Here is a 115,343-nt window from a genome sequence, read left to right on the forward strand (position 1 = left end):
TGATTGGGAGCCTGATAAAGTTTGGTAGAGAAAACGCTTGATGCTTTTTTTCGGTGTTTTCTCAAATTCCGTCGGAAAAAGTTCGATTCGGGAGATACGTTCATAAGGAGCCAAAAGCTTATTGACTTCGATCCGATTTTGCTCCATGATAGCCGGAAGATCGCTGTGTTGCACCACCGTAGTGTCGACCGAATCGTAATCAGGATAGACGAGTGCTACAATTTTGCCGTCCTGCTCAAGTACCAGACTCTCCATCACGAAAGGCATATTATTTAGCTTCGACTCCAACTCTTCGGGATAGATATTCTGTCCATTTGAGCTTAATATCATCGTCTTACTTCGTCCTCTGATAAAAATACGCTTTTCCGCATCAATCGTTCCCATATCACCGGTGCGCAACCAGCCATCTTCGGTAAAAGTATTGGCGGTCGCCTCATCGTTTTTAAAGTAACCTAACATGACATTTTCGCCGCGTACTTGTATTTCTCCGACCTCAAGATACGGATCGGGAGAATCAATACGCACCTCCATAATGTCTTTCAGGATATGTCCGCACGAAGTTGGTTCGAAGACCCGATGATTCGAATAGCTGATCAGCGGGCCACACTCCGTCATTCCGTAACCGACGGTTACCGGAAATTTGATTTTGCAAAGGAAATCGGTTACTTCCTGACTCATCGCCGCCCCTCCGACAATGACTTCACAGAATTGTCCTCCGAGCGTATCAGTCAGCCGCTTATTGATCTGCGAATAAATCCGGTTCGCAAGCAACGGAATACTTAGCGCCATCTTCATGGAACGTTTGCTGAGCTGAGGCAAGATGACGTTTTTATATATCTTCTCGAGAATGAGCGGAACGGTAATAATCAGATTCGGCCTTACGTCTTGAAAAGCCTTGAGAAGCACTTTCGGCGAAGGCAATTTGCCAAGTATATGCACGTGAGCGCCGACAGCCATGGGGGTGAGCAGGTTGAACGCACAGCTATACGCGTGAGCCAAAGGAAGAAAACAAAGTTCATCATCTCCCCGAAACATCAGATCGAGCGTTTGGGCGTACGTCACATTCCCCGCCAGATTATTTCCCGTCAGCACGACTCCTTTACTGAAACCCGTCGTTCCGGACGTATAATTAATTTCGATCGGCTGCTCGTTACCCACCTCGAGATATCGAATATCTTCTTTCGTAAAGCCTCCAGGGTATTTTTGGGCCATCAACACATCCACATCTTCATGTCGCAATCGTGAGGACATGCCTTCACGACGCAAGATACAGTGGAAATCGGTCAATGAAAAAGCGACTTGCACATCCGGAATTTTTTCCTCTTCGAGCGTGTCCCAGATGCGGTCGGAGACAAACAGGACGACAGACTCGGAATGATTGATAATATGATGAATATCGTTCGGATTGAAGTCCTGCAAAATTGGGACAATGACGGCGCCGTAAGTAATTGTGGCCATATAAGCAATGCACCAGCGAGCACAATCCTTTCCGACAAGTGCCACTTTATCTCCTTTTTTTACTCCACACTGTTCCAGCACGATATGCAAGCGGGCGACCTCTTCGGCCACATCGCAAAAGAAAAACACCTGATCGGTCCCATAGTCGGATACCGACGGCAAGTCCCAATTCTCGCGAAAGCTTGTTTCGTACAGTTTAATAAAATTCTCCTTAATCATCACGTTCCCATTTATTTTTATCCATGTCTGCAAAGGTAAACAAAATTATGCAGAAACCCATGTGGAGCGAAGCATCTGAAAAGAGCGTTCGGGCGCTTTTGCCGTTCTTGGAAATTCTTCTACCTTTGCGGTTTCATACAGACAGAGTAATAAGGGGAGATGATTGACGAAGCGGTTTTTGAGAACAAGAAAGCGGCCTACTATACGTTAGGTTGCAAGCTCAATTTTGCGGAAACATCGACGATCGGGAAGGAGCTGGCTGCATACGGGATTCGGAAGGTCCGTAACGGGGAGCAGGCCGATATATGCATCATCAATACCTGCTCGGTGACGGAGCTGGCCGATAAGAAATGCCGCCGGTTGATTCGGCAGGTACACAAACAGCACCCCGATGCCTTTGTGGTAGTTACCGGATGTTATGCACAATTGAAGCCCGAAGAAGTATCGCAGATAGGCCATGTGGATATGGTTTTGGGAGCCGAACAGAAGGGCAACGTAGTCCGCCATCTAAACGAATGGACGGAAAAGAAGAAGGTGGTCACGTCAGAGACGAAGAACATCCGCGCGTTTACGCCCTCATGTTCGTCCGGTGACCGCACGCGTCATTTTCTGAAAGTACAGGACGGATGCGACTATTTCTGCTCTTTTTGCACGATTCCGTTTGCGCGCGGACGCAGCCGGAATGGCAAGATCGCCGACCTTGTCGCGCAGGCCGAACAGGTAGCATGCGAAGGCGGGAAAGAGATCGTACTGACCGGAGTAAATATCGGCGATTTCGGGAAGAGCACGAACGAAACTTTTTCCGAGTTGGTTCGCGCACTCGACAAGGTGGAGGGTATTGCACGTTACCGCATTTCGTCTATTGAGCCGAACCTGATTACGGACGAGATCATTGAGTTCGCCGCTGCCAGCAAACGTTTTATGCCTCATTTTCATCTTCCGCTGCAAAGCGGGAGCGACGAAGTGCTGAAGTTGATGCGCCGTCGTTACGACACGGCGCTGTTCCGCCAGCGGGTGGAACGTATCAGGTCATTGATGCCGCATGCCTTTATCGGGGTAGACGTGATCGTAGGGACGCGGGGTGAGACTGATGCTTATTTCCAAGCGTGTCGGGAATTTCTGGAGTCATTACCTGTTTCGCAACTGCACGTATTCAGCTACTCGGAGCGTGCCGGAACGCAGGCGCTGAAAATCACGCCGGTCGTGTCGCCCGAGGTGAAACATGCGCGCAGCAAACAGCTGCTCGATTTATCCGACCGCAAGCTCAGCGAATTCTACGAGGCACATATCGGAACGACGGCCGACGTACTCTTCGAACATACGCGTAAAGGCAACCGCATGTACGGCTTTACGGCAAACTACATCAAAACGGAAGTACCCTACGACGCAAAGCGGGTCAATCGTATCACTCCCGTCAGGTTGGAGAGACAAAACCCGGACGGCACGGCATTAACGGCCACCCTCATCGATTGAACATCATGGGTAACCGACTGCTATATGCATTGCTTTACGTCTGGGTAAAAGCCTGCGCACGGCTCCCGATGGCTGTGTTATATGTGTTTTCCGATGTGCTGTCATTTTTCATTTACCGTGTCGTACGGTATCGGCTGAAGGTCGTGCGGCGCAACCTGCGTCATGCCTTCCCCAACAAAACGGAACGGGAGCGGCAGGAGTTGGAACGACGGTTTTACCGGCATTTCGCCGACTACATCGTCGAGACGATCAAGCTCGCAGGTATCTCGCATGAGGAACTGCTCCGTCGATCGCACCTGCTCAATCCCGAATCAGTCCGGCCGCTTCGGGCACAAGGTCATACGAGCCTGATCCTTATGATGGGGCATTACGGCAACTGGGAATGGTTCACCGGATTCCCGTCGTGCTTCGACGGCGGCCTGAAGGTCTATCAAATATATCGTCCGCTCAATAACAAGGCATTCGATAAACTGTTCATTTTTCTGCGCACACGCTTCGGGGCTATCGGCCTCAGGAAGAAAGACGTGATACGCGAAATAGTCCGCCTCACCCGCGAGAAACAGCCGAGCCTCTTCGTCTTTATTGCCGATCAGACCCCCAGTCGTGCCAATCTGCATTACTGGACGACGTTTCTGAATCAGGAGTCAGCCATGCTGACGGGTCCGGAGCGTCTGGCCGTCAAACTGAATGCTCCGGTGATCTATGCCGACGTCAGGCAGGAGAAGCGCGGGCATTACACGGTCGATTTTCAGTTGATCACCGACCGGCCGAGAGAAATGCCGGAAAATCGGATCACCGAAGACTATACGCGCCGCATGGAGCAGACCATCCTGCGTGATCCGGCGAACTGGCTCTGGACACACAAGCGATGGAAATATAAGAGAGTGAAAAACGGAGAGTGAAAAGTGAAAAACGAAGAGTGAAAAGTGAAGAGTGAGAAATAAAACCCTTCGGGCGTTGAGTTGTTGGGTTGTTGAATTGTTGAGTTGTTGAATTGTTGAATTGTTGAGTTGTTGAGTTGTTGAATTGAACGTTAGACAAAAAAACAACTGTCAACTTTTCTCAGGACAGGACACTGAAAACTGAATGCTGAAAACTGAATACTGAATAATGAAAGTAGCAGTCATTATATTAAACTGGAACGGAAAAAAACTGATGGAGAAGTTCTTGCCGTCGCTACTGAAACATACGCCGTGCGAAACGGCCGAAATTATCGTTGCAGACAACTGTTCCACAGACGGTTCGGTAAAGATGCTCCAAGAGCGGTTTCCGTCTGTGCGGGTGATTGTCTTAGACCGGAACTACGGCTTTGCCGAAGGGTATAACCGTGCGATCGAGCAGGTAGATTCAGACTATACGGTACTGCTCAACAGCGATGTGGAAGTTACACCTCACTGGTTGGACGCACCGCTCGATGCGATGGATAGAGACACCCGGATCGCCGGTGTGCAACCCAAAATTCTCTCGGAACGCAACCGATCATTCTTCGAATACGCCGGAGCCTCCGGCGGATGGATAGACCGCTACGGGTATCCGTTCTGCCGCGGACGCGTATTGGGGGTCGTAGAAGAAGACCAAGGACAGTATGACACGACAGCCGATGTGTTTTGGGCCAGCGGTGCCTGTCTCTTCGTCCGTACGGACGTCTACAAGAAAGAAGGCGGGTTAGACAGCCGTTTTTTTGCTCATCAGGAAGAAATCGACCTGTGCTGGCGATTGCGCTCACGCGGATACCGGCTGTTATGCACCCCCCGGTCGGTTGTTTATCACGTAGGCGGAGGTACGCTGCATGTAGAGAGTCCGCACAAAACGTTCCTGAACTTCCGCAACAACCTGCTGATGATTTATAAGAACCTCCCCGATCAAGACCTGCGGCGGGTCATGCGTTGGCGATTCATGCTCGACTATCTGGCAGCCATCAGGTTCGTCCTTACCGGTCACCCGAAGAATGCATGGGCCATCGTCCGTGCGCGAAACGTATTCGGACAGTGGAAACATGAATACGCAGCCATCCGAAAAGAGAATCTGGAAAAAACACATGCCTACCCCGTCCCTGAAATGATGAAACAGTCGCTTCTGCTAAATTTTTACCTGAGAGGAATGAAAAAATTTTCCGACCTGATGCAGCCCCCCTCTTCCAAGTTCTAACTTTCTTCAAGCATCCTCTTATATCAAACGATAAAAAGGTGACAGGAACTTCGGGACTACTTTTATTAAACGACAAAGACAGCACCGAGACCGAGTATGATGCGTATGATTCGGGCACAAAAAAGCCCGCGAATCATCATCGATCGGCAGGCGTAATTTACTTTTATGGGTAATCCCATGAAAACACTTATGCTTGTATTTTTTCTTCGTGGGCGCTGAGGGATTCGAACCCCCGACCCTCTGCTTGTAAGGCAGATGCTCTGAACCAGCTGAGCTAAGCGCCCGAATAAACCGTGAAAAAAGTTTTGTCTTCCTCTGAAAGACGCTGCAAAGATAGATGATTTTTTATTCCCCACAAACTTTTTGAAAAAAAACTTTTCGGATAGGAGAAAAAAGTAGTCAGAGTAGTTAAGGTAGCAAAGAATGACGGATTAGGAATGCCCTCGGCGTTCGTCCTTGGGCCTCGGGCGGTGAGCCGACGGAGCAGCGAGCGGGGCGAAAGAAAATCAGGCTGTCCGAAGCGAAGCGAGTTACCTGATTTTCCGACCTGCAAGCGTCGCGAAGGCGTGTGAAGCGCACGAAGCCTTGACCTTTGGGTTACTTTTGGGTCAAGCCAAAAGTAACGGAAAAGAGATTCATCGCTTCGCTCTGAATGATAAATTAATGGTTAATGGTTATGCCGGGTTATCCGAATGCAAATTTCGCAAATGTCGCGAATCAACACAAATAACTGTGTTTGTCATTCCGAACACAGTGAGGAATCTCGCGAGGGAAAAGGAAAAGAGATTCATCGCTCCGCTCTGAATGACAAATTAGTTGTTAATGGTTATGCGTGGTACACGGTATCCGAACGCAGAGGAACATCCCCCTTTTTCCCCCTTCAAAGGGGGGAAGAGCGAAGCAAAGGGGGATGTTATTCCTTCAAAAGGGGGAATTTGCAGGGCTGAATGCTGACTGCCGAATAACTATTGACCATTGACAATGAATTTACGCTGACTGCTAACTGTCTGATAATATATTCCAAAAGTATTTGCAAGGTCATCGGTGAGTAGTTCCGAGCTTGTCGGCGAGTAGTTCGGAAATACTTAACGGGTAGTTCGAAACTTGTCGGCAGGTAGTTCCATTGCTACCCGACGGGTAGCTCCTAACGTATCGAAATACCCCTCCGAACCACCCGAAATCAGGTTCCGAACCGGTCATAATCTATTTCCGAACAGTATTAAATACCCCTCGGAACATACCTGAAATGCCGACAACCTTCATTTTACGACTTTCCTCCCGCCCTCTCTTCATTTCCGGCCATTCCATAAACCCACACAGGCGCCCCGCCGAAACGGAACGCCTGTGGGAAGAGATCGTAAGATCGGGAAAATTAGCATCACTTTTCTTCTCTTTTTTTCGGCAACGGTTGGGTTGCCGTATGCGGTCTATGATCTTACGTCTTTTGCGAAATTTAAGTTATTTTACAAGCGACTTCTTCTGCCATCATGCCTTTCCGACCCATGACGAAAGGGCCGGGAGCGTCTGACTGATTGTCTCGAAATAGAATCCGCTGTGTTCTTTCACGGCCCAAACGCCGACCGCGCAAACGCCTACCAACGAGGCGAGCCAGACGAGAAGCAGAATCCATTTCACGGCTCCGGCCATCGGTCCTAAGTTCAACGATCGTCTGAAAAGCCGGTACAACAACGCCATCAAAGGAATCCCGAGCAGTAAGATTCCGGAGATGCTTCCCCATACGGCCATATAGTTGGGCATCTCGGATACGAAGTACATATCCGAATCGATCCACGGCAAGTAGCTGAATACGGCGCTCCACCCTCCGACAATCAGTGCGAAGACAACGATCAGCAGAATAAACAACACAAAGATACACACGGGTATCAGCAGGATACCCAACAGCACGGCTCCTACTTTGAGCACGGCGGCAAAGAACGAGACGATAAAATCGGCGATCTTCTGCAACGGTGTGCGCGGCGCGTTTGTACGGATATAAGCCCGCATATCGTCCGATACTTTCTCGAACCCGTCCGTCACCGTCCGCCCGATATTTTCGAGATTGACCGGTTCGCCACGCATCACGAGCCGGTCGGTAGCCGTTCGCGCAAGCGGCAGTACGAGCCACAGTACGATGTATATGATCGTGACGGGAACCGTCATCGACACAATCAGGAGCAAGATCATGACCAGTCGCAGCAACGTCGTATCGAGTCCGAAGTAAGCGGCCAGTCCGCTGGCTACTCCTCCGAGCATCTTATCGTCCGGGTCTCGCATCAGTCGCTTGCGGAACTTCCTGTCGGAAGCGCCACTTGTCGTTTCCGTAGCGGCAGAAAATTCGCTTCCGGCATTTTTTTCTTCTCCGGCAAACAATTCTTCGGGCTTACCCATGCGCTGAATCACCTCTTCCACATGTTCTATCGTGATCACGCTAAAGCCAAGGCGTATCCGCTCGTTGAGCAATTCGGAAATACGCGCTTCGAAATCACTCATAATCTCGTCCGAGCCTTCTTCACGGCTGAAATGAATGCGCAGATTGGACAGATAGTTCTCCAATAATTGATATGCATCCTCGTCGATATGAAAGACGGTTCCGTTTAAATTTACGGTGAATGTTTTTTTCATTGTCTTATTATTTTATTCGTTATTTCTAATATGATTAATCGTATCGTTCAGCTCTTGCCACGAAAGCTCCAGTTCCTTCAGAAACGCTTCTCCCGCTTCCGTCAACCGGTAATATTTCCGGGGCGGTCCCTGCGTCGACTCGATCCATTGGTAACTTAACAGCCCGCTGTTTTTCAAACGCGTAAGCAATGGATACAATGTACCTTCCACAACAATCAACCGTGCTTCTTTCAACTTCTGAATCAGATCCGAAGTGTACGACGGCTCCTTTTTTAAGAGCAGGAGGATACAATATTCCAAGATCCCCTTCCTCATCTGCGATTTTACATTTTCTGCATTCATACTGTTCTATGTTTTGGTACAAAAGTATGCATTGCAAATAACCTATGCAATACATAATACCGTGTTTAAACTTATTTAACGCGACGTAAATTGTCATATCCCTCCTTTTTTACATTTATATCGCTCGAATTTACGGCCCGTGGCCGTGTGCCGTTTCAATTCTTTTATTTATCTTCGTCCGCTATTTCGGAGAACCGGAATAACAACGGACAAAGCATCTTACAAAGCGTATGTCCGAAACCGTCGAAAAAAAAGAAAAAGAAAGGATTGTCTGATGGAAATCTTGCGTTATACGTTTTTTCAGAATGCCCTCTGGGGCGGTTTGTTTACGGCCATTGCCTGCGGTATCGTGGGGACATACGTCGTTTCGCGCCGGCTGGTATTTATCAGCGGAGGCGTCACGCACGCCTCGTTCGGCGGACTGGGGTTAGGCTTTTACTTGGGGGTTAACCCGTTTCTGACGGCACTCGGATTTGCCGTGCTGTCGGCTTTCGGTGTCGAATGGATGAGTCGTTCACGGCGGGTGCGCGAAGATTCGGCCATCGCCGCCATCTGGTCGTTAGGCATGGCTATCGGCGCGATCTTTATCGTGCTGACTCCCGGTTACGCCCCTAACCTCTCCTCCTATCTGTTCGGTAATATCCTGACCATCTCGCGTACCGATATTTACTGGACCGGCGGATTCGCAGCGGCCCTAAGCCTGTTTTTTACCTTATACTACCGGGCAGTCCTGTATTCGGCCTTCGATCGCGACTTTGCCCGGACGCAGGGGCTTCCGGTCAAAGCCATCGAATACGTGATGACACTTTTTATTTCCGTGACCATCGTACTGTCCATCCGGCTCGTAGGCATTATGCTACTGATGAGCTTGCTCACCGTCCCGCAGATGACGGTCAATCTCTTCACCTCCGACTTTCGCAAAATCATCTTCGGAAGCATCGGCTTAGGCTTTGCTTCGTGCGTCACCGGACTGTATCTCTCCTACATCCTCCAGATACCTTCCGGCGCATTTATCATCGTCGTACTGATTGCGTGTTTTTTAGCGGCGAAACTTTTTCACCTCATTGTACGTAAAATATCCTCCGCGTCCGCGACATGTCCGGCTTCTACTCCAACGCCTGCCGATCGTTCGCGCTAAGACCCGGAAATGCCAAAAGCTCAACTTGCCGGAATTGAAAATTATCCCGTACATTTGTCCTGAAAAAGCGAGAAAAAGAAGCATGGCCGAGAAAAACGAAACGGGAAAGACGGGCGAACACATCGCACGCTCCTATCTGGAGCGGCATGGCCTGACGGTTTTGCATACCAACTGGCGATTTCATCGATACGAACTCGATCTTATCGCCCGTACACAGACGGAGCTGGTCGTGGTCGAGGTCAAGACCCGTTCGAAAGGCTACCTGCTCTCGCCCGAAGAAGCCGTCGACATGAAAAAAATCCGTCGGATCGTCGCAGCAGCCGACGCCTACGTGCGACACTTTCAAATTACTCTGCCCGTTCGTTTCGACATTGTTTGTCTGATCAAAAACGGCCATCGCTACGAGGTGGAACATATCGAAGACGCGTTCTACGCTCCCCTGAAACGCTAACCCATTTTCCGAAACGCAATGAATATAGAAGAAGTACGCGACTATTGCCTGACCCTGAAGCATACGACGGAGTCGCTCCCGTTTGATGAGGTGACGCTCGTCTTCAAGGTCGAGAACAAGATGTATCTGCTGATAGCGCTGGATGCGGCAGAGCCGCATATCGCCGTCAAGTGCGACCCCGAGCAGGCCGAAGAGCTGCGGGCACATTATACGGCCGTCGAACCGGCCTATCATCTTCATAAGAAATATTGGAACGGCATCTATCTGGAACGGGATATGCCCGACGACGAAATCCGCCGCTGGATACGTCACTCCTACGAGGAGGTGCTCCGAAAACTGCCTAAACGAATCCGCGAAACGTATGGTCTCTGAAACACCTGCCATCATCCGTCTGCGGGAAACGCACTCGACGAACCGGTATTTGCAGGAACAATTGCAAACGGGACATATACCGGCCGATGAGACGATCGTGGTCACGGATTTCCAGACAGCTGGCCGCGGACAGACCGGCAACACGTGGGAGTCGGAAGCCGGACAAAATCTTACGTTCAGCCTGCTCTATCATCCGGCATCGCTGCCGGCGAACGAATCGTTCCGGATCGCACAGATCGCCGCGCTGAGCGTAAAACGTACACTCGAGCGTTATGTTCGGGACATAACCGTCAAATGGCCGAACGATGTGTACCGGAAAGAGCAAAAAATCTGCGGTATCCTGATCGAGAACTTTCTTTTCGGTAAGTTTATCGCTCATTCCATTCTCGGCATCGGCCTCAACATCAACCAACAGATTTTTCACAGCGATGCCCCCAACCCGGTTTCACTCTCGCAAATCACCGGGAAGACCTACGATCGAATGGCGATACTCGAAGCATGGCATACGGAATTCCGGAGGTTGCGCCGACTGCTCGAAACGGGAGATGCCGCAGCCCTTCATGTCGAATATCTCCGTTCGCTCTATCGGCGCGACGGCTTTCATCGCTACCGGGATGCTTGCGGAGCCTTCGAAGCACGGATCGTCGATATCGAGCCGGACGGACACTACGTGCTCGAACGGCGTGACGGATCATTCTCCCGCTATGCCTTCAAAGAGGTGAGCTTCATCTGAAAACAACCGAATTACCTTCTGTCATATTATAGCAGCGTTCTTTCCATGCAAAATTTCGAGACGTACTCTCCACAGAATCTCCGGCTTTTTCGCTAATTTTGCTCGCATGAAAAGCAGAGACAGCATGAAAAGCATGGCTTGTTACAGGAGATCGCTCCTCCGGGCGCTCTTCTTCTCCCGGGTGATCGGTCTGATCATCGGGGTAGCCCTGTGTTTTTGCTGTATCACCTGCAAACAAAAGGAGGCGGCCGCTCCCGCGCCGACGGAACCGGCGCAGGTAAGGCTCGGCGGCGAAAAGCGCACGAACGACGTCACCCGATTCAACGACAGCGACGACCTCGAAAGCGATTTTCTTAATCCGCCCGCCTATGCACAGCCGCGCATCTGCTGGAGATGGCTCGAAGGAAACATCTCGAAAGAAGGTATCCGGAATGACTTGACGGAGATGAAGAAAGTCGGTATCCGCGGTGCGGTCATCTACGATACCGATTCATCATCGTATGATCAGGTAGAACGTACCAAGCCGGGACCCGGCTTTATGAGTCAGGCATGGCGTGACCTGTTCCGGTACGCCTGCGAGGTAGCAGACAGCCTCGATATGGAAATCAGCCTGAACCTCGGCAGCCGATGGCATAACGGAGGACCATGGATCACCCCGGAACTGTCGTCGAAAAAATTAGTCTGGAGTCAGATCGATATAGACGGAGGCAGACGCATCCAAACGAAGCTGAATCTTCCGGAGGGTCTGCTCACACGCCCCGGCTCGGACGAACTCTACTATGTACCGGTGGCGGTACTGGCCGTCCGCCTCGACGAGGATAACATGTACACCGCTCCACTCGAACGTTTTAAGATCAAGGCCCTGCACACCATTCACGATATTCCCGAAATCAGCGGGCTGGGCTATCACTGGGAGGCCTTTATAAAAGAAGAAGAGTCTTACGATGACGATTTCAACACGCGCCTGAGCGATATTTACGACATCAGCTACAAGACGGATGCGGAAGGCAATCTCTCGTGGGAGGCGCCCGAAGGACGTTTTCGTATCTTCCGCTTTGTTTATACCGGAACGGGGCTTCAGGTTTCGTCGTCCGGCACAGAAGGGTTAACCGTGGATTTTATGAGCGCCGAAGCGATGGACGTCCACTTCGACCATAGCGCAACGGTTTTGCTCAAAGACATGCAGGGCAAACATTGCGACAGTTGGAAATACCTTCAGGACAACTGTTGGGAACCGGACGCCGCAAACTGGACGGAGTCGCTACCCCGGGAATTCAAGAAAACCAACGGCTACGACATCACCAAATACTTGCCCGTCATCACCGGACTGATTGTCGAAAACCGCGACGTGTCCAATCGTTTTCTGTACGACTTCCGGCGTACCATCAGCGATCTGATCTGCAAGAATCACTACGGACGTTTCAAGGCGCTGGCGCGTCAATATCGTCTGAGCATCCATCCCGAAAGCGGAGGGCCTCATCCGGCACCGATCGACGCCCTGCAAAACCTCGGTCAAAACGATGTCCCGATGGGGGAATTCTGGCTTCGCGCGACGACTCATCGCATCCGGCCCGAAGAGCGTTTTTTTATCAAGCAGGCCGCTTCGGCCGCCCATATCTACAACCGCCGGTTCGTTGCGGCTCAAGGCCCGATGAGCATCGGCCCGATGTGGGAAGAAGATTTCCGTTACATGAAACCGGCGCTCGACCGTGCGTACTGCGAAGGTATGAACCGCGTCATGCTTCATTGTTTTACGCACTCACCCGCGTCGGCGGGAAAGCCCGGCAACGCTTACTTCACCGGCACCTGCTTCAATACGAACGTGACGTGGTGGAAGCAGTCGAAAGCTTTTCTGACATGGACTGCCCGTAACTCGATGATGCTCGCGCAAGGCAAACCCGTCAGCGATGTCTGCATTTATTATGGCGACAACACCCCGAATCAGGCTTATCTCAAACACCTCATCCCCGGACTGGGCGAAGGCTACGACTACGATATCACCAACACCGAAGTCATCCTGAACCGCATGAGCGTGCGAAACGGACGGATTGTCTTACCCGACGGGGTGAGTTATCAGGTACTTATGCTACCCGACCGCAAAGGGATCAAAGCCGAAGTGCTCACGAAGATCAAGGAGTTAGTAAGAGCCGGTGCGACTGTCGTCGGGCCGAAGCCGCGAACATCCGTCGGTTTGCGTAACTATCCGGCTGTCGTAAAGCAGATACAGGAGGATGCAGATTCGGTATGGGGCAAATCGTTCACCGGACGGCATCACTTCGGAAAAGGACGGGTGATCTGGGGCAAACCCTTGCGTACCGTTCTGCAGGAGGCAGGCGTCGCTCCCGATCTGGAATATAAAAGCCGGCGTTACGGAACGTACATTGATTACATCCATCGCACAAGGCAGGACGCGGAGATTTACTACGTGGTCAACCGTAGAGAGCAGCCCGAATGGGTAACCCTCACCTTCCGGGTGAAGAAAATGCAGCCCGAAGTATGGGATCCTGTCGATGGGTCTCATACGACGCAACGCATCTTTACCGTCGAGAAAGACAGCCGCATCACCCTGCCCGTATTTCTCGAACCGTACGGCTCACGGTTCGTCGTGTTTCGCAAACCGGTAACGGGCACTTATTTTACCGAACTTTCACGCAATGGCGTCTCACTCTTTCCCCGTCTGCCGGCACATACGTTCTCCAGCGCTCCGGTCGTCACCCTGCCGGACGGTTCGTTCTATTTCCTGTCGGGCAAAAAGTACGAGTTGAAGAAGCATACGGGACGAAAAATCACGCTCTACAACTACGAAACGGAGACGATGGTGATCCGTACTCCGTGGAACGTATCCTTCGATCCGGCTTGGGGAGGTCCTGAAAAGACGACGTTCGAACGACTGATCTCATGGGCGCATCATCCCGACAAAGGCATCCGTTACTACTCCGGCGCCGCCGTGTATGAGAATCGTTTTACACTGACGCCGCAACAGCGAAGAAGAAACCGGGTGATCCTTACGCTCGGCGAAGTATATCATGTTGCCGAAGTGACGATCAACGGTCGCTCTGCCGGCATCTGGTGGAATGCTCCTTTCGAGAAAGACGTGAGCGAATTTGTTAAAAGCGGTGTGAATACCCTCGAGGTGAAGGTTGTCAACCTTTGGCCCAATCGCCTGATCGGCGATCTTCAGTTGCCCGAAGAGGAACGGTTTACCCGCACGAACGTCCGCAAGTTCACGAAAGACGCTCCGTTGCTTCCTTCCGGACTGCTCGGCCCGGTCGGATTGACCTTTCGACCCGTTAAAAAGCCATAAGGTCCGGCTTTCCACACCAATGATCTACCATCCGAAAGCTCCGCCAATGATATCGAGCAGTTCATTCGTAATAGCTTGCTGACGAGACTTGTTGTATTCGACGGTAAGAGTGCTGATTAGATTATCAGCATTCTCTGTAGCCGCCTGCATGGAAATCATACGCACGGCATGTTCCGATGCACTTGAATCAAGCAAAGCGGTATACAGTTTCAACTTGACACTCTTCGGAATCAATACACGAAGCAAGGCTTCGCGCGAAGGTTCAACAATATACTCTGCCACAGACCACGTTTTCTCTTCTTGCAGTTTGGAAAGCACGAGTGGCAATATTGTTTCACGCTTTAACATCTGCTTACCAGCACTTTCAAAATGATAATAAATCAATTCCACCCTATCGAGTCTCTTCGCTTCGAACTCCCGGATTAAAGAGCCTGCAAATTCTGCAATCGTTGTATAATCGGGTTTCTCCGCAAGTCCTTCGAAGTTTTTTTCCACGATGTACCCACTCTCGCGAATCGCGTCGAAAACTTTTCTTCCGACAGTATACAGACGAATGTCTTCAGCAGACAACCGATCATATTCTTCGATCGTTTTCAGCGTTGCGCGTATAATGTTGGTGTTGAACGCTCCGCACAACGATCCATCGGAAGAAAAGGCAACAATCGCAACCCGCTTCACTTCGCGATCATCACAAAGCGAATTCGCATATTCGCCCGACAGTAATGAATTCATCACATGATGCAACGATGCAGAATAGGGAAGCATGTTTTCGATCGCATGCTGTGCCTTGTGAAGCTTTGCAGACGAAACCATCTTCATTGCCGAAGTGATCTTTCGGGTACTTCTGATTGACCGGATGCGTTCTTTTATTTCTTTCAGTGCCATTGTTTAATACACGACCCTATACATTTATCTACGTTCTAGACGACGATTCCAAACGGATACTGCCGGCCACTTTTTCGATAATCGTCGCCACCTCCATATCGAATTGTCCATTACGGAGCGGTTTCAACACATCGTCCTGATGATTATTTCGAAGTATCTGCAAAAAGGTCCGCTCGAATTCACGCACTTGCTCTACAGGAATATCTTTAAGCAAACCGTTTGTTCCACAATAAAGAATCGCGATCTGTTCTTCGACTGGCATCGGAGCATACTGTGGCTGAACAAGCAACTCCGTGTTCTTCTTCCCTTTATCAATGGCAAAAGCCGTTACGGAATCCAGATCGCCTCCGAACTTGGTGAACGATTCCAACTCGCGAAATTGCGCCTGATCAATCTTCAGCGTACCAGCCACTTTCTTCATTGCTTTTATCTGTGCACTTCCTCCGACACGCGACACGGAGATTCCCACATTGACTGCCGGACGGACACCCTGATTGAACAGATCGTTTTCAAGAAAAATCTGTCCGTCCGTAATAGAAATGACATTCGTCGGAATATATGCGGAAACATCACCCGCCTGTGTCTCAATAATCGGCAGAGCCGTTAGTGATCCACCGCCCTTCACTTTCCCTACGAGGCTCTCCGGCAAATCGTTCATTTGTTCCGCCACATCCTGCTGACTGATGATCTTAGCTGCACGTTCCAACAGTCTCGAATGCAGATAAAAGATATCTCCGGGATAAGCCTCACGCCCCGACGGACGACGTAAAATCAACGAAATTTCACGATAAGCGACGGCTTGTTTGGAAAGATCGTCGTACACAACAAGAACGTGCCGTCCCGTATCACGGAAATATTCACCGATCGCTGCTCCCGCAAAAGGTGCGAAGTATTGCATAGCCGCAGAATCCGACGCATTGGCCGCCACGACAATCGTATAGTCCAACGCCCCTTTTTCTCGCAACGTCTGAACCACTGAAGCCACCGTCGATCCTTTTTGCCCGATAGCCACGTAGATACAATAAACAGGCTGGCCCTCCTTAAAATTCGCACGTTGATTGAGAATGGTATCGATGGCGATGGCGGTCTTTCCCGTCTGCCGGTCGCCAATGATCAGTTCGCGCTGCCCGCGACCGATAGGGATCATCGCGTCAATTGCCTTCAATCCCGTTTGTAACGGCTGACTGACTGGTTGGCGGAAGATGACTCCCGGAGCCTTACGCTCCAATGGCATCCGGCAACGCACCCCCTGAATCTCGCCCTTACCGTCAAGCGGTGTACCCAACGGATCGATGACTCGTCCGAGCATCCCTTCGCCCACATCGACCGACGCGATTTCTTTCGTACGCTTGACAGAAAACCCTTCTTTAATCTTGTCGGTCGCACCGAGTAGAACGGCTCCCACATTATCTTCTTCAAGATTCATCACCACACCCATCACGCCGTTTTCAAACTCCAGCAGTTCATTGGCCTCGGCATTATGCAGTCCGTATATACGGGCCACGCCATCGCTGACTTGTAAGACCGTACCGACCTCATCGAATTCGAGTTTCATGTCTATCCCCTCAAGTTGCATCTTGAGCACTTCGGAGACTTCACTTAATTTTATATTGTCAGACATTTTATCCATGAATAAATATGATTAAATATGTTTTATCGCACATGTTCGGTTTCACGCATACCTATACCGGATGAAGCAAGCAACAGCCGCCTCAGTCGCGCAAGCTGTCCTCTGACGGAAGCATCTAATCGCATATCGTTCAGTTGAAAGATAAAACCTCCCCCCACTGTCGGATCGGTATGTGCCGAAAATTCAACATCTCCCCGAGTCCGTTTTTCCACCTGCCGACGGATACGCGTGAGCATTTCTTCACTCATCGGCCGAGCCGATGTGAGGTGAACGATGCTGATATTCTTTCTCCTGCGATAATATGTCTGGTAACTTAGCACAATATCATACAACATACCCTCCCGGTTATTCTTCAGGATCAACCTGACAAAATCAAGATAGGACTGTTCGGGTTCGGGACCGGCAGCTTCTCTCAGTATTTCCTTTTTGTATTTGACGGGAACTACGGGGCTGGAAAGCGTATCGCGCAGTTTCGGAATGCCGCGGAGCATCGACGAGAGTGTTTGCATGCGTTGATAAAGCGCCTGCTCCTCGTTTCGTCCCAAAGCATACTCATACAATGCTTTCGCATATCGTATAGAAATCAATCCTGCATTCATCATTCTTCATTATCATCCGTTCACAACCCCGCCAGAGAGAGGCTGAGAACAGGTTGAATTTCCTTACGATCTAATTCTTTTCTATCTCGTCCAGCAAGTGGGCAATGAAAATCTCCTGCCGCGCAGGATCATCCAACTGCCGACGAAGCACTTTCTCTGCAATATCAACGGATAAGCGTGCAACCTGCCCACGAATATCACTCACAGCCTGCTGTTTCTGAGCATCTATCTGACGCATCGCTTCATCCAGTTGCTTCTGTGCCTCTGCAGCGGCTTTCTCCTTGGCATCCAGTATCATCTTGTCACTCTCAGCAGTAGCCTGCCGGATCAGCTCACTTTGACGCACACGGGCTTCGTTCAGAATGCCCTCCGACTCCATCCTGATCTCTGCCAACCTGCGATTTGCCTCATCGGCTGCCGCAAGCGATTGCTGAATATATTCCCGGCGTTCATTGACCATTCGGGTGATGACGGGGAAGCCGAACTTTGTCAATAGTCCGAAAACAATCAGAAAAGACAGCAACATCCAGAATAACAGTCCAAAATCGGGTGTTAACAATGACATGCTCTAAATCTTTTTTGTTAACTGTTCACAGCCATCAGACAAACAACGATTGCAAATAACGCCGCACCTTCAATTAATGCCGCAACAATAATCATCGACATGCGTACATCACTGGCTGCTTCGGGCTGACGTCCGATCGCTTCCATCGCGCTTGAACCGATTTTTCCAATACCGAGACCGGCTCCAATAACAGCAATAGCGGCTCCCAACGGTGCGGCAAATGCACCCAAGTTTGTTGTTGCTTGCAACATCATGTTTAACAGTGTCATAATCCTTTAATTTGAAATTATTATTTTTTGTTTTATTATTTCATTTCGTTACTTTTTCACGTTGATGCTCCGGTCTCGAAAGCCCGATAAACACGGCCGAAAGCATCGTAAACACATACGCCTGAATATAAGCGACAAGCAGTTCGAGACAGTTCATAAACACCGATAATAAAACGGAAAAGACTGTCATACCGGCATGCATTGCAGCCCCCATCTTAGCCGTGATAAATACAAGACAAGTAAGTGCGATGACAATAGAATGCCCTGCCATTATATTCGCGAAAAGACGAATCATCAAAGCAAACGGTTTCGAGATCAGCCCAAACAGCTCGATGATAGGCATCAGAGGAATCGGCACTTTCATCCACATCGGTACATCCGGCCAAAAGATATCTTTCCAATATGCCTTATTCCCAAACACATTAACGGCAACCATCGTGCAAATAGCAAGTGTGAATGTAATTGCAATGTTTCCGGTCGTATTGGCTCCTCCCGGAAAAATCGGAATTAACCCCATCAGGTTGTTAATAAAGATAAAGAAAAATGCCGTCAGGAGATACGGAGAATATCGTGCATAATCTTTTCCGATATTTTTTCGTATCACCTCATCTTCGATATTCATTACAAACATTTCAACAGCTCCCACGAATCCACCCGGAACGGCATACTTGGGATGGCATTTATACCATCTCGCAACAGACAGAAAGATGACCAGCATGATAATCGAATTGATGATCAACGCCAGCGCATTTTTTGTCAAAGAAATATCCAATGGGCGTACTTCCGCGCCACCGACATCACGTTCGACAATCTTTCCGGCATGATCCCCTCTGGACGCAATGTAAAAGCCTTTATATGATACATCGTGTGTAAGACGAGAAGATGAAAACACGTGCCATCCCGTCGTCGAAGAATAAACAATCACCGGCAAGTAAATTGACAGGTGCCGATCGTTGATCGTTGTAATATGCCACCAATAACTGTCCTGTACATGATCAAAGATAATCTCTACCGCATTGATTTCAGGCTTATGGTCTTGGGCATACACAGAAGAAGACGACATGACGGTCAGGAGACCGATCATACCCATCAGCACTCTGATTTTTATACCACTATACTTTCTTCTCATCTTTTGGGGTCCTCGTTCTTTTATGATGCTTGTGTTGAGAATCGATATTGTACAGCACAAACAATTTGATGCACATAAACCAAATATAAAACAGCCCGAAGGTAAGTAAAAACGCTCTACATTGTACATGGATCCGGTAAACGTAATAAAACAAAAGGCAGGCCGAGAGAATAAACTGCGAAGTGTTTAACAACATCAGCCGCGCAACAGCACGTCCGGGATGCAAACGTTTGCTCTCGATACGAGACACCGCCAACAGTACCGTCAGACCTAACAAAAAGAAATACAAGGGATTCAGGAGCATATACGACGTATAGCTTTTCGGAAAAAACCGGTAGACAACCGCCAGTTCAATGATTCCAAACACCAAGATACTTCCGAGCACAAATGTATTGACCGTTTTATGTGAATATGCACTACTCATTTTTCTTATTCTGATCACAATACATGTTTTATATCTCTACACAGGCCGTTATCCGGTCCGCTTTCACTTCTACAAATCCGCTTCGTATAGCTATGCGACGGGCTTCTCCACCCGAAGCAACATAACATTCGATTTCTCCTTCGACTAATGACGAGATGATCGGTGCATGCTTCGGCAAGACTTCGAATCGCCCTACTTCACCTGGAAATACAATACGTGAGCATTCTCCTTGATATACGGTTCCGGAAGGAGAAATCATCCTTATTTTCAACATCTCCTTATTTTTTATCTACCTGATCTTTGATTTTCGCAGCCTTTTCTTTTGCATTTTCAATCGTTCCGACATTCAGGAAGGCTTGCTCGGGCAAATCGTCTACTTCGCCGTCAAGAATCATTTTGAAGCCTCTTATATTATCTTCGATTGAAACCATCACACCGGGAACCCCGGTAAACTGTTCTGCCACAGAAAACGGTTGCGACAAAAAGCGCTGCACGCGGCGAGCACGATTGACGGTCAGCCGATCTTCGTCCGACAATTCTTCCATGCCGAGAATCGAAATAATATCCTGCAACTCTTTGTTGCGTTGCAGAATCTGTTTCACGCGTTGCGCCGTACGATAATGTTCTTCTCCGACGATATTCGGATCGAGGATGCGAGAGGTAGACTCGAGCGGGTCAACGGCCGGATAAATACCTAATTCTGTAATTTTACGACTTAATACCGTCGTCGCATCAAGATACGAGAATGTTGTTGCCGGCGCAGGGTCCGTTAGGTCATCAGCGGGAACATACACCGCTTGTACCGATGTGATGGAGCCGCTTTTAGTCGAAGCGATACGCTCTTGCATATTTCCCATCTCAGTAGCCAAGGTAGGCTGATACCCGACCGCTGAAGGCATACGCCCGAGCAAAGCCGACACCTCACTGCCTGCCTGAGTAAAGCGAAAGATATTGTCGATAAAGAACAAAATATCTCTCGAACCTCCCCCCGTATCACGAAACGACTCAGCAACAGTCAGACCCGATAAGGCTACTGATGCACGTGCTCCGGGCGGCTCATTCATCTGACCGAAGATCAGCGTAGCCTGAGATTTTTTCAACTCTTCGTAATCAATCTTCGATAAGTCCCATTCTCCTCGTTCCATCGCTTCCTCAAACGCTTTCCCGTAACGAATGACACCAGACTCAATCATCTCACGCAAAAGATCGTTCCCTTCACGCGTACGTTCACCTACTCCGGCAAAAACAGAGAACCCGTTATGCCGCTTGGCTATATTATTAATCAGCTCCTTAATCAACACTGTCTTACCCACACCGGCTCCGCCGAACAGACCGATTTTTCCACCCTTCAGATAAGGCTCCAGCAAATCGATCACCTTGATCCCGGTAAACAAGACCTCTTGCGATGTCGAAAGGTCTTCGAACTTAGGAGGCTCACGATGTATCGGCATAGCTCCGGCTTCGTCCAAAGCGGTCATACCATCAATGGCCTCACCGATAACATTGAGTACACGTCCCTTCGTCTGTTCACCGACAGGCACACGGATCGGTGCATAGTCCGACACGGCCTCCATACCCCGTCGCAGACCATCGGTCGAGTCCATCGCCACCGAGCGTACACTGTTCTCGCCAATATGCTGCTGTATCTCAGCTATGAGCACCCGCCCATCGGGCCGTTTGATCGAAACGGCATCATGAATAGACGGTAGCTGAATGATGGTATCGGAATCATCTTTCTCGAAACTGATATCGATTACCGGACCGATGATCTGAGAAATATATCCTGTTATCTTTTTCTCCATATTTTTTAATCCTCATTCATAAATTAGGTACAAAGATATGAATACTAAAATGTTATTTATTGACGAAAAAGTCATCGAAAATGTTCATTTTGGATATTTCCAGTAGCTTTCTATTCCGAACAGAGCCTTTAAGCAGGCTGCGTATTGGCGATGGGCGTTTTTTTAGTACTGAACTTTAATCAAGGAATGAAAGTTGAATTTTGTACATCCGTTGATACGAAACCATTCAGCTCGCCTATTGCCAGCACAATATTAGCCGACGTTATTTTTATCTCTTCGAATCTGTTTCAAGGCTTCCTCTATTACCATATCTTTTCCTTTCATAAACATATCCACATTCTCCTTTACTTCTACATCTGGTTTTATTCCGATTCCAATAAATTTGTTCCCGTCAGTATCCCATTCATTTTTAGTACAAATTTGAGCATTAATCCCGTAGCCAAGTTCTATATGTATAGGATTGCCTGTGCTCCCTCCTGTGGGCATACCAATGATTTTCCCTTTTCTAGTACTACGAAAAGCCACACAAAAATTTTCGGCAGATGAAAATGTCACCGCATTTACCAATAACATTACCGGCTTGGTATATACATTCTCTTCATTCACAGGAATTAAATCATCCGGGGTTTCCATATACCACTCTTGCGGATATCCCCATGAACCATGTGCGGCAATGTACATACGACTGCTCCAATTACCCATCTTTACAGGCTTGCCGGACAAATGACGAATAATATAGTCGGCATTTCCAGAGTTTCCCCCCATATTGTCCCTCAAATCTATAATCAGAGCATCTGTCTTTTTGATGTTTTGATACAGAACATCAAATTCCTTTTTAAAGTCATTGCCCATAAAGGTATTTATTTTCAATAACCCCACATTGCCGTTTAATATTTTGTAATCAAATGTATTATTGGCTATATCCCAGTTTATGTTTCGATGACTTTCGATTGTAAAGGTTTTACCATCCCGATTTTTAAATAAAATTTTTGATACTCTTGAACCTTTCTCCTTTGTCAATTCAAAACCTGCATAAGGGGAATAATCCAACCATTGTGATGTTGAATATGATACCAATGGACGTTTATAGAGATTTACATACTCTATCACATCCAATCCATCAATTTTTACGATTTCACTTCCTATTTCAACACCTTGTTTTTGAAAATCGCTACTTAACACGTTTGTTACAAAAACTCGGTCGTCTATCCGTTTTGTTTTGAATGGAAAAGGTTTTATCCAATCCAAGCTGTTATCCGAATTGGCTTCATATACGTAAGTGTGGCCATCTTGTAATTCGATCGATAAACGTTGTAATTCCCGTACATACTCTTCTTTTGATTTTGTTGCCAAAAGTTTGGGGAGAGTCGCTAAACAGAGACTGTCCCAATCGAATGTCAAATTGTTGTAAAATACATAATTATATTTCACCTCCGTGCAAAATTTTGACAAGACATATGCTTTTTGTCCATCAGTAAAGTCTTTCGAAGCATCCTGCGCTTTCAAATTAACAGCACTTGATATTGATACAGAGAGGAACAATAAAAAAATTCTTTTCATTGTGAATTTACTTTCTATAATGTTAGCCAACAGAGGAATAAACGGATTACTTCTGCTTTAAGCTCGATGATTTGTCGACCGACATGGTTACGGTACAATCGCCTGTGTACATGACATCCGATCCGCCTCCTACTTTGGCCGATAGCCGTTCCGTGCAGTGGATCTCGGCATCGCTTCCACCCGAAACGGATAGGTCACAGTCTTTTATCACGAATCGGTGGGCATTGAAATCGCTACCGCCCGAAATGGACACGCTGCAAACGTTGGCATGACCTGACAGATCTCCGTCACTACCGCCCGAGATCGCTAAATCACACCGTTCAGTCTCTACCGAAGCGTTGAAATCGCTGCCGCCGCTACATGCCACGTCCAGCGTCTTCACATTGATGTCCCCTTTGAAATCACTTCCTCCCGAACAGGTTACTGAAAGTGCATCTCCCTGTAAGGTCGTATTTTTCGTATACACATCGCTGCCGCCACTGGCCGAAATCGCAGTGAGTTGTCCCGTATTCGGCACGATAACTTTCGGGCTTTTCCCATTGAAGCGATACCCATACCCTTGCTTCATTTTAATCTTTAACGTACCGTCTTCCACTTTTGTTTCCACGTATTCCTGAAGGTTTTCATCGGCAACCACGACAATACCACTCGTCAGATCGCCGGAAATTTCAACATCCAGTCCGCTTCCTACGCTAAGCGCCTTGTAGCGCCCTACACTTCGTTGACGTTCGACTGTCTGCCCGTCTCCTTTAATGCGCCCTTGCGCAACACAACTCATTGTCGCCACAAGCGCAATGACCGATAATAAAATTGTCCTCATCATGATATTTATTTTCATAATTCAATGATAAGACGTAAAAAACGCAGAAATGTTACACTTCCCGCCCTGCGGATTCCTGTGACAGGTCTGTTAAAATTCGGATGTAAAGTGGAATTGTATCTCCGGAAAATCTTGCTGCGCCATCGTCAGCACATACGCCGAGTCGGCCAGATACACATCCCTCCCTTCATGGTCGACAGCCATATACTGCGCCTTACGCTTCTTGAAACTGTCGAGCATTGCTTTATCGTCACTTTCTATCCAGCATGCCTTGTAAAGGTTGATCGGTTCCCAGCGGCATTGCGCTCCGTACTCGTGGAGCAGGCGGTACTGAATGACTTCAAATTGTAACTGCCCGACCGTACCGATAATCTTACGACCATTAAACTGATTCGTAAACAGCTGGGCTACTCCTTCGTCCATCAACTGATCGATGCCTTTGTTAAGCTGCTTGGCTTTCATCGGATCGGCATTCTCGATGTATTTGAACATCTCGGGCGAGAAGCTCGGAAGTCCCTTGAAATGCAGCTCTTCACCTCCGGTCAGACTATCACCGATCTTGAAGTTTCCCGTATCGGGCAGCCCGACGATATCGCCGGCAAACGCTTCATCTACGACTTCTTTACGCTGCGCCATAAACGCCGTCGGACTGCTGAAACGCATCATCTTCCCGAAACGCACGTGCTTATAGTTCGCGTTCCGCTCGAACCGTCCCGAGCAAATCTTCACGAACGCGATGCAACTGCGATGATTCGGATCCATATTGGCATGAATCTTAAAGACAAATCCGGAGAACGCCTCTTCGTCCGGACGAACGATCCGCTCGACAGCCTGCACCGGGGAAGGCGGCGGGGCGATACGTACAAAGCAGTTCAGCAACTCGCGCACACCGAAATTATTCAAGGCCGAGCCGAAAAAGACCGGAGCCACATCGCCTTTCAGGTACGTCGCCTTGTCGAATTCGGGATAGACCCCATTGATCAGTTCCACATCAGCCCGCAACTTCTCAGCCAGCGAAGCATCGATATGCTTTTCCAGCTCAGGGCTGTCGATATCTTTAAACTCGATACTTTCCGTCACCGTCTGCTTACTCGGCATATACAGATCGAGTTTCTGTTCGTAAAGGTTATAGACGCCTTTGAAACGCACGCCCATCTCGATCGGCCAGCTTAACGGGCGAACGCTGATTTTCAGTTCGCTCTCAATCTCGTCGAGCAGATCGAACGGCGACTTCCCTTCGCGGTCCATCTTATTGACAAAAACAATCACGGGAGTCTTTCTCATCCGACAGACTTCCATTAGCTTACGGGTCTGCGCTTCCACACCCTTGGCCGCATCGACAACGATGATCACACTGTCGACCGCCGTCAACGTGCGGAACGTATCTTCCGCAAAATCCTGATGACCGGGGGTGTCGAGGATATTGATCTTATATCCCTCGTAATCGAAAGCCATCACCGAAGTTGCCACCGAGATGCCGCGCTGCTTCTCGATCTCCATCCAATCGGAAGTTGCCGTGCGGCGTATCTTGTTCGATTTGACGGCGCCGGCCACGTGAATGGCGCCTCCGAAAAGGAGGAGCTTCTCGGTAAGCGTCGTTTTCCCCGCGTCGGGGTGACTGATGATCGCAAATGTTCTGCGCCGATGTATTTCGTCTGTCAAAGTCATTTTTTCTGTGATTAAATATTTGCCGTCAAGGTGTGGACGCATCCGGCCAAGCTCTCTTCCCACGCCGGTATCCGGAGGCCGAACACTTGTTTGATCTTCGTCTTGTCGAGTACGCTGTAGGCCGGTCTGGTCGCCCGCGTGGGGTATTGGTCCGTCGTGATCGGGTGAAGCGTGCATCTGCGACCGCCCATCTCCATAATCTTCCGGGCAAAGTCGTACCAACTGCATACGCCCTCGTTCGAAAAGTGATAGATGCCGGGCGCCCATACCGGATGCGCCAGTATCTTCAGCATGGCATCGGCCAGATCGCCGGCATACGTGGGCGTTCCCACCTGATCGGCTACGACGCTCACCTCGCTCCGCTCAGCGCCGAGACGCAGCATCGTCTTAACGAAGTTCTGCCCGACCTCCGAATAGAGCCATGCCGTGCGGATAATGACCGCATCGGGAAGGACTTCCTGCAAGGCCTGTTCGCCTGCCAGTTTGGTACGGCCATAAACCGACGTGGGCGCCGTCGGGTCGTCTTCGCGATAAGGGCGTTGTCCCCGTCCGTCGAACACATAATCGGTCGAGATATGAATGACATGCGCACCGTGCTCAGACGCTACCTCGCTGATGTTGCGCACCGCATCACGATTGATCCGCATGCACCGTTCGGCATCGTCCTCAGCCTTGTCAACGGCCGTATAAGCCGCACAGTTCAAGATATACCCGATGCCGTTGGCATGTACGTATTCCGTCAACTGCGCTTTGTCGCAAATGTCGAGTGCATCGACATCGGTAAAATAAAACGTCCATTCCGGGTGATGATTCGCCCGTTGCTGCAGGGCGCTTCCCAATTGTCCGTTCGCACCCGTTACCAAAATTGATTTCATCCTGTTCTCGTTTTTTTTGTCAGGATACCGTTTCCGATTCCTTGTATTTGGCAGCCAGAAAAGAGAGAAACGTATGAATCTGTTTCATCGCTTCCTGTGTCTCGGCACTGACGGGCCTGCCCTGCATCCGCAGCAGCAGATAACCGTAGAGGGCGGTGAAGCAGGTCTCGATCTCCGGCATCTCGGCGCCTCCCGCCTTGGCACGCAACTGCACGATCGATGGCAAGGTTTTGTAGTACAAGGCGCCATACGTCGTTTCACGCGGATCTGTGAGCAGTGACTGATGTAACTCCGTCAGCGAAAGAATCACATTCCGGTTGATCTGCAAATGCCCGCGTTCCGTCACTCCTTCGTTACGCATCATGTCTATCAACTCCTCATACCAGCGAACTATTTCGGCCTTTACCGTCGCCGGCTGGTCATACTGTTCGATAAGGGTCTCCCGAATCTTGTCGATATCCAATCCGTTGGCACGGATCAGGTCCTCCACCTGCCACATGTAAAGCAGATATTCGACCATATTTTCCTTTCTTTTCTGTTGAGCCACTATCATAGCGGGTACAAAAGTAGCAACTTCCGGACAAATGTCAATTGCAAACAAGCAATTTAATCGTACTTTTGCCGAAGAAACAATACGATAAACGATGAAAACATCCGTCCGACTCATCCATACGGGCTATTTTTATGCCGACGGGGGCTGCATGTTCGGCGCCACCCCGCAATCGGCGTGGAAGCGTCGCTACAAGGCTGATGCGCAAAACCGTTGCCGGCTCGCCATGCACGTCGGGCTCGTAACCACCCGCTGCGGACGAGTGATCCTGATCGATAACGGCATCGGCAACAAGCATACCGACCAACTGAAAGCCTCGTTCTATCGCTTTCACGAACTGACGGATCTCGATAAGGCGCTCCGACAATACGGCATCCGTCCCGATGACGTGACCGACGTCGTGCTGACCCACCTGCATTTCGATCATTGCGGAGGTACGACCCGATACGGCGAAGACGGACAAATCATCCCGGCCTATCCGAATGCGACGTGCTGGGTGAGCGAAGCGCAATGGCACGAAGCGTTTCATCCCAACGCTCTCGAACGTGACTCTTTTTTCCCGGAGAATATGGAGGCCATTCGCGAGTCAGGCAAATTACATCTAATCAAAGACGAGACGTTTCTTACGCCGGAGGTCAGGTTGCGTCTGTTCGACGGACATACGTCCGGACAGATCGTAATTGATGTGGAGACAGACTCTCACACCGTCATCTTTGCCGGTGATGTTATTCCTACCTCCGCCCACCTCTCTCCGACATGGATTTCTGCGTACGATGTTCGTCCGTTAGAAACCTACTACGCCAAAGTGCACCTGCTCGACAAAGCGTCCTCCAACGGGCAGATCGTCGTCTACTGCCACGACGCGTATACCCCCTGCTCGGCCGTGAAGAAGATCAACGATTTCTATAAAGCCCTTCCCTGCGCCATGGATACAAACAACAGAGTCAGGTGAGCACTTGGAGAACTTAGTTTTGGATATAGAGGGCTTGCAAGTCATGGGGGGGGACAATTGGCTTAATTATTGCTATTGTTTTATATGCATTAAGTTACACAAATACTTCGAAAAGAACGTGTACGGTCAGCGATAGAAATCTTTCTTTTTTATTCGGATGACGTTTCCGAACGCGGCAAGACGCCGCATGTCGATTTTGCGCGAGTTGCCGACGATGACATAGACGAGCGTGCGTCCCTGCACATGAGAACGGTAGAAACGTGCAATGTCGTCCATACTCATACGGCCGATATCGTCGAGCAGCAATCGGTTCGGGTCTTCCGTATACCCGTCGCGGCGGTAATCGGCAATTTTGGTGGAGATGTCGCGGAAGGCCGGGTATTCGTTGTTCGTGAAGTTAATGCTTGCTCGGATCAGCGCCTCGATGCGTTCGGGGCGTTCGGGCATCTCCTGTATCAGCGTGTTGAGCACGTTCAAGGCATCAATCGTCTTGTCGCATTGCGTAGAGAGATAGGCTACGAAACGGGAAGGTTTGTCGGAGAGACAATAAGGCGGCAGACGATAAGCGCCTGAGGTATAATACGCCAGCGAACGAAACTCGCGGATTTCCTGAAACATGAGTGACGACATGCCTTCGCCGAAATAACGCGAAAACAGGTCTGCCTCGTGCCTCTTCTTCAGCGTATCGAGCGGCTTGCACGCCATATAAGCGTAGATGATGTTTTGAAACACATCAGGCATGTGATAGAAGAAAACGAATGGCTTCTCGTACGTCACAAAATCGCGCCAGACGGGCGAGAGCGACGGACGGATCATCTTCCCCAGCGGGAGCAAACGGGAGATATGCTCCGCCACCTTTTCGGCCTCCAGCGTCCCGCAATAGTGCATCGTGCAGGCCACCTGCGTGGCACGGTAAAAGAGATCGACCAGCTCACTTCCCCGGATATGCTTGACTTCCTTGAACGAAGGTTTGGTCAGGTATTGTGACAGGCTGCCATACTGTACGTACTCGAACAACGCTTCGGCCACCTCGTTGTTCGACTTGAAGAATGCCTTTTCGGCCACCTTCGCATCGTCGACGAGGGTTTTCAATTTCCGGTCATCGGGAGATACATTCGCCAGAAAATCACCGGCCACCTGCAGCGTCTCATCAAAAGCTTTGTCAAAGCCCGTAATTTTGAACGTCAAACTGTGTTTGTCCGCATCCAGATCGAGCGTGCTTCCCAGCGTCTGCAACCGCATACGCAAGGCTTCGAACGATTGCGACTTTGTGCCCAACAGCGGGATATACCCGGCCAGCAGTTTGAGCTTCGGCTCCTCGATCAGCCCGATCCCATAAGAGAGCTTAAGCGTAAAAATATGATTCACCCGGTTGGGCGTCACATACAAGGTCGTGCGCGGCGTCAAATGAAGCGTCTGCACATCCCGGTCGAAGTCCACATAACGCGGCCGGACTTCCTGTACGGGAATTGCGTCTAATTGCTTACTATATGCTGACGAGGCATCGGCATGCCGCGGAACGATGGGGGCGAAATCGGGCTTAGCCAAGTGCGTCTTGGTATAACGCCCCGTCTTTTTGCGGACATAGAGATAATTATCGCCGAAATAACGGTTGGCCACCTTCACCACGTCGTCTTTCGTCAGTGTCTCGGCACGGTCTAACTCTTCCTGATAATCCGCCCACGTCTTGCCCTGCGAAAACAGACGCACCAGCACCTGACTGCGTGAGTCGATATCCTCCAGCTCCGTCAGATGACGACGTAGCTGCTCACGTTTGAGGCTGTTGAACATCTCATCCGTGAAATCACCCTTTTTCACACGCTCCAACTCGCGCCAGATCATTTTTTCGGCCGAGCGGCACGTGTGCGACAACCTCGGCACCACCACAATCCCGATAAATCCGGCCTCGTTAAACGACTCTCCGCCTACCATCGCACCCATCACCCGGCGGTCCACCATCAGTTTGTCCAGATACCCCGTACCGTTCGAGTTATTAAGGATGCCGACTGCCACGTCGAACGCAGTCTGATCGGGATGGTTGGCCGGAACACCGCGAAAACCGAGCGCCACCGCCTTTAGCAAAGGAAGCGGAACCTTCACCGTCGTCTTTTCCCGACCGCGAAACGGGCGAATCTTCACCGACGATACCGGTTCAACGACACCGCGCGGGATGCGTGAGAACGTTCGCTCCAAGATGGGAAGCACCCGTTCCGTATCGAAATCGCCACTCAGAATCAACCCCATGTTCGACGATACATAATAAGCTTCGAAGAACTTGCGCATCTCCGACAGGCGCGGGTTTTTCAGGTTCTCCGCACTCCCGATAATCGGATAGGCGTAGGGATGCGGACGAAAATAAGTCTCCATCAACTTCTCGATGGCCTGGTTGAGAATCATGTCGTCTCGCCGGTTTTTCTCCTCGTAAACCGTCTCCAATTCGCTCTGAAACATACGAAATACGGGGTTCAACAAACGTTCGCTGTTCAGTTCCGCCCACTGTTCCGTATATTGTGGCAAAAAAAGATTGTGATATACGGTATAATCGTACGACGTGCCCGCATTCAACTTCGAGCCTCCATATTTGGTAATCAGTTTGTCAAATTCGTTGGGAATCACGTATTCGGCAGCCCGCACGCTCAAATCGTTGATTGACTGCTGAATGATAGCGCGTGCCTTCACATCTTTCGTGCACGCCAATTCGTCATATTTTCCGGCAATGGCGTCAAGCAATACTTTCTCCGCTGCATAATCCATCGTCCCGATCTTATCCGTCCCTTTAAACATCATATGCTCGAAGTAATGAGGAATACCCGTATTCGGCGAATCCTTCGAACCGGCCTTGACTACTACGGCTCCAAAAACTTTCGGCTGACTGTGATCTTCGTTCAGCCAGACCGTCAAACCATTGTCCAGTATATATTCATGAACTTCCGTCGATACCGGAACGGACGAAGCTTGTTTTACTTTCGGAACGTGAACTGTCATCGTATCCTTTCAACATTTTTAGGGCAGAAATAGTTCACCTCCTCCGATGGTTGTATCCCCTCCGTCCGATATCCATCACCGCCCTTCTCCAAACAAAAGAAAATATTCTTTTCATTTTTAAGTATTTGTTTTATAAAAGAAGAATCACATATCGACAACAAACGTTCAGAATTGAAAATAAATAAACGGAACCACGCCGGAACTTTTCACCTGTATGACCACAAAGATCGCCAGAAGCAGGTACAAGGCCTGAAACAGCATGGGGGAGTCCGTCACTACACGTTGCATCTTCCAATCAATGTGCTTGGGTATGAAATGAAGCAGGTAGCCTGTAGCCATGAGGATCGAAACACCCGGATAGCCGACGATGAACTGTGTGAAAACCTCCGGATGAAAATCAGTGAAGATCCGCATCAGCACATCCCTCCCGATTTGTACCGTATCGGCCCGAAAAAAGACCCAGCCCAGACATACCAAATGAAACGTCAAAATCATACCGAGCATTCGACGAAACAAAGACATCTCTTCTCCCATCGGCTTGAAGCTGCTGAAATGCCCCATCACAAACTTATGCACAGCCAGCGAAACACCATGCAGGGCACCCCACAAAATAAAACGCATCGAAGCGCCGTGCCACAAACCGCCCAACAACATCGTCACAACCAGATGTACATAGGTGCGAAACTTTCCCTTACGGTTTCCGCCCATCGAGATATACAGGTAATCTTTCAACCAGCTCGATAATGAGATATGCCAGCGCCTCCAGAATTCAGTGATGGTGGCCGACTGATAAGGTGAATCGAAATTGACGTTGAAACGAATTCCCATCAGCAACGCTATGCCGATGGCCATATCGGAATAGCCTGAAAAATCGCAGTAAATCTGAAGAGCATATCCGTATACCCCGAACAAATTTTCGAGACCGGTATAGAGCGTAGGCGCATCGAAAATACGATCTACAAAGTTGATGCTGATGTAGTCGGAGATCACACATTTCTTGAACAGACCGCAGAGGATCAGGTAAAGCCCCTCGCCCAAATGCTCCTTTGACAGCCTCGGACTGCGAAACATCTGCGGGATGAAATCGCGTGCCCGCACAATCGGCCCGGCAACCAAGCCCGGGAAGAACGAAACGTAAAACAGATAGTCGATCCAACGCCTCAACGGATCGAGACGTTTGCGGTATACATCAATCGTATAGCTGAGCGACTGAAACGTAAAGAACGAGATACCGACCGGCAGGAAAATATCTAACGGAGTATAATTCAACTGTGCCAGTTCACGGATGCCCATCCATTGCCCCATACTGCTCAGCAGCATCACGCCCACATCGTAAAGGAAATTCGTGTACTTGAAGTAGGCCAGCATTCCGATGTTGATACATATACTCAGCACCACCCACGTTTTGCGCAGGCCCTTGTGCGAAGTTTGCGCAATCGCGCGGGCAATCAGAAAGTCGGACGTGGCCGTAAAAATCAGCAGGACAAACCACAGACCGCTACTCTTATAATAAAAGTACAGGGAAAAAAGCGCGACGTAAACGATACGGGTCGTCGTAGACCGACGCAACGACCAGTAAACCGCAAAGAAGACGATAAAAAGAAAAAAGAACAGTCCCGTACTGAAGAGCATCGGCGCATCCGGCTGATAGCGCAACAGCGAACCGATACGCTCCCACAGCATACCGGTTTTTATTCCCGAAGAGATCGTCTCTGAAAGAAACGACAAAAGACTCATAAAGACATCCGTTTTCGATAATCCAATTCACTACGGAGAAGCGCCTTATAAAGCAATTTGCCCTGTTCCTGATAACCGGCCACATTGAAATGAATACGGTCGCGCCCCAAATGATCCGAAGCCAGCCACTGTTCGCACGAATTCGCTCCTCCAGTCATCCCGTACAAGTCGAAGCAGGCAACTCCCTCGCGCCAGGCATATTCTTTGATAGCACGTGCCGCCAGATCGATATTTTCGTTACGTTTGTAACTCCGCTTTCCACGTCGCCCACGCACCGAACGGTAACTCTCGGCCGGCGTACTCAGCACCAAAGCGGTGAAAGGCAGGTACGCCTTGACCAAACGCACAAAGCGGTCGACCTGCAACAAAAATTCGGAAGTCGAGAAGTTGGCGCCGAAGGTCTCATTCGTGCCTAACGTAACAATCAGCAGCGAGGGATCAAGCAACGACAACTGCCGGATATACTCCTCATTCGTATAGTTCACAAACATGGCGCCGTTCTGCCCGATGGAATGATACAAAATCCCCGGCTGACCGTTTGTGAGCACAAAACCGTAATAACAATTCCTTATTGACGAAAGACTTGCAGGTGTCAGTCGCCCCTGCGCGGCCGTATAAAGCTGCAGTTCCCCCGACTTGGTGGGCAGCTTGAACGTATCGACCATCACTCCCGGCGAATAAGGCGCCTTTGCCCAGACAGTCTCTACCCGTTCATCCTCCCCGACAGGAAGCATCGGCAGAGTCCCTTCATTGCGATAAAGAATCACTTGATTGAACTCGTAACCCGCTCCGTTATTCGGTGCAATGCTGATCGTAAAATCGACACCCGACACATCGGCCTGAATGCCGATCCCTCCGGGTCCCCATGCACAGTCCGATGTGCGGCGAGTACAACGTCCCACGGACCAGTTTCTCACTTTCGACGAGGTGATAAAATAATCTGTCGGCTCGTTATCCCGTGCCAGCTTATACGGTGCAATCCAACCACGCCCGGCATTGCCGAAAGTTCGTTGCAACAAACGCATCGCCTCGCCGCTGTAGAAACCGGCCTGCACATGCGAATCGCCCAAATGAACGATCTGGATCGTCGTGTCTCTTCCTGACGCCAATCGGTGCAGCTCTTCCAAAAAAGAATCGAGCGAGTGTGCAGGATCTGTAATCCGGCAAAGCGAATCGATGACAAACGAGAGACTCGAACGAACATCGTCCGTCAGTGGAGCGCGCGGCATCCATACCTCTTCTTCCGTTTCGTGCAAAAAAACCGGCGTCAGTTCGTTCTCTTCCGATTCCGACTTCATTCGAGCGCTGATTAACCCGACCGTCAGCGTAACCACGAATACGAAGAGCACACCCCATTTCAATTCAATATGTTTTCTTATCCATTTCATCATAAAACTCTTTTTCTAAAATCAGCGCATCAAACAACGAAGCGGCCAGCTCACGCCCGCCGCGAAAGCTTAGATGCGTATAATCCTTACTCGCCCAGCGCCGCTCCACGTAGTGCACCATGCTTCCTTCACCTCCCATCGCCGAAAAAACGCTCCAAAACGGCACTCGAGCCTCGACCGCCGCTTCGCGCTGAGCGCGCAGCAAGGCCCGTATCGACGGCATCGTGCGGTAAACGCCGTCACGGTAATGGCTGCGATCGGAGACGCTGAGCAGCAACACATCGGCTTCCGGAAAACAACACTGCAAATGACGGATGGCGTCTACCATCCGCTTGCGATACCAACCATACTCCTTCGTTTTTTCCGTAACCACGTTCAACCCGTATTGCAGGACAATCAAATCATAAGGACGCACATTTCGAAAAGCCATGCAACTCGACTCATCCAATTCGCATAATGTCATTCCCGAATTGCCGCGCAGGGAAAAATTGTCGACCACTACCCCGGTATTATCTTCGAGTGCAATCCCCAGCGCCCGGAGTCCATGCGATTTATGGAAGCGCAGTTGGCCGTCCGTAAACCGACCCTTCACCTCATACTGTACAATCGAATCGGTGGTCGGCAGCATATTGACAATCGTATCTTTCGACTGGTTGCATATCCAGCGTATCTCCGACTGCATGTTGCGCGAATAAATGAACTTGAGTGACGAAACCGCGTCCAGATGCGGGTACGCATCGACCGTCTTGAACGAAATCGAGGCTATCCCGGCCTCCGAATCGGCATCGAAGAGCAGGCCCGGAAGTACATACTTATGGTTACGGTCGGTAAGTATCGAGCGCGTGACCCATCCTTTCGACCGCTGATGAACCGTTGGGCGGTACTGCTCCACTTTCGAAGCCACCGGAACAAATCCTACGCCTCGTCCTCCGAAACGCTCCTGCATCTTCGCACGAAAATCGGCTACAATGATATCGCCCTCAATAAACGAATCCCCCAGAAAAGCAATCCGTACGGGACGATTCAGGGAACGGAGGCGATTCAACGACGTAAAAAATCGGTACAAGCCCGTATGCCCCGCCGAATAATCTTCGATACGGACGCTTGTCGTATCTTCCAGCCTGCTTGATGTAAGCGCTTGATAGGTGACATTTCGTCGGGTAATCTCCCGAAAGTTGAAGCCCCGGATCGTTACCGTGTCGGAAAACGACAGCGAATCGATGATCAGTGCCCCTGGCAGTATCGCATCCGTTGAGTCGGCCCAAAGGGCTTCGTCCTCACGGCGCAGGTCGGAGAGCATGTCCACTTTCTTGATCGGAATGCCAAACGGTTCATCCGGCAACCAATACAATCCAAGACAACACGCCATCGTTATCAACAGGATAGCCAGCATTCGCCCGAAATAATTTCTTTCTGTTCCTCTCATCTTTTATAAAAAGCGCACAAAGGTACGTGAAAAATCATATGCTCCCAAACGAGGCTGCCCTCCTATGGTTAACGTATTGAAATTTTAATGCATGACGACACTTACTATAGTGGTCTTTTAAGTCCGGAGATGTTCTCTTACGACATCTACATCTCATTTTTTTTCGAAATAGGCCCACGCTCTTCGTCAGGCAACCTCCGGGCCATCTATTGCACAAGCAGAGCAAAACCCCTATCTTTGCCCCTCTATTTTAAATGATAACTGTATGAAGAAGACTTTGAAAATCGCGGGGGCAGCGACTGTTGCGACTGCATTCTTTCTGTGTTGTCCACAAGCGAAAGCTGCCAACCTCGTCATGGAACGTGACAACACGACCGTACGTGTAGCGGCCGACTATACCCAAACGAATCGCCCGCCCGTGCCCGAACGACTATTCTCGTCGAAAGCAATCGAAAAAGAGATTGTCCGTATCAAAAAACTGCTGACTAACCCGAAGCTGGCATGGATGTTCGAAAACTGCTTCCCGAACACGCTCGATACCACCGTCCATTACCGCGCCATCGACGGCGACGACGATACATTCGTTTATACAGGAGATATTCACGCTATGTGGCTGCGTGATTCGGGCGCTCAGGTATGGCCCTACGTATCGTTCGCAAAGAAAGACGAAGAGCTGCGCCGAATGATTCGTGGGGTGATCCTCCGTCAGTTCAAATGCATCCTGCTCGACCCCTACGCCAACGCATTCAACGATGGACCTGTCGGCGGCGAATGGCAGAAAGACCTGACAAAAATGATTCCCGAACTGCACGAGCGCAAATGGGAGATCGACTCGCTCTGTTACCCGCTTCGCCTGGCATACGAATATTGGAAAGTGACCGGAGATAAAAGCATTTTCACGAACGAACAATGGCTCGAAACGGTACGAAGCATCTTGCGTACATTTAAAGAACAACAACGCAAGAACGACCTCGGACCGTACAAGTTCCAACGTGTCACAGCGGTATCGACAGATACGCAGCCCAACTACGGATGGGGAAACCCCATAAAACCGGTCGGACTGATTGCCTCCGCATTCCGTCCGTCAGACGACGCCACGATCCTGCAATTCCTCATCCCGTCGAACTTTTTCGCCGTAAGCTCACTGCGTAAAGCGGCCGAAATTCTGGACAAAGTGAACCAAAATAACGACCTTGCCAAAGAATGTACGGAGCTGGCTTCCGAAGTCGAAACAGCTCTGAAACAATATGCCGTAAACGATCATCCGAAATACGGGAAAATCTATGCATTCGAAGTAGACGGCTTCGGAAACCAACTGATGATGGACGATGCCAACGTACCGAGCCTGCTGGCCATGGCATACCTCGGCGACGTAGATATCAACGACCCGATTTATCAGAATACGCGCCGTTTCGTATGGAGCGAAGATAACCCGTACTTCTTTAAGGGTAAAGCCGGCGAAGGAATCGGTGGACCGCATATCGGCTACGACATGGTTTGGCCGATGTCCATCATGATGAAAGCATTTACCAGCCGAGACGATATAGAAATCAAGACCTGCATCCGCATGCTCATGGATACGGACAACGAAACAGGCTTCATGCACGAATCGTTCCACAAGGATGACCCGTCGAATTTTACACGTGAATGGTTCGCCTGGCAAAACACACTCTTCGGAGAGTTGATCCTTAAATTAATAAAGGAAGGCAAAACAGAGCTGCTGAACAGCCTCTGATCGCGTCTTTCCGACTCTCCTTTTTTATGGCGGAATGTCACTCGAGATGAGATCAACATCTTAAAAAAAACGCCAAAATGTCAGAAATTATGACAGTCTTCGCTTTCATCATTTTTGGCACACTATTTGCTGCTTGTCAATCAACGTGTTTAACACATAGAGGATATTGAAGCAAATAAAACATTAATATAGAATAAATATGGGAAAAATTATTGGAATCGACTTAGGAACAACCAACTCGTGCGTTGCCGTCCTTGAGGGTAACGAACCAGTGGTTATTACGAATAGTGAAGGTAAACGTACAACGCCTTCGATCGTCGCCTTTGTGGAAGGGGGCGAACGTAAAGTAGGCGATCCGGCCAAACGTCAAGCAATCACAAATCCCCAAAAGACGGTCTTCTCGATCAAGCGTTTTATGGGTGAAACGTTCGATCAAGTACAAAAAGAGATCAATCGTATCCCTTACAAGGTGGTACGAGGCGATAACAATACGCCGCGCGTCGATATTGACGGACGCCTCTATACTCCGCAGGAAATCTCGGCGATGATCCTTCAGAAGATGAAAAAGACAGCCGAAGATTATCTCGGACAGGAAGTGACGGAAGCCGTGATCACCGTGCCGGCCTACTTTAACGACGCACAACGTCAGGCGACGAAAGAAGCAGGCGAAATTGCAGGGTTGAAAGTTCGCCGTATCGTCAACGAACCGACAGCCGCCTCGTTGGCCTATGGCCTCGACAAATCAAACAAAGACATGAAAATCGCGGTGTTCGACCTCGGTGGAGGAACGTTCGATATCTCTATTCTCGAGCTGGGCGGGGGCGTATTCGAAGTAAAGTCGACGAACGGTGACACGCACCTCGGAGGAGATGATTTCGACCATGTGATCATCGACTGGCTGGCCGAAGAGTTTCTGAAGGACGAAAATATCGACCTGCGAAAAGACCCGATGGCCCTTCAACGGCTGAAAGAAGCAGCTGAAAAAGCGAAAATCGAACTGTCGAGCTCAACAAGCACGGAGATCAACCTGCCCTATATCATGCCGGTGGACGGGATTCCCAAACACCTCGTACGTACGTTGACCCGCGCCAAATTCGAACAATTGGCCGACAGCCTGATTCAGGCATGTCTCGAACCGTGTAAACGTGCATTGGCCGATGCCGGTCTGACCACCTCGGACATTAACGAAGTGATTCTTGTCGGCGGATCGACACGTATTCCGGCCGTACAGCAACTCGTTGAACAATTCTTCGGCAAAGCTCCTTCCAAAGGGGTGAACCCGGACGAAGTCGTTGCAGTGGGCGCAGCCATCCAGGGTGGTGTCCTCTCCGGCGATGTCAAAGACGTCGTATTGCTCGACGTTACGCCGCTGTCCCTCGGCATCGAAACGATGGGTAGCGTCATGACCCGTCTGATTGATGCGAATACGACCATTCCGACCAAAAAATCGGAAGTCTTTACGACGGCAGTCGACAATCAGCCTTCGGTCGAAATTCATGTGTTGCAGGGCGAACGCTCCATGGCTAAGGATAACAAATCGATCGGACGCTTCCACCTCGACGGAATCCCACCCGCACCACGCGGCGTTCCGCAGATCGAAGTAACGTTCGACATCGATGCCAACGGCATCCTCAATGTATCAGCCAAAGACAAAGGAACGGGCAAAGTGCAGAGCATACGCATCGAAGCCTCCAGCGGCCTGAGCGAAGATGAAATCAAACGAATGAAAGACGAAGCAGCCGCCAATGCCGAAGCCGACAAGAAAGAACGCGAACGCATCGATAAGATCAATCAGGCAGACAGCATGATCTTCCAGACGGAAAAACAGTTGAAAGACTTGGGCGACAAACTGCCAGCCGACAAAAAGTCACAAATCGAAGCAGCCCTGAATAAGCTGAAAGAAGCGCATAAGGCACAAGACCTCGCAGCGATTGACACCGCTACGGCCGAGCTGAACAACGTATTCCAGGCAGCCAGTCAGGACCTGTACAACGCACAAAATGCGCAAACAGGCGGTCCGTCGACCGAAAACGCCCCGACCGGAGACAATAAAGGAGACGCTTCAGACGGCAACGTAACGGATGTAGACTTTGAAGAGGTGAAGTAATCACGCTCACAAACGAGCATTAATCGAATAGTAAATAGCAGTAAGTTACTATCTTACTGCTATTTTTATTTTCTATAGTTTCTCGTACTTCTTCGTTTTCTATCGATTTTAGTCGTGTATTTGTACCATATTTGTGCCGCGACCTATTAGTGTATAAAGTGCGACTTAAATAAAAATAAAAATTGATTATCAGATAGATAAGAAAAGCGTATGCCAGCTGCAAAATTTCAGATTGAGCGAAAGTGCGAATTGTGTGGGGAGACCTTTCTTGCCAAGACAATCACATCAAGATATTGTTCTATACAATGCTCAAGGTCTGCGTATTCACAAAAGAAGCGAGAGGAAAAGTTGGAAGAGCTTAGGCGAGAGAAGGCCGCAAAGGTTTCCAAGGATCAACCCTACCTTTCTATCTCCGATGCTATTGCCCTATACGACGTTTGCAGAGATACGCTATACCGACTTGTTAGAAGTAAGGCTCTCCGAAGTTATAACTTGGGAAAAAGGATGACTCGCATCTGTAAAGAAGATTTAGAACGCAACTTTAATCTGAGACCTGTTGATGAGCAAAAGCCGAGAACAAGAAGTGAGGCTAAACTTTACAACCTTGAGCCAGAGCATTGTTACACGATCGGTGAAATAACAACCAAGTTTGGTGTTACAGAAGGCACGGTATATAAGCATATCAGAAAATTTTCCATCCCCATAAGGCAGATTGGCAACTATGTCTATGCCCCAAAATCAGAGATAGACCAACTGTACAAATAACCTTAGATACATATGAGAAAAGAATTACATAACACGAAAGTAACTGTGCGACTTCGCAAGAGTGCATATAGAAATGAGTGGTATCTCTACATTGAGAGTTATCCTGTCTATACTGCGGGCAAATCCGAGCCACAACGTGTCCGTGAGTATCTCAACCGCATAGTAACTACGGTAGTCTGGGATAAAACTCGGACTGCACGGACGACATCTTCGAGCAAATCGTACAAACCCAAGCGAGATTTGAATGGAGTGATACAGTGCAAAAGCGAGGTAGATCAAGAAGCTTGTATCTATGCCGATGAGGTGCGAAAGCTCCGTCAAAGAGAATACGATAATGCAGATTTGTACAGTGATGCAGATACTGCACAAGCAGAGCAAAAGGAACGTTTGCAACAAAACTTCATTGGCTATTTTCGGGAGGCGATGTATAAACGACACAAAAATAGCTCCACTTCTATTCTTGTCAATTGGAAGAGAGCTATGGACTTTCTTAAAATGTATGCGGGAGAAAATTTGCCATTTTTCAAAATCGACAATGCTTTTGCCGAAGAGTACAAACGTTTCCTTTTGACAGCCCCTCGTGGAGGGAATAAATGTGGTACTATTTCTCACAATACGGCATCGACTTATTTTTCTATTTTCAAGGCAGCTCTTAAACAGGCATTTATAGATGGTTATCTAACCGTTGATATATCCACCAAAATAAAAGGTATTCAGGAACAGGAGGCTCGCCGTGAATACCTTACCGTAGAGGAGTTAAATACGCTTGCTTCAACCCCTTGTGATCGTGAGGTGATGAAACGGGCAGCCCTTTTCTCTGCTCTGACAGGATTACGCCACTGTGATATTCAGAAACTAAAGTGGAAAGAGATCAACATGGATGGAGAACAGCCGAGGTTACATTTCACTCAAAAGAAGACCAAGGGAGTGGAGTATATGCCTATTTCGGAACAAGCCTTACAACTATGTGGAGAACGAAGATTGCCAGAACAATTGGTTTTTGAAGATCTGCCTAATCCGTCATGGATTTCTAAACCTCTAAAGCGTTGGATAGAGGCTGCAGGCATCAAAAAGTCCATAAGCTTTCATTGCTTCCGCCACTCCTACGCGACTCTACAACTTGCTAGCGGTACAGACATTTATACCGTAAGCAAGATGCTGGGACATACGAATGTGAAGACAACGCAAATCTATGCAAAGGTGGTCGATGAAAAGAAAAACAAGGCGGCACAAGCAATACAACTTAAATCTATAATTAATACAAAATCAGAGAAAGAATGAATCCAAAATATCTTGAACATATTGTTGTTTACCTCTCCGTCTTGGTAGTTTGTGTATTGATTGGGTTGCTGGCGAGAATGATTGTCGTAAGTGCAGGTGTGGATGAATTTACGGCAACTACCGTCTTTTGGGCAGTTACGGCATTGGGCGTGATTGTGTACGCCGTACTGACTTTACTTATCGAAGGACTTTTTTCGTCTACGCTATTGAAGTTTTTTCGCAAAAAGGCACAGCTCAAAATCACGGAAACTACACCCATTCAAACCGAAAGTTTGAAGGAAATCCGCGCCAAGCAACAGCGACAAATGGACGATAAAAAGCGCGCAAAACGTGACTATGCTGTAGAGTACACCCAAAAGGAATTTGCACCCTACACATCGGATGCGGATTTAGAACGGCTTTGCCAGTACGTGCAACTGTATGCCGACCAACTTCCATTGAACGACATTCAGTCAATCCGGGTAAAAACCCTATCCTCTTTGGATTTATTTCATTTTGGCTGGAATATCTGGAAATACCTAAGTGTGAGCAAACAAGAGGACATAGCCCTATTCCTTAAAAAAGTTTTTTCCCATGATCTAAAAGATGTGGAGCCAGACAGCATCAAAAGTCATTTGAAAGACGACCCTAGAAAAGGCATTATTTTGATTCAGGAAAAGTTGTAATCGACAAATAAGTACTAAACTGTTTTTGTTCCAACAGATTTATACGAAAGCGCAAATTCCATTTGATATAACCGCTTATACCAACTACTGGACTTCATCGTTGCTCTCCAGTTTACCTGATTCAAATACCGTGTTAGCGATAATTATTCTTTTTCGCTTCTATTGAAAACAAAATAGGTAATAAATGTTCCATATTGGCTATTCTAAATTTGCCATTCGCCTCTGTCATATTACCAAACAAATTAAATGGTGAGTAATCATATTCCTCGAAATTAGTTATCTGTAAATCGTTGCACAGCAGCCCTTGAAATATTTTTGATAATCCATGATTCCAAGTTATTTCTTTATAACTTCCTTTTTTATTAGAATTTGTATAAGTCTCAGAAATTGTAATAAAGGGATCATTTCGAGAATAAGCCGATTCTATTTTTTCAAAATTTGTATCAAACATCCATAATACAAGATGAAATTCAACCATCACAAATTTACCGTATTCATTTAAATAATGATTTACGATTTCTCCCCATTTATTAAGATCTGGATACCAATTTATTACACCATAACTCGTAAAAACAATATCGAATGTAGTCTTCAAATGGTTTGGTAAGTCGAAAATATTACAACAGATAAAATCAGCCTCACAATTAGTTACATCTGCTAAATACTTTGCTTTCTCTATTGATTTATCTGATAAATCAACTCCTGTAACTTTTGCACCCATACGAGCAAATGATATTGTATCCATTCCAAAGTGGCATTGTAAATGTAATATCTTCTTATCTTTCACATCCCCAAGCAAACCTATTTCAAGTGAGTTTAAAGAAGATTTTCCTTCCAAAAAACTTTTTACGTTGTAGAAATCTGATTCAAAATGCTCTTGTGTTCTTTGGTTCCAACTACTTTGGTTAATTTCAATAAAATCATCGTACGTTTTCATATTCTCAACTTATTATCTAGGTTGCTATATTTTCTTAATTACCACTTACGATCGGCTGCTTGGCGAAGGTGGCGGCTCATGAATGTTTGTACGGGCGATAAACTCTCAAACTCTGCACACACTTTCTGCTAGCCAAACCGCCACTTGCACCAAACCGCTTGTTGTAAGCTGTGCATTCATTGCTAATGTGTTTGTTTTCAATTACTCTCAATGAATTTTCTCTTTCTCTCCCAATCTGCATATATTAATCCATTTTCAATTTGTGTATTAAGATATTTTTTTATCGGTATTAATTTTATTCCTAAATCTGATTTTTTCACAATAGAAAGTATATTTTGCCAATCAGAAGCTTCTAAATCGCCCAAATTAACATCTCCACAAACAACTGTTCCGCCATTTCCTCTCCACCATATTTTAGAAAACAAATCAACATCTTGTGTTAAGGATATAAACAGTAATAACACATCTTCAAATATTTCTTTCATTGAGTGTCTTGCTATATCCACAATAAAATTCATTTTTTTATAACTTCCATAATTTTCTTTGCAATAATTTAACAGGAAATTTTTAGCTCGTATGCTCGCTTCTTGTGGCAAATTCCAAAAGAAAGAATTGCAAAAATGTTCTCCAATTCCTAAATAGACTTCTTTTTTATCAATCAAATCAAAAACGGTCTTCAGTATAGGTTCAATTCTATTAGATTCCCAAATGACATTCAAATATCTGTCTTCGTCCAAATAATGTTGATTTTTTGAATATAAATTATCAATATACTCTATAAGAAAGTTTTCATCTCGCTGAATAATCTTTGCAAAGCCTCTTCGAGTTAAGTCAAAATGACTGTCTATTAAATTTTGTTGCAAGTATAGTTTCTTTATCAAATTAATGTCATTCCCTAATTCCTCAAAGCAGTCTTCTATGATATTAAATTGCACAAAAATCGTTTCGTCTTTTTTTTCGTTTTTGTCAATAATGATTTGGAATAATTCTTGGAACAAATTTGGTTCAATACTTAAATATCGCTTTAATCCTCCAAGCCATATTGAAGCTCTATTCGGTAAATTTTTTACAGTCTCTTTAATTTTCTCAATATACTTCTCATTTATTAGATTGTCTGCCAAATTATCATAAAAAGACAACTCCCAAGAATATCTATTGTCAAAATTATTGTTCTGCAAAATATCCCAAATATATTGTGATTTTTCTTGTGTTGTTAGCTGATTTTTGAAGACTGTTGTTGGGATATAACCAATTTGATTGTTTGTAATTATTACTTCATTTAAAAACTGACAACCTAACCCAAAATTTTTAGAACAATTTTCATCAACTATCAAATCAAACGAGTTATTATAGCTCCAATCATTTTTTGCAATGCTTTTTAAGTAGACAAAAGTGTCATAAAATGATTTAATATCTTTAATGTTGTTGAAAACAAAAGATTTCCTTATTTCTTCTTCTTTCAGTTTTTCGTATTCTTGGTAATTCTCAAAATCATAGCTTTCCTTGTCTCTAAATCTATCCCAATCTAAAATTAGATACTTCTCATAAGTTGTGTTTGTGAATTTTTGAGATAAAGAAACAAATTCAGGAAGTTCTATTTCGTTTCTTCTACACCATCTAATCTGTTCTTGAACGTAACGACAATGTTCAAATGAGTTAGGTGTTAAATGTTTTTCAATAATGGGTATTAAGAATTGAATATCATATTCCATTATTTCTTTTGTTACATCTGGACTAACATTTGCATAACTTTGTAATAATTCGAGGGATTTCTCAGGATAAATATCAAAGTAGTCATTTACATTATCCCAAATGTTTTTTCGAAACACTCTAATAAATTGATTATTGGGAATAGGATACTGATAAATAGATATTGCATAGTGCCTTTCACTTTTTGTTTGTTGGTATTTAAAAGCAAGAAATGTTTTTGACAATTCATAGAATGCTATTGAATACAAAATATCTTTTTTTGCTAATCCTTCAATTAAAATTTGAAAAAGTATATTTTGCCTTTCAAAACCAAAGCGTTCATCAGTCCAGTCAAATATCAGGATTTCTCTGATTTTGTGTATTAGTTCGGGCAAGTGTTCTGGTTTCTTTCTGATAAACTCAAAAATTAATTCAATCGCATCTTTGAGCTTGTTTTGAAAACGTAAAAAATTACTAAGCAGTTCAATAACTTCATTTCGGCTATAAGCAAAATCATTTGTTTCATATTTAACTTCGTAATTAACATTATGAGGTAAAGGCAGTTGATTTATTCTATTGTAAATATACAGCAATGTTTCTTCTTGCAGATAGAACCAAAATATTTCCAAGAATGCAAACGTTCTTTCTTCTTCGTTTTCAATTGATTTTAAATAGTTTTGAAGAATAGGTTGAAGTTTCTGCATCACATTTTCAAAACCAAAAGTATTGTTTGCAGGAATAACACAATCTTTAAATCGATTTTTATTTTCATTAAAATAACTTTTTAAAAGTGTTTCAAATGCGAGCAGATTATCTTTAATAAATGCTTTATAGAAAAAGAAAGTTGCTAAATTTTGTTCGGGAATTTTCACATAATCATATCGTATTTCCACTAACTCCAATCTATCTAATTTTTCTATTGCATCAATGAATAATGAATAGTCAATACCAAAATTTTGTAAAACAGGTTCGGTTATGTTTTTGTCTTTATAGGGTATGACATTGAAAAAAGCAATTATCCCCAAACATTTAATATTGAACTGATTGGAAAATTCTCCATCATCATTTATAAATGTTGAGAAATATTTCTCAAACAAATCGGATACATCTGCCAAAGCATAAATATTTTGCTCTTGTTTTGCAAGCAACGCCGTCATAATTGCAAGCCGAGGATTTCCGTCTGCGATACGAACAATTTCTTTATGAAATTGCCAATTTGAAATATTAAAAGGTTCCGCTTTAATAATATCAGTAATTTGTTCATCAGAGAACTTTTTTAAAACACATTGCTTGGGTGCAAATCCAAAGCAAAAACTTTCAACTATTGGCAAAGCATAATCTCTTGCAGTAAGAATAATTTTCAAATTTCCTGTTCGTTGCGACTTGTAAAAACCTGTGATTTGACTAAAAGCGTCTATTCTATTGGCATCGTCAACGAAAAAGATATAGTCTTTTTCATCATCAAAATACTGATATAAATCACTTAACAAGTCACAATTTTTATATGAAAGGCAAAACGCATTGTATGATAAATTTTCGGTAAGAAAACTATTAATTGCTTCTATTGCAATTTTTGTTTTCCCAACGCCTGCAACACCAGTGATTATTAAGAAATCATTTTGCTTAATAATTTGTTTGATATTTTCTAATTCCTCCTCTCTGTGCAGAAAAGTATTATTCAAAGGTGTCGCAATACCCTTAGACGCTTTATTGTATTCCTCAATAAAAGTGTTAATAGAAACAATTTGGCCTGTATCTAAAGGTAACCCCAAATATTTATGAACTAAATCTCTATGTTGTAAATGCAATTCTAATGATAGACAATCAAGCGTATAAATGGTTAATGTGAGTTCTGCTTTGCCCAGAAGATTCTTCAAAGATTGAAATTCTTCTGTACTTAAGTTGAAATTTATACAAAGTATTATTTCTGCAATTTGATTTATCGGAATTTTTGTCTTTGTTGTGTCAAGACATTTTTTTATATCTTCTTGCAGTTTTGGTACACCTTTTGTAATATTGGTTGAATATTCTACAAATACATATTTACCATTAGGCAATAAGTAAAAAGTGTCAGGTGTTCCTTTTGTTGTTTTTTGTTTTCCGCTTTGACTTCCGACTCTCGAAAAAGTTCGGTAATTCTCGTTTTTAAGAATTAAAAAGCTATCACATAATTCCTGAAAAACAGTTTCATTTATACTTGTAAGAGCTTTTTCTATAGTTTGTAATCTACTCATTTTTCTTTTCTTTAATTTTATGCTGTGTAGCCCACGCATTGCCTACAACACTATAATATGCGCAATTTTATTATGCATATTAGCCAAGTCGGTACATATTCCACAATAAAATTACATTTGCAAACATACTATCTTTCCGCATAACAGCCAAAAATATTGTATTTATTATTATTGAGTAAGAAAGGAGATAGCTAACAACTTTCGAGGTATTTTCCACTGTGTTTTTGTAGTGTTTTCTCCGTGTTTTGAATCACAGAGAAAACACTTTATTCATTTGTGCCATGTTAAACTCAAAATAGTATAGACATGGACAACAACGAAATTTCTTTTGAGAATCTACCTAAGGCGGTAGCTCACTTAGTGAACGAAGTAGCTGAGATCAAAGCATTGGTCGAGAAAGGGCAAGATGCAGTTCTTTCTCCAAAACGTATTCCTATCGGGATAGATGAAGCGTGTAAAATCATCGGGAAGGCCAAACCTACAATTTATACACTTATGCGCAAGCGTTTACTCCCTTGCTACAAGAATGGAAAGCAACTCTACTTCTTCGAGGATGAGTTGCTCGAATGGATAGCCAATGGTCGTAGAAAAACTGTGCGAGAACTTGCCGAAGACTCAAAGCTCTTTATCTCTGAAAAGAAGGCCAAGCGCTCTCATTTCTAAATATCTATTCAACGATGAAAGAAGAAATGGATGAACGACCAGAAGGGAAGCAATCCAAGAATGAACGGATAGAGTCTTTTCTAAGGGAGCACTATGACTTTCGATTCAATACCGTAAAAAGTCGCACGGAGTTTCGAGGCTCGAATAAAGATGAACCTTTCTACCCACTCGGTAAATTCGACATCAACTCCATGCGACGGCTATTGGATTCTTCACAAGGTATCAGTACCTCGGCAGAGAATATACGAGCGATATTGGAAAGTGATTTCTGCCCACGTATCAATCCTGTACAGAAGTATTTCCAAAAACTATCGAAGTGGAACGAGGGAGAGGATTCGGAGATTATTCACTTGGCCTCGTGCGTAACGGTTCGGAATCCTGAGAAGTGGCAAACTTATCTGACCAAATGGCTTATTGCAGTGGTGGCGAATGCGATGGATGATTTATTCTGTCGCAATCACACCTGTCTGGTTTTGACTGGAGAGCAGGGTAAGTTCAAGACAACTTTCTTAGACTTACTTTGTCCCATAGAGCTGAAAGCATATTTGTTTACGGGTACTATTGACCCTCAAAACAAGGATACGCAGACCCTTATAGCCGAATACCTATTTATCAATATCGACGACCAACTCAAAGCCCTCAACAAGAGAGACGAAAATGAGTTAAAGAATCTCATCACTACTCCACGGGTTAAGTATCGCAGACCATACGATACGTACATCGAAGAGTATCCTCACTTAGCCAGTTTTATGGCTTCGGTAAATGGCAATGACTTCCTTACAGATCCGACGGGTAGCCGCCGATTTCTTCCTTTTGAGGTAGAAGCTATTGACATAGAAGCTGCTAAACAGGTTGATATCAATAAGGTTTATTCGGAGGCTTGGTGGTATTGGAAAAGTGGATATCGGTACTGGTTTGATGATGCGGAAATTGCAGAGTTGCACCGAGAGAGCGAAGGCTTTCATGTGCAGACAGTCGAATACGAAATGTTGCTCAAAGGCTTTGAGAAACCAAGTCCTAAGGAAGAGTCTTATATGACCACTTCGGAAGTCCTGAATTATTTGCGTGGATACACTACGCTGAACCTCTCTGAAAAACGAATGGGAGAAGCTCTGCGCAAAGCAGGATTTGAACGAAAGTCCCGACGGATAGGAGGTAACCCTATGTATGTTTATCATATCAGGAAAGTCTTCCCGAATCCATTTATCAGTTCCTTTTGACCTATTGATAAATTACAGTTACTACTTACTACAAGAGATACTAATCCAGTGAAAGAAAAAAGATTGAGCGTGTAGTATGGTTTTATAATCTGTCTTACAACAGAGTTACTACTCGCACCGATGATACTACTACAAGAAAACAGGTTACGACTCTTTTTCTTTTCACTGTGAAGGAGTTATCCATCCATATTCATGTAGTAAGGAAAATCTCCAAAACTTAGAAAAACATGATGAATATTGAACATATAAAATCCTTATCTCTGAAGGATTATTTGGCAAATAAAGGCCATTACCCCGTGAAGGAGTATACGACTTATGGAATGTATAGAAGTCCTTTTCGGGAAGAGAGTAGTCCCAGTTTCAAGGTCGATTATAGAGTAAACCTTTGGTATGATTTTGGAAGCGGAGAGGGTGGTAGCATAATTGATTTGGTAATGAAACTACATGGCTGCACGCTGTCTCAAGCATTTGGACTGTTAGAAAGCCGTGTAGAGATTAGCCCTCTTACGCAGAACGACTTTGAACGACAGGTAGAGAGGCGCGAAGAGATGAAAATAATCGAAGCCGTCTCTTTGCATCATCCTAATTTGCTGAGATATCTGCAAGATCGTAAGATTGATTGTTCTGTGGCGAAACAATATTGCCGTGAGGTTCACTATCAAGTAAAAGGACGTACTTATTACGCTATCGGAATGCCTAACGACTTGGGAGGTTATGCCATTCGTAATCTCTATTTCAAAGGCTGTTTACCTCCTTCCAGTGTCTCCTCCTTTGATCGAAATACGGATACTGTAAATCTCTTTGAAGGATTTATGGATTACTTGAGTTTTTGCACCCTTTATCCTGACAGAAATACTGAATCTGCAGTTGTATTGAACTCTGTAAACAATCTCCAAAAGGCTCATTCTTTGCTCTCGAAATATGCCATTGTTAACGCTTATCTCGATAACGATGCAGCAGGAAAGAAAACGCTTGAAGTGCTTTGGAGAATGAATCTTCCCGTTAATGATTGCTCCAGCCTCTATGGGGAGCATAAAGACTTGAATGATTTTCTCTGTCGAAAAAATCAAAAACTCATTTCTCCTCCGAGAATGAAATGTCGGGGACTCAAACGATGAATGGGCATGGAGTCAAGTCCTTTGATTATTAGGGGAGCAAGTTTGTGTTTTGGTCAGACCAAAACCTTGCTCTTCGAGGATTGACTCATCCCGTTGGTCTATTTATAAATCAAAACAAGTACAGCAATAAAAACAATAGAAAATCGCAATACGAATGGTCGCCCACCCAAACGACCAGTAAAAAAGAAGAAATATAAGATTACTCTGAAAATGGCAACCGAGGAGTTCTACTCTCTGAAAGCTAAAGCACGTCTTGCTGGGATTACCCGAAGTGAATACATCCGTCGTTGTATTGCTGCCAGTATAGTCAGGCAAAGACTATCTTCCGAATTGATGAGTCACCTTCGTCAGCTAAGTGGAATGGCCAATAATGTCAATCAGATTGCCCACAAAGCCAATGCTATGGGATACGCACGAGTCTATCAAGACAACCTTGTGATGACTGAGAGATTGGACAATATCATAAAACGAATCGAAGATGATTGCTAAGATTGTTCAGGGGAGAGGATTTCGAGGGGTGATAAACTATGTTTTAGGGAAAGAGCGTGCTCAGCTCTTGCAGGCAGAAGGCATTCGTCTGAAAGATAGAGAAGCTATAATCCGAAGCTTTGTTACTCAAAATAAACTTAATCCCAAGATTACGAAACCTGTAGCCCACATCTCTTTGGATTTCTCAGCCCAAGATAAGGTGCATTTAACGGATGCTTTTATGGTCAAGGTGGCACAGGAATATTTACAGAAAATGGGCTACTCCAATACACAGTATCTTATTGCTCGCCATCACGATACAGACCATCCACACATACACATGGTAATCAATCGTATTGATAATGATGGTCGAAGAATTTCGGATCAAAATGAAAAACTACGTAGCACAAAGGTCTGCATGGAACTGACCAAGAAATACGGATTATATATTGCTTCAGGAAAAGAGAATGTCAAGCGTGAACGGCTGAAAGGGAACGACAAAACCAAATATGAGATTTACGACGCTCTCAAAAAAGCTATCCCTCAAAGTTTGACGTGGGAGCAGTTGCAAGCAACCCTAAAGCAATCAGGTATAGGCTTGGAATTTAAAATGAATGGCAATACAGATAAGATTCAGGGCATCATCTTTGAGAAAGACGGTAATCGGATTTCAGGCTCCCATGTAGATAGAGAATGTAGCTTCTCAAAGATTGACAGGCAGATTAAAGATAATGCCTATCAAGCACTGCAAGTGGCAGAAAAACAGGAGTTCAAAACATCAGAAACAGGAGGTGTGATGGATGCTCTTGATTCTCTTATCGGGCAACTAAGCATTTTCTCGCTTTTTAATAGTCCTCATTACGATGCAACGCTTGCCGAATACATTCAGGCTCTGAAAGCCCGAAAGTTGGCGGCTAAAAGTAAAATCAGAATACGCAGGGTACTGCACTAATGTTTAATCATAAAAGAAAAAGTATATGAATACAGATAGAATGGATACTTCGGCCGTATATGGTCTATTCGAGGAATTGAAGCAGAGTCTTACTGAAATGACTGCCTCGTTAAAAGGAAGATCTGAACAACAAACAATCGATTTGAGTAAAATCGAGGAACTTTTTGGGAAGATGAATACACTTTCAAAGCAAGAGGTGTTTTCTCCCGAACAAATCAGAGTTTTGGAAGAAATACTTACCAAGAGTGTAGTGGCAGGACTGGAAATAGCCTTTGAGAAGCTAGATGGATGGGATTTAGAGAAAAAAGAGACTTTACAAGCCATCGAGGCAAAAATTGATGAGATGGGTAAGGAGAGTCGTACTGTCATCCGTAAAGAACATATTCTTAGTCTTGACTTTAAGAACAGTAAAACGGTTATCACTCTTTGCAGTATGGGACTTGTTCTTTTGTTTTCTCTGGTTGGGAACTTTTGGCAAATGCGACAAAACGGTCAACTATCGGATAATGATTTGAAGTATCGCTACATCAAAATGTATGGAGAAGTTAATCAGGAAAAGCTAATGGATTTGGAAACGCTCTTTACCTATGAGAGAGACGAAGAGCAAATTACACTTATCCGAGAACAAGTGGAAACTTACGAACGATTAGTTAAAGAGCAAGCTGAAAAAACAGAACGAGCCCGCCTGAACACATCTCAAGCAAATGAACTTCGGAAGCAGGCTGAATCTATAAAACAACGGAAATAAAGCTTCTTTCCTGCACCAATTAAAATGATTTAAGGGAATGAGAAAATAAAACCTCATTCCCTTTTTCTATGCTATTTCATTTCATATCTTTGCGCTATCAAAAGAACATTGAACGCGATGGATAAACCCATGAATCGAATCAAAGAAGTGCTTGTGGAGAAAGGAATTAAGCAAACATGGCTTGCCGAAAAATTCGGCAAGAGTTTCAGCATTGTCAATGCCTATGTCTGTAACAGACGCCAACCAAGCCTCGAAATCCTCTTCCAGATTGCAGAGATATTACAGGTTAACCCTAAGGAATTGATTAACAACCTAGATGAGTAACGATTTTCATTATGGCAGAGTATAAGGAACAGCATAAGAAGTCAATTCGCTTCTTTAATGACAGAGAAGTGAGGGCTGTATGGGACGATGAAAACAATAAGTGGTGGCTCTCGGTACTCGATATCATTACAGCAATCAACGAGCAAGACGATTATCAAAAGACAAGAAACCATTGGAAATTTCTGAAAATCAAGCTGAAGAGGGAGAATAACCAACTGGTTAGTGACACCATACAGCCAAAAGACTCCTTGGTGCCAGAGGAGGGGAGCGTGAACTTGGATCGATTGTAGGATTTAGTTGTCAAGAAGGATTGCGATGATATCGAGTATCAGATATAAGATTTCTAACTTCATCATTTGTATTTGTGTAGTGTAAAGAAAAACAGTATGGCAAACAAACGATTTATACCTCAAGTAATAGTACCTGAAATCAAGGCAGATTGGAAGGATTATCAAGTTTTACAGGCTTTCCTCGCCATGAAAGGCGATAAAAGGAGATCGTCGGAAATCGCATATACACTGAAATATACTGGTAATAATGAATTAATAAATCAAACTTTAAGCAGCCCATTTAATTCGCATACTTTATTAAGCAGTGTAATATGGGGTAATATTTTACCAAGAAGAATAGAGGATCTAGGCACAGGTTGGAATCGCTATTTTTTTAAGCCTCAATCGCTAGATATCGAAATAAATTGGGTACTACAATGTTTTAAAAAACATAAGAGTATTTTAAGGAATTTTGTGTCTTTGCGCGACAACGTGGAAAAAAATATTCTTCTTGGAGATTATTCACAGGCGGAGTTGTTATTGGAACAATCTTTAAAAAGTATTGGATATACAGTTTGGTATTATGAAATGCGATTAACAATAGCAGGTCTTCAAAATAACTTGTCGAAAGGTATTGAAATTGTTAGTCGATTTAATGCAATACACAAGGATTTAAGACGTGGATTTGTTCCAATAGTATTATCAAATATATTATCAAGAAGTCAGCGCTCTGTTCCACCTTATGAATATGATGCAAGTCTTTACTCAAGATATAAGAAAAACAGAACTGAATTTCAGAATGATCGCTACAATTACTATTTATTCCGCTTAAATTACTATCAGAATTATAATATTGATGATCTTTCTGTTTGCTTGATAATGGAAAGTTTGAATTCTGTAGTAGATAGGTATATATTAATTAATTATATTCTTAGGTCTTATGTAATTGGGGATGATGAAAGCAAAGATATAGTAGGTAATTATGCAAAATTACTTTATCAAATAACATCTGATCGTTGCTGGATTCCATATCTCTTGCTTAAACCTTATAAGAAATTTCCCGAAGAATATTATGATAGAAATTTCATATCTATATTGGATAGATACTATACTGGACAATACGATAATGTGATCGCAGAATGCAAAGAATTTTTAGCAGAAAAACCATATCATTTTGATGTTCTAAAGTTGTATTGTAGAGCTCTTCTTTTTAAAAACAATGGCTTTAGACCAATAATAAATAACACAGACTCTGTTTTGAATGAGGTGGCAAGACTAGTTCATTCAGTGATGACAGAACAGGATAATGCGGGAAGTATCGATTCATTATATCAACGCAGCAAAAATTTGCATGGGCTAACTTTCTCTAGTGGGCTGGATTATTATATAAAAGAAGAAAAAAAGTGGTTGAAGGACTCATGGCTTCATTTATCATCCATGACATGTTTTGACCCATTATTTACTACGGCATTTGAGGATAATGAAGAAAAATTAGCGTATTTAGATTGGGGTCTGAAACATGATAATGGTTCAGTCGTTATACCATACCAAAAAAGGAGAGTGGAGAAATTAACGACAGAAGAATCAAACGTTGTTGGTTATATACGCGAGGTTGATAATGCAAAAATCACTTTTGAAAACAGAGAATACGAAAAAGCTATAGATTTATGGACTTCTATAATTGACAAGAACACAGAATATACACCTACTGTTCAAACAGCGGTAGAATATACTTTTATGTCATACATAAGTATGGGTATATCTTATAGACAGAAAGCCGTCCGTTTTTATGTAGATAAGTATATAGCCAACAAGGCTTTTGTATCTAAGGTAGATACAAAGCAATTTATGATAGATATTAAGAATTCAAGATATGAGGGGCTCAGAAATGATATTGATTTTTTGATCTTTGTTTTCTTAAACGCAGAGAATTATCCACAAAAACAGTTCGTACTAGAAAGTTACTGTAAATATGAAAATGTAGTATATCCATCTGATTTATTGGCAAAACTCAGAAGAAAAGACCAAAAGATGGTGGAATTATTCCTATATCTGCTTGTTACGGATGATTTACTATACCATCATTACAAATTGAAAAGTACACTTGAGGTGCTTGATGAAAAAATAAAGATTACCAGTTATCTGAAGAGCTCCTTCCCAGATAATTGTCTTTATGCTAATATGTGTACAGAATTAATGCACGAAATAGTTGCATATAGAGGAATGAAAAAACTCGATGATAGTAAAATCTTTGTGAATGAAGATGCAATAATGAAGTATGAACTAAGCAAAATTGATGATCTGTATGATAGATTTAAAAAACAAGCAGCCTTGGTTCGTAGTAATAGAGTATTTGTTCTAGTTAATGGAACTGATTTTTCACATAATAATGCAGCTGATTTGATAGATGATATTGCAACATATTCAACTAATGCAATAGAAGAAGTTGCACTACAAATTTTCAATCTAATAAGATTTGCATTCTTGAAAAGTAGATTTGGCTTGGGAACCTATTTGAGTACACGAATAAGGCATGGCGTATTTGAGGGAGAGTTAAGGTCTGATTTTGAGAGATTAAATCTTATTCTTAGCCAGTCAGGACAACGATATATGCCTTCTGATTATTGGCGAGTAGAGTATTCTTTAGATTCGGGAATATGTAAAAACTTGTATGATGCACAAGCAAAATTCTCAGATAATATTGACAATCTAATTTCATCATTCAAAGATTCTGTTATTCAAATTTGCGTCGATGAAGATAACGAAAAAAAAGGAGAGTTTGATTATACGATAGACACAAAAGAATTATGTGATCGCCTGATGGAAATCGAGTCTAAAACTCATAATCGGGAATCATTTTGTAAAGGTGTAATTGATTATCTTTGGGAGATAACAGAGGCGCGTCTGGAGATTGTTAGGGCAAGGATATCTAAAGAATTAAAACCAGGAATATTCAAACATCTGCAAACCTTGGAGCAATGTTTTGACTCTCTTTCAGGCCATAACACTTTGTGCACAGATTTGAAAACTGCTGTCAATAATGCTAGAGCTGCACTAACAAAGAAACTAACCAAGGTTGAGAATTGGTTTTATAGGCAGGAAACCAAATTTGAAGATTTTGATATCGAAAGTCATATTCGTATGACTATGGAACAAGCAGCAAGATATTATCAAGATATCCATGTCGAAATGGATATGAAAATGGAGCCTTTGCCTGCTCAAATACGTGCTGAATATAGTTCTTCTATGTTTGATTTATTCTTTATCTTCTTGACAAACATGCTAAGATATAGTAAGAATACAGATTCTAGAATCTTCCATATAAGTTCTCAAATGATTGATGAGGCTAAGATAGAAATATTGTTGGTTAATGATCTTCGAGATGGAGTTCAAGAGGAGGAATTAAATCATACTTTTGACGAAAAAATGAACGATGTAGCAAAGTTACAGCAAGAAGGTGGCAGTGGTTTAGTAAAGGCCATGACTATAGTAAAGTACGATTTTGGCAATACCAATAATACTTTTACCATTAGAGCTACTGACGGAAAATGCATTGTCGGTATATTATTCAACATTAAAGATATGTTAGCCAGTGAAAAGAATATTGCTAGTTGAGGACTATGAAGAGAAGGCGAATAATATACTGGCCTTCTTAAAACAGGAATTTCCTGATTGTGAGGTTAAGCAATGTACATCGTATAACTCTGCACAAGAAGAGATATTTGAACATGGAAGTGATTATTCGCTGATATTGTTGGACATGTCTATGTCAACCTATGACTTGTCAACAGATGCAAGTGGTGGACTCCCAGAACCATCTGCCGGGCAATATATTCTTGAAGGTATGTTTCTTCGAGAAATTATGACTCCAGTTATTGTCGTTACTATGTATAACGTATTTGGTCGTAAACAGTTGGCAGTTTTCGATGGTGATCTTAAAAAAGACTATCCTCAAAATTACAAATCATATGTCTATTATTCTTCGCAAAAAAATGATTGGAAAAATCATTTAAAAAGACAAATAAAAGAAATCCTATCATGATACAGATTTTATTATTAGATGACAGTAATGATAAGAGAGAGGCTCTTAAATCCGTTATTTTGCCATTATTTCCTCAGGGTGAAATTTTAATAGAAGAAGCTTGCTGTCTAGTAGATGGGCGAGAAAAGCTTCAGACAAAAACATACGATATGCTCATCCTTGACATGGTGCTTCCTGAGCATAGGGAGGATCAAGAGAGAGAGATGAATAGGCGTGGAGGAGTTGAGTTGTTGGAAGAAATATACATTAACCAAAGTATAAAGAAACCAATCCAAATAATTGGTCTAACAGAATTTGAGGAAGAGTTTTCTGAACAACAGAAAGAATTTAAGGACAAGTTGTGGTATTTGTTATTTTACTCACGTAAGAATAATGAGTGGAAAACACAGCTTAAGGATAAAGTGTGTCAATTAGAGCAAATGAAGAAAGGCATAGAGAAGTCTATTAAAAACTGCAATAAATTTCACTTAGGAATCATTTGTGCATTGAATGAAGAATTTGTAATGATGCAAAAGGCATTCGTTAATTGCAAATGGGAATCTATACAAATAGAGGGACTTCCGTATGTATTTAAGACAACTAAGGTCACTAGTAGTCATATGAAAGATTATAGCATTATAGCCGCATGTGCAAATAAACCAGGTATTTGTGCAACGTCAATTCTCGCTTCTGCCATGTATAATCGTTTTGGCGTTGATACAATTTTTATGACTGGCATCACTGCTGGTATAAATAATGGCGATGTTGCATTAGATGACATCATAATTGCAGATGCTATACACGACTATGCTTCTGGGAAACTCAAAGAGGAAGTATCAGGAGACATTAGGTTTTTGAAAGAAATGAATCAAATACCTGCAAATCGTAATTTAATTGCATTGGTGACTGATTTTATATCTAACCCTGAACATTTGAGAATAATAAATGATTCTATTCATGATGCCAACCTAAAAGAAGAGAAAAGTAATGTATCTGCTTGTATAGCCAAAACTGTGTGTGGTCCTTTTGTTATTGCTTCTTCTGGAGTTGTCGAAAAACTACAAGAAGACGAACGTAAATTGCAAGCACTCGATATGGAGGGCTTTGCTCTTTATGCAACAGCTCATACTCTTGATAAAAAGGCTCTATGGATTAAAGCTGTGTCGGATTTTGCAGATGTAAAAAAAGAAGATAGTCATCATAAGACTTGTTGTTTTGCTAGTGGTGCTTTTTTGTACGAATTCATTAGAGAAATGCTATAATGCACGATTCATATGGTTAACAATCATATTCTTTGAGCTAGAAATAAACAAAATGTTCTTTTATGAAGCATTAGCATTTGATGAGTTGATAGATAATTCGAACTTTGCACCAATAAAATACACTGTAACAGAGGCAGAAGAAAAGATACTTACCGAAAGACGACTCTCCAACGTTCATACTTTTGATGCTATGCCTTGTTTGGGAACGAGCATTGACGACTTGGATGTATCTCTCATTCGTAAGGAATTTTTGCCCAAGGCTGTGGCAGAGGATATTCTCGGTGAAGACAAACGAGATATTACGGATCAACTCGCCTCCCTTGGCTTATATGATTTGCGTTATAACTGTCCGACTAATGGGGCTATTGTCCTATTTGGAAAGAATCCTGAGCGGCACGTACATGGGGCGTATATTCAATATGTTCGCTTCAAGGGTAAGGATCGTGCGGGTGATATTCTCAACGAACATAAGTTTAGCGGAAATCTTTGTAGGGTATTGCCTAAGATTGATGTTTTTGTCGAGACAAGTATCTCTCAAAAACGTCCCATTCCCGTAAGTGTACTCCGGGAAGAAACAGTTTCTAAGTACCCATATTGGGCTACTCGAGAGTTGTTGATGAATGCCATTATGCACAGGGATTACGAGGGTAACGCTCCTATTCAGTTTTATGAGTACGACGACCGCATCGAGATTCAAAACCTTGGCGGCTTATACGGTAAGGTCAGTCCCGACAATTTCCCCAATGTTAGCGATTATCGGAATCCCTTTATTGCCGAAGCAATGAAAGTCTTGGGCTATGTAAACCGATTCAGCCGTGGAGTCTACCGAGTTCAGAAGGAGTTGGAAGAAAACGGTAACGGGCAAGCCTCTTTTGATTTTTCATTGATTACAGCTTTTCGGGTGGTTGAGAACGTTTCTCAAAAATATCTTGAAGAAGGCTTTGGGGGAGAAACATCCAAGAAATATCCAAGAGACTACCCAAGAGACTACCCAAGAAAGGATTTTAGCAGCTATTCAGGCAAAGCCAGAAATTACTCAAAAGGAATTAGCTCAATCTATCGGCATTACTATTGATGGCATTAAATATCATATTAAGAATATGACCAAGCAAGGTGTCATCAAGCACGAAGGCTCTACAAAGGCTGGAAAGTGGATAATAATCAAATAGAACGTGAAGAATGTGTTGTACATAATATTGGGCATGCTTTTATTGCTTGTATTGATTGTCGTGCTCATAGGAAGAACCAGAACAGAGACAAAACAGTGCATTTTGAATGCCCCTGTTGATGTCGTTTTTGCTATCGTGACCAACAATCAAGAATGGCATTACAGAAGTTCTTTGGATGATTTGGAGATCATCTGTACCCAAGGGGATCTTGAAGAATGGGAAGAAACAGCCAATGGCGTAACTATCCGATTCAAGACACTTGAGAAAAGACCGCATTCTTTCTACAGTTTTGAGATGGATAGTAAAATGTTTGCAGGAGAGTGGCAGGCAACATTCGAACCGATGGAAGGAGATAAAACTCTATTCACTGCAACAGAAAAGATAGAATACAAGAATCTGTTCTATTGTTTAGTGGGGTGTGCTTTTATGGACTTAAACAAGTTTATGACCACATACCAAGAAGAACTCACAGCTCGGATAGAACTTGAAAAGCAGAGCAATAAAGGCAATATAACCGATTGTTTGCAATCAATTTCAGTAATCATATTTGTACCATGTAATTACAATCTGCTGTAAATCAGCACAGATTTGTTTGGAAGGTGAAGTAGTCCGACCTCACACATCATAAAAAGAAGGTGTACTATACAAAGCTATAAACGTATAAGTTACGAAGAGAAGAGGGTATATCACAAAGTGATTTCACCCTCTTTTTTTGTATCATCAGGGAAAGAGAAATAAATCCTTTCCCTTTTTCTATGCTATTTCATATCTTTGCGCTATCAAACAGCTTATGGGAAACAATGGATAGACCCATGAATCGAATAAAAGAAGTGCTTGAGGAGAAAGGAATCAAGCAAACATGGCTTGCCGAGAAGCTTGGCAAGAGTTTTACGATAGTGAACTCATACGTTTGCAATCGTGGCCAGCCAAGCCTTGAATTGCTATTCCAAATAGCCAAGATTTTACAAGTCAATCCTAAGGATTTGATTAACACTCACGATGAATAACGATTTTCATTATGGCAGAACATAAAGAGCAACATAAAAAATCTATTCGTTTCTTCAACGACCGTGAAGTAAGGGCGGTATGGGACGATGAACACAATAAGTGGTGGTTCTCGGTACTTGATATCATTGCAGCAATCAACGAGCAAGAGGATTATCAGAAGACAAAAAACTATTGGAAGTATCTTAAAACAAAGTAAAAAAAGGAGAACAACGAACCGGTTAGTGGTACTAACCGGTTCAAAATGCAAGCCCCGGATGGGAAACAGCGCCTGACAGATATGTTGGATAGCGAGGGCGTAGTCTTATTGGCAAAGGCAATACCTAACAGCAAAGCAATGTCATTTCTCGATTGGTTTATCTATAGCGACAACACCATTGACGGACAGAGCAAGAAGAAAGCCTGCCAACTCTTTGAGAGTGGTCTCTTGAAAACGGCAAAGCCTGGGAGTTTAAAGTGTCTGCAACAAATATACGCTTATCTCTTTGGCGGATTATATGACTTTGCGGGACAAATCCGTACCAAGAATATTTCAAAAAGAGGATTTACTTTCGCTAATTGTATGCACTTCCCCGAAACCCTGCAAACAAGAATTGCCGGTATGATCATTTAATGTGAATTAAAATAAAAAAAATGTTCTTTTTTATTTTTTCGGTTTTCTATATCTTTCAATTATCGGCGCAGCCGATTTACAAAAACCACAATGCTTCCACCGAAGAGCGAGTCGCGGATTTGTTGTCGCGGATGACTTTGCAGGAAAAAATAGGCCAACTCTCTTGCCTTCTCGGTTGGGAAATGTACGAGAAAGTGGATAATCAAACCGTGAGGCCGTCTCAAAAATTCCTCTCGCAGATGGACGAAATGCCCATCGGTGCATTTTGGGCAACGCTTCGTGCCGACCCGTGGACACGAAAAACACTTGAAACCGGATTAAATCCCCGGCTTTCGGCAGAGGCTCTCAATGCGTTGCAGAAATACGCCATGGAAAACACACGGTTGGGTATTCCCATTTTCTTCGCCGAAGAGTGTATGCACGGCCACATGGCTATCGGTACCACGGTTTTTCCCACGTCCATTGGGCAGGCAAGCACCTGGAACCGTACATTGATTGAGAAAATGGGTGCTGCCATCGCACACGAAACCCGCTCGCAGGGAGCACATATTGCTTACGGTCCTGTGCTCGATTTGGCGCGTGAGCCCCGCTGGTCGCGCGTAGAAGAAACTTTTGGCGAAGACCCTGTGCTGTCAGGCATTCTCGGCAGCGCGTTTGTGCGCGGATTGCAGGGCAAGGATTTCGCCGATGGCCGCCACACCTATTCCACGCTCAAACATTTGGCGGCGTATGGCATTCCGGTGGGTGGGCACAACGGAAGGCAGGCGCAAATCGGTGCGCGCGAATTGATCGCCGAACATCTTCTGCCGTTTGAAATGGCCGTGAAAGCAGGTGCGCAAAGCGTGATGACATCGTACAACGCCGTCGACGGCGTTCCGTGCACATCAAACACGTATATTCTGAAAAAGATTCTTCGGGGCGAATGGGATTTCAACGGTTTTGTGGTTTCGGATTTGGGAAGCATCGAAGGCATTGCCACTACGCACCGCGTAGCCCCCGACATCAAACACGCCGCCGCTATGGCGCTCAATGCCGGGGTGGAAATGGATTTGGGTGGCGTGGCCTATACCCGCAATATGGAACAGGCGCACACCGATAGCCTGATTTCGATGAGCGAGATAGATGATGCCGTAAGCCGTATTTTGCGCCTGAAATTTGAAATGGGATTGTTTGAAAGTCCGTATGTTCAACCTTCTCGCACGACGGAGATCATCCGAAGCAAAGAGCACAACCGGTTGGCACGAAAAGTAGCAGAAGAGAGCATCGTGCTACTGAAAAATAACGCCAATCTGCTGCCTCTTTCAAAAAACATCGGCAGTATTGCCGTTATCGGGCCCAATGCCGATAATCTCTATAATCAACTGGGCGATTACACCGCACCCCAGCCCGAAGAACACATCGTAACCATACTCGAAGGCATCAGAAACGCCGTTTCGCCCACTACCGTGATTCGTTACGTCAAAGGATGCGCCGTTCGGGATACCACGCAAAGCAACATCGATGAGGCCGTTCGCGCAGCCAATGCGTCCAACGCCGTTGTTTTGGTTGTAGGCGGTTCCAGCGCGCGCGATTTCCATACCAAATACATCGAGACAGGCGCGGCAACCGTATCGAGCAGAGAAAATGAACTGATTCCGGATATGGAATCGGGCGAAGGATACGATAGAAAATCCTTGACACTGCTCGGCCATCAGGAAAAACTTATCGAATCCATAGCCGCAACCGGAAAACCGTTGATCATGGTGTATATACAAGGTCGTCCGCTCAATATGAATTTGGCTGACAAAAAAGCCTCCGCACTGCTCACGGCGTGGTATCCGGGCGAAGAAGGCGGGAATGCTGTTGCCAATGTTATTTTCGGCGATGTAAACCCGTCAGGGCGATTGCCGATTTCCGTGCCACGTTCGACAGGGCAATTACCGGTGTATTATTCGCTGGGAAAATCAAACGATTACGTGGAAGGAACCTCCACACCATTGTACGCCTTTGGTTATGGACTGAGCTATACCGCATTTGAATACGGTAACCTGACAATCTCGCGCGAAGGCGGCAACATCACGGTTTCGTGTACCGTAACCAATACCGGAAATACCGATGGAGACGAGGTAGTACAGCTGTATTTGCGCGACCACGTGGCTTCGGTTTCCGTGCCACCTGTTTTACTGAAAGATTTTGCTAAAATATCGTTAAAAAAAGGCGAATCCGCCCGCGTGAATTTCGTTCTCACCCCCGAACAACTTGCTTTTTTCAACACCGATTTAAAACGTGTGGTGGAGCCGGGCGAATTTACGGTAATGATTGGCGCCGCATCAAACGATATCCGGCTGAAAGAGAGTTTTGTATATTGATTTATCATTTTTTTATGTCTGCAAAAAGCATTTTTTTTCTTATTTTCTTCGGCTGTACTTGGTTGGCTGCATCGCAAACACCTTATTTTGTGATTGATTCAGGATTTGTTTTCGAAAATCCACCGTTTCAATCGTGCCATTCATCTACCGTGGTGGAAATGGAAAACGGAAACGTACTGTGTGCATGGTTTGGCGGAAAGCATGAAGGAAGCAACGATGTAAGCATCTGGTTATCCGAGCTAAGCAGCGGAACTTGGACATCCCCCACCCTCGTTGCCGACGGCATACAGAATGATACCACTCGGTATGCATGCTGGAATCCGGTACTCTACCGCGACAAAACGAAGCTCTTCCTTTTCTACAAAGTGGGTACGTCGCCTTCGACGTGGTGGGGTGAATACAAAGTTTCAACTGACGACGGAAAAACGTGGAGTAAAGTCGCGAAACTTCCCGACGGAATCCTTGGGCCAATAAAAAACAAAGCCATCCGCATAGGGAAAACCGTACTGCACCCATCCAGCACCGAAACGGCAGGAAATACGCGTTGGAAATCGTTTATTGAACTTTCTGACAGGAATCTCACGCAATGGAAAAGCGTCCCTATCGACACGGCATCTTCATACAAAGTAATTCAACCGACGCTGTTGTGCTACGGAGAAAATCGTATTCAGGCGCTTTTACGCAGCGACAGCAACGAAATTTTGCAAAGTTGGTCCAACGACAACGGCCAAAGCTGGACACCGATAACCGGAACAGGTATTTTGCATCCCAATTCGGGAATTGATGCCGTGGGTTTATCAAACGGCGTAAAACTGTTGGTGTATAATCCAGCCATTAAAGGTGAAAACTGGTGGGACGGCCGCAGTCGCCTGACCGTTGCCGAAAGTGTGGACGGATTAACGTGGAATGACATCCTGATACTTGAAAAACACGAAAAAGGAGAATTCAGCTATCCTGCCATCATTCGGCTTAAAAACGACGATATCTTAATCACATACACATACAACAGACTGAAAATCAAATACGTATTTATAAAAACAAGATCAAGATAAAGCATCGACCCAATAAGGTCCATCCGACAATTTGCGGGATACGGCAATCATGTAGCGCATATAGTCGTAGGATAAAGTACTCTCGTCTCTAAATCCGTATACGTTTCTCTTCATGACCTTAATCCTGTTGTTGATACCTCCTGCCTTTCCTGTGGATATGCGAAAACCGTACCACGCAAGAATCCCCAATGACTCAGTCTCCTTCTCACGTTTCTTGGAACTGGGCTTTGAAGAAAAGGCGCACGATCATAGCACGATCTGTTCAACAAACAGTTGAAAAAAAAGAAGAAAAAGCAATCTCCCTGTGGAGGGCTGTAAGCCTGGCATAAAATGTTGAGTTGTTTAATGGTTGAGTTGTTTTGATTGCCTGGCTGAATGCTGACGACTGAACGCTGAATGCTTTGTGTAACGTGCGTGCGTTGCGTAACCTTTGCGATCCTTGCGGTGATCTTACCACAAAGGACGCAAAGAACGACGCAAAAAAACAGTCATAATATTTGCATATTCTCAAAAAATGTTTCTAACTTTGTAGTATCATCAAAAAACGCAAGGCTATGGAAAAACGACCGACACTCCACCCGACAATTCGATGCGCCTCACAGACCGCACCGGAGGCGCAGCGTAAAAGAAATATCCGGAACGCGGAAAGTAATTATAAACCTTAAAAAAAAGAAGATATGAAGACAAAAATCATTTTATGGATAGGTGCCTTGCTTTTGCTGATAGGAGAAGCGGGATGTGAGAAAGAATTATCGGATACCGAGCTTATGAAACAGCAAATAATCGGTACATGGGAATGGACTGTTTCCTATCAACCGGGAATTTTATGGGAAGTTAAACCTATTCCCGGAGAGAAGCGAGAAATAACATTTATCGATGATCGGGTATTGGCTACCCATAACAAGGAAATTATCGACAATAAACCGGTGATTACCGATAATAAAAAAGTGATCTTGGATGGAAGTTATGTCCTCTGTAAAGAAAAAGATAAATTTTATATAACCATAACCCCGAAAGAGGGAACAGAGGATTTGCAGTACTTAGTTGGTAAAAAAGAAATCTCTTTAAATGAAGATGGTAACACTTTAATTTTTTCTTATTATATAGGAAAAGGAGGCTTTAGCACCGTTTACAAAAAAGTAAACTAATCTTTTAACTTTATCAAAATAAAACGATATGAAAAACAAAATTTTATCCGTAATAAGCGTATGGTTTATTGCTTTGTATACAATTAATGCTCAGATTGTTTTACAAAAACAGACAGAGCGTGACGGAATCGTAACCTCTCTGAGGTTTCGGACAGACACCGTACCTGTTGCCATGAACAAAGCAAAAGAGATACTGAACTCAATAAACAAAATGCAGGCCGCTGATGAATGGCGCTTGGAAAAGTCCAGTGTAGATAAACAAGAGACAAAGCATCAGTATTATCTACAATATTATAAAGGTATCCGGGTTGCCTATGGCACGTATGCTTTGCATGGTAACGACAGAGGGCAATTGGAATCGGCCATCGGTAATTTCCAAAAAATTGACCAAGTAAATACCACCGACCAATTGTCGGAGTCCGAAGCGTTGCAGCACGCGATAAAACATATCGGAGCAGAGCTGTATAAATGGCAAATTCCGGAAGAAGAGCGTTGGATAAAAGAATATTTGAACGATACGTATTATCCCCAAGGAGAGATGGTGATTGTAAAAGATATTCTTCAGGGTAGCAATCAATACCGGTTGGCTTATAAATTCGATATCTATGCCCATAAGCCGTTAAGCCGATATATGGTATATGTGGATGCCATCGACGGGAGAATTTTGGATAAGGATTCGAGGATACACCATACCAACAGTCAGGGAACGGCAACAACCCGATACAGCGGTACCAGAAATATTATCACGGATTCGTTCGGTGGAGGTTTTCGCTTGCGTGAAGTACGGAACGGCGTACGGATTGAAACCTACAATATGAATAATACCGGCACATATTCCCAAACCGATTTTGTTGATAATGATAACAACTGGATTGAACACGACAATGAGAATAGAGACAACGCAGCTCTGGACGCCCATTGGGGAGCCGAAATGACTTACGATTATTTCCGTCAGGTACATGGTAGAAACAGTTACGACAATGGAGGTGCCCCTCTGCTAAGTTATGTTAATGCAAACTTAACTATGATTAGTCCGAGATACACACATAACGATAACGCATTTTGGGATGGAAACAGAATGACATACGGACGAGGAACGAATTTTGATCCATTTACTACGCTTGATTTTTGCGCCCATGAAATTGCTCACGGTGTAACCGGACATACTGCCCGCCTGGCTTATCGGAAAGAATCGGGTGCTATCAACGAGGCATTAAGCGATATTTGGGCAGCTTGTATTGAAGCCCGATCAGCTCCGGAAAAACAACGTTGGTTGATGGGAGAAGATATCGGAGCCATACGTTCAATGAGGAATCCCAACCAATTCAATGATCCCGACACCTATCTGGGTACGTACTGGATTAATACAAACAATTGTACACCTATATCAGAGAATGATTACTGCGGCGTCCATCGTAATAGCGGAGTAATTAACCATTGGTTCTTTTTGCTTTCAGAAGGAGGAACGGGTACCAATGATATCGGAAACTCTTTTTGGGTAGGGGCTATCGGTATGAACAATGCCGCAAGAATTGTGTATCGGACACAAAGCGTGATTTTGCAATCAAGTGTTGAACAAGAAATTAGTTTTGCACAATTTAGAGAGGCCACAATTACTGCCGCTTCCAATATATTTGGGAACAATTCCTACGAAGTTGCACAAGTCACCAATGCTTGGTATGCTGTTGGAGTTGGAGATAGATATCAATATCGTATCTCCGGCCCTTTGTCCGTCTGCGATCAAGCAACCTATACGGTAGAAAATCTGCCGCCGGGAGCAACGGTGCAGTGGAGTGTATCAAATTCAAATATTGCAACTATAAACAGTTCGAGCGGAGTACTTACTTGCGGAGGAAACGGCATATGCGAAGTTCGAGCAACCATTAACAATTCATCTGTTATATTAACTCCACTAAAAATATGTCTTGGCACTCCTATTTCACAAGATATTACATTGACTGTCGAGAGTTTGAATTCTAACGGTACTTTATGTACCGATAATCCCAATGCCATAATGGCCGATCATCCGGGAGGTAATCGTTTTGGATACATACGCGAATATGAATGGAGAATCAGTAACGGTTGGCAAATCACTCATCATCCGGGCGATAATGGTATATATGCTGACAACTTCATTGTTTCAGTTATTCCATTAAGTCCATTGCCCGGAAGTCCGACAGTTTCAGTGCGTGCACGTAGTGAATGTGGTTGGGGAGCATGGAAAGAAGTCCAAATACCGGCGGTTTCCTGTAGTAGAACGATGTGTGCCTTCACCCTCTCCCCCAACCCGGCCACGGACGAAGTGACCTTGCAGCTGACGGAGACGGACGAAGTCAGCGGATTAAGCGTACTCTCGACCGAGAGAATCCCCTACGAAATCCAGCTATGGAGCGGTATGACGATGCTGCGCTCGTTCCGGACGAATGAGCCGACGTTCCAAATCTCGATGGCCGGACTGCCGGCAGGACTGTACTTCGTGCGCGTGGTCAAAGACGGACAGACGTATACACAGAAGTTGATTAAAAAATGAGAAAAGTGAAAAACTAAAAGTGAAAAGTGATGCCCTTCGGGCGTTGAGTTGTTTAATTGTTGGCTGACTGCTGAAAACTGATTGCTAATAAATTAATTCAGGCTTACAGCCCTCAAAAAACAAGGGAGGAAATCAAATTACCCCACCCTTGCGGGATGGGGCTGAAATAAAACGGGCTTACAGCCCTTGTATGCCCTTGGGGCGTTTGAACAATGGTCAATGGTTAATAGTCAATGGTTATGCGTGGTACAGACCAAATCATGTACCCTACATGACAATTAACAACTGACAATTAACAATAATTAGGAGTGTGTTAATTCAGCCCAATGTGTAGCGAAGCGAAGCGTTGGGGAAAAAAGAATACCCACTTCTGCAGAGGGCTGTAAGCCTGATATAAAATGTTGAATTGTTTAATGGTTAAGATGTTTTGCTTAAACAAACGCACGTGCGTTGCGTAACCTTTGCGATCGGATAACCCGATGACCCAAAAGATAAGGACGAACACCGAGGTTCGCCCCTACACGGCATACTGACCGCTGAACAACCATCGGTTAACGCTCATAATCCTTTCACAACAGACAAATAATAAGCCTGCTAACAAAATTAAACATGAAAATTACGGTTTGCCGGCAAAATTTGCGTTATCTTTGTTCAGACAAAATAAACGTAAAAACCGATTGTGTCTAAAATAGTCGAAACCCCATTGATGAAGCAGTACTTCGACATCAAGTCGAAGCACCCCGATGCGATCCTGCTGTTTCGTGTCGGCGACTTCTACGAGATGTACGGCGAAGATGCGGTGGCCGGTGCCGATATCCTCGGCATTGTGCAGACGAAGCGTGCCAACGGTGCGGCACAGTACGTCGAGATGGCCGGTTTTCCGCATCATGCGCTCGACACATACCTGCCCAAACTCGTACGCGCCGGACGCAGGGTGGCCATCTGCGATCAGCTGGAAGATCCGAAGCTGACGAAGAAGCTCGTCAAACGCGGTGTCACAGAGTTAGTCACACCCGGTGTCTCGATCAATGACAACGTCTTAGACCATCGCGAAAATAATTTCCTTGCCGCCGTGCATTTCGGAAAAAGCCTCTGCGGCGTTGCGTTTCTGGATATCTCGACCGGCGAGTTTCTGACGGCCGAGGGTACGCCCGAAACGATCGATAAACTGCTGACCAATTTCGCTCCCAAGGAAGTACTTGTCAAACGTGGCCTTCGCAGCCGCTTCGCCGAGACTTTCGGATCGCGCTACTGCCTCTTTGAGCAGGACGACTGGGTCTTCACTTCCTCCACCGCCGACGAGCGTTTGCTCAAACATTTCGAGACCGTGAGTCTGAAAGGCTTCGGCGTGGCCGATTTGTCGCAGGGTATTGTTGCGGCAGGAGCTATCCTCATTTACCTCGATCAGACGAAACATACGCAGGTTGCGCATATCAGCACGCTGTCGCGCATCGAAGAAGACCGGTATGTGCGGCTCGATAAGTTTACCGTTCACAGCCTCGAGCTGGTGCAGACGATGAACGAAGGCGGCATCTCGCTGCTCGACATCCTCGACCGCACCACTTCGCCCATGGGCGCACGCCTGCTCAGGCGCTGGCTGCTCTTTCCGCTGAAAGACCTCGACGCCATCCGCCGCCGGCAAGATACGGTAGAATATTTCTTCCGTCATCCGGACGACAAAGACGAGCTGTGCCGGTTGCTCGGCGAAATCGGCGACTTGGAGCGGATCATCTCGAAAGTAGCCGTCGGGCGTGTCTCGCCGCGCGAAGTCGTACAGCTGAAAACGGCATTGCAGGCCATCGCTCCGATACGGGAGATCTGCCTGAACGGCAACGAGCCGTCGTTGCAGGCATTCGGCGAGCAGTTAGACCCGTGCGCCGCCATCAGCGAGCGTATCGCGAAAGAAATTTGCAACGACCCACCGGCGCTCGTCAACAAAGGGGGGATCATGGCGCACGGCGTAAGCAGCGAACTGGATGAGTTGCGTCAACTCTCCTACTCCGGCAAAGACTACCTGATGAGGGTGCAGCAGCGTGAAAGCGAGCGTACCGGCATTCCCAGCCTGAAGATCGCGTTCAACAACGTGTTTGGTTATTACATCGAGGTGCGCAACACACATAAAGACAAGGTCCCGCCCGAATGGATCCGCAAGCAGACCTTAGTCAATGCGGAGCGTTATATCACCGAAGAGCTTAAAGAGTACGAAGAAAAGATACTCGGCGCCGAGGAGAAAATCCTCTCACTCGAGATGCAGCTCTTCAATGAGCTCGTGGCCGAACTGACGAACTATATCCGTCCCATTCAGCAGGATGCTCACGTCATCGCACAGCTCGACTGCCTGCTCTCGTTCGCGCAGACGGCGCAGAGCAACCGGTACATACGTCCGGTGGTCGACGATTCGGACGTGATCGACATCAAAGGCGGACGTCACCCCGTCATCGAGCAACAGCTCCCGGCGGGCGAACCGTACGTGGCCAATGACGTGTATTTGGATAAGAAACAGCAGCAAATTCTGATGATCACCGGCCCGAATATGGCTGGTAAATCGGCATTGTTGCGGCAAACGGCGCTGATCACGCTGATGGCGCAGATCGGCAGCTTCGTTTCGGCCGACAGTGTACGGATCGGCCGCGTAGATAAGATTTTTACCCGCGTCGGGGCGTCGGATAATATCTCGGTGGGCGAATCGACGTTTATGGTCGAGATGAACGAGGCGGCCAATATCCTCAACAACCTCTCGCCTCGCAGCCTTGTGCTCTTCGATGAGTTGGGACGCGGCACGAGCACCTACGACGGTATCTCCATCGCATGGGCCATCGTCGAGTATATCCACGAACAGCCTCAGGCGGCTGCACGGACCCTCTTCGCCACGCATTACCACGAGTTAAACGAGATGGAACGCTCGTTCAAACGCATTCGGAATTTCAACGTATCGGTCAAGGAGTCGGGTAAGAAGGTCATCTTCCTGCGCAAGCTGACGCCGGGCGGGAGTGAACATAGCTTCGGGATTCATGTCGCGAAGATGGCCGGCATGCCGAAAAGCATTGTCAAACGCTCGAATGAAATCCTGAAGCAGATGGAGGCGAGTAACGGTCAGAACGGTGCCTCAGCGAAGCCCGTTCGCGGCTTTGCTTCGGGCGGCGAAGGGTATCAGTTGAGCTTCTTCCAACTTGACGATCCGGTGCTCGGTCAGGTGCGTGACGAAATAAAAAATTTAGATGTGAACAATTTAACGCCTTTGGAAGCGTTGAATAAGTTAAGCGAAATCAAACGGATCATTCAGGTGAAATAATGCGTGGCTTCGGAAAGATAGGAATTATTCTGCTGTGTGCCGTCATGCTGACGGGTATGGCGGTATCATGCTCGCAGGTTGAGCATATCAATGCCGAAGTCGTCTATCAGACCGAAGCTCAATTAGGCGAAGGTGCAATCTGGCATCCCGACCGGCAGTCGCTGTTCTGGGTCGATATCGAAAGCAAGACGCTGTATGAGTTTTTGCCGCGGAAGAAGAAATGCCGTTCGTGGAAGTTCGACCGGAAGGTCACCACAGTGGTACCTGAAAATGAAGAGACGATGGTGGTAGCACTTGAGAACGGCATTATCCGTCTGAATCTGAAAAGCAAGGCAAAGGAAGAAATTGCACCGATCGAGACAAGAGGTGGCAGTCTGCGCTGCAACGACGGCAAATGTTCGCCCAACGGATGGCTGTGGGTCGGCACGATGAGCAACGACGGAGAAAAAGGAAAAGCGACCCTGTACTGTGTCCGTCCCGACGGGCGCGTGGATGCGATGGTAAAAGGAGTGAGCATCTCGAACGGTATCGTTTGGTCGAGAAACAGAAAATACATTTACTATAACGATACGCCGACAGGCAAAATCAAACGTTACCGTTACGACGCGCGTTCGGGCGATATCATCGCCAACGGTATCGCAGTCAACATCCCGCAGGGCAGCGGGATGCCCGACGGAATGGCTATCGACCGGAACGATAATCTCTGGGTGGCGCAATGGGGAGGCTTCGGCGTTTATTGCTACAATGCCTACACCGGCGAATTGATCACCAAAGTGGATGTTCCTGCACCCAACGTGACCTCCTGTACATTTGGCGGTCGGAACATGGACACGCTTTACATTACCACAGCCCGCGAAGGGTTGACCGACGAAGAATTGGCCGCCTATCCTCTGAGCGGCTGCATATTTGCCTGCAAACCGGGGGCTGTCGGTTTGCCTCCGAACTATTTTGGGCAGGAATTAAAGAAGGAAAACAATGAAGATTAAAAAAAAGAAAGACCTGACGGCCACAAAGCCGAATCGAAAAAACGACAAAAAACAGCAGAAAGCTTCGCACATCAAGCGAATGAAGAAAGAAGCCATTGTACAGGCCGTCCTGAACACCTTTCAACTGAATCCGAAGGCGATTTACAACTATAAACAACTCAGTAAATCCATCGGCATCGAAGCACAGGTGCAGAAGCTTTACGTTGCCGATCTGCTCTATGACCTGACGTACGACGGTATTTTGGCCGAGGTAGAGCCGGGACGTTTCCGCCTCAACAGCCTCGGTACGGTAGCCGTAGGCATCTTCCAGCGACGGAGCAACGGCCGCAACGCGTTCCTGCCCGAAGACGGGGGCGAACCGATCCGCGTAGCCGAACGTAACTCGCACCATGCGATGGACGGCGACAAGGTGCGTGTGCAGCTTTTTGCACGTCGCAGAGGAGCCGAACCGGAAGCCGAAGTGATGGAGGTGCTCGAGAATAAGAAACGTACGTTCGTCGGACGATTGCAGATTGCCAAGGACTATGCGTTCTTAGTGACGGAAGACAAGACTTTGTCGAACGATATCTTTATCCCGCGTGAACATTTGCACGGCGGACGGAACAACGACAAGGCTTTGGTACGCATCATCGAGTGGCCCGAAGGTGCCAAGAATCCGTTGGGCGAAGTCATCGATATTCTCGGCAAAGCCGGCGATAACAATACGGAGATGCACGCCATTCTGGCCGAGTTCGGCCTGCCCTACACGTATCCGGAAAAGGTGGAAGAAGCGGCCAACCGCATTCCGACCGAGATCACCGACGAGGACCGTGCCGGGCGCGAAGATTTTCGCGGCGTTGTTACCTTCACCATCGATCCGAAAGATGCGAAGGACTTTGATGATGCGCTGTCGTTGCGCAAGCTGGAGAACGGCCTTTGGGAAGTCGGCGTACATATTGCCGACGTGACGCACTATGTAAAACCCGGCAGTATCATCGACAAAGAGGCTTACGAACGTGCAACGTCCGTTTATCTTGTCGACCGCACGATTCCCATGCTCCCCGAATCGCTTTGCAACAACCTTTGCTCGCTTCGTCCGAATGAGGAGAAACTGACTTTTTCGGTCATCTTCGAGATGAACGATGAGGCCGAGATTCTGGCTTCGCGCATCGGACGTACGATCATCGAAAGCGATCGCCGCTTTACGTATGAGGAGGCACAGAACGTGATCGAAACGGGTCAGGGCGATTACAAAGACGAGGTCCTGACGCTCCATCATCTTGCGCAACAGTTGCGAAATATCCGTTTTGCAAGCGGCTCGATCGACTTCGACCGATACGAAGTGAAGTTCGAGATCGATGAAAAAGGAAAGCCGCTCAACGTTTACTTTAAAGAGTCGAAGGAGGCGAACAAACTCATTGAGGAGTTTATGTTGATTGCAAACCGTGCCGTGGCCGAATCGATGGGTAAACAACCCAAAGGGAAGACCAAGAAGACGTTTGTCTACCGTGTTCACGAACAGCCTGATCCGGAGAAGATGAAGAATTTTGCAGGGTTTATCCGTCGCTTCGGCTATAAATTGAAAACGGACGGGAGCAAGAGCGAATTGACGAAAGGCATCAATAACCTGCTCGATAAAGCGCAAGGGAAGCCCGAAGAGAATCTGATCGAGACGCTGGCTATCCGCTCCATGCAAAAAGCCCGTTACTCGACCGAAAATATCGGTCATTATGGGTTGGCGTTCCCATATTATTCGCATTTCACCTCGCCCATCCGGCGATATCCGGATATGATGGCACACCGTCTGTTAGAACGCTATGCTACGGGCGGGAGAAGTGTGGAAAAAGACCGCTACGAGGAGTATTGCGACCATTGCTCGCAGATGGAACAGATTGCGGCCAACGCCGAGCGTGCATCCGTCAAATACAAACAGGTAGAGTTTATGAGCGATAAGATCGGCCGGGTCTACGACGGTGTCATCTCGGGCGTGACGGAATGGGGGCTGTATGTTGAACTGAACGAAAACAAATGCGAAGGGTTAGTGCCCATCCGCGACTTAGACGACGATTTCTATACGTTCGACGAAGAAAACTATGCGCTCGTAGGCCGGAGGCGCAAACGCACATATCGTCTCGGTGACCCGCTGACTGTGAAAATTGCACAGGCCAACCTTGAACGCAAACAGCTTGATTTCGTCATAGCGGAGTAAAGAGAGCGTTGTCCGGTCCTTTCCTCCTATAAGAAGCGATTGCTTACGCACGGATGATTGCCGATCGCATGAAAAAGGGGGTTTTTACTCGGTGGAGGGGAAATATCCTTTCCGGCCGAGTTCTTTGGCGCAGGCGTCAAGCGCTTCGTACCATTCGCTTCCGAAACAGCGGATCAGCGGTTCACGGAGGAAACGATATACGGGCATACGCTTGTATTTGCCCAGCACTTCGGCTACACGACAGATTTTCCAGCGATGGTAGTTGACGGCACGGAAATGTTTGTGCTGTGTGATACGTACGGGGTAGAGGTGGCAAGAGATTGGCTTCATAAAACCTATACGTCCTTCGCGATACGCTTTTTCGATGGCGCATTTGCACGTGCCGTCGGCGTCGTAATACGTGAAGACACAATCCTTGCCGTCGACGATCGATGTGACCATGTCGCTGTCCGCATCGATATAGGCGACTCCCTGGCGGTTGATGACTTCCTGCGCCTCCGGTGAGAGATCGTCCCATACTTCAGGCAGAATCTGGCGGAGGATGTCAAACTCCTCCTTTTCGATCGGTGCCCCTGCGTCGCCTTCGATGCAACATTCGCCTTTGCATTTGGCAAGGTCGCAGAAGAATTGGCGTTCAATCAAGTCGAGGCTGACTAATGTATCGTCGATTTGTATCATCGGAGATTCGATAAAGGGTATGTTCACAAGCAGGTCTTCCGGCCGGCTCTATGTACACACCCTTTTCTGTTTTTGTGTTGAGGATCGTTTACGGGGGCACGTTAATCCTGAATCAGGTTTTTACCCGTCATCTCTTTCGGCTGTTCCAATCCCATGATATGAAGCAGTGACGGAGCCACGTCGGCCAAGATACCGTCAGCCACCTTGACCGTCTTGTTCTCGGTCACATAGACGAACGGCACGGGGTTGAGTGAGTGTGCCGTATTGGGCGTGCCGTCTTCATTCAACGCATGATCGGCATTTCCGTGGTCGGCAATCACAATCACTTCATAACCGGCTGCTTTTGCCGCTTCGATCGTGTCTTTCAGGCAGGCGTCAACGGCTACGACGGCTTTTTCAATCGCCTCGTACACGCCCGTATGCCCGACCATATCGCCATTGGCATAGTTGCAGACGATGAAATCGTACCGGTTGGTACGGATGGCTTCTACGAGTTTGTCTGTGATTTCGTAAGCGCTCATCTCCGGTTTCAGATCATATGTAGCCACCTTGGGCGACGGTACGAGAATCCGGTCTTCGCCTTCGAACGGCTTCTCACGGCCTCCGTTGAAGAAGAACGTCACATGCGCGTATTTCTCCGTTTCGGCTATATGCAATTGTTTCAATGATTTGGACGATACATATTCACCCATCGTATTTTCCACATTATCCTTATCGAAAAGCACGTGCATATTCTTAAATGTTGCATCGTAAGGTGTCATGCAGAAATATTGCAAGTTCGGAATTATTTTCATTCCCTGTTCGGGCATATCCTGCTGTGTCAGCACAATGGTCAGTTCCTTGGCACGGTCGTTACGGAAATTAAAGAAGATGACCACATCGCCTTCTTTGATGCGTCCGTCGACGGCGCTGTTGACGAGCGGCTCCATAAATTCATCCGTATTTTTATGCGTTTCCGAATCCGAGTCGTAGCAGTCCTGTACGGCCTGCACCATATCCGTCACCGGTTTGCCTTTGCCTTCCACCAGCAAGTCGTATGCTATTTTGATGCGATCCCAACGCTTGTCACGGTCCATGGCATAATAACGTCCGATGATGCCGGCCACCGTGCCCGTTTTCTTCGCACAATACTCGGTCAGTTGTTCGATAAATCCTTTGCCGCTTTTCGGGTCGGTGTCGCGCCCATCCATAAAGCAATGCACGAATGTGTTTTGAAGCCCGTACGTATGGGCAATGTCAAGCAACTTATAGAGATGGTCGAGCGAACTGTGTACACCGCCGTCCGAGGTCAATCCGAGCAGGTGAAGATTTTTACCCGTCGTACGCGCATATTCGTAGGCGCGGATGATTTCCGGATTTTTCAGGATGCTGTTATCGCGGCAAGCCTTGTTGATCTTCACGAGGTCTTGATACACTACGCGTCCGGCACCGATATTGAGGTGTCCCACTTCGGAGTTTCCCATCTGGCCGTCGGGCAACCCCACATTTTCGCCCGAAGCTTGAAGCTGCGAATTCGGATACGTTTCCAACAGGTAATCCCAATATGGCGTAGGAGTACATGAAATTACATCGTCTTTCTTCTTGTCGCCGATTCCCCAGCCGTCACAAATGATTAATATCGCTTTTTTATTCATTGTTTTTTTGAATTTGATTTGTTTTTTTGTCTCTATCATTCAGTCGACAAAGGTACGATTTTTTTTAAACATCACGGCTTCGCATCGTGTTTATCTGCCCGAATCAATGCAGCTTCAAGATAGCATAGTCGTCAAAGTATTTGCAGTATGTACAGGCATCTTTATAGAAGGCCGTTTCTTTATACTGCACAAGCTGATTGAAATAATTTACCGTTTCGACAGGTAAATCTTTTACGCCCGCGAAATAATCCTGTTTTTTATAAGAACGTTCGAGTTCGTTCTTGGCCAGTGCAAAAAGGATCTGCGCTTTCAGTTCGTCGTCTTTCACCTGCCGGAGCGCCTTTTGCAGGTACTGTCCGGCCAGGTCGGTCGTATTGCGGTAATACGCATCGCCGTAAATCACATAAAAGGTCTGTTCGGGATTGTCCATATAGCTATTTCCGGCTTTCTCTTCGTTATAATCCGAATATTTCTCCGAGAAATAGCTGTTATCGGTATCGAAGCGCAGGTAGTGGCGAAAATACCCTGTTGTCGTAACGTTATAGAAGAAGTTTCCGATCAAAAAATTGGCTTTGGCCGCTTCGTTATCGTTCTTTTCACCGGCTTTCCGTAGCTTCAGCAATGCATCGGTCACATCTTTTTCGCTCATCCGTTCTTTGATGAAGGGGAAGTCTGCCAGATAATCACTGCGCATCACGTCTTTCTCGACGCCGCTGTACCACTCCCGGATATTATATCCGAAGATACGTGCGGAGACGTGTATTCGGGCTTGCTTCTCGGCCTGGAAATATCGATGGGCAGCTTCAAGGTTACCCTCCCTCAGAAAAAAGGTTCCGTAGAGGAGGTTGAACGAATCGTCCCGAAGGTTTTCATCGAGCCACGTCTCCAATTCGTTTTTATTCTTCTTGCTGTGAAATGCGGAAAGCTCGTCGAGCAGCGGTTTCTGGAGGTTGTTTCGCACCGATGTGAGCGTATTGCCGATCAGGAAAGCCTTGGCATATTCCTTTTGCAGATAGTAACGGTTGGCAAGGATATTGAGGAACGTCCGGTTCGACGGATTGTTGCGGTCGAGCCACTGCGCGTATTGAGCATGAAGAGTGCGTTCAGTCTCCGGGCTGATCTGCGTCTGTTCGGCAATGTAAAGATGGGCCGCGACGATGTCTTTCTGACGTGCGTAAGTCGCATCGGCAGCCGTCACCTGTGCGAGGTGTTTGCGGGCTTGTGCAAAATCTTTACGCAGGAAGCAGAGATAGGCCGTCGTCAAATTCCAAAAGTCTTTTTCGTGTGCCAAACGGACTATCCCGGAAGACATCTTGTACGACGCTTCCAGAAAATTTGCGCTTTCTTTTTCTGAGAGTAAGGGATATCGTTTGTCAGCCGTTTTCAACGAATAGGAATACCGGTCGGCCAGCACCTCCCGTTCGATGGCGTTGACGGCGCGTACCATCAGCACTTTCGCCTCGATAGCATCGGGATCGGATGCGACGATCTTTTCCAATTCATTCAGGGGGTTATTGAAAGCCTTGTATCCGAGCATAAAGTAAAGTGACCTGCGTTCCGCGTCCGTCTGAACGGACGACAACAGACGCTCCGTGTCCCAATCGGTTTGCGATCTTTCGTTATAGTCATTGTTATGAATCAGAAAGACGGAGGCATAGGCCGATTCTTTCAGGTCGGCAGAATACGTAAATACTTTGATAAACTCGGAAATAGCTTCTTGTGCCCGCCCAAGTCCGTAGAGTGCGCCGGCCTTCTGACTGAGTGCGTAGTAATATATTTCAGGCTTATAATCGAGTGTTTCGACGTATTTGTCGAACAACGTTAGGGCATCATCATATTTCCGATTGTAATGTGCGAACCGCACGAGCTGATAGCCGTAGCGCAGTTTCAATTCCTTATCCGTTTCGGCATTCCAACTGCGGATCAGAACGTTGACCACTTTCCGCTCATCTAATTCGGATACCTCTTTGAGGTCGCTGTATTCGGAATAGTAGTTCCAGCTTTCAGACTGGCGGATGATATGCATATAAGGCTCTAAGTATTTGGCATAAGCCAGATAGAGCAATGCTTGCTTATGGCGCTGCATGAAGTCGGGAGTGAGGAAGGCCAGCTTCGGATCAGTCGTTTGGCCGCCTTTCGTCAGCGCCTGTATATCGGTGCGGGTAGTTTTCATTACTAAGCAATACGCCTGATCATAGTCCAGTCCGAGGTATTTCTGCCATTCCTCGATATTGGCATTGCGCACCTTCCATTGCGGATCGACGCTTTCGTAGAAAGGACTGTCGTAGCTTAGCAGGAAAGAAGCATAACGTGGGTCTTTGATCAATTCCTGCGAAAAGACGTTGCAATATTCCGCATCGGGCGCATAATCGCCAATACATCCGAGGGTTTGCTGCACAAATCCCCCTAACAGGAGGGCCATCACACCTGCCCTGAGGGCATGGAAACCGGTGCGCAACGATCGACTTTTTTTATTTTTTGAATGCATATCTTTTTGTTTTTATGAGGATTTGTCGATTGTTTTTTCCAATCGTACGACAAAGATACGATTATTTTAGGTGAGTTCTAAAAAATTAAAGTAGTCACAAGTTATTTTCCGAAATGATAATGTCCGGAACCGATTTCGACTTCCGTATAGTCCTCACCCTCCGTGATGGCGTGAATACCGGCCACCTTAGCGACAGTCACTCCAAAAGCCTTCGGTATACGGACGACGGCACTTGTATTGCCGGGGATGGTAATATCCCATTCGAAGCGTCCGTCCTTCCGGCTCCAAGCGCTTCTGATTTCGCCGTAAACGGATTTGTACGAAGCATCGATTTCATCCAAGCCGTCGGGGAATACCGGAGCCATCCACAGCTTCTTGTACCCGACCGTGCCCGGGTAACATCGGATGCCTGCCAGATCTTCGTAATACCAGATGATCAAATCGCCCAACAGCATGACATGGTTGCCCGAATTCATGGCGGGGTTCGCCGTATTTCCGTTCCAAAGTTCCCAGATGGTGGTAGCGCCGTTCCGAATCATATACCCGAAGCTCGGATAGTCGGTATTCGTCAGAATCCGGTATGCGAGGTCAGTCCGGCCGTTTTCAGATAGGCCGCGCATCAGATGCTGCATGCCGAGCACGCCGCAGCTCACATGACTGTCGAACTCCTTCTCCGTCTTATCTACAATGTTTTGGAATACCTTCCGCTCATAGCCTTTCGGCACGAGCCCCAAACGGAGCGAGAGGATATTGGCCGTCACCGTATTATTGTCGTATTGCGCGGTGGCCGGGTCGAAGAACTTGGCATTGTAAGCCTCTTTCATCTTAGCTGAGAGCTCTTTGTAATGAGGTATATCGGTGTCCTGTCCACAGATATTAGCAAACTCGGTCATCAAACGGAGTAAATCGTAATAGAGCGCAGTACTCATCAAACTGCCGTTTGTAATCCGTGACGGATCGACCGAATGAATCAACTCGGGCGATTCGGGCGGCATGCACCAGTCGCCGTACGTATCTTTGGTGATGATATTATCCTTCATTGCGGTCGATTCCATGTGCCGCATCCATTTCTTCATTGCCGGATAGTGCAGACGAATGGCCTGATCGTCGCCGTACTGATGATACAGCATATCGGCGACGGTGAAAAATGCCGCAGGCCAAGTGACATCATCGTTATAAATGGTCCAGTAGCTCGGCGATACCACCGAGATGCTGCCTTCCGGGCTCATGGCATCTTCTATGTCCTGCAACCACTTGTTATACATGCGCGAGTTATCCAGGAAATAAGCTTCTCCGTACGTGCCGGTCACCCGGTCTCCCATCCAGCCTAAGCGTTCATCGCGCTGCGGGCAGTCCGTGGGCATACCGCGATAGTTGTCGCGAACTCCCCAGTACGCATTCTTAAATATCTGAGTGACCAATTTGTCGGAGGTCTCGAAGGTACCGGTAGTCTCCATCTTATCGTAGATGCAATCTCCGGTAAAATCCGCCGGATCGGGCTGATAGTCGAGCCCGGAAACTTCTACGAACCGGAAACCGTGATAGACGAACGAAGGATGCCAATGGAACCTGCCGTCGGCCGCAGGGATGTAAATATCTTCCGCACGGGCGGTACGAAGGTTGGCTACATACAGTGTGCTGTCCGGGTTCAACGTTTCGGCAAAACGAAGATGAACAGGTTGATCCTTCTTTCCGTTCAGATCGATCGATAGCCACCCCACCATGTTCTGCCCCATATCGAGTATATAGTTCCCCTCGTGATTCCGGAAGACGGCGACGGGTTTCAACCGATCCTGAATCTGCAAATTCGGATTCTGCTGTGCCGTCAACTTCCCTGCAGGGCTTTCCATCCGGTCGGCTTGCTGCCAAGCGGAGTCATCATAGCCGTTCCTGTTCCAATCGGGCATCTCGAGACGGGCATCGTATTCCTCGCCGTCGAACTCATTATTGGCGATGATAGGCCCTTTTGAGGTGACTTTCCACGAAGTGTCGCTGACGACCCGGGAAGTCGTCCCGTCGATATACTCGATTTCCAATTGAGCGAACAATCTCGGCAAACCGAACATCGTATGTCCGGGATTACGGAGATTAAAGAAGCGGCCGGCACCTAAAACCACGCCGATGGTATTTTTGCCCGCGGCGATCATACCGGTCACATCGTAGGTGTTGAAGTAAACTCGTTTGTCATACTGAGAAACCATAGGAGCGAAAATATCTTCGCTGACTTTTTCTCCGTTCAGATAAGTCTCGGACGAACCGAGTCCGGATACGTATAACATCGCCCTTTCCACATCTTTTTTATCCGAATCGAACTCTTTTCTTAAGTATCGAGCTGCGATTCTGGTTTTGTTATTCTCTTTTGTGCCGAAATTTTCGCCTGTATTCGACAACGTATCTTCACCGATCCAGAGGGCTTTCAAAGAAGCCGGATCGGGAGCCATCGACCAGCGTTCGATTTCCGTCCAGCCTGTCGCTCCTTGGTTCGTGCCGATCTTAACACGCCAGTAGTAATACTTTCCGGGCTCCAGAGCCTTCCCACCGTAAGACACCCAGATAGAAGCATCCGAAGTTACGACACCGGAATCCCACAGCAAGTTCTTGCCTGCCTTCAGTTCTTCCGGATCTGCTGCCACCTGAATCTGATAAGTCGTCTGCACCAAGTCGGGAGCGCTCGAAGCAATCTGCCACGAAAAACGCGGCTGCGTCACGTTAACGCCGAGCGGTTTTACCATTTGCTCGAGCTTTAAGTTAGATACTTGTATTTGCTGACTTTGCGAACAACCGGCAAAGACCAACGATATCATGCCAATAACTACTGAAAATAAATCTTTTCTCATAAGATAAATGAATTTGATGATCAATCTGCTTTAAAGATATTTTTGAAAGGGATCGTATTCAAAAAAGAATCTCATGCATCTCTTTTCTGTTTTTCTCCCGATAAGGATCCGTTCCATATCCGATCGGTATCAAGACCACCGGTTCCCAATCTTGGGGGAGATTAAACGATTTTTTGCAAAGCGCCGTATCGAAATTGCAAACCCAACAAGTCCCCAAGCCTTGCTCTGCGGCTGCCAGACACAGATGTTCCACTGCAATGGCGATATCCACATCGCCATGATCCTTATTGTCGAAATTCTTCCGACGCCAGGAAAGCGTATGGTCGACACAGGCCAAAATCACGCACGGCGCCGTGCGAATCCAATCGCGATCGTAACAGGCGTAGACTTTCTCCAGTTCGTCTTTCTCCGTAATGATATGAAAACGCCACGACTGGTAATTCACAGCCGAAGGTGCCATTCGGGCACATTCCATCACATAATCCAACTTCGTTTTTTCAAGCTGCCGGGTCGGCTCGTATTTCCGCACGGAAAAACGAGCCTTTGTCAATGCCAAAAAATTCATAATCATTATTTTTAATCTACGGCAAAGGTAAGAGAAATTCGTATAAAAACCAAAAAAATCAATAAATAATATAAGTGGGCAGGCATTAATACTCTATTGTAAGTAATTGATAATTTTTTTGTGATGATATTCAGATATATACACATTATAAAATTACCATTTTGCATTGAATGCAGCAATCTTCGATCGGCAGAAAGAAAAAACACACCATGATGCAACAAATTTCATCAAAAAGAAGGATTTTCTGATTAATGAATGCCTTGCTCGGAGTTCAGCCCTTTTTGTTCCTTGGCTTTTGCAATAAAACTCAAAGAGGGAAAAAAATCAATCCCCGAAAAAAAACACCGTTCGATTGCGGATAATCGTTTTTTTACTATCTTTGCACCGTTTTTTCACAAAAAGGCGAGATAGCTCAGCTGGTTAGAGCGCATGATTCATAATCATGAGGTCCCCGGTTCAATCCCGGGTCTCGCTACTTTCGCAATCATGCAGTTCGGCATGTCGAATTTTCATTTCACTCAATTTTATATTCTTTCGCTATAAAAGCATCTACTTTACGAAAAAAACGCAATAATATAGGGCATGGATTTTTCGGCCGACTCTCTCGAGGAGGAAGTAAGAACGTTGCATCAATCTTTCGGCCGAAAGATTTCGTTTTCTGGGAGTTTTTATTACTTTTGCCGACTGACAACAAATCGGATAAGAGAAATTTCATTATTACGAAATAGAACGCATGGAGTACAGTGGCGGCCGATACGGAAAAAGAGGCAAGGAATATGGAAGATAAAGCATTAGTCTACTTGGAGGACGTGACGTTGTGCATGGAAGAGAATATCGTCTTGCGCAACGTATCGTTGACGCTACACAACGGTGAATTTGTTTATGTCATCGGTAAAGTCGGTTCGGGGAAGAGCAGTCTGCTGAAGGCTTTGTACAGCGAGATTCGCGTCTCGGAAGGTGAAGCGACAGTCATGGGGTACGACATGTGCAACATGCGACGGCGCGACATCCCTTATTTGCGTCGCAAGCTAGGCATTGTCTTTCAGGATTTTCAGTTACTGACCGATCGCTCGGTGTTCAAGAATCTGGAGTTCGTGTTAAAAGTTACGGGCTGGCGCAGAAAAGAAGAAATTGCCAAACGTATTCAGGAGGTCTTGGAGCAGGTCGGCATTCCGAACAAAGGATACAAGATGCCTCATGAGTTATCGGGAGGAGAGCAGCAACGCGTAGCGATTGCCCGGGCATTGCTGAATACGCCGGAGATTATTCTGGCCGACGAACCAACGGGCAACCTCGACCCCGAAACGAGCGGACAGATCGTACAGCTCCTACACGACATCTGTAAGCGGGGCACAGCGGTGATTATGACGACCCATAATTACAACCTCGTGGAGCGTTTCCCTGCGCGGGTCGTCAAATGTGAGCAAGCAAAGTTGCACGACGTTGCAAGTCCGCAAGAGCACCATCATTCATAAATGAATTATATCAACAATAACAGCAAAAAAACACGACGCAAATGAACGTTTTAAAATTCGGCGGCACCTCCGTCGGTTCGGCGCAACGGATCAAGGACGTTGCCCGATTAATTTGTGACGAGACTCCCAAGATCGTCGTTCTGTCGGCCATGTCGGGTACGACCGATTCGCTGGTCGAGATCGCGGATTATCTCTATAAAAAGAACCCCGACGGTGCCAACGAAGTCATCAATACCCTTTCGCTCAAATATGCCGCAGTCATCGACGAACTGTATCGTACCGAGCCCTACAGGCAGCGGGCGAAAGCGCTTGTAGCATTGCGTTTCGACGAGATTCGCTCGTTGATCAAAGACCTATTTACCATGTTTGAGGAGAAGGTGATTCTAGCCCAGGGCGAGTTAATGTCGACCGGAATGATGAACCTTTACCTTGAAGAGCAGGGTGTCAAATCCATCTTACTTCCGGCGCTCGATTACATGCGTACGGATAAGAACGCAGACCCCGACCCAATTTATATCCGTGAGAAACTGAACGGCTTGCTGGAACAATCTCCCGACGTAAACTTGTTTATTACGCAGGGATACATCTGCCGCAATGCCTATGGTGAGATTGACAACCTGCAACGGGGCGGCAGCGATTACACTGCGTCGCTTGTGGGGGCAGCTATTCATGCCGATGAGATTCAGATATGGACGGATATCGACGGGATGCATAACAACGACCCGCGCATGGTGGAACATACGGCGCCCGTACATCAGTTACACTTTGACGAGGCGGCCGAATTGGCGTACTTCGGCGCCAAGATTCTGCATCCTACATGTATTTTGCCGGCCAAGCAGAATAACATTCCCGTACGACTGCTCAACACGATGCAGCCCGACGCACCGGGTACGACGATCTCGAACGTGACGGAGAAAGGCAAAATCAAGGCCGTCGCCGCCAAAGACCATATCACCGCCATCAAGATCAAAAGCGGTCGGATGCTGCTGGCCACCGGTTTCATGCGTAAAGTGTTCGAGACGTTCGAGAATCACCGCACGCCCATCGACGTGGTAACGACCTCGGAGGTCGGGGTGTCCGTAACGATCGACAGTACGAAACATCTGGAAGAGATCGTAGACGATCTGAAAAAGTATGGTACCGTAACGGTCGATCGAGACCTTGTCATCGTTTGTGTAGTCGGCGATCTGGAGTGGGACAATGTCGGGTTCGAGGCGCGGATCATCCATGCCCTCAAGGATATCCCCATCCGGATGATTTCGTATGGCGGAAGCAACTATAACGTCTCGCTGATCATCAAGGCCTCGGACAAGCAACGGGCGTTGCAGGCGCTGAGCGATCAACTGTTCAACGAAAACGCATCGGAGGCGTGATTTCCCGGCAGAGGAGGAGAGGCGTAGCATGATCAAAGGAGTTTTCCCGGTAGAGCAGTTCCGGCAGCAGGACACACCGTTTTATTATTACGATATGGCTTTGCTCCGGAAGACGCTCGACGCGCTGACGGCAGAGATCGAGAAGTACGGATATCATCAGCATTATGCCGTCAAGGCCAATGCCAACCCGCACATCTTGTCGGCTATCGCGGCGCGCGGGTTCGGTGCCGACTGCGTGAGCGGCGGAGAGATCGAAGCGGCGCTGGCGTGCGGCTTCCCGGCGTCGAAAATTGTCTTTGCCGGTGTGGGAAAGGCCGACTGGGAGATCCGGCTGGGGCTGGAACACGACATCGCATGCTTCAACGTCGAATCGTTGGCCGAACTGAGGGTCATCGACGGGCTGGCGGCCGAACGGAAGCAGACGGCGAGGGTGGCCTTGCGGGTCAATCCCGATATCGACGCCCATACGCATGCCAAAATCACAACCGGTTTGCAGGAGAACAAGTTCGGCATCAACCTGAGCCTGCTGCCCCGTGTCTTCGCCGGGATGCGCGGCATGAAACATGTTCGTTTCACAGGGCTGCATTTTCATATCGGTTCGCAGATCACGGACATGTCGGCGTTTCGCGACATGTGCATCCGCAGTAACGATTTGCAAGACGAGCTGGAAGCGCAGGGTATTGCCGTCGGCAATGTGAACTTCGGCGGCGGTCTCGGTATCGACTATCATCATCCGAATCATCTCGATGTGCCCGATTTTGAAAGTTATTTCGCGGTGTTTCACAAACTCGTTCGCCATCGTCCCGGACAACAGATTCATTTCGAGCTGGGGCGGTCGGTTGTCGGACAGTGCGGCTCGCTGATTTCGAGGGTGTTGTATGTGAAAGAAGGTGAGACGAAGAAGTTTGCCGTACTGGATGCCGGTTTCACCGAGTTGCTTCGACCGGCTTTTTACGATGCATACCATCGTATCGAGAATATCACGAGCAACGGGGAGACGGACCGTTACGATGTAGTCGGTCCGGTTTGCGAATCGTCCGATGTGTTCGGCAAAGAGGTTGAATTGAACGAAGTGCATCGTAACGACCTGATCGCGTTCCGTTCGGCGGGAGCATACGGCGAAGTGATGGCTATGCGGTATAATTGCCGGCCCTTGCCGAAAGCCTTTTTCTCCGACCGTTTGCCTTGAGGATACACGTCGGGGTGAAGTGTTCGGAAAGTTCCGAACCGTTTTCCGTGTACTTTTTCGCCGTTTCATCCGTCAGGCTGATTGTTCGATCGCACAGGCAACGGGGGGATACAAAAGAAAGGATGCCCTTCACCATACGGAAGAAGCATCCTTTACTACATTATTCAAAGGGGGTGATCGATCAATAGGTGCGTTCCAGCAGCCACGCGTCTTGAAAGTTGGGGAAGAACTTCGCCCGTATGGCGTCGCGGCTCTTCTCCGCTTCCTTGCGTGTCTCGTGGCTGGTCAGAATGACCCGCAGCATGCCCTGTTCGTTTTCGCCCAAAACCGGCATATATCCTTCGTTTTGCATCCGCTCTTTCAACGAGTAAGCATTCGTCTTATTCTTGAAGCTGCCGATTACGACGCTGTAGAGTTTGATTCCTTCGGGATTCTCGCCGGATATCGGAGTAATCTTCTCCTGACGGGTAGCCGTCGAGGTTTTTGCTTTCGTCACCGGTGTAATCTGCTCTTCGACCGGCTCCGAGTTCGTCATCTCACGCTCTTTAGCCTGCTCGTAAGCAGCTTTGTATGCGCTTTGTTTCGATTTGCAGGAGACACAACACATCGTCACCACGCAAAGAACCATGCTTAACAATCCTAACTTTTTCATATCGGTTTATGGTAAAATTGATGTTGCAAAGATATAAATAAATTCGTACTCCGGTTTTACATGCTGCTTTTTATTTCAGTTCGCGGATGCGGATATTCCGGAATTTCACGGGCGATCCGTGTCCCAAAAAGCCGATATGGCCGGATTTGTTGAACAGTCCCGGATGGGCTTTGCCGTCCATCGTGCCGTTCTTTGCAGCCTCTTTCAGGTCGCCATCCACGATGACTTCGCCGTTGAGGGTGACTTTGATGCGGTTGCCGTCTGCCACGATCTCTTCGGTGTTCCATTCGCCCGTGGGCTTGAGGAACCCTCGGCGCGCGGGGATGACGCCGTACACCGATCCGTGATACTGATATTCGTGCAGGTCGCGATAGACCGGATGTTCACTGTCGAGTACCTGAATCTCCATGCCGACATAAGCGGCGTCGCCTTCCATGGGTGTGCGGATGCCGACGCCGTTGTTGGCCGCCGGCGTCAGCTGAAATTCGAAACGATAGACGAAGTTCGCATATTCTTTTTTCGTGTACAGGTTACCGCCGAATTTCGTATCGCCGGCTACGGAGATGCAGCCGTCTTCAATCGTATAATCGACCAGATTGCCTGTCCACTCGTGCATGTTCGTTCCGTCGAAAAGGATCTGAAAGCCTTCCTTTTCTTCTTCGGCCGAAAGGCGGAACGGCTCCGGACGATGCAGTTCCTTTACGTAGATGTTACGGTAGTATACTTTGCTGCCGTGCGCCTGCAATTCGATCTGTTCGAGCGCGGGGACGGGCTGCGAGCGATCCCAGTAGTTTTCCATCACGATATTATCGACGACGAGGATACCGTTCAGTCTGACAGTCACGCGGTCGCCCACCATTTTAATGTACATCGTGTTCCATTCGCCCAGCTTGTTGTCTGCCACAGTGAGTGGTTTGCTCGGATGCGTCTGGTTGTTATACAGTCCGCCCGATCCGACTTGCGCACCGACGTCGACACGCGACGTATCCCACATCTGTACTTGCGGCGTGCCGCGCAGATAGATGCCGGCATCGGGTTCCTTGCCGTCGGGGTCGAGCATCCAGTCCACGTACATCTCGAAGTCGCCGTATGGTTTCTCGGTACAGATATTGTCGTAACCCGTTCCGTCGAAGACGAGCAGGCCGTTTTCCACTTTCCAGTCGCGACGCATGGCCTCATCGGCTTTGGCTTGTTGTTTAGCCAGCTCGGCCGGTTTCATCTTTGCGCGGCTGACCGGATTTCCCACGAGTCCTTTCCATCCGGTCAGGTCTTTGCCGTTGAAGAGCGGAACGAAGCTCTGTGTTTTCGGCATCTCGTCAAGATGCTTGCGGATGGATTGACGCTGATAGTCGGCGTCGGGGTTACTCAATGATGCGGCGGCCTGCCTGAGCAGATTTTCCACCACCTCGCCCGTATATTCCGGATGGTCGAGCGCGATATTCATAACGGCTATGGCCGAAGTTTCTTTCAAGGCGGGTTCATTCATATACTCACCGGCGCAAAGGAGCGCGAAGTACGTGCCCGTTTTGCCCATCAACGAGATAATCCGGCGTTTCTCGGCGTCGGTCTTTGCCAACTCCAGCGCCTTGCGCAGATATATCATACGGTTCTCGCCCGTCATGGCGGGGTTCGAGGCCAGTTTCACATAACCGGCCAGCGCTCGGGTGAAATAATCCGAGGCCGAAGCGTCACGACAGATGTCTATCAGCGGAGTGGCGGCCTCGATGTCGTTCCAGTGAAGCAGCGCATCGAAAGCGGCTTCTTTGGCTGCGCCGATGTTTTCGCCGAATCCTTTCACGATCATGTCCAGCGCGCGTTTGTCGCCGGCAGCTGCCAGCGGTGTATAGTAGAGGTGGCTCTTGCCTGCTCCGGCATTGAGCAGTCGGCGCGATAGCGTTTCAAACTGTTGCGAGGCCGTCTGCGACGATAACGCCGAGATGAGCGCCTGCTGTACGTTTTCTACCCCCGAGGGTTCGACCGTTTCGAGCATGCCGCACAGGTTCGTGATATCTTTTTCGCCCACGACATCCCTGAGTGCGGCGAATGCGGCCGTTTTTACTTCGGGTGAGGGCGATTGGGTCAGCTTCAACACATTGTTCAGGAAAGCGGTGGCTTTACGTGTGGACAGCAGCTCGAGGGCGGCGATTTTGCCTCTGTCCGAGGCCGACGGTATTGTTTTGACTACTGCCGGCGCGATATCGCCATGAGGGGGCATGGCCTGAAACGAGCGCAACGCCTGTTGCCCGAGCTTGATCAGATTCGTGTCGTTGCTTGCTAAAAGCGAGGCTAACGGGGCGATCGATTGCGAGTTGCCCAGCTCGACCAAGACCATCGCGGCCGCTTCTTTTACCGGGAATACGGGACTGTTCAACAACTTCTGAAGCGTTTGAATGCCGGTTGTCTCGATACCCGTTTCAACCGTATTGAGCATGTCGCGCTTCGTGGCGGAGGTTTGTGCTTCGCAACGCATCCAGTTCAGGATATCGGTCTGTAATTCCGGTTTCATTTTGGGCAGCGCCTTGATGAGATGGGTGTATAATGCTTTGTCTGCAAAGCGCGAGGAGGCTCGCAACGCCTCGCAACGGTATTCCCTCGACGGGTCTTTCAGCGCGTCGTTCAGCATCCTGAGGCCGCCTTTGTAGTCGGCCGCCCGCATGATGGCCTGCATCGCAGCGATATGGATACCGGTCTGTCCGGCATTCGTCGATTTCTTGAGGAGATCGGCCGCCGCTTTCACCCCTTCTTTGACATCGCCCTGCGCAATGACGCGGTTTATAAGGCGGATATACGCTTCGCCGGCGCCGGTCTTCTCCATCGTATAGCCGGCTTTCCGGGCTGCCGCGGCCAGCTCGGGCAGCGAGGCTTTTGTCCCTACTTTGCTCAGTGTTTCAAAGAGTACCTTCAGGGTCTCCGGCTGATTCGTATTCAGCAAGGCCTTCAACAGCGGTTCCGTACCGGCTGCGGGGACACGTCCCAATGCCTGAATGATGTTCCGTTCGGCTTCCTGCGACCGCGCGCTGCGGCTCTTCAAGGCTGCCTGCAGAGCCTGTGCGGCCGATTCGCTGCCGATGGCAGCAAGCGCCTGTGCGGCCGGCGCGCTCAACGCGTCGTCGGTCAGATAGCTTGACAACTTATCGACACAGGCGTCCGAACCGATATGTTCCAGCAAACGGATCGTAAAAGCTCTCGTTTCGCGGTCGTTCGTCTGATCCAGCGCCTTCAGACACGCATGTTCCATCGCGGTACGGGCAGCGGCCTGATCGGGGCCCATCACATAATTGGCCCATCCGTCCAGGGCATATTCCACAGCGATGTTATTGCCTTTGCCCGAAGGATCGAACCTTTTCAGCAGGCTTAATACGCCTTCTTCACCGGTGGCGGTCAGTTCGTGCATCAGCCGGTTGTAGTCGGTTTGTTGGTGTGCGGGCATCTGCGCCAGCACATCGGCGATGACCGTTTGCGTCGCCCGGTTGGCCGGGGTCTGTGCCGTCAGGCTTCCTGCATATAACGCCAGTGCACTGCTCAATATAATAAAGTACTTTCTCATTGATTTCATAGTTGATGATTATTTAAATTCATGAAAGGAACGCAGCCGTTCGCATCCGGAAGGATGGATGTCTGCATGCGCCCAACTTTCTCTGTTAGATGTTCCATGGCGCCCGCATCGGCTGGTCAAGTAACCGGTTGGCCTCTTCGTCGTTGATAAACTCAAGTTTTGCGGGGTCGAAGTGCAGGGTCCGGTTTAACCGGAGCGCTACGGCGCCCAGATTGACGATCGTCGACGAGCGGAAACCGTTGCGTTCGTTCAGCGCGAACGGCTGACGCGTCTTCACACACTCGATGAAATCGGTCTGTTGCGGAGCCGGTTCGGGATAATCGGCCAGTTTCTTCTCCCAGTTCGGGATATCACATACGAAATTCTTATATACGTTGCCGTTCGGTCCGGCGATGTAAGGCGTATCGGGGTTGCCGTAGTTGCCTCCCCAGAGCACGATCTGGCAGCCGTCTTCGTAAGTATAGGTGATCGATCGCCATGTACCGACGGCGTCGTGGTGTTGCTGCGGTGCATCCACTTCAACTTTGACGGGGCTGGTGTCGTCTTTCATCAGGAAATATTGCACGGGATCGATGTAATGCTGTCCCATATCACCGAGTCCTCCTCCATCGTAGTCCCAGTATCCGCGGAACGTCTGATGCACGCGGTGCGCATTGTACGGTTTATAAGGAGCCGGGCCGAGCCAGAAATCGTAATCGAGCTCCGACGGTACGGGCTGCGGTTCCAATGCTTCCTTGCCCACCCAATAGAATTTCCAGTCGAAGCCGGTATATTTGCTGATCGTTACTTTCAACGGCCATCCGAGCATGCCGCTTGCGATCAGTTTCTTCAACGGCTTCACCGGCGTGCCGAGACCGTAGAACGGATCGGAAAAACGGAACCAGGTGTTCAGGCGGAAAATCCGGCCGTATTGTTTCACCGCCTCCATCACGCGCTTCCCTTCGCCGATGGTACGTGTCATCGGCTTCTCACACCAGATGTCTTTACCGGCCTTCGCTGCTTCGACGGCCATGATGCCATGCCAATGCGGAGGGGTGGCAATATGCACGATGTCTACATTCGGGTCGGTAATCAGTTCGCGAAAATCATGATACGCCGCGATCTTGTCGGTCACCAGAGCTTTTCCCAGCTCCAAGTGATTTTTGTCTACATCGCAGACCGCCACAAGGCGTGTGCCTGCATAACTGAGATGTCCGCGCCCCATGCTTCCGGTACCGATAATCCCTTTGGTCAACTGGTCGCTCGGCGCAATAAATCCTTTCCCCAACACGTTGCGGGGCACGATAGTGAAAAGTGCCGCACCACCCAGAGTCTTCAGAAAATTCCGTCTGTTTGTTCCCATAGATAAATTGTATGATTAGAAAGTTCAGTTCATTTATTTTTTCGGCTGACAAATCTACAAAAAAAATGTGGTGTGTATGTTTGAAAAACGTTTCATTACAGGATAACCGGGAGAAAACATTAATTTATCATGATCTATGCTTCTGAAAATTCGTGGTGTATCTTTTTCCTCCAATCAAAAACGGAAATGATTTCAAGCTATTTTTCTCTGATGAGTGGAGAGCATAACCATCTTTAACGCATTCATAATTTTGGGGGATGAAAGGCTGAGCGATATCGTTCCAAGATATCTTGAATCACTTAAAAAAACATAATTGCAAAGGATGGATTAGAGGTTTTCTTTTGTTCTTTTGTACTCTTATCAACCGTGAGACTCGATATGTTTCGTAAAAGACGGTCTTCTTTCTTTTTTTTAATGGGTGGATAAAGAGGAAAAAAGACTCTGGGAAGCACGATGTCTCGGATAGAAAATGAAAAACAATTGTTAAACTATTTTTTTATGGAGCAAAAACATTTTTTTAAACGATGTTCATTAACAAAACCGGTAATCTTTCTACTGTTTTTGTTTATGACGACGAGCACTGCTTTTGCACAAATTACCGTGAATCTGCAAAACAGGCCTTTGCGAGAGACATTAAAAGAGATTGAGAAGGTAAGTGATTACAAATTCTTTTACAACGAATCGCTGCCCGACTTAGAGAAAATCGTTTCTCTGCAAGTTACCAATGCCGGCATTGACGAAGCCATGAAGTTCTTGCTTTCGGGCACAAGTATCGAATACCGGAAGGGTGAGAAGAACATTATCGCGTTAGTCGAAAAGAATGCGTCGGAAGGGCAGCAAAAGTCTCCGGCACAGAGCCGCAAGAGGCCGGTTAAAGGACGTGTTGCGGATGCCTCGGGCGAACCTGTGACCGGTGTTACGATTGTAGAGAAGGCTAATCCTTCGAACGGAACGATTACCGATGTGGACGGTCATTTTACGATCGACGTACAGTCGGATGCCGTATTGCGCATTTCGTATATCGGTTATCGCGATCAGGAAATCCCAACGGCCGGAAAGACATCGTTCGATATCGTGATGCACGAAGACACGAAGCAACTGGACGAAGTGGTTGTGGTAGGTTATGGCGTACAGAAGAAAGTGAATATCATCGGTTCTATCGCACAGGTAGACGGAGAGAAAATCAGTCAGCGCACGAATGCCAATATCACGAATGCGTTAACCGGTATGATGTCGGGCGTTACGATTATTCAAGGTTCCGGTGCTCCGGGCAATCCGTCGAACAGCGTGCAGATACGTGGAGTCGGTTCGTTCGGTGCCAGCCCTACGGCCTTGGTACTGGTTGATGGGATTCCCGGTTCGCTTGCCGATATTAATCCTGCCGAAATAGAAAGTATTTCAGTCTTGAAAGATGCTTCTACGGCGGCGATTTACGGGGCACGTGCTGCGAACGGTGTGATTCTGATCACTACCAAAAGCGGAAAAGAAGGGAAAGTACAGGTTTCGTACAATGGCTATGTCGGGTTCAACCGGCCGACAGCGTTCCCTGATCTGGTACCTACGTGGGAATATGCTCAACTGCTTAACGAAGCTTCGAATTCGACCGTGTATACCGACGAGCAGATCGCAAAATTCAAGGATGGTTCCGATCCGGATCATTATGCTAATGAGAATTATTTGAAACGCGTATTCGATCGTGACGGATTGCAGACAAGCCACGATCTCAACATCAACGGCGGAGGAAAAACGACCCGTTATCTGCTTACTTTCGGTTATCTGAAACAAAACGGTCTGATCGCCAAGAACGACTATACACGTTACAATGCGCGCGTGAACCTGACAACCGAGTTGTTGCCCAATCTTAAACTTACGACACGCATCAACGGCGTGATGTCGGAGCGTAATGAACCGGCTATTCCGGCCGGCGACGATGCTGACGATATGGAAGGTATCATCATCAAGGCTCTTCGCTTTCCGGGAGTGACACCGGTCAAACTCAGCGACGGAACGTATGGAAAAGGACAGGAAGTGCACGGAACGCCTCCGGCATGGATCGAAAGTCCTTCGTTCTACTCGTTGCCGCAGTATAAGACCACGGCCAATGTATCGTTGACGTATCAGCCACTCGAATTGCTCGAACTGACAGCGATGGGAGGGATTACTTACGGGAATTATGAGGAAAAACGTTTCCGTTCTACGTTGAAGATTGAAGGCGGACGCGTCTTAGGACCTTCTTTCTTAGAAAACCGGATGCAGCGCAGTCTGTATAAGACGTTTCAGGCTACGGTAAATTACGGTCGGAAAATAGGACAGCACAATTTCTCGCTTCTTGCGGGATATTCTTTCGAGGATTATTCCGATCGTTGGCTGAAAGGGTTTCGGGATAATTTTGCATCGAACGATCTGCCATATCTCGATGTTGGTGCGCCGGACAATCAGAAGGCTGATGGTGCCGGGCAAGAATGGGCTTTGCAGTCGCTCTTCGGACGGTTGAACTATAATTATGCAGAGCGTTATTTGCTGGAAACGACGATGCGTTACGACGGTTCGTCACGTTTCCCGAAATCGAAGAAATACGGATTCTTCCCTTCGGTTGCTTTAGGATGGCGACTAAGCGAAGAAACTTTTATACGTAAGAATGAAAAAATGAGCTGGCTGACCAACTTGAAATTAAAAGCTTCGTGGGGTGTGCTCGGGAATCAGAACATCGGTATTTATCCTTATCAGACGCTATATGATCTGGGACGTAACTATCCGTTCGGCAATACGTTCTCCTCGGGGGCTTCAATCACGACCCTTACCGATCCCAATCTGCGCTGGGAGAGCACGCGCACGTGGGATATGGGCTTTGAAAGTTCGTTATGGAACGGATTGCTTTCTTTTAACGTGGCTTACTTTAACCGGTATACTTACGATATTCTGTATGCTCCATCGGGAAGTGTTTCGTCTGTGCTGGGACTGAACATCTCGCCCATCAATACCGGATCGCTGACAAACCGGGGGCTGGAGTTAGAGGTCGGTCATCACCTGAGTAGCGGTGACTTTACTCTCGATGTGCAGGGTAATTTCAACATTGTCCAGAACGAAATAGAAACCCTCGGCGTAGGCGATGTAAAGCAATTGAATGGACTTGTTGGAAGCGGTGGATTATACATCGGTCATCCGATGCAGGTTTATTATGGCTATCAAACTGACGGAGTATTTCTGGATGCCGACGATGTGAAGACGTGGGCTGATCAGACGAAAGTCACACCTAAGGCGCAGGTGGGCGATATTCGTTACAAGGATATCAACGGTCCTGATGGGGTGCCTGACGGGAAAGTCGATCCGAATTACGACCGGGTAGTGCTGGGTACACGTATTCCTAAATATACGTTTGGCTTGGGCATCCAAACATCGTATAAAGAGTTCGATGCTGCGGTTCAGATGCAGGGGGTAGCCGGAGTGAAAGGGATGTTGAGCGGTGTGGCGGGATTCGCCATGTGGCAGGAAGGGAATGTGCAGCGTTGGCAGGCTGACGGACGTTTTCGTTCCGATATCCCAGAGCGTTATCCGTCGTACCCGCGTCTCGAAACGGTTTCGGGCGGAGGAAGTCCGAATACCGAGGTCTCCGACTTCTGGGTACGCGATGCCTCGTATCTGCGTGTGCGCAACGTGCAGTTGGGATACACATTGCCGAAACAGTGGCTGCATGCGTTACACATTTCGGGTGTGAGAATATATGTATCGGGCGAAAATCTGCTTACCTTAAGCGGATATCCCCGCGGATGGGACCCGGAAATCAACACCAATGGCCGGTATTATCCGATTCAGCAAACTTATACATTGGGTTTAAACATTAAATTCTGATAACAACTATGTATACGAAAATAGTGAAATATATATGCCTTCCCGCTCTGCTGATCGGGACATGGGCAGCTTGCGACTTGGAACGCAATCCTCTGAACCGGTTCTCAGACTCTACCATCTGGTCGAGCGAAGAGAATGCGAAAGTAGCCTTGACCGGTTTGTATCGCGGTGATATCCTGTTTAACGCTCCGGAATATCAGCCTTCCGACTGGTGGAGCTACGGCGGGCTCGTTTTTCTGGAGTTTGCCTCCGATAATTTGTATGACCGACGTAATAATGCCTCGAATTTCTTCCGTCTGTCCAACGGACAGCTTGTCGCCAATAATCCGTTTGTGGCACGTTACTGGAAGAATACGTATAAACGCATTACCCAGTGCAACCGTTTTCTGGAGAATATCCGCAGCCTGCCCGAGACCGACGTGACGAGGCGTTATGCGGCTGAAGCCCGCTTCATCCGCGCCTGTCAATATTTCTATCTCTCGCAGTATTTTCAAGAAGTGCCGTTAGTGACCAAGGTGCTGACACGGGATGAGGCTAATACGGTGGAGAAGAACGGTAGCAAGGAAATCACGAAATTTGTAATCGATGAGTTAAAAGCCGCCGTAATCGATTTGCCTCGTTTCAAAGATCTGTCGGTCGAGCAGGTCGGCCGTGCCAGCAAACAAGCGGCATTGGCTTTTCTCGGACGCACCTATCTCGCAGAAAATAAATGGAATGAAGCGGCTGCGGTTTATAAAGAGATTATCGACTATGGTGACAATGAACTGGCGGCCGACTATTCGTCACTTTTCATACCGAAGGGAGAGAACAGCCGTGAAAATATCTTCTCGATGCAGTATATTGAAAGTCTGGCCGGACAGTCGATGCCTCAACATGCTTTACCCGCTAAAGACGGAGGATGGTGCATCATCAATGTGCCGGCCTCGTTGTTCGAAGCTTATGAGTTTACCGATGGTACGAGCTTTTCTTACGACAGTCCGTTATACGATCCGAAAGACTTGGGCAAGAATCGCGACCCGCGTCTTCGCTACACCATTCTCTATAATGGTGCAATGTTTATGGGGAAATCTTACGTCAGTCATCCGGACTCGGCTTCCAGCCCCGACCGTGTGATGGGCGGACAGACTACCCAGACGGGCTTTATGATGCGTAAGTATTTTGATGAAACATATAAAGGGAATTTGCAGGAATATGGCGGAAACCTGCCGGTAATTCGTTATGCCGAAGTGTTGCTCGGCTACCTCGAAGCCAAGATGGAAGCAGGCGATGCTATCTCTCAGGCTCTGCTTGATCAGACGATTAACCGTGTCAGAGGACGTGTCTCGGTCAATATGCCGAAAATTACGCTGACCGATGTCGCTTCGCTTCGTCCTGTGCTGCGAAACGAACGTCGGGTGGAACTGGCTTGCGAAGGTATCCGTTATTGGGATATTCTACGTTGGAAGATCGGGGACGAAGTGTTGACCAAAGACGTTTACGGAGCGCCTTTCCCCGGAGCGAAGCGGACGCGTGTAAAGCCGGGTGACCAGCCCGATCCGCACGGTCGATGGTTTGTGAACACAAGAAACTTCCGTTCGCCGCAGGACTACAAATGGCCAATTCCGCAGGCGGAGCAGGACATCAACCCGAATTTGCGCTAAATGGCTGCATGGAACAGGTAAATTGACTAACTTTGCCGGAACATTACGCTCCGGCAAAGTCGTTTTCTTCGGAACACGCTTTTTTGAATTGATCAATAATAAAACATAAATATATGAATAAACATCTTCTTCCGAAAGCCGGTCTGTTGACCGCTTCGGCCCTTACGCTGGCCTCGTTGCAGGCGCAAGAGAACGAACGGCCGAATATCGTATTGATTTATGCCGACGATATCGGGTTCGGCGACTTTTCATGCTACGGCGCTACCTGCGTTCAAACACCTCATACCGATGCGCTCGCAGACAACGGCGTGCGATTCACCAATGCGCACTCGGCTGCCGCCACCAGCACTCCTTCGCGCTACGGTCTCTTTACCGGAGAATACCCGTGGCGCAGAAAAGGCACGGGGATTGCCGCGGGCGATGCCGCGCTGATCATCCGTCCCGACCGGCTGACGCTGCCCAAAATACTCCGTCAGGCCGGATACACCACCGGAGCCGTAGGCAAATGGCATCTGGGGATGGGCGCCGAGAACGGCAAACAGAACTGGAATGAGCGCGTAGCTCCCGGACCGGCCGAGGTAGGGTTCGATTACTCGTACATCATGGCGGCTACGGGCGATCGTGTGCCGTGTGTCTACATGGAGAATCAGCGTGCCGTCAACCTCGATCCCAACGATCCGATCTCCGTCAGCTATACGCAGAACTTCGAGGGCGAGCCTACCGGAAAAGAAAATCCCGAGCTGCTGACGAAATTGAAGCCCAGCCCTGATCACGGTCACAACCAGAGCATTGTGAACGGTATTTCGCGTATAGGCTACATGAAAGGCGGAAAGGCGGCGCTGTGGGAAGACGAGAATATTGCCGACAGCATCACGGTGCACGCCGTGCGCTTCATCGAGAAGAACAAAGACCGTCCGTTCTTCCTCTATTTCGGGACGAACGATGTGCATGTGCCGCGTTTCCCGCACCCTCGTTTCCGCGGAAAGACCGATATGGGACATCGCGGCGATGCCATCGTGCAGTTCGACTGGTCGGTGGGCGAGGTCGTGCGGGCATTGAAAGAGGCGGGTATCTTTGAGCGTACGCTGATCATCCTTTCAAGCGATAACGGCCCGGTAGTAGACGACGGTTATGCCGATGAGGCCGTTGCGCGTCTCAAGAATCACAAGCCATGGGGCCCGTTTCGCGGCGGAAAATACAGTACGTTTGAAGCCGGAACGCGTGTGCCGTTTATCGTACACTGGCCCGGACGAGTGAAAGCCGCCACGTCACCCGCGCTGGTTTCGCAAATCGATATGACGGCCACGCTGGCCCGTCTTGTCGGGGCGAAAAACATCGCGGATATTCCTGCCGACAGCCGCGACCAGCTTCCCGCATGGTTAGGCAAAGACCTGAAAGGACGGGAATATGTGATCGGTGCCGGCTCGTCGCTGACGGTGTTGACGCCCGAATGGAAATACATCGAGCCAAGTCAGGCATCACCCTACAATGTGCTGACAAATACTGAGCTGGGCAATCATCCCGAAGAGCAGCTCTACCATATCGTGACCGACCGCGGCGAATACGACAACATAGCGAAGGAAAAGCCTGAAATCGTCGGTGAAATGAAGACGATTCTCGAAAAAGAGAAAAGCAAAGGCGTGGGAATGGAACTGTAAGCGACGAGAAGTATTTCTCGTGTGTTTTTTTAATGTGATTGAGGAGGAGGACTGTCGGGAGGACCATCCTCCTTTTTTAGTTCCGGATAGGAGGAGCTGAATCGGAAGCGAGTGTCAGTATCGGCGAAATGTATACGTCGTGTCGCCGGCATGCAGTATCAGCCGACGGCCGTCGATGTAATCGACAGTAAAAGTACGCCGGGCGTTAGGCCAGTCGGTATGCGGAAGGAAATCCTTGACCAGAATCGTATAATTCGTCAGCTCTAATTTTAACGTATGCTCTTCGGGTTGTACCTTATACCCGTAGGTGTAGAAGTAATCGTTTGACAGAGGACGGTATATCTGATACATAAACAGCGATTCGGACTGGAAGTTATACCATACGGTATCGACCTGTGCGATGCTCCCTTGTGCCTCGACGGTTTGCAATTGCCATTTACCCATCAGCCGGTCACTGACCTCGTGCCGGCATGCCACACATAGCCATGCGATGAGCAGCATCCCGATGCCTCGTTTCATTCCTCTCATGTTCTGTTTCTTTTTCTTTACTCCGACAAAGGTACAAGACTCTTTTCGTTTGCCCAAACTGTCCGTGTATACCTTTCATGCCGGCAAAGGCTGCCTTAAGATATTACTCTCGGATAACCGAAAAAAAGCGGATATCCTCCCGACATCCGCTTTTTCTTGGTGTAGAATCTTAAAATTCTAAAACTCCAATACTATGAAAAAAACTTTATTCAAGCATGCCGAAAAAGAACGGCACGTTTCTCTTTTTACCGTATCACCACCTTCTGTCTGATTTGTCCGTCGAGGGTAACGATGTATACGCCTTTCGCTAACGGAATCGAGGTTTCTCCCCGGGCGATCTGTGTCCGATGAACGAGCTGTCCGGTGACCGAGTAAATCTGTGCGTCCGTTGCTTTTGCGGTACGGATATGAAGCGCACCCTCTTCCGTACGGAGGGCGTAACCGCGATCGATCGAGACGTTCGAGACGGGACTCACACCCGTGAGTTGAATCGTCAGCGGCTCGACCACTTTGGGAAAGACGAGCGTCACCGTTCCGTCTTCGTTATGGGTGATGCGGATACCACCTTGTTGTTCATCGCGTGTCTTCGAGTCCGTCTTCACCTGTATGTATTTCAGGCTATAGCCTTCGGCCGGGGTGAGCCTCATCGTAAAGTTTTTCTGGCTTTCGATATAATGAATACCTGCGCCGGGAACCGTCGTTACGTTCGGATACGTACCGATCACAATCTCATGTACAACGTTGGGGTGTATCGTATTCGGATGATATTCGTATGCTCCCATATCTACGATATCGTCATAAATCCTGGCCAGACTGCCCAGATCGAGACCGAGAGCTTCGGTATACCCTGCCTTGGCCGGATGGAGCAGCACGGTCGAGGTTCGGTTGCGGAATCCCGACAGCACGAACGGGTTATAGCCGCTGTTCACCGAAGGACTGGTGCTCGAGAGGCGGTAGTTGCCGTCGCTGCGAGGCGTCAGATCGTCGTCGTATCCTTTGCGACGGAATACGGGGTTGCGATCGATGTTTCGTCCGCCATCTTTTCCGAGCGTTGCACTCCATCCGCCTACATTACAATGGCTCCATACGGGCGTTCCGCCTTCGTTCATCACGTCGGACCCGAGTGCCCCACCCGTAAGGTTCCCCCAGAGGATGCTGTTGCGCAGATGGGGATCACCGCCGTTGTTATAGAGGCCTCCTGCCGTCGGGGCTATATTTCCGCTCACGGTGTTATTGACCGAGAGGAACGCACTTCCGCTATTATAGATACCGCCACCCGCTGTGGTGGCCCGGTTGTGACTGATTTCGGTGTTGTAGATCAGCGCGTCGCCCGTACGTCCCATGCAGCCGCCGTTATATCCGCCGCTGATATGGATGCCGCCTCCCAAGTTCGTCGCCGTATTGGATGTAATGATCGAGTTGGCTACGGTCCCCGAAGCCCCGTTCTTGAAGAGAATACCCGCTCCTTCCGAGGCCTCTCCGCCACGGATGATGAATCCGTCGACACGGGCATCGCGACTGACTCCGCAAGCGTTGTTCGTATAATTCGTCGATCCGTCGAAGACGACGACGTTGCTTCCGTTACCGTTCATGATCGTCTTATGCAAGGTGTAGTTCCGTTCGTTCAAATCCGTTTCCCATGCACCGAAGCCGCCGTAGATTTCGACACTGTCGTAATCGATCACATACGACTGGCCTTGCGGAGGCATGTAGTTCCCTTCGGCCACCCAGATACAGTCGCCCTGAGAAGCCAGGCCAAGCGCCTCATCGATCGTCGGGAAAGCATTCGGCCAGTTCGTTCCGTCACGGCGTCCGCCACGTACGTTCCGGTCGACAAAGTATCCGAGGTGCTTTTCGTGAAGCATCAAATCCATCACGAGGGTCGTGTCGCACGTCACTTCGTAAGCCCCCGTACCGGCTGTGGCCGAGAGATGAAGCGTGACCTTTTTCTGTCCGGTCGAGTTCCAAACTACCTTCGGACTGGCCGCTACCGATGTAGACGGGGTTCCGCCCTCGAAAGTCCACTTGATGCGTAGGGTAGGCATGTTGAGCATCGACTGATTCATCTTGATGCTGAACTGTTGCGGAACCCCGATCTTGGCCGGTTTGTTCGGTTGGCGCTTGATGGAGGCATTCCATTCCAGGTCAAGGACCCAACACGTATCGGTCAATGTTTGAAATTCCTGGTCCATTTCCAGAATATACATACCCGGTACGCGTGCTTTTAATATACTCAGGTCGGCTCCTTGTCGAATACTGCCGTCCGGCAAGGTCCATTTATAGTTAGCTGCATACCCTCCCAACAGATTAACAGGTCTAGCACTCGCCGCACAACGATAGATCGTATCCGGATCGAATTTCCAATCGCCGAATGCCGATAGATATCCGAGGGTAGCATAATGTTGCGTTAAGCTTCCGGAGAAATAGCCCAATGAGAATACCGACTCCGAGTTGGAGATGGTGACGACCTGATTGTCCGCTGCAACCGGGAGGGTGACACGCATATAGCTCCATCCGGCAATACCGGGGATCTGTCCCATCTGGTCGGCGGTAGCACCTGTGCTGGGAATACCGGCCAGCGTCATCAGATTATACGTTACTCCGCCATATTCGATTTCGAAATATTTCTCGCATGTATCCCGATAAGCCAGAAAGATGGCGTTTTTTTCATTGGCAAGCGGCGCCGGGAACTGATAGAAAGACAATTTGCTGGCTGCTACGCTGTAGATGCTGGGAAGCACGGCGCCTCCGGGATGATAGCTTTGCGAAGTCGTCTGCAAACAATAAGCGCGTTTGTTCGTTTTGATGCTGACGGCATAAGGAGGCTTATGCAATTCGCCCATGTTAAAGGCAGCTGCTTTGCCGGCCTGTAATCCTGCGCCGATCTGTCGCTGGCTTCCGTCCGGAAGATTGACGAATACATCTGTGCCGTCTTCGGTAGCCATAATATATACGCGATCTCTCGAGTATTGGGTACCCCAACTGCCTAACGTGGAATCGGAATAGGCCTTCACAATAGGATAAAGCGTGCCGGTTTTGTCGACCGGAACAATCTGATCGGCAACCATATCGTGATTCGTTACCTCTTCGGTCGAAGACACGGCAATCGGTTTATCTGATACAATTTTTGTTCCACCCAGTGTATTGAATGCATTCGCGGGGCCATGCCCTTTCTCCAAGTATTTAATCACATCGCCCTTATGTGGAAGCGTTACGGTATATGTACCGGCTGAAATATCAGCCGTTCCATTGCCGGTAGCAGTATTGTATTCCTTGACACAGTCTCGTGTCAAGGTAACTGTAACCGTTGTATTATCTTCTGTGGCCACAATGTCTATCTGGTCGAAAGCGTTCGGATAGTTGTTGCCTGTTCCGGGATCACCATTGATATAAAAACCATCGGTGGTTTGGGGCACAAAGAATTCCGTTCCCAATGCTGCTTTTCCTTTCAAGGTAAAGATATCTTTTGTCGCACTTGCATCAAACATATAATATGCAACCAGTTTCTCCGTCGATTCGATATGAATGCCACAGGGTACCACGTTTCCCGCATTGATCATCATATTTTCCACATTCGCAGTGGAGAAAGTCCGGTCAATAATGCGACGTGCCCCTTGACCGGGACCAATGTTGATAGTTTCCGAAAGTCCCGATTTGTAATAGGTGATCGTAACCCTTGCCGGACTATTAGTTGAGGTATTCGTAAACACGAAACCTCCGTTATTTAAAGTTTGAATTCCGGATTGTGGCGCTACAAACCAGAATTCGGTATCTTGCGATCGGAGGCCGGTTAAAACGCATAAGCACATAAACAGAAATAAAAGTTTCTTTCTCTTCATAATGTTATTTATTAATTGATATGAGCATGTTGACGTCAATGATCAAACGACTTGATGATTTTATGATTTATTATGATGCAAAGGTAATTATTTTATAGTGAAATATTCAGAGATTCGCCACTATTATCATTATTTAACATTATTCACAATTCACACATGGAGGAAATCATTGGTGATATTTGATAAAGTCTCAGTCCATCGGACGGATCAATCGGTATGGGAGCTGTCTGCTCACTTCCGTGTTCGGACTTTGCGGGCGGCAGCTTTTTCTTTTTGCGCTGTATTGCGTGCCGCTTTTTTTTCTCTCTGTCGCTGACGGTTGGCTTTTTCCTTCTCTTTCCGCTCTTTTTCTTTCTGCTTCAGGCGGTCCCTGGCTTCTTTGGCTTTCTGACGACGAAGCGTTTCGCGTTCTTTCAGAAGTTGCTTCTTTTGCTTTGCTGCTTCTTTACGCTTTTCTTCAAGGGATTTTTCCTTTTCCTCCTGCTCAAGGCGTTCTTTCTTTTCCGTTTGCATACGACGCTTCTGTAAATATTCGAGTGTGATCTCTTTCGGTTTGACGAGAACGGTATCTTGCGATGTCTGCGTTGTATCCGGAGAGACGGTCTGTTGTTCTTCTGTCGATACAGCCTGCTCCTCGACTTCGCGGACGTTCTTTTCTTCGGGTTCGACTTCTTCTGTTACTTCTTCAACAGGTTGTTCCTGTTCTTTTTTGATGAATGGCTCTTGCATTTCCCGTACTGTTTCTTGTTGCGAGAGGTGAATCTCTTCCGAAATTTCCTCTTTCGTTTCCTTTTGAGGGAACTTCTTTGTCTCAGACGTTTCAAGGTTCTCGGTATCGACCTCGGCCGCCTGTTCCACAGCGATGTCTTCGTGTGCAGTTTCTTTTTCATCGGCCGCCACCTGCATCCGCCAGCGGGCTACGAGCTCAGGCGCCTGCGCTCCGTATTTCTCGGCAAAGAATGCCATGTATTCTTCGAGCGTCTTACCGTGCAACAGGGTTTCGTAATTCTCGTCGGAGAACGGGAAGAACGATACGGCACGATCGATTGCCGAGGCATATCCTTCAGGTGCATAGATCATCGCGTAATAACTAAGCGTCTCTTCCAAGCTATTGAATCCGCTTATGATTAGCATGCTGAACGATCCGGCCTCTTCCATGATCAAGTCGAAGCTCTTAACTTCGAAATGGGCAAAGTTGTATGCAGCTACGGCGTAGAGCAACTGGTTGCGGTCGACGGCTCCGGTCGGGTAGAGTAAGACCATGCGGTGTGGCGACTGCGGATAGTCGACGAACTGCCGCGCCGAGTCGGCTGCCGACAGCTGTCCGTACTCGTCAAGCCCGAAGCGCAGGTTCCACTTCATGCCCGTCATATTGCCCTGCACTAATTGGCGACCGCGCAGGATACCTTTGAGCATCTCGTTGGCCAGCTCCGTCACATCGGCCGACGGATATTTCTCGACCAGTTTCTGCAAAGCATCTTTGAAACCTGCTGCGTCGCCGGACTGCACGTAGGTGAGCGCCTCGACAAACATGAATTTAGGCATCAGCGTGGCCAGCGGATATGTCTCGCTGAAATGACGGTAGCTGCGTCGTACAAACAAAGTGTCGTTCGCCAGGTAGTGATTGTAGGTCGTTTCGTAGAGTGAATCCTGTACCCGGTCCATCATGCGGATGTTGTATTCGTAGTTGGGGTCGGCCACGGCTTTGGCATAGTCACTCTCAGGGAAGACTTGTATCAGTTTGTTCTTGTATTCCGTTTCCAACGGTTGGTCTTTGTACCGAAGCCCCATCAGATATGACTGGAAGTAATAATCCATCCGGTATTTGTTTTCCGGAAAACGACGCTCCAGTTCCCTGAATGTCTCGACCGAGAGTTGTTTGTTCTCTAACTTGTCCTTGTAGATCATGCCCATGTTGAACAATCCGTCGGCAATGATGATGTTCGAGGCCTCCAAGTCTTCTTCCGAGAAAGGAATCTGTTGCAGATAATACTCGCGCGATTTCGGGTCGGACGATAGCGAATCCATCACCATTTGCATCGAATCGACAGGCGCCTCGATCGGATTGCCTTCCTCATCGAACTGCATCCGGTTCTCTTCGTCTACGCGTCGGTTTTCAAGCGGTGAAGCCATGTTCATGACTTTATCGCGGCGACGCCAGTCATCCTGATTCACGCGTTTGCCCCATTTATTCTGGAACTGTGTCTTACCCTGTGCCACGGTTTGGTCATTGTAAAAATAGAATGCGCCCCCCCCCGAATTAACGGAGAGCGATTGAAGGTTGGCTTGCATATTCGGACGTTGGCCGAAATCGTTGCCTCTCCCCTCCTGCTCGGCGAGATAGCGTTCTCGTCGCGCATCTTCAGCTTCCTTCTTTTCTTTTTCTTTGACTTCCTCTATGATTTTATCGATCATCGCCAACCGTTCCGACTCCGGCAGTTTGGCCAACGCCTGCAAACTGTCTTGCAGATGCACCGCTTCGACATGTACCACTAGTTCGTCCAACGCTGCCGACAACAGTGCCACACGATCATAGTCCTTATATTCTTTCCGGATGCCGCTCAGCGCACCGCTGAAACAAGGCTGTGCCTTTACATACTCTTTTTGGGCGAAATAGATATCGCCCAGTTTGATTTGGCAGATCGCGAGATCAAGTCCGCCCTGCATACTCTTTTCGATACCGAGAGCGTAGTTCGTGATCGCGTTGGCCGTATCGCTGCGACTCATATAGGCATTTCCGATAGCGGTATAGACCTGATCGAGAAAATCCTTGTTTTTATCGCTCCGGGCCATGCGATTCAGGATCTTCAGCACTTGCGGGTAACGGCCGGGTGGAAGCACTTCGGCTTGCCGGATACGCGCTGCAAACACCATCTCGTACGGGGCGTTCGAAGAGGCTACCTTCCCGAAAGTCTGATAAGCAGCCTCGTTTTGCCCCAGTTCCGCCTGCAACTGTCCGAGCAGATAGCGCATGCGAGTACGTTGGCGACGATTTTTTTCTTTCCCTATTCCTTTCTGCAATTCCGGTACAGCTTCTTCAAACCGTCCGCTTTTCACGAGGTAATCGGCATAAACGCGGTCATATTCCCCTTGGTTCGATGCAGGAAAGCCGTTTTCTTTCAGACGCGCCAAGGCTGTTTCCGTCTCATAGAGCCATCCCAACTCGGCATAGCAGCGTGCCTGCCATATCCGTGCCGCAGCGACCATTTCTTTGTCCGTTTCATAGTGACGGGCGATGTAGGAGAATGTAGCCGAGGCTTGCAAAAAGTCAGCATTGTAAAACTGTCCCTGTGCGATGAGCATCCAGCAATGCTTCAGGAATGGATTGTATTCCTCTTTGTTTTGCAACGCCAGTTGTTTCGGATCGTTACGCCATCCTTCCCTGCGTGCCGGCTTTTTTCGGATAGAATGTTGTTTGATTGCCTTATTCCCTTTCTCTATCGCCCGATCGAACGGGCCGCCCGTCTCGTTTTTGTCCTTCGGTTTCGCACTGATGGGGTACAGGAAGATTCGTTCGGTATAATTTTCCTTGTAGTTGTTGTACATGTCGGCCAACTGTTCGTCAAATGAGGTCTTACCGTTGAAATACGTGTTGTATCGGGCAGTAAAAGCATGCCACCGGCGGCTGGCCACCGTGTTCTTCTTCGTACTGCACGCTCCCAGTAAAAGCAGTGCCGTCCCTACCCATAAAAAAATATCGTAATATCTTCTCACGTTTTCTGTCGCTGTCTATCCTGTCTGTAAAATAACTGATTTCTTTTCGGTTTATTGTTCCGTTATGCATAAACCCGTACAAAAGCGAAATTACGATCATTTCGGTGCATTGTCAACCGGATTCGCGTAAATGCCAAGAAAAATATTGAGCAACGTGCTGCGATCTCCTTCGAGTTGTTGTAGCATTGCGTTGCAGCGCTCTTCGAAAATCTTCTTTGCTTCAAGGGTGTAGCGGTCAGCGTAGGTCGATGTACCGCTGCGCATGTCATGAGCGATGTAATTGTTATCGTAGAGTTTGTAATGCGCGTAGATTTGCTTATCGATCAACGAGGCGACTCCTTTATAGAACTCGTTGGCATGGCGTTGGCCGGATGGGAGCTGTTCGTACGTGATCGGATTGCCGAGGCTGAGATGTACCCTTCCCTTAGGTTGCATGATGCCGGTGAGGATGCTGTTCAGGTCTTCATCCGGTTGTTTGACATATTTTTCGCCGCCTTGCGAGAGATACAGTTCACGTGTCTTGAGGATATCGCACGGTTCTATTTGATACGAAATCGCCATAGGGACAATATTCAATTCACCGACAGAGCGAGGTAAGTCGGATTTGTCACTCATGCAGAACATTTTGATCATCCCTTGGTCCGTTGCGTCATGACCGTCCTTCGTACGTCCGTTACGCTGTGCGATCCAGACTGATTCGCCTTTTTGCGTGAGAGTGTGGCGGATGTATTCCGAGAGGAGCATCGAATTCTTCAGAAAATCATGGAGGTTGCTGCTGCGTATCACTTTAAACATTTTGTTGGCACGCCCGATGTTTGTGACTAATGCTTCCTGCATCAGGTTGCTGCCGAAAGTGATCTCCGTCGTACGAAAGCCATTGATATGCAGAATATATTGGAGCAATGACGAGTCAAGCATGATGTCGCGGTGGTTGGAGACAAAAAGGTATGGCTTTCGGGGGTCAAGGTGAGCGAAACTGTTTTGAGTCAACCGGGTGATCGAGCGGCGAACGATTTGTTCGTTCACGTAATACATCACGTTGAGTTGAAACTCGTCCGTTGTCCGGATAGTTCGTATCATCTCCCGCACTTCTTCGACGTCTCTGTCCGGAAAGATATAACGTGCCAGCAGTTCGAAGTGTTCGCTTTCGGCAATGACTTGCATCGCTTCCGGTATTTCCGAAGTACAGAAAGGACGGATATCGTTGAATTTATGATGCATGGCTCGCCGTATGTTTGCGTTTATCAATGAATTTCACAGGTTTGCGGCTCATGTCCGGATAATTGATCCGTCGTATCTCGCCGGCTTCGGCGATCTCGATCTCCGGAGCTACCCGTATGCGAGCACGAAAGCGGTCTTTCAACTCTTTCGTCACGTCGAACGACGGTTGTCCGCGCAGTCCGATCCGGACGACAATACGGTCGTTACCGTACTCGTTATCGCTGACTTCCATCACATAGTTCTCGACGTAGGGCGTCTGATCCAGCACGTCGAAGATGGCGGGCGGGTAGAGTGTTGTGCCTTTGTACTTCACCATATGGTTACGCCGTCCGATGATAGGGCTTATACGCATGGTTGTCCGTCCACAGCGGCACGGCTCGCAGTGGAAGCGTGCCAGATCCCCCGTCTTAAAACGCAATAACGGCATTCCTTCCACGCCCAGTGTCGTCACCACTAATTCGCCTTCTTCGCCTTCTTCGACGGGTGTTCCTTTTTCGTCGACCAGTTCACAGATGATCAGTTCGGGATGATGATGTCCGCCGCATCCGCAATGACACTCGGTGAAAGTGGTGGCCATCTCGGTAGAAGCGTAAGTAGAATACAGTTCGATGTCCCATTTCTTACGGATGCTCTCTCCTAACAAGTTGAACGAGAAGTCCTGTTCGCGCAGATTTTCGCCGATGCAGACGGCTTTCCGCACGCTCGAACGGCGATAATCGATGCCGTGCTTCTCAGCATATTCGATGATACGCAGGATGAACGACGGCACGACGATGATCGTGTCAGGGCAGATACGCCGGATCGTGTCCCATTGCAGTTCGGGGATACCGTTCCCGACACGAACGATACCCGCGCCCAGCTTGCGTATGCCGAGGAAGTATGCCAGTCCGGCCATAAATCGCTTGTCGATGGTTGTCATCAGCTGGAAGATGTCGCCCGGCTTGGCACCGGCACATTGAAAGGAGATTTGCTCGTTGTAAGCCAATCGCTCGAGGTCGGCATCCGTCATGGCAAACGTCACAGGGTCGCCAAGCGTCCCCGACGTGGTGATGTAGTCGATGATTTTATGCTGCGGCACGCAGATAAAGTCTTTGTTATACGTCTGAAGGTCGGATTTTTCGGTAAATGGAATCGCAGTCAGGTCTTTCAGGGTTCTGATTTTCTTTATGTCGATACGATATTGATTGAACATCCGCTGATAAAAAGTCGAATAATCGGACAGATAAGCTAAAGCAACCGCCAGTTTGGCTTCCTGAAACTGTTTGATGGTTGCGGCCGGTTGCGTTTCTATGCCGGGAGTGATGTTCATGCGTGCGACAAGTTATACAAATAGAGCCATGACTTCGTCTTTCGACAGTTGACGGTAAGTTGCCCGGTTACTTTCTCCCGTTGCTTTGGGAAAAGTCACTTCAAAATACTCCTCATCGTAAAACGAGAGTTTAGATTGCGTATCGGGATTACATTCCAAATAGCGAATATTGTTTATTTCTAAGTTCTTGCGTTCACAGATTTGACGGGCTAATGCATATCCTGCATACGTAACCGAAGTGCCGGGATTATCCTGATACAGTTCAGTGACAATGACCGTCTTTTTCCCTCCTTTATCTATGATTTTAAGACCGCATTTCGACACGACGTCCCACAGCCCATTAAATTCGAAGATTTCGTCGTAATATTTTTCGGGAACTTTCATGGCTTATATTCTTTTTCCTGAAGATTTTAAATAAGTAATCATTGTTTCGATCTCCCGGTATTTCGGCGTGTCGTCCGTAAAGACCGGAAAGAACGCACGGATTTCGTCGTAGACAGCGCGTGTCTTCTCCGCCATCCGCGGTTGCAGTTTCAGGTAGTCGACGGCTTGCACAAGCGCCATAAAATGGATGGCCATTACCTGATAGCCGTTCTCAATAACCGTTTTAGCCATCAAGGCTGCATTGGCACCCATGCTTACAATGTCTTGATTATCGTTGTTGTTCGGGATGCTGTGGATGTACATCGGGTTCGAGAGCGTCTGGCACTCGGCCGTTGTCGAGGTGGCCGTGAATTGTGCAGCTTGCAGGCCGTAGTTGAGTCCCAGTACGCCGAGATTCACGAACGGCGGCAAAATATCGTCGTTAATTCGATTATGAAACAGGTAGTTGAGTTGTCGCTCCGCCAGCATCGTCATTTTTGTCACGGCAATTTTTAACTTATCCATTTCGAACGAAATATAATCGCCGTGGAAGTTGCCTCCGTGATAGACGTATTGCGCCTCCGGATCTACGATCGGGTTGTCACAAGCTGAGTTCAGTTCATCGACGAGCACCTTCTCTGCGTAGGCCATCGTATCCCATATCGGACCTAATATTTGCGGCACGCAACGAAGCGAATAGTAAGCCTGTACCTTGTGTCCGAATACTTTCTCGGTATGCCGTTGAAACATTTCGATCTCGCGTTTACGCATCGCTTTGCTCCCGGCCGCCCACCGGCACATTTCACGTGCTATCTCCTGCTGCCCCTCGTGTCGCTTCGTCGCATTCAGTCCGGGCGACATCAGGTCATCGTATGATGATGCGATCTCATTCATCATCACCGAAGCGGCGATCGACCAATGTAGCAGCCTCTTGGCGTAAATCAGGTTCACCAGTCCGATCCCCGTCATGACCGAGGTGCCGTTCGTGGCCGACAACCCTTCGCGAATGTGGATATCGAGAGGAGCAAGTTTTTCTTTCTGCATCACTTCGGCTGCCGGCGTGCGCTTTCCCTTGTAAAAGACTTCGCCTTCGCCAATCAGGGTCAAGGCAATATGCGCCAGCTGCACAAGGTCGCCACTTGCTCCTACACTCCCATGTTCAGGAATGAACGGGCAGATATCACGATTGATAAACTCGGTCAGCAGTCGGACCAGATCCGTATGTACGCCGGAATAACCCTGTAAGAAAGTCGACAGTCTTGCGATCATGGCCGCTTTTACGTAGATCGGAGCCAACGGCTCTCCGGCTCCCGTCGAGTGGCTACGGATGATATTATATTGAAGTTGTTTCAGGCAACTGTCGTCTATACGGTATTGTGCCATCGGGCCAAAACCGGTATTGATGCCATAAATCACTTTGTCCGTCGAAAATTGACGTAAAAAAGTAAAGCAACGTTCTACTTTTTGTAACGACTCTGCGGATAGTTTTAGATGACTTTGCCCCAGCAGCAACCTCTCCACGTCGTGTATTGAAAAACCTTTCTCCGATTGATACGTAACGGTTTTTTCCATCTTTATACATTCTCTAAAAAAAAGCAAAACGTGGTCCCACTTGGGCTTGAACCAAGGACTCCCTGATTATGAGTCAGGTGCTCTAACCAACTGAGCTATGGGACCGATTCTTGGAAACGATGTTCAAAAATCGTGAGCAAAGGTAAGGGTTTTAATCGAAACCCGCAAATCTGTTTTTCACTTTCCCACAACAATTGATGACAATTAAACAGACATCAGGCATGGGAGAGAATGTATGGCTACCATATAGCCTCTCCAAATTGTCTGAGACTGTCTCAAAAGCGGATCCAAGGGAGATCATTGAAATCTATCGCAAACGTTGGCTCATAGAGCTGCTCTTCAAGTAGATCAAGCTGAACTTTCCATTGAAGATCTTCTATGGAGAGGGCGCCAATGCCATACAGATTCAGATTTGGACCACACTGGTTGCCAACCTCCTTTTGATGGTTATCCAGCGTAAGCTGACACGCGCGTAGAGTTTCTCAGGACTTGCCACATGATCGTATGTACTGATGTACTATCATATCTAACATCTCAAGCTTTTTTTGTACAATGTTATAGACAACAACAGCCCTAAGGTAACCCCAACAGATAGAACAAAGAGTGATATAAATATTCTCATCTTTGGTATCCCATATACAGATAGTACTGGAATTGCGATATAACTTGAGATTGGAAGGTAGGATAATATTTGAGTCATTTCAGTATCAGGGTTGCCTGCAACATACATCCCAAAATAAATAGTCAAGATAATTAGCATATTTCCTAATGGAGTCAAAAATCTACCTGCTTTGCTACTTGACAAAGTTGCGATAATAGAGAATATAGCTCCATTTAAAAGAATACCCAAAAAGAAAAAGAGAGGGAATTCAATGCCAACAGTGTTATGGATGTTTATCTGAATAAAAGACATAAGTGTATCGATTGGGGACACACTAGAATCATAGTGCCCAATATAGTTTGCATCATACCAAATCAGAACCAAGAAGTATCCTGCATAAGCTATAATCCATATCGCAACCTGTAACAATGATGCAATACTCATTCCCAAAATCTTGCCTAAAACTAAATACTTTGGGTCTATATATATGGATAGAACTTCTGCTAATTTATTACTTTTTTCCTCTGCCATACTCCGAAGTAGGTTGTTGTTGTATAAGATAAGGGTCAGATTGCTTATATCCAGCTGCTAAAGACAGGAGAGTAGATAGTTCATCTAGTTGGATATTATGAGCATGAAAATCCCTACGACTGCAACGTTTTTCCACAACATCTTGAAAAGAATCCGCAATCTTTATTGGAGGAGGGAGTCTGACCAGGAGAATTGACCGATATATAGAAAGCCCCACATTGTGCTGAAGATTTACGATATGCTCATTATAGTGCCTCAGATGATCAGCCTTAGAAGAAAACAAGGCTTTATTATTTCTGGAAGAGATATGATATTCAATATCTAATGGTAGAATTGATTTAAACATAAGCTATGCAAATGGATGTGGATATTGATTAACAATTGCTTTCGTTGGATTAGGATGAAGGTTTCCTAGCCATCGGATATTTTGTGATTGAGAAAGAGGAATCATTTTGGGGATAATAATCTTTGAGACAACTCCTAAATGCCGTACTTCGGGAAGGGTCAAATCTTTCCAGTATACTTTGTAGCCATGAGTATCCAGATACCCAACTAGTTGTTTTAAGAATAGACATGGCTCCTCTGAGAATGATTTTGTATAGTATACAGCATCGACCTTGGGAAAGTCTGTTTGCATTAGCTTCTCTACAATAGGAGAATCTTTCCAATTTGCATACAAATGCATATGATCTGGTAACTCTTGAACCCAATCAAAGTTATTACAATCAACTTTCTCAGAGGATCTAGCCCAATGAGACATTGTTCGAATAGAAACAGACTCATCAATTGATTTACAAATTGCACTTATCATGCTTGCGTTGCATGAAATCCCAAATCCTGCATATGGATATGACTTTCCAGAAATAACACACAATACGACTGGAATTTCGGGAAATCTAGATATATTCAAGAGCCTAATTCTTAATCCAACCTCAAGAATCCTACATATTCGATCTATAATCCCCTTATTAACAGAGTTGTATATATTTATCTCTGTTGCACTCTGTAGGTTTGTATGCCACCAATACATTAGAGCATCTCTCTCAATAACCTCAAATATTCCTTTGATTGAAGCGACCTCCTTGTTTGTATAGAATGATAGCCCTGATGATATCGGATTTGTAAATAATGTAGAAGAATCCCTTTTTAAGGCTGTAAGAAATACTGTTTCTATTGGTAGATAGGTTTCTTCAGAAGTGTTTAGGCACAATGTCTTGGTATGAGGACTCTTCCATAGCATAATGAAAGATATCATCAAGGGTATATTCTCCATTAAGTAAACGGGATAACCATTCCCATAATACAATAGATCTCTTACCTTTGATCGCGACTCTCTCAGAACTCCCTCGAAACTGAATTTCCAAGCCATTGGGAGCAACATAAACCCTAATTCCTTCAACAAGCTTCGGGGCTTGAGGAAACTTTACATTTACATCCCAAAAGAATTCTTGAAGAATAACAGGCAATTTTTCTCTCAATAATAAATTCATAATGAGTCATTTAATATATTTCTTGGTTGGATATCTTTGTCTTCTATATTCTTTTTCCCAAAGCGATACTTGAAGATAAGTCGTATGCCTCGGTTAAAGTATTCAACCCGATCGCTATACAGATCATTATAGGTATGGTATTCTTTCTGCTCTTTGATAGCTCGAGTAAATGGATTATCTACAGACAATGCAAGTGCAGATGTCCCCTCACCCCCAAAGAATCTCTCTATAGACAGGTTACTATACGTGTATGGGAGGCTATATCCCTGTAAGTGTATCTTTTTACTCTGAAGTGAACCAAAAAAATTGATCGCATAATATTTTCCCAAACGGCAATGAATGTTAACACTAAAATCCCACATCCAGCCCTTGTTGAAGATATCACTGTATCTAATATCTACATGCTGGACGTTAAGTCCAGAAGAGAACGATAAATCGCCCCTAAACAGTGAAAGATTGCCCCAAGCATTTGCACCATAGGATATATGCTTGGATAGATTCACTGGAGACATAACCAATTCTTCATTTTCCGGCCTCATGTAGAAAGCCACTGATCTTTTGCTATGCTCATGGAAGAGTGAGAATTTCAGAAAATTAGCCCCTAAAAACCTAGACAGATTGATCTCCATTTTGATCGGTTTGGCAGACTCCACGTTGGGATTTCCTGTGACATACAGGACTTCCGAAACATATTTCCTTCCTGTGATCTGCTCAGATAGAGAGGGACGACTAATGCGTTGCCCCACCCCTACAGATAGCTTAGTTCTAATGTCCAGGTCATAGGTAAGAGACGAATTAAGAAACCACCCGGAAGATTGCTGCTCGCATTGTCTCTCCCATCTCTCATATCGTAACCCTAAAATAGCGCTTAGTCGAGGAGACCATCTATGGGTAAACTCCAGATAGGTCGATAGGATAGATTGTTG

At 47.1% G+C, this 115,343-nt stretch carries 82 protein-coding genes, 3 tRNA genes and 6 pseudogenes (2 of these 91 only partly in view); 46 read left to right on the top strand and 45 right to left on the bottom strand.

Annotated elements, in window-relative coordinates; translation table 11 throughout:
• On the bottom strand, positions 1–1,677 hold the 5' portion of the coding sequence (locus BFO_RS02845; RefSeq protein WP_041590614.1) for an AMP-binding protein. It extends 3 nt beyond the left edge of the window; 1,677 of the gene's 1,680 nt are visible here — the first part of the coding sequence; the start codon lies at positions 1,675–1,677; its stop codon lies beyond the left edge, outside the window.
• A 159-nt stretch (positions 1,678–1,836) separates the two neighbouring features.
• Between BFO_RS02845 and mtaB the strand changes: the two genes are divergently transcribed.
• The 3 genes from mtaB (at position 1,837) to BFO_RS02860 (ending at position 5,298) form a co-directional block, all read left to right on the top strand.
• Positions 1,837–3,150, top strand: coding sequence for a tRNA (N(6)-L-threonylcarbamoyladenosine(37)-C(2))-methylthiotransferase MtaB (mtaB, locus tag BFO_RS02850; RefSeq protein WP_014224086.1), 1,314 nt, complete (start codon positions 1,837–1,839; stop codon positions 3,148–3,150).
• Between the two features lie 5 nt (positions 3,151–3,155).
• The gene (locus tag BFO_RS02855) at positions 3,156–4,052 is read left to right on the top strand and encodes a lysophospholipid acyltransferase family protein (protein WP_041590615.1); all 897 of its coding nucleotides are present in this window, start codon (positions 3,156–3,158) and stop codon (positions 4,050–4,052) included.
• A gap of 205 nt (positions 4,053–4,257) precedes the next feature.
• Positions 4,258–5,298 carry a glycosyltransferase family 2 protein gene (locus BFO_RS02860; protein ID WP_041590616.1) on the top strand — a complete coding sequence of 347 codons (1,041 nt, stop codon included), beginning with the start codon at positions 4,258–4,260 and terminating at the stop codon, positions 5,296–5,298.
• Between the two features lie 209 nt (positions 5,299–5,507).
• On the opposite strand, the gene BFO_RS02865 is transcribed toward BFO_RS02860, so the two are convergent.
• The 3 genes from BFO_RS02865 to BFO_RS02875 all read right to left on the bottom strand — a co-directional run bounded on the left by BFO_RS02865 (position 5,508) and on the right by BFO_RS02875 (position 8,262).
• Positions 5,508–5,582, bottom strand: a tRNA-Val gene (locus BFO_RS02865).
• A 1,201-nt stretch (positions 5,583–6,783) separates the two neighbouring features.
• Positions 6,784–7,920: a PspC domain-containing protein gene (locus BFO_RS02870; RefSeq protein WP_014224091.1), complete on the bottom strand. Its 1,137-nt coding sequence runs from the start codon at positions 7,918–7,920 to the stop codon at positions 6,784–6,786.
• A 12-nt stretch (positions 7,921–7,932) separates the two neighbouring features.
• Positions 7,933–8,262 (bottom strand): PadR family transcriptional regulator, encoded by a 330-nt coding sequence (locus tag BFO_RS02875; RefSeq protein WP_014224092.1) that lies wholly within the window; start codon positions 8,260–8,262, stop codon positions 7,933–7,935.
• A 274-nt stretch (positions 8,263–8,536) separates the two neighbouring features.
• On the opposite strand from BFO_RS02875, the gene BFO_RS02880 reads away from it, so the two are divergent.
• From BFO_RS02880 to BFO_RS02900, 5 genes are all read left to right on the top strand, one after another.
• Positions 8,537–9,400: a metal ABC transporter permease gene (locus tag BFO_RS02880; RefSeq protein ID WP_046472620.1), complete on the top strand. Its 864-nt coding sequence runs from the start codon at positions 8,537–8,539 to the stop codon at positions 9,398–9,400.
• 82 nt (positions 9,401–9,482) lie between these two features.
• The gene (locus BFO_RS02885) at positions 9,483–9,851 is read left to right on the top strand and encodes a YraN family protein (RefSeq protein WP_014224094.1); all 369 of its coding nucleotides are present in this window, start codon (positions 9,483–9,485) and stop codon (positions 9,849–9,851) included.
• An 18-nt stretch (positions 9,852–9,869) separates the two neighbouring features.
• Entirely contained in the window at positions 9,870–10,223 is a 354-nt protein-coding gene (locus tag BFO_RS02890; RefSeq protein ID WP_014224095.1) for an MmcQ/YjbR family DNA-binding protein, read from the top strand.
• The gene (locus BFO_RS02895) at positions 10,213–10,956 is read left to right on the top strand and encodes a biotin--[acetyl-CoA-carboxylase] ligase (protein ID WP_014224096.1); all 744 of its coding nucleotides are present in this window, start codon (positions 10,213–10,215) and stop codon (positions 10,954–10,956) included. Before BFO_RS02890 ends, BFO_RS02895 begins: the two co-directional genes overlap by 11 nt.
• A 124-nt stretch (positions 10,957–11,080) precedes the next feature.
• Positions 11,081–14,260: a glycosyl hydrolase gene (locus BFO_RS02900; RefSeq protein WP_014224097.1), complete on the top strand. Its 3,180-nt coding sequence runs from the start codon at positions 11,081–11,083 to the stop codon at positions 14,258–14,260.
• Between the two features lie 24 nt (positions 14,261–14,284).
• Here BFO_RS02900 and BFO_RS02905 read toward each other — a convergent pair whose 3' ends face one another.
• The 14 genes from BFO_RS02905 to BFO_RS02970 form a co-directional block, all read right to left on the bottom strand.
• Entirely contained in the window at positions 14,285–15,145 is an 861-nt protein-coding gene (locus tag BFO_RS02905; protein WP_014224098.1) for a F0F1 ATP synthase subunit gamma, read from the bottom strand.
• 28 nt (positions 15,146–15,173) lie between these two features.
• Positions 15,174–16,766 (bottom strand): F0F1 ATP synthase subunit alpha, encoded by a 1,593-nt coding sequence (gene atpA / locus BFO_RS02910; protein ID WP_041591068.1) that lies wholly within the window; start codon positions 16,764–16,766, stop codon positions 15,174–15,176.
• Between the two features lie 32 nt (positions 16,767–16,798).
• Positions 16,799–17,377: a F0F1 ATP synthase subunit delta gene (locus BFO_RS02915; protein WP_014224100.1), complete on the bottom strand. Its 579-nt coding sequence runs from the start codon at positions 17,375–17,377 to the stop codon at positions 16,799–16,801.
• Positions 17,378–17,444: 67 nt separating this feature from the next.
• On the bottom strand, positions 17,445–17,939 hold the full coding sequence (gene atpF / locus BFO_RS02920) for a F0F1 ATP synthase subunit B (protein WP_014224101.1): 495 nt from the start codon (positions 17,937–17,939) through the stop codon (positions 17,445–17,447).
• A gap of 17 nt (positions 17,940–17,956) precedes the next feature.
• Entirely contained in the window at positions 17,957–18,208 is a 252-nt protein-coding gene (gene atpE / locus BFO_RS02925) for an ATP synthase F0 subunit C (protein ID WP_014224102.1), read from the bottom strand.
• A gap of 40 nt (positions 18,209–18,248) precedes the next feature.
• Positions 18,249–19,271, bottom strand: a complete 1,023-nt coding sequence (gene atpB / locus BFO_RS02930) for a F0F1 ATP synthase subunit A (RefSeq protein WP_244262955.1) — start codon at positions 19,269–19,271, stop codon at positions 18,249–18,251.
• Positions 19,272–19,320: 49 nt separating this feature from the next.
• Complete coding sequence (locus BFO_RS02935) at positions 19,321–19,761, bottom strand: hypothetical protein (protein WP_041590618.1); 441 nt, start codon at positions 19,759–19,761, stop codon at positions 19,321–19,323.
• A gap of 28 nt (positions 19,762–19,789) precedes the next feature.
• On the bottom strand, positions 19,790–20,035 hold the full coding sequence (locus BFO_RS02940) for a FoF1 ATP synthase subunit delta/epsilon (RefSeq protein ID WP_014224105.1): 246 nt from the start codon (positions 20,033–20,035) through the stop codon (positions 19,790–19,792).
• A 4-nt stretch (positions 20,036–20,039) separates the two neighbouring features.
• Positions 20,040–21,563, bottom strand: a complete 1,524-nt coding sequence (atpD, locus tag BFO_RS02945) for a F0F1 ATP synthase subunit beta (protein ID WP_014224106.1) — start codon at positions 21,561–21,563, stop codon at positions 20,040–20,042.
• A gap of 252 nt (positions 21,564–21,815) precedes the next feature.
• Entirely contained in the window at positions 21,816–23,123 is a 1,308-nt protein-coding gene (locus BFO_RS02950) for a S41 family peptidase (protein ID WP_014224107.1), read from the bottom strand.
• 46 nt (positions 23,124–23,169) lie between these two features.
• Entirely contained in the window at positions 23,170–23,946 is a 777-nt protein-coding gene (locus BFO_RS02955) for a head GIN domain-containing protein (RefSeq protein ID WP_157755276.1), read from the bottom strand.
• Between the two features lie 87 nt (positions 23,947–24,033).
• Positions 24,034–25,611, bottom strand: coding sequence for a peptide chain release factor 3 (locus BFO_RS02960; protein WP_014224109.1), 1,578 nt, complete (start codon positions 25,609–25,611; stop codon positions 24,034–24,036).
• 11 nt (positions 25,612–25,622) lie between these two features.
• Positions 25,623–26,486: a dTDP-4-dehydrorhamnose reductase gene (gene rfbD / locus BFO_RS02965; RefSeq protein ID WP_014224110.1), complete on the bottom strand. Its 864-nt coding sequence runs from the start codon at positions 26,484–26,486 to the stop codon at positions 25,623–25,625.
• A 19-nt stretch (positions 26,487–26,505) separates the two neighbouring features.
• Complete coding sequence (locus BFO_RS02970; protein WP_041590619.1) at positions 26,506–27,039, bottom strand: DUF4924 family protein; 534 nt, start codon at positions 27,037–27,039, stop codon at positions 26,506–26,508.
• 91 nt (positions 27,040–27,130) lie between these two features.
• Here BFO_RS02970 and BFO_RS02975 point away from each other — a divergent pair, with 91 nt between their 5' ends.
• Positions 27,131–27,988 carry an MBL fold metallo-hydrolase gene (locus BFO_RS02975; RefSeq protein ID WP_014224112.1) on the top strand — a complete coding sequence of 286 codons (858 nt, stop codon included), beginning with the start codon at positions 27,131–27,133 and terminating at the stop codon, positions 27,986–27,988.
• A gap of 126 nt (positions 27,989–28,114) precedes the next feature.
• Here the strand turns inward: BFO_RS02975 and BFO_RS02980 are convergent, their stop codons facing one another.
• The 4 genes from BFO_RS02980 to BFO_RS02995 form a co-directional block, all read right to left on the bottom strand.
• Positions 28,115–30,973, bottom strand: a complete 2,859-nt coding sequence (locus tag BFO_RS02980) for a M16 family metallopeptidase (RefSeq protein ID WP_014224113.1) — start codon at positions 30,971–30,973, stop codon at positions 28,115–28,117.
• A 165-nt stretch (positions 30,974–31,138) separates the two neighbouring features.
• Positions 31,139–32,656 carry an MBOAT family O-acyltransferase gene (locus BFO_RS02985; RefSeq protein ID WP_041591071.1) on the bottom strand — a complete coding sequence of 506 codons (1,518 nt, stop codon included), beginning with the start codon at positions 32,654–32,656 and terminating at the stop codon, positions 31,139–31,141.
• A gap of 50 nt (positions 32,657–32,706) precedes the next feature.
• Positions 32,707–34,101 (bottom strand): GDSL-type esterase/lipase family protein, encoded by a 1,395-nt coding sequence (locus BFO_RS02990; protein WP_141728744.1) that lies wholly within the window; start codon positions 34,099–34,101, stop codon positions 32,707–32,709.
• Positions 34,073–35,524: an SGNH/GDSL hydrolase family protein gene (locus tag BFO_RS02995; protein ID WP_041590620.1), complete on the bottom strand. Its 1,452-nt coding sequence runs from the start codon at positions 35,522–35,524 to the stop codon at positions 34,073–34,075. Before BFO_RS02995 ends, BFO_RS02990 begins: the two co-directional genes overlap by 29 nt.
• Before the next feature lie 265 nt (positions 35,525–35,789).
• Between BFO_RS02995 and BFO_RS03000 the strand changes: the two genes are divergently transcribed.
• The 5 genes from BFO_RS03000 to BFO_RS03020 all read left to right on the top strand — a co-directional run bounded on the left by BFO_RS03000 (position 35,790) and on the right by BFO_RS03020 (position 42,077).
• Positions 35,790–37,259 carry a glycoside hydrolase family 125 protein gene (locus BFO_RS03000; protein WP_014224118.1) on the top strand — a complete coding sequence of 490 codons (1,470 nt, stop codon included), beginning with the start codon at positions 35,790–35,792 and terminating at the stop codon, positions 37,257–37,259.
• Positions 37,260–37,458: 199 nt separating this feature from the next.
• Positions 37,459–39,366 carry a molecular chaperone DnaK gene (gene dnaK, locus BFO_RS03005; protein ID WP_014224119.1) on the top strand — a complete coding sequence of 636 codons (1,908 nt, stop codon included), beginning with the start codon at positions 37,459–37,461 and terminating at the stop codon, positions 39,364–39,366.
• Positions 39,367–39,576: 210 nt separating this feature from the next.
• Positions 39,577–40,131: a helix-turn-helix domain-containing protein gene (locus tag BFO_RS03010; protein ID WP_041590621.1), complete on the top strand. Its 555-nt coding sequence runs from the start codon at positions 39,577–39,579 to the stop codon at positions 40,129–40,131.
• Positions 40,132–40,143: 12 nt separating this feature from the next.
• Entirely contained in the window at positions 40,144–41,412 is a 1,269-nt protein-coding gene (locus BFO_RS03015) for a site-specific integrase (RefSeq protein WP_014224121.1), read from the top strand.
• On the top strand, positions 41,409–42,077 hold the full coding sequence (locus BFO_RS03020; protein WP_014224122.1) for a hypothetical protein: 669 nt from the start codon (positions 41,409–41,411) through the stop codon (positions 42,075–42,077). Before BFO_RS03015 ends, BFO_RS03020 begins: the two co-directional genes overlap by 4 nt.
• 133 nt (positions 42,078–42,210) lie before the next feature.
• Here BFO_RS03020 and BFO_RS03025 read toward each other — a convergent pair whose 3' ends face one another.
• Both BFO_RS03025 and BFO_RS03030 read right to left on the bottom strand, forming a co-directional pair.
• Positions 42,211–43,014: a class I SAM-dependent methyltransferase gene (locus BFO_RS03025; protein WP_014224123.1), complete on the bottom strand. Its 804-nt coding sequence runs from the start codon at positions 43,012–43,014 to the stop codon at positions 42,211–42,213.
• Positions 43,015–43,211: 197 nt separating this feature from the next.
• On the bottom strand, positions 43,212–46,937 hold the full coding sequence (locus tag BFO_RS03030; RefSeq protein WP_014224124.1) for an nSTAND3 domain-containing NTPase: 3,726 nt from the start codon (positions 46,935–46,937) through the stop codon (positions 43,212–43,214).
• A gap of 306 nt (positions 46,938–47,243) precedes the next feature.
• Between BFO_RS03030 and BFO_RS03035 the strand changes: the two genes are divergently transcribed.
• From BFO_RS03035 to BFO_RS03115, 18 genes and pseudogenes are all read left to right on the top strand, one after another.
• Positions 47,244–47,600 (top strand): helix-turn-helix domain-containing protein, encoded by a 357-nt coding sequence (locus BFO_RS03035; protein ID WP_014224125.1) that lies wholly within the window; start codon positions 47,244–47,246, stop codon positions 47,598–47,600.
• A 14-nt stretch (positions 47,601–47,614) separates the two neighbouring features.
• Positions 47,615–48,820, top strand: coding sequence for a VapE domain-containing protein (locus tag BFO_RS03040; RefSeq protein WP_014224126.1), 1,206 nt, complete (start codon positions 47,615–47,617; stop codon positions 48,818–48,820).
• A 227-nt stretch (positions 48,821–49,047) separates the two neighbouring features.
• Positions 49,048–49,938: a toprim domain-containing protein gene (locus BFO_RS03045; RefSeq protein WP_244262940.1), complete on the top strand. Its 891-nt coding sequence runs from the start codon at positions 49,048–49,050 to the stop codon at positions 49,936–49,938.
• Between the two features lie 210 nt (positions 49,939–50,148).
• Positions 50,149–50,427 carry a plasmid mobilization protein gene (locus BFO_RS03050; RefSeq protein WP_244262941.1) on the top strand — a complete coding sequence of 93 codons (279 nt, stop codon included), beginning with the start codon at positions 50,149–50,151 and terminating at the stop codon, positions 50,425–50,427.
• Positions 50,417–51,358, top strand: coding sequence for a relaxase/mobilization nuclease domain-containing protein (locus BFO_RS03055; RefSeq protein WP_014224130.1), 942 nt, complete (start codon positions 50,417–50,419; stop codon positions 51,356–51,358). Before BFO_RS03050 ends, BFO_RS03055 begins: the two co-directional genes overlap by 11 nt.
• Before the next feature lie 25 nt (positions 51,359–51,383).
• Positions 51,384–52,106, top strand: a complete 723-nt coding sequence (locus BFO_RS03060) for a hypothetical protein (RefSeq protein ID WP_157755277.1) — start codon at positions 51,384–51,386, stop codon at positions 52,104–52,106.
• Between the two features lie 117 nt (positions 52,107–52,223).
• Positions 52,224–52,430 (top strand): helix-turn-helix domain-containing protein, encoded by a 207-nt coding sequence (locus BFO_RS03065; RefSeq protein ID WP_014224132.1) that lies wholly within the window; start codon positions 52,224–52,226, stop codon positions 52,428–52,430.
• 11 nt (positions 52,431–52,441) lie between these two features.
• Positions 52,442–52,672, top strand: a pseudogene (locus BFO_RS03070) (cell filamentation protein Fic); the annotation flags it as partial.
• Positions 52,673–52,816: 144 nt separating this feature from the next.
• Positions 52,817–56,314 (top strand): hypothetical protein, encoded by a 3,498-nt coding sequence (locus BFO_RS03075; RefSeq protein WP_014224134.1) that lies wholly within the window; start codon positions 52,817–52,819, stop codon positions 56,312–56,314.
• A complete protein-coding gene (locus BFO_RS03080; protein ID WP_041590623.1) occupies positions 56,292–56,741 on the top strand; it encodes a response regulator transcription factor in 450 nt (149 codons plus the stop codon). Before BFO_RS03075 ends, BFO_RS03080 begins: the two co-directional genes overlap by 23 nt.
• Positions 56,738–57,982, top strand: a complete 1,245-nt coding sequence (locus tag BFO_RS03085; RefSeq protein ID WP_014224136.1) for a phosphorylase family protein — start codon at positions 56,738–56,740, stop codon at positions 57,980–57,982. The genes BFO_RS03080 and BFO_RS03085 overlap by 4 nt, the downstream gene beginning before the upstream one ends.
• A gap of 52 nt (positions 57,983–58,034) precedes the next feature.
• A complete protein-coding gene (locus tag BFO_RS16015; protein ID WP_099046119.1) occupies positions 58,035–59,057 on the top strand; it encodes an ATP-binding protein in 1,023 nt (340 codons plus the stop codon).
• Entirely contained in the window at positions 59,014–59,151 is a 138-nt protein-coding gene (locus BFO_RS16020; protein WP_244262956.1) for a winged helix-turn-helix transcriptional regulator, read from the top strand. The genes BFO_RS16015 and BFO_RS16020 overlap by 44 nt, the downstream gene beginning before the upstream one ends.
• Before the next feature lie 3 nt (positions 59,152–59,154).
• Entirely contained in the window at positions 59,155–59,727 is a 573-nt protein-coding gene (locus BFO_RS03095) for an SRPBCC family protein (RefSeq protein WP_014224137.1), read from the top strand.
• Positions 59,728–59,951: 224 nt separating this feature from the next.
• A complete protein-coding gene (locus tag BFO_RS03100; protein ID WP_041590624.1) occupies positions 59,952–60,158 on the top strand; it encodes a helix-turn-helix domain-containing protein in 207 nt (68 codons plus the stop codon).
• 11 nt (positions 60,159–60,169) lie between these two features.
• Positions 60,170–60,745 (top strand): annotated as a pseudogene (locus tag BFO_RS13990) (BRO family protein); the annotation flags it as partial.
• A 44-nt stretch (positions 60,746–60,789) separates the two neighbouring features.
• Complete coding sequence (locus tag BFO_RS03110) at positions 60,790–63,117, top strand: glycoside hydrolase family 3 N-terminal domain-containing protein (protein WP_014224138.1); 2,328 nt, start codon at positions 60,790–60,792, stop codon at positions 63,115–63,117.
• Positions 63,118–63,206: 89 nt separating this feature from the next.
• Positions 63,207–64,169 carry a sialidase family protein gene (locus tag BFO_RS03115; protein ID WP_197556422.1) on the top strand — a complete coding sequence of 321 codons (963 nt, stop codon included), beginning with the start codon at positions 63,207–63,209 and terminating at the stop codon, positions 64,167–64,169.
• Here BFO_RS03115 and BFO_RS16755 read toward each other — a convergent pair.
• Positions 64,147–64,352, bottom strand: a pseudogene (locus BFO_RS16755) (transposase); the annotation flags it as partial. The gene BFO_RS03115 and the pseudogene BFO_RS16755 sit on opposite strands and share 23 nt — an antisense overlap.
• Positions 64,353–64,846: 494 nt before the next feature.
• Between BFO_RS16755 and BFO_RS03120 the strand changes: the two are divergent.
• The 6 genes and pseudogenes from BFO_RS03120 to rnr all read left to right on the top strand — a co-directional run bounded on the left by BFO_RS03120 (position 64,847) and on the right by rnr (position 74,313).
• Positions 64,847–65,317, top strand: a complete 471-nt coding sequence (locus tag BFO_RS03120; protein WP_014224141.1) for a hypothetical protein — start codon at positions 64,847–64,849, stop codon at positions 65,315–65,317.
• Between the two features lie 211 nt (positions 65,318–65,528).
• Positions 65,529–66,950 (top strand): annotated as a pseudogene (locus BFO_RS16545) (M4 family metallopeptidase); the annotation flags it as partial.
• Positions 66,951–67,586: 636 nt separating this feature from the next.
• A pseudogene (locus BFO_RS16550) lies at positions 67,587–67,847 on the top strand (T9SS type A sorting domain-containing protein); the annotation flags it as partial.
• A gap of 706 nt (positions 67,848–68,553) precedes the next feature.
• Complete coding sequence (mutS, locus tag BFO_RS03130; RefSeq protein WP_394329999.1) at positions 68,554–71,139, top strand: DNA mismatch repair protein MutS; 2,586 nt, start codon at positions 68,554–68,556, stop codon at positions 71,137–71,139.
• 56 nt (positions 71,140–71,195) lie between these two features.
• On the top strand, positions 71,196–72,125 hold the full coding sequence (locus BFO_RS03135; RefSeq protein ID WP_041591077.1) for an SMP-30/gluconolactonase/LRE family protein: 930 nt from the start codon (positions 71,196–71,198) through the stop codon (positions 72,123–72,125).
• Positions 72,115–74,313, top strand: a complete 2,199-nt coding sequence (gene rnr / locus BFO_RS03140) for a ribonuclease R (protein WP_014224146.1) — start codon at positions 72,115–72,117, stop codon at positions 74,311–74,313. The genes BFO_RS03135 and rnr overlap by 11 nt, the downstream gene beginning before the upstream one ends.
• A gap of 84 nt (positions 74,314–74,397) precedes the next feature.
• Here the strand turns inward: rnr and BFO_RS03145 are convergent, their stop codons facing one another.
• The 5 genes from BFO_RS03145 to BFO_RS03165 form a co-directional block, all read right to left on the bottom strand.
• The gene (locus BFO_RS03145; protein ID WP_014224147.1) at positions 74,398–74,991 is read right to left on the bottom strand and encodes a DUF3109 family protein; all 594 of its coding nucleotides are present in this window, start codon (positions 74,989–74,991) and stop codon (positions 74,398–74,400) included.
• A 101-nt stretch (positions 74,992–75,092) separates the two neighbouring features.
• Positions 75,093–76,625 carry a 2,3-bisphosphoglycerate-independent phosphoglycerate mutase gene (gene gpmI, locus BFO_RS03150; protein ID WP_041591079.1) on the bottom strand — a complete coding sequence of 511 codons (1,533 nt, stop codon included), beginning with the start codon at positions 76,623–76,625 and terminating at the stop codon, positions 75,093–75,095.
• A gap of 103 nt (positions 76,626–76,728) precedes the next feature.
• On the bottom strand, positions 76,729–79,113 hold the full coding sequence (locus BFO_RS03155) for a hypothetical protein (RefSeq protein WP_014224149.1): 2,385 nt from the start codon (positions 79,111–79,113) through the stop codon (positions 76,729–76,731).
• 101 nt (positions 79,114–79,214) lie between these two features.
• The gene (locus tag BFO_RS03160) at positions 79,215–81,950 is read right to left on the bottom strand and encodes an alpha-L-rhamnosidase (RefSeq protein WP_041591080.1); all 2,736 of its coding nucleotides are present in this window, start codon (positions 81,948–81,950) and stop codon (positions 79,215–79,217) included.
• Positions 81,951–82,008: 58 nt separating this feature from the next.
• On the bottom strand, positions 82,009–82,515 hold the full coding sequence (locus BFO_RS03165; protein ID WP_014224151.1) for a nitroreductase family protein: 507 nt from the start codon (positions 82,513–82,515) through the stop codon (positions 82,009–82,011).
• Between the two features lie 401 nt (positions 82,516–82,916).
• On the opposite strand from BFO_RS03165, the gene BFO_RS03170 reads away from it, so the two are divergent.
• The 4 genes from BFO_RS03170 (at position 82,917) to lysA (ending at position 86,552) form a co-directional block, all read left to right on the top strand.
• A tRNA-Met gene (locus tag BFO_RS03170) sits at positions 82,917–82,990 on the top strand.
• 301 nt (positions 82,991–83,291) lie between these two features.
• On the top strand, positions 83,292–83,990 hold the full coding sequence (locus BFO_RS03175) for a cell division ATP-binding protein FtsE (protein ID WP_041591081.1): 699 nt from the start codon (positions 83,292–83,294) through the stop codon (positions 83,988–83,990).
• A 41-nt stretch (positions 83,991–84,031) separates the two neighbouring features.
• Entirely contained in the window at positions 84,032–85,363 is a 1,332-nt protein-coding gene (locus tag BFO_RS03180) for an aspartate kinase (RefSeq protein WP_014224155.1), read from the top strand.
• Positions 85,364–85,391: 28 nt separating this feature from the next.
• A complete protein-coding gene (gene lysA / locus BFO_RS03185) occupies positions 85,392–86,552 on the top strand; it encodes a diaminopimelate decarboxylase (RefSeq protein ID WP_014224156.1) in 1,161 nt (386 codons plus the stop codon).
• 181 nt (positions 86,553–86,733) lie between these two features.
• Here lysA and BFO_RS03190 read toward each other — a convergent pair whose 3' ends face one another.
• From BFO_RS03190 to BFO_RS03200, 3 genes are all read right to left on the bottom strand, one after another.
• A complete protein-coding gene (locus BFO_RS03190; protein ID WP_041590627.1) occupies positions 86,734–87,204 on the bottom strand; it encodes an SPOR domain-containing protein in 471 nt (156 codons plus the stop codon).
• Between the two features lie 70 nt (positions 87,205–87,274).
• Complete coding sequence (locus tag BFO_RS03195) at positions 87,275–90,751, bottom strand: family 16 glycoside hydrolase (protein WP_041590628.1); 3,477 nt, start codon at positions 90,749–90,751, stop codon at positions 87,275–87,277.
• Positions 90,752–90,845: 94 nt separating this feature from the next.
• Complete coding sequence (locus BFO_RS03200; protein ID WP_014224160.1) at positions 90,846–92,102, bottom strand: Gfo/Idh/MocA family oxidoreductase; 1,257 nt, start codon at positions 92,100–92,102, stop codon at positions 90,846–90,848.
• 621 nt (positions 92,103–92,723) lie between these two features.
• On the opposite strand from BFO_RS03200, the gene BFO_RS03205 reads away from it, so the two are divergent.
• The 3 genes from BFO_RS03205 to BFO_RS03215 all read left to right on the top strand — a co-directional run bounded on the left by BFO_RS03205 (position 92,724) and on the right by BFO_RS03215 (position 99,249).
• Positions 92,724–95,951: a TonB-dependent receptor gene (locus tag BFO_RS03205; protein WP_244262942.1), complete on the top strand. Its 3,228-nt coding sequence runs from the start codon at positions 92,724–92,726 to the stop codon at positions 95,949–95,951.
• 8 nt (positions 95,952–95,959) lie between these two features.
• Complete coding sequence (locus BFO_RS03210; protein ID WP_014224162.1) at positions 95,960–97,591, top strand: RagB/SusD family nutrient uptake outer membrane protein; 1,632 nt, start codon at positions 95,960–95,962, stop codon at positions 97,589–97,591.
• Between the two features lie 113 nt (positions 97,592–97,704).
• Positions 97,705–99,249: a sulfatase family protein gene (locus BFO_RS03215; RefSeq protein WP_014224163.1), complete on the top strand. Its 1,545-nt coding sequence runs from the start codon at positions 97,705–97,707 to the stop codon at positions 99,247–99,249.
• A 114-nt stretch (positions 99,250–99,363) separates the two neighbouring features.
• Here BFO_RS03215 and BFO_RS03220 read toward each other — a convergent pair whose 3' ends face one another.
• From BFO_RS03220 to BFO_RS03255, 8 genes are all read right to left on the bottom strand, one after another.
• Positions 99,364–99,777, bottom strand: a complete 414-nt coding sequence (locus BFO_RS03220; protein ID WP_014224164.1) for a lipocalin-like domain-containing protein — start codon at positions 99,775–99,777, stop codon at positions 99,364–99,366.
• A gap of 245 nt (positions 99,778–100,022) precedes the next feature.
• Positions 100,023–103,487 carry a DUF6383 domain-containing protein gene (locus tag BFO_RS03225; protein ID WP_014224166.1) on the bottom strand — a complete coding sequence of 1,155 codons (3,465 nt, stop codon included), beginning with the start codon at positions 103,485–103,487 and terminating at the stop codon, positions 100,023–100,025.
• Between the two features lie 360 nt (positions 103,488–103,847).
• On the bottom strand, positions 103,848–107,330 hold the full coding sequence (gene porW, locus BFO_RS03230) for a type IX secretion system periplasmic lipoprotein PorW/SprE (protein ID WP_014224167.1): 3,483 nt from the start codon (positions 107,328–107,330) through the stop codon (positions 103,848–103,850).
• A gap of 96 nt (positions 107,331–107,426) precedes the next feature.
• Positions 107,427–108,551: a lysophospholipid acyltransferase family protein gene (locus tag BFO_RS03235; RefSeq protein ID WP_014224168.1), complete on the bottom strand. Its 1,125-nt coding sequence runs from the start codon at positions 108,549–108,551 to the stop codon at positions 107,427–107,429.
• Positions 108,541–109,860: a phenylacetate--CoA ligase family protein gene (locus tag BFO_RS03240; RefSeq protein ID WP_014224169.1), complete on the bottom strand. Its 1,320-nt coding sequence runs from the start codon at positions 109,858–109,860 to the stop codon at positions 108,541–108,543. Before BFO_RS03240 ends, BFO_RS03235 begins: the two co-directional genes overlap by 11 nt.
• Before the next feature lie 12 nt (positions 109,861–109,872).
• Entirely contained in the window at positions 109,873–110,244 is a 372-nt protein-coding gene (locus tag BFO_RS03245; RefSeq protein ID WP_014224170.1) for a hypothetical protein, read from the bottom strand.
• A 3-nt stretch (positions 110,245–110,247) separates the two neighbouring features.
• The gene (locus BFO_RS03250; RefSeq protein ID WP_014224171.1) at positions 110,248–111,795 is read right to left on the bottom strand and encodes an HAL/PAL/TAL family ammonia-lyase; all 1,548 of its coding nucleotides are present in this window, start codon (positions 111,793–111,795) and stop codon (positions 110,248–110,250) included.
• A 31-nt stretch (positions 111,796–111,826) separates the two neighbouring features.
• A tRNA-Ile gene (locus tag BFO_RS03255) sits at positions 111,827–111,900 on the bottom strand.
• 188 nt (positions 111,901–112,088) lie between these two features.
• On the opposite strand from BFO_RS03255, the pseudogene BFO_RS16555 reads away from it, so the two are divergent.
• A pseudogene (locus BFO_RS16555) lies at positions 112,089–112,268 on the top strand (transposase); the annotation flags it as partial.
• A 53-nt stretch (positions 112,269–112,321) separates the two neighbouring features.
• Here BFO_RS16555 and BFO_RS03260 read toward each other — a convergent pair.
• From BFO_RS03260 to BFO_RS03280, 4 genes are all read right to left on the bottom strand, one after another.
• A complete protein-coding gene (locus BFO_RS03260; protein ID WP_041590630.1) occupies positions 112,322–112,927 on the bottom strand; it encodes an ABC transporter permease in 606 nt (201 codons plus the stop codon).
• A 349-nt stretch (positions 112,928–113,276) separates the two neighbouring features.
• Positions 113,277–114,167, bottom strand: a complete 891-nt coding sequence (locus BFO_RS14815) for a YcaO-like family protein (protein ID WP_167536497.1) — start codon at positions 114,165–114,167, stop codon at positions 113,277–113,279.
• Positions 114,118–114,417 (bottom strand): hypothetical protein, encoded by a 300-nt coding sequence (locus tag BFO_RS15455; RefSeq protein ID WP_041590633.1) that lies wholly within the window; start codon positions 114,415–114,417, stop codon positions 114,118–114,120. Before BFO_RS15455 ends, BFO_RS14815 begins: the two co-directional genes overlap by 50 nt.
• Positions 114,414–115,343 carry the 3' portion of a TonB-dependent receptor plug domain-containing protein gene (locus BFO_RS03280; RefSeq protein ID WP_167536498.1) on the bottom strand. 984 nt of this gene lie beyond the right edge of the window, so the window shows 930 of its 1,914 coding nt (coding positions 985–1,914); its start codon lies beyond the right edge, outside the window; its stop codon occupies positions 114,414–114,416. The genes BFO_RS15455 and BFO_RS03280 overlap by 4 nt, the downstream gene beginning before the upstream one ends.

It is taken from the genome of Tannerella forsythia 92A2 (genome assembly GCF_000238215.1).
Taxonomy (GTDB): domain Bacteria; phylum Bacteroidota; class Bacteroidia; order Bacteroidales; family Tannerellaceae; genus Tannerella; species Tannerella forsythia.

Excerpts from the sequence above, each read along its gene's own strand:
- mtaB (WP_014224086.1), top strand. The coding sequence starts at position 1,837 with ATGATTGACGAAGCGGTTTTTGAGAACAAGAAAGCGGCCTACTATACG.
- BFO_RS02855 (WP_041590615.1), top strand. The coding sequence starts at position 3,156 with ATGGGTAACCGACTGCTATATGCATTGCTTTACGTCTGGGTAAAAGCC.
- BFO_RS02870 (WP_014224091.1), bottom strand. The coding sequence starts at position 7,920 with ATGAAAAAAACATTCACCGTAAATTTAAACGGAACCGTCTTTCATATC.
- BFO_RS02875 (WP_014224092.1), bottom strand. The coding sequence starts at position 8,262 with ATGAATGCAGAAAATGTAAAATCGCAGATGAGGAAGGGGATCTTGGAA.
- BFO_RS02880 (WP_046472620.1), top strand. The coding sequence starts at position 8,537 with ATGGAAATCTTGCGTTATACGTTTTTTCAGAATGCCCTCTGGGGCGGT.
- BFO_RS02885 (WP_014224094.1), top strand. The coding sequence starts at position 9,483 with ATGGCCGAGAAAAACGAAACGGGAAAGACGGGCGAACACATCGCACGC.
- BFO_RS02890 (WP_014224095.1), top strand. The coding sequence starts at position 9,870 with ATGAATATAGAAGAAGTACGCGACTATTGCCTGACCCTGAAGCATACG.
- BFO_RS02895 (WP_014224096.1), top strand. The coding sequence starts at position 10,213 with ATGGTCTCTGAAACACCTGCCATCATCCGTCTGCGGGAAACGCACTCG.
- BFO_RS02900 (WP_014224097.1), top strand. The coding sequence starts at position 11,081 with ATGAAAAGCATGGCTTGTTACAGGAGATCGCTCCTCCGGGCGCTCTTC.
- BFO_RS02905 (WP_014224098.1), bottom strand. The coding sequence starts at position 15,145 with ATGGCACTGAAAGAAATAAAAGAACGCATCCGGTCAATCAGAAGTACC.
- atpA (WP_041591068.1), bottom strand. The coding sequence starts at position 16,766 with ATGTCTGACAATATAAAATTAAGTGAAGTCTCCGAAGTGCTCAAGATG.
- BFO_RS02915 (WP_014224100.1), bottom strand. The coding sequence starts at position 17,377 with ATGATGAATGCAGGATTGATTTCTATACGATATGCGAAAGCATTGTAT.
- atpF (WP_014224101.1), bottom strand. The coding sequence starts at position 17,939 with ATGTCATTGTTAACACCCGATTTTGGACTGTTATTCTGGATGTTGCTG.
- atpE (WP_014224102.1), bottom strand. The coding sequence starts at position 18,208 with ATGACACTGTTAAACATGATGTTGCAAGCAACAACAAACTTGGGTGCA.
- atpB (WP_244262955.1), bottom strand. The coding sequence starts at position 19,271 with ATGTCGTCTTCTTCTGTGTATGCCCAAGACCATAAGCCTGAAATCAAT.
- BFO_RS02935 (WP_041590618.1), bottom strand. The coding sequence starts at position 19,761 with ATGAGTAGTGCATATTCACATAAAACGGTCAATACATTTGTGCTCGGA.
- BFO_RS02940 (WP_014224105.1), bottom strand. The coding sequence starts at position 20,035 with ATGTTGAAAATAAGGATGATTTCTCCTTCCGGAACCGTATATCAAGGA.
- atpD (WP_014224106.1), bottom strand. The coding sequence starts at position 21,563 with ATGGAGAAAAAGATAACAGGATATATTTCTCAGATCATCGGTCCGGTA.
- BFO_RS02950 (WP_014224107.1), bottom strand. The coding sequence starts at position 23,123 with ATGAAAAGAATTTTTTTATTGTTCCTCTCTGTATCAATATCAAGTGCT.
- BFO_RS02955 (WP_157755276.1), bottom strand. The coding sequence starts at position 23,946 with ATGATGAGGACAATTTTATTATCGGTCATTGCGCTTGTGGCGACAATG.
- BFO_RS02960 (WP_014224109.1), bottom strand. The coding sequence starts at position 25,611 with ATGACTTTGACAGACGAAATACATCGGCGCAGAACATTTGCGATCATC.
- rfbD (WP_014224110.1), bottom strand. The coding sequence starts at position 26,486 with ATGAAATCAATTTTGGTAACGGGTGCGAACGGACAATTGGGAAGCGCC.
- BFO_RS02970 (WP_041590619.1), bottom strand. The coding sequence starts at position 27,039 with ATGATAGTGGCTCAACAGAAAAGAAAGGAAAATATGGTCGAATATCTG.
- BFO_RS02975 (WP_014224112.1), top strand. The coding sequence starts at position 27,131 with ATGAAAACATCCGTCCGACTCATCCATACGGGCTATTTTTATGCCGAC.
- BFO_RS02980 (WP_014224113.1), bottom strand. The coding sequence starts at position 30,973 with ATGACAGTTCACGTTCCGAAAGTAAAACAAGCTTCGTCCGTTCCGGTA.
- BFO_RS02985 (WP_041591071.1), bottom strand. The coding sequence starts at position 32,656 with ATGCTGTGGGAGCGTATCGGTTCGCTGTTGCGCTATCAGCCGGATGCG.
- BFO_RS02990 (WP_141728744.1), bottom strand. The coding sequence starts at position 34,101 with ATGATGAAATGGATAAGAAAACATATTGAATTGAAATGGGGTGTGCTC.
- BFO_RS02995 (WP_041590620.1), bottom strand. The coding sequence starts at position 35,524 with ATGAGAGGAACAGAAAGAAATTATTTCGGGCGAATGCTGGCTATCCTG.
- BFO_RS03000 (WP_014224118.1), top strand. The coding sequence starts at position 35,790 with ATGAAGAAGACTTTGAAAATCGCGGGGGCAGCGACTGTTGCGACTGCA.
- dnaK (WP_014224119.1), top strand. The coding sequence starts at position 37,459 with ATGGGAAAAATTATTGGAATCGACTTAGGAACAACCAACTCGTGCGTT.
- BFO_RS03010 (WP_041590621.1), top strand. The coding sequence starts at position 39,577 with ATGCCAGCTGCAAAATTTCAGATTGAGCGAAAGTGCGAATTGTGTGGG.
- BFO_RS03015 (WP_014224121.1), top strand. The coding sequence starts at position 40,144 with ATGAGAAAAGAATTACATAACACGAAAGTAACTGTGCGACTTCGCAAG.
- BFO_RS03020 (WP_014224122.1), top strand. The coding sequence starts at position 41,409 with ATGAATCCAAAATATCTTGAACATATTGTTGTTTACCTCTCCGTCTTG.
- BFO_RS03025 (WP_014224123.1), bottom strand. The coding sequence starts at position 43,014 with ATGAAAACGTACGATGATTTTATTGAAATTAACCAAAGTAGTTGGAAC.
- BFO_RS03030 (WP_014224124.1), bottom strand. The coding sequence starts at position 46,937 with ATGAGTAGATTACAAACTATAGAAAAAGCTCTTACAAGTATAAATGAA.
- BFO_RS03035 (WP_014224125.1), top strand. The coding sequence starts at position 47,244 with ATGGACAACAACGAAATTTCTTTTGAGAATCTACCTAAGGCGGTAGCT.
- BFO_RS03040 (WP_014224126.1), top strand. The coding sequence starts at position 47,615 with ATGAAAGAAGAAATGGATGAACGACCAGAAGGGAAGCAATCCAAGAAT.
- BFO_RS03045 (WP_244262940.1), top strand. The coding sequence starts at position 49,048 with ATGATGAATATTGAACATATAAAATCCTTATCTCTGAAGGATTATTTG.
- BFO_RS03050 (WP_244262941.1), top strand. The coding sequence starts at position 50,149 with ATGGCAACCGAGGAGTTCTACTCTCTGAAAGCTAAAGCACGTCTTGCT.
- BFO_RS03055 (WP_014224130.1), top strand. The coding sequence starts at position 50,417 with ATGATTGCTAAGATTGTTCAGGGGAGAGGATTTCGAGGGGTGATAAAC.
- BFO_RS03060 (WP_157755277.1), top strand. The coding sequence starts at position 51,384 with ATGAATACAGATAGAATGGATACTTCGGCCGTATATGGTCTATTCGAG.
- BFO_RS03065 (WP_014224132.1), top strand. The coding sequence starts at position 52,224 with ATGGATAAACCCATGAATCGAATCAAAGAAGTGCTTGTGGAGAAAGGA.
- BFO_RS03075 (WP_014224134.1), top strand. The coding sequence starts at position 52,817 with ATGGCAAACAAACGATTTATACCTCAAGTAATAGTACCTGAAATCAAG.
- BFO_RS03085 (WP_014224136.1), top strand. The coding sequence starts at position 56,738 with ATGATACAGATTTTATTATTAGATGACAGTAATGATAAGAGAGAGGCT.
- BFO_RS16015 (WP_099046119.1), top strand. The coding sequence starts at position 58,035 with ATGTTCTTTTATGAAGCATTAGCATTTGATGAGTTGATAGATAATTCG.
- BFO_RS03100 (WP_041590624.1), top strand. The coding sequence starts at position 59,952 with ATGGATAGACCCATGAATCGAATAAAAGAAGTGCTTGAGGAGAAAGGA.
- BFO_RS03110 (WP_014224138.1), top strand. The coding sequence starts at position 60,790 with ATGTTCTTTTTTATTTTTTCGGTTTTCTATATCTTTCAATTATCGGCG.
- BFO_RS03120 (WP_014224141.1), top strand. The coding sequence starts at position 64,847 with ATGAAGACAAAAATCATTTTATGGATAGGTGCCTTGCTTTTGCTGATA.
- mutS (WP_394329999.1), top strand. The coding sequence starts at position 68,554 with ATGAAGCAGTACTTCGACATCAAGTCGAAGCACCCCGATGCGATCCTG.
- BFO_RS03135 (WP_041591077.1), top strand. The coding sequence starts at position 71,196 with ATGGCGGTATCATGCTCGCAGGTTGAGCATATCAATGCCGAAGTCGTC.
- rnr (WP_014224146.1), top strand. The coding sequence starts at position 72,115 with ATGAAGATTAAAAAAAAGAAAGACCTGACGGCCACAAAGCCGAATCGA.
- BFO_RS03145 (WP_014224147.1), bottom strand. The coding sequence starts at position 74,991 with ATGATACAAATCGACGATACATTAGTCAGCCTCGACTTGATTGAACGC.
- gpmI (WP_041591079.1), bottom strand. The coding sequence starts at position 76,625 with ATGAATAAAAAAGCGATATTAATCATTTGTGACGGCTGGGGAATCGGC.
- BFO_RS03155 (WP_014224149.1), bottom strand. The coding sequence starts at position 79,113 with ATGCATTCAAAAAATAAAAAAAGTCGATCGTTGCGCACCGGTTTCCAT.
- BFO_RS03160 (WP_041591080.1), bottom strand. The coding sequence starts at position 81,950 with ATGAGAAAAGATTTATTTTCAGTAGTTATTGGCATGATATCGTTGGTC.
- BFO_RS03165 (WP_014224151.1), bottom strand. The coding sequence starts at position 82,515 with ATGAATTTTTTGGCATTGACAAAGGCTCGTTTTTCCGTGCGGAAATAC.
- BFO_RS03175 (WP_041591081.1), top strand. The coding sequence starts at position 83,292 with ATGGAAGATAAAGCATTAGTCTACTTGGAGGACGTGACGTTGTGCATG.
- BFO_RS03180 (WP_014224155.1), top strand. The coding sequence starts at position 84,032 with ATGAACGTTTTAAAATTCGGCGGCACCTCCGTCGGTTCGGCGCAACGG.
- lysA (WP_014224156.1), top strand. The coding sequence starts at position 85,392 with ATGATCAAAGGAGTTTTCCCGGTAGAGCAGTTCCGGCAGCAGGACACA.
- BFO_RS03190 (WP_041590627.1), bottom strand. The coding sequence starts at position 87,204 with ATGAAAAAGTTAGGATTGTTAAGCATGGTTCTTTGCGTGGTGACGATG.
- BFO_RS03195 (WP_041590628.1), bottom strand. The coding sequence starts at position 90,751 with ATGAGAAAGTACTTTATTATATTGAGCAGTGCACTGGCGTTATATGCA.
- BFO_RS03200 (WP_014224160.1), bottom strand. The coding sequence starts at position 92,102 with ATGGGAACAAACAGACGGAATTTTCTGAAGACTCTGGGTGGTGCGGCA.
- BFO_RS03210 (WP_014224162.1), top strand. The coding sequence starts at position 95,960 with ATGTATACGAAAATAGTGAAATATATATGCCTTCCCGCTCTGCTGATC.
- BFO_RS03215 (WP_014224163.1), top strand. The coding sequence starts at position 97,705 with ATGAATAAACATCTTCTTCCGAAAGCCGGTCTGTTGACCGCTTCGGCC.
- BFO_RS03220 (WP_014224164.1), bottom strand. The coding sequence starts at position 99,777 with ATGAGAGGAATGAAACGAGGCATCGGGATGCTGCTCATCGCATGGCTA.
- BFO_RS03235 (WP_014224168.1), bottom strand. The coding sequence starts at position 108,551 with ATGCATCATAAATTCAACGATATCCGTCCTTTCTGTACTTCGGAAATA.
- BFO_RS03240 (WP_014224169.1), bottom strand. The coding sequence starts at position 109,860 with ATGAACATCACTCCCGGCATAGAAACGCAACCGGCCGCAACCATCAAA.
- BFO_RS03245 (WP_014224170.1), bottom strand. The coding sequence starts at position 110,244 with ATGAAAGTTCCCGAAAAATATTACGACGAAATCTTCGAATTTAATGGG.
- BFO_RS03250 (WP_014224171.1), bottom strand. The coding sequence starts at position 111,795 with ATGGAAAAAACCGTTACGTATCAATCGGAGAAAGGTTTTTCAATACAC.
- BFO_RS03260 (WP_041590630.1), bottom strand. The coding sequence starts at position 112,927 with ATGGCAGAGGAAAAAAGTAATAAATTAGCAGAAGTTCTATCCATATAT.
- BFO_RS14815 (WP_167536497.1), bottom strand. The coding sequence starts at position 114,167 with ATGCTATGGAAGAGTCCTCATACCAAGACATTGTGCCTAAACACTTCT.
- BFO_RS15455 (WP_041590633.1), bottom strand. The coding sequence starts at position 114,417 with ATGAATTTATTATTGAGAGAAAAATTGCCTGTTATTCTTCAAGAATTC.